The organism is Streptomyces sp. NPDC025651 (assembly GCF_055558735.1).
This window is the reverse complement of record NZ_JBVHLZ010000011.1, coordinates 277,951-389,297: the sequence shown is the minus strand read 5'-3', so window position 1 is coordinate 389,297 and position 111,347 is coordinate 277,951. Positions and strand designations below refer to the sequence as shown.

The following is a 111,347-nucleotide window of genomic DNA, read 5'->3' as shown; positions in this document are numbered from 1 at the left end:
CCCGCGGAGCGGGCCCCTTCGCGCTGCGCGCGAAGAAGCGGGCCGGGGCGCTGCGCGCCCCGGCCGCTCCCGCTCCGCGGGAGCGGAAGCGGTTCGCTTCGCTCACCGCTTAGGGGTGAACGCTGCGCGTTCACCCCTAACTGCAGTGCAAGCGCCTCGCGTTGCGAGGCGCGGTCGGCCTTCGGCCGACCGGTGGCTTCCGCTGCGCTCCAGCCACGGTGACGCTTCGCGTCACCAGGCGTGCCACGCTCCGCGTGGTACGCCCACGGGCCTTCGGCCCGAGCTGCTAGAGGGTGGTGTCCTCGGGTTGAGTCACCGCTAAGGCCCAGCGGATGTTCTGGGTTGAGGTGTCGATGCCTACCGTGAAGGAACCTTCAACGGTCCCTGGGGGGAGGGTTACTGACTCCGTGCTTGTTTCGCCGGCCGGGCAGTCCATTGTGAACTCGGCGACCTGGGCCTGCTGAGATTCCATCGTTGCCGCTATCCTGCCGCCTCCTTCGCAGGCCACCGTGAGCACGGTCGGCAGTCTCTTCCAGGCTCCTCCGGATGCGACTCCCCCGTCTCCGGCGCTCTCCGCCACCCACACCAGACCATCAGGTCCGGGGTGCGGAAGAAGCCCTCCAGTGGCCGCGGCGGGTGTGATCCCTGCCCCGAGGGTCCCAACTGCCGCCAGTACGGCCACTGTTAAAGCCTTTGTCGCTTTTCTCATGTTTCGTCCCTCTCGTTCACCTGTCATAACGGGAACAGTGTGGCGTGGGGAGGGTGTTCACGCCTGAGTGCAGCTACTCGGGTGCGGCTTGTGAGGTTTCTGGTCCGGAAGCTGAGGGCGCGTGAGGGTTCCTGGTGGGTCTACTGCGTTCCTCATCTGGGGGGTCCTTTTCGGCTGTGCCTCCAGGGCCTTGGAGGCCGCTTACTCTCGCCGAATGCAGGAAGGGGGGCGTTCGTGTCGGGCTTCAGTGCGGTGACCTCATCCAGTCTGATGCAGCATGTACTGTTGGCGAAAGAGCGGGATACCTGGAGGGGTGGTCGTATCACTTTCTTGGGAAATACATGGATGGGCCGTTGTGGGTGATGCGAGGGCGTGGCCCGTCTATCGGGGGCGGGATGTGGCGGAGGGGATCGCTGTGGCGGGGTGGGGGCAGGTTTCGTGGATGGCGCTCAGCTGGCCGGCGGTGCCCGAGCTCGGCCTTGGGCCTGAGCATGCTCGGACCGGAGTGCAGGCCTGTTTCGGGGTCGACGCCAACCGTGAACCGGCCTCTGGGCTGCACCGTGTACGTCCATGTCCGTCCTCACGCGGAAGAGCGGGCGCAGCACCTCGCCCGGCTGGTGGGATGCGAGGTCATCGGCCCTTCGGAGGAGGGGTGGCAGCACCGTCGTGTTTCATCTGATGGGGCTTTCTCTGTAAGAACGATCGCGGGAGACCGGCAGCGCTGTGATGATTCAGCTCCGAGAGCACCAGATCGACCAGAAGTCGGCTTTCCGTAATTGGGTGGGGTTTCCTGCGCGATCACCTGTGTCTGCGCGGGGTGCGCGGGGCACGATCGTGTCCGCGACCGGATCCGGCAAGACGATCACCGCCGCCGCATGCGCGCTGGAGTGCTTCCGGGACGGTCGGATCCTGGTCACCGTGCCGACCCTGGACCTGCTCGTGCAAACCGCCCAGGCGTGGCGGGCGGTGGGCCACACCGCGCCGATGGTCGCGGTGTGTTCGCTGGAGAACGATGCGGTGCTGGAGTCGTTGGGGGTTCGTACGACCACGAACCCGATCCAGCTCGCGGTGTGGGCGGGGTCGGGGCCGTTGGTCGTGTTCGCCACGTACGCCTCGCTCGTAGACCGCGAGGATCCGGAGGACCCGACGGGTCGTCGGAAGGTGCGCGGGCCGCTGGAGGCCGCTCTGGCGGGCGGGGAGCGGCTGTACGGGCAGCGCATGGACGGCTTCGACCTCGCGATCGTGGATGAGGCGCACGGCACCGCCGGTGACCTTGGGAGGCCGTGGGCGGCGATCCACGACAACCAGCGGATCCCCGCCGACTACAGGCTCTACCTCACCGCCACACCGCGGATCCTCGCCGCTCCCCGCCCGCGGAAGGACACGGAGGGCCAGGAGCCGGAGATCGCGACCATGGCCGACGACCCGGACGGCACCTACGGGGCATGGCTTCCCGGAGCCGAGCTCGGGCTTTCGGAGGCGATCGAGCGGGGCATCCTCGCCGGGTTCGAGATCGACGTCCTGGAGATCCGCGACCCCTCCCCCGCCCTCGGGGAGTCGGAAGAGGCGCAGCGCGGCCGGCGCCTGGCGCTGTTGCAGACCGCGCTCCTGGAGCACGCGGCGAAGTGGAACCTGCGCACCGTCATGACCTTCCACCAGAAGGTCGAGGAAGCCGCGGCGTTCGCGGCCAAGCTGCCGGAGACGGCCGCGGAACTGTACGTCAGCGACGCCTCCGACGACGACCTGGCGCAAGCGGACAAACTACCGAGGTCGTCGATCGACGCCCGGTTCTACGAGCTGGAGGCCGGCCGCCACGTCCCGCCCGACCGGGTGTGGTCCGCGTGGCTGTGCGGCGATCACCTCGTGGCCGAACGGCGCGAAGTCCTGCGGCAGTTCGCGAACGGTATCGACGCGAACAACCGGCGGGTGCACCGTGCCTTCCTCGCCTCCGTGCGGGTGCTCGGGGAGGGCGTGGACATCACCGGCGAGCGGGGCGTGGAGGCCGTCTGCTTCGCGGACACCCGCGGCTCACAGGTCGAGATCGTGCAGAACATCGGCCGCGCGCTCCGGCTCAGCAAAGACGGCTCCACCAAGGTCGCCCGGATCATCGTGCCCGTGTTCCTGGAGCCCGGCGAGGACCCGGCCGACATGGTCGCCGGTGCCAGCTTCCGCCCCCTTGTGGCCGTGCTCCAGGGCCTGCGCTCGCATGATGAGCACCTGGTCGAGCAGCTCGCCTCCCACGCCCTGTCCCGCAGCAAGCACGCCCGCACAGTCCACGTGAAGCGCGGCGAGGACGGCCGGATCATCGGGGCCGGCGGCGAAAGTGACGGCCAGGAACAGGAGGGCGCCGATGCCGCTGCCGGGTCAGCGCTGCTGCGCTTCTCCTCTCCCAGGGACGCGGCGACCATCGCGGCGTTCCTGCGCACCCGGGTATACCGGCCCGAATCACTCGTGTGGCTCGAGGGCTACCAAGCCCTGCTGCGCTGGCGGAAGGAGAACGAAATCACCGGCGTCCACGCCGTGCCCTACGACGTTGAGGTCGAGGTCGGTGTCACAAAGGACTTCCCCCTCGGGCGGTGGGTGCACCAGCAGCGCAAGGCGCTGCGGGCCGGTGAGCTGGAGGAGCGGCGCAAGGAGCTGCTCGACGTGCCGGAGGCCGGGATGGTGTGGGAGCCGGGTGAAGAAGCATGGGAGGCCAAGCTCGCCGCGTTCCGCTCCTACCACCGGGCCACCGGACACCTGGCACCACGTCAGGACGCGGTGTGGGGCGAGGGCGAGGCGATGGTGCCCGTGGGGCAGCACATGGCCAATCTCCGCAGGAAGGGCGGCCTCGGGAAGGACGCGGAGCGGGCGGCGGAGCGCGCGAAGCAGCTGGAGGGGATCGACCCGGACTGGAACTGTCCCTGGCCGCTGGACTGGCAGCGCCACTACCGGGTGCTCGCCGACCTGGTCGACGCCGACGGCAGCCTGCCCGAGATCCAGCCCGGCGTGCTGATGGACGGCGATGACATCGGGCGGTGGTTGGAGCGGCAGAAGCAGCCGGTCACATGGGCGCAGCTGTCGACCGAGCAGCAGGAGCGGCTGTCCAGGCTGGGTATCAAGCCCGCTGAGGCGCCATCTCGGGCTCCGAGAGCAACGCGTGCGATGAAGGGCCCGGGCAAGGCGCGGCAGGCGTTCCAGCGCGGCCTGGCGGCCCTCGCGCAGTGGGTGGAACGGGAAGGCCAGCGGCCTGTACCGCGCGGTCACAGTGAACAGATCACGCTCGAGGGCCAGGCAGAGCCCGTGGCGGTGAGGCTGGGCGTATGGGTCTCGAACACGAAATCGAGGTGGGGCAAGCTCGCCTCCGAGCAGCAGGCCGCCCTCGCCGCCCTGGGCGTGCCGTGGGCGAAGGCCGCACCGGTGCCGAGCCAACCCGACAACCCGGATGCGACGGTCGGCCTCCCCGTCCAGCCCGCGCTGTCGGACGCGCCGGCGCAGGAACACCACGACCGAGGCGACACCGCGGCGGAGGAAGAGCGCCGGACTCAGGCGGCGTGGGGCACCGAGCGGGTGGAGCGCATGAGCGAGCTGATGCGCAACCACACCAAGGCCGAACTGCTGCGCATGGCCTACGCGGGCGGCCTGGTGAACCACAACTCCCCCGAGAAGTGGCGCAAGGACGAGATCGCCTCCGCCGTCGTGGACATCGAACTCCGGGCCACCGCCCGGCACGCCGCAGACACCGCGCGGCCTGCTGCGGCGAAGCGCCTGCCGCAGCAGGCCCACCATGACGAGTGCGAGAAGACGCTGCACGAGGGCGCCACCTGCACCTGCGACCTCATCGAGCAGTACGGGCCGCCCTCCGAACGGGGCGTCTACTGAGACACCCCCTGCCTGCGCCCTCCCCACAGCACAGGGCGCCAGGCCCCTTCTTCAGGCCTGGGGCCTGTGCTGTCCGCGTGGAACGAACTCGGCTGTGCGGAGCAGGAGTTGACCTGGAAAGGAGGACCTCACCGCCACGACCGGCCCTGTGCACGGCTCGAACCCGGGCTGGCCGCTCTGTTCTCCCAGGTACGGAGTCACGGCGTGAACTATCCAAGAGTTGGGCTCCAGAACATCAAAGATCACTATCTGAAGCGTTAAAGGTTCCAGGCGGCAAGTACGTGCCTGCCTGCGGCTTCGGGCACCAATGGTTTCCTATCGGGGTCATCAGTTATCCAATGTGTTCCGATAGCCCGGTCTGAAGGGGAGGCGGCCAAGCGGCCGCACCGGAATTCGACACCCGCTTCGTACGACCGATCGGTGAACATGGACTCCGTGAACACCGAACTGACCGTGCTCAAGCGGGACATGGCCGTGAGCCAGGACGACACGATACGGATGCTGCTGGAGCAGTCCAAGCGCACCGGCCGTGCCGTCCTCATCCGGCGTGCCTTCGTCCAGGACGCCGATCCCGGCCTCCGCCTGGTCACGCGGCCCGGCCCGTTCTCCAAGATGCTGCGCAGTAACGAGCGGCTGGACCTCTTCCTCCTGATCCACTGCGTCACCGCGCGCGCCGACTGGAGCGTCACTCACCGGTCCGAGACCTGGGGCCGCGCCGCGGGGATCTCCTTTGCCACCAACGGCACCGCGAGCGCCGCGGTCTCCCGGCACCTGCACAAGCTCAAGGAACTGAAGCTGATCAGCACCGAGCCGCACGGCCGGATGACTAAGATCACCAAGTTGCTCGAGGACGGCTCCGGCGACCCGTACACGCTGCCGTCGGGCGACAAGGAGGGCTCTCGCAAGAGCACCTACTTCAAGGTGCCGTTCGCGTACTGGGAGCAGCACTACTACCGGAAGCTGTCGATGCCGGCGAAGACGATGCTGCTCATCCTCATGAGCCAGCGCAGGCCGTCCTTCGCCCTGCACAAGGCCAGGGAGTATGCGCTCTGGTACGGGGTCTCCCCGTCGACGGTCGGGCGTGGCATCGAGGAGCTGAAGAAGGAGCGCCTGCTGTACGAGTTCCTCTGCGAGCAGCAGTTGGACGGCTTCTCCGTCCTCGGGCAGAGCACGCAGGTCCGCTGGGCTCTCGCCGCGCCGTTCGACCTGAACGTCAACAAGACGGAGCGCGAGAAGGCAGAGGCTGCCTGGACTCCGGAGGGCATCGCCCGCACCGCGGTGCGGATCGGCGCCCGTATCCCCGCGCTCTCGGGGGCCGCGATTTCGCGATGAGCACCACCGGGGCACTACGGCCCCGGCCCCACGACTCCCGGCCCGGCACACATGGACCGGGCGCGGCGCAGGCCGCCGCCCCGAAACGGGCGACGGCCCCCTGTTCCAGCAGGGAGCCGCCCAGTGAACAAACCGGCAGTCACTCCCCAAGGAGGCACCACCAGCATGTCCAAGAAGCCTAAGGGCACCGACCGCCGGGCGTCGACCCGGCATCACCAGGGCAACGGCAAGCTGCGCCCCATCTGGTCCGGGATCCGGACCCGTCTGCGGCAGCTGCCGGACGGCGGCCGCCGCCGTCGCCTGCGCGCCCTCGCCCGTACGGCGGGCTACGGCATGGTCCGCGGCTCCGCCGGCGCCCTGGGCGCGAGCGGGACCGGATGGATCATCTGGTGGATCCAGCAGCGCTGACCCGGCGCCGTTGATCGCGAGTCCACCGACGTGGTGGCCCCGGTCCCCGTGACCGGGGCCACCCATTTCGATCATGGTGCCTCGAAGAACGGCAGTCCGACGGCGGCCAGTTTCGTCTGGAGATTGATGTCTCTCGTGGCCCCGTAGACCGCGGATCCTGGGTGCCGGGACTGCAGCAACAGCGTGGACGCCACGAAGCGGTCGTCCGGCACCTCCAGGCCGAGCCAGTTCGGCAGACTGTCGCCCTTGGGTTCGATGTGCTCGAAGACTGCGTGCACGTCGCCGGCCACCCGTAGGCCGCGCAGCACATTGCCGTTGGTCCGCAGCCCCTTCAGGCGGCGGTCCGCCTTCTTCGCGGCTTCCCGGAGGTCCGGGGTGCGGCTGGCGAGCTTCTTGTCGTCCAGCTCCCGCAGGACCACTGGGAACAGATGGACCATGTACCGATTGCCGAGCACGGACGTGTAGATCGCCACATCGGGGTCATCGAGCAGCATGTTCGTGTCGACCGTGACGCGCACCGGCCAGTCGTCGGAGGGCAGGAGCTCGCCCAGCTTCCGGAGCATGGCCACGGCCGCCTTGACCTTGTCGACGGCCTTGTCGATGGTGGCCGGCACGGTCTTGTCCCGGGGGCGCTCGAGCCAACGCTGCAGCAGGCCAAGGCTCCCGTCGAGGCGCTTGGTGACCTCCGGGGTCGGGTTCGGGAACAGCAACCGGAACAGCGGTTCCCAGTCTCGTACGCGCCCCAGCAGTTCCATCCTTCTCGCCTCGAGTTCAGGGTTGCTGGGCACCCAGCCCCACTTGGCGGCACCGAAGCGCACGATGCCGTCGGACCGACGGTTTGGATCAATGTTCCGGATCTGTGACTCCGCGAGGATCGCCAGGAAGTCCGCCTCGATCAGGTCCAGGTCCTTCGAGCTCTGCAAGGACGTCGCCGCGTTCACGAACGGCACGGGCGGTCTGATCGTGTGCGGCTTCAGGGCGAAGAAAAAGCAGAACGAGCTCCACGAGGTCGCGGAGAGGCTGACGCCCTTCGGCAAGGAACTGGTCGACGAGGCGAGCTACAAGAGCGTGATCGCGGAGTACGTACGCCCGCTGCTCAGGGTGAAGTTCTTCTGGTACGACCACCCGGAGGGCGATCCGGACGTGTCCGGGCACTACTTCGTGATCGAGGTACCGGCGCTGCCCGAGGCCGACCGGTGGGCAATGGTTACCCGGGGCATCACCGACAACGGCCAGTTCGTCAAGAACAGCTGGACGATCCCGATCCGCAACGGCGACACCACCGCCTTCCTCCCGCCGGATGAGGCGTACCGCCTCCTGAACGATGGCCTGCGCACGCGGCTCGGGCCCGCCGTCGCGCCCACGCCCGTCGCGGACCGGGTGAGAAGCCGGGAAGCCCTGCGTGCCGCCGTGGGCGTGGAGGAGACGCCGGTGCTCTTCTTCCAGACCGTCCCCGACCATCCACGCGGACTCGTCCCCAACATGTACGCCGACGGCGGCCTCCGAGACATCCTGGGCAACCAGGACACGCTCCGCGACGCCTATGCCTTCGACTGGGCTTCGGTGCACAACCGACCGGAACCGCACGAGGGCGGTCTCCTGCTGGCCGATGCTTCCCGCCGTGGGCTGCTGATCGAGTCGGACGGCGCGGTCACCGGGGCCGCGGCCGCGAACGCGGACATGCTGGGCTGGGCAATGGAGTCCTCATCCGTCATCGAACCCCGCAGGATCAGCGTGTTCGTACTGACCGAGATCACGCTGGAGTACTTCCGCCTGGTCGACCAGCACATCCTTCCCCTGATCGACAGCACGTGGACGCACCGCATCGTCGCCTCGGACTTCACTCGCCCACCGGCCCGAACGCTGGCTCCCGGCGACGACCCGTCTTTCCCCCTCCGGGGCGATCCGCAGCCCGCCACGAGCGGCAGCTGGAACCACAGCCGGCAGGCCCTGGGCGACCCGGAACGCGACGCATACGAGGCACTGAGCCGCATCTACCCGCTCTTCGGCCTCGATGTCGCCGGCAACCCCTTCGTCGATGCGGACCGTGTGGTCACGGCGAGGCTGCAGGCGTAGTAGCAGCCTCCAGCACCTGGTCCCCAATGCCTATCTTCCCTGGTGTCTCTCGTCCGGCGTCGACGAGGAAAGAGCGATCAATCGCGCGCCGCAGCGTCAGGGCGTCGACGAGGTAGCTTGCCCGAGGCCTGCAGCTCCGACGGAGCAGTGCGCCTCCAGCCGATCGAGTCGACCTCGCTGAGCCCGGGCGACAATCCTGTCGCTTCCACTCTCGCCAACGCTGAGGTGCCGGTTGGACATTCAGGATGCGGTCGACAACTACACACGTGCCATCGAGCACTGTGAGAACTTGATACTGGTCCACCGATCGGCGGGTAACGGTGGTGTCGGGCGCAGGCCGGTCCGGCCACGTTCCGTCACCGCTGTCAGCGAAGGGGTACGCGGTGTCGGCCTCGTCCTGTGCCCCGGTGGAACGGCTTGGCAGGGGCGTGAGATGGGGCGAGAGCCTTGGTCAGTCGTTGTTCGGCGATCCGGTCAGCCGCTGTGGCCGGCGGGATGCCCTGCGTCCTGGCGTACGCGAGGATTTCCAGGGTGGTGTCGTAGATGGCTGCCGCCTTGGCCTTGCACCGGTCGAAGTCGAAACCGTGCAGTTCGTCGGCGACTTGGATGACCCCGCCGGCATTGACGACGTAGTCAGGAACGTAGAGGATCCCTCGCGCAGCGAGGTCCTTTCCCGCTCCCGGGTACTCGAGCTGATTGTTGGCGGCACCGCAGACAGCCTTGGCAGTGATCGTAGGGACGGTGGCCACGTTGAGTGCGCCGCCCAGGGCGCACGGGGCGTAGATGTCGACAGGGCCGGCTTCGGCGCCCCGGATCAAGGCCTCGGTATCGGCCACGGCCGTCACTTTTCCGGGGTACTTGTCGGTGATCCTGCGCACGCGCTCCCTGCGTACGTCCGTGATGAGCACCTCAGCGCCGTCTTCGATGAGGTGCTCGGCCAGGCGGTGGCCGACCTTGCCCACGCCGGCGATGCCGACGGTGCGGCCGCGCAGGTTCGGTGTGCCCCATAGATGCTGGGCAGCGGCACGCATGCCCTGGAGTACACCGAAAGCGGTGAGCACGGAGGAGTCGCCGGCGCCGCCGCTCCGGGCGGAGCGCCCGGTCGTCCAGGGGCACGCCCGGGCGATCACGTCCATGTCCGCGACGTGCGTGCCGACGTCGGCGGCGGTGATGTAACGGCCCCCGAGCGAGGCGACGCACCGGCCGTAGGCGAGTAGGAGCTCCTCGCTCCTGAGCTTCTCGGGATCGCCCATGATGACGGCCTTGCCGCCGCCGAGGTCCAGTCCGGCCAGGGCGTTCTTGTACGACATCCCGCGGGCGAGGTCGAGCGCGTCGGTGACGGCCTGTTGCTCGGAGGCGTAGGGGTGGAAGCGCGTGCCGCCCAGGGCAGGGCCCAGAGCGGTGGAGTGGATGGCGATCACAGCTTTGAGGCCGCTGGCCCGGTCTTGGCAGAGCACGACCTGTTCATGGTCGGTCCGATCGGAGTGGAAGAGGGTGTGCAGTACGTCGGCAGCGGCGTCGGTTGCTTGGTGCACGGTGGGGCTCCCGGGGGTGCGAGGGTGTTCGCGGCAGGGCCCGTGAGGCGACGCGGCCGCGGGGGTGCGAGGTGTGGCCGTGCGGACCCTGCGGGGTACGGGGTGTCAGCGGTGTGCGGGTGCTGCGCCGGGAACGGCTGGCTCTTGCGCCGTGACGTGCAGCGGCTGCAGGAGTCGCACGATCTCCGCCTGCTCCGTTCGGTCGTAGCAGGCCAGACCGAACTGTGTTCGGGTCAGTTCGCGTACCGCCGTTTCGGCTCGGTGACGGCCGGAGGTGGTGATGACGGCGAGTGTGCTGCGCGCGTCCTGCGGGTTGAGGCCGCGGGTGAGCAGGCCTTGACCGGTGAGTCGGCCGACCGTATGGGTCACTGTGCTGGGGTGGACCATGAGGCGTTCGCCGATCCTGGCCATGGCCAGAGCGCCGCCGGGACTGAGCGAGAGCATGGCCAGCACTTGGAGTTGCGGGAAGTTGAGCTCGTGGGGGCGGATCACGGTGTCGGCGTGCTGCTGCAGGATTCGCGCCGAGCGCATGACGCAGAGAGACGCCGCCAGAGCGGGGTCGGCCCCCCAGCTCCAGCCATGCCCGGCAGGAAGGTCAATCGGATCGAATGGTGTACGCGGAGCATCCATCGAAGTCTCCTTTGGAAGCACGCCAGGCAGGGACCACAACCTCGCCCCGCAGCGAAGCAGGGAAGCAGGGAAAGGGTTCCGCGGGGAAAGGGTTCCGCGGGGGCCCCTATGACTTCGCTCAAGGGGCAACAGGGGTTGGCGGTTGGCAGAAGGCGCCGTCGCGGAGCATCGCGAGGAACACGTCGGCTCGTCGTCGTGCGAGGCGGAAGAGAGCCTGGGTGCGATGCTCGCCCTCCTTGATCTTCTTGTCGTCGTAGGTGTGGGAGGCAGGGTCGGGCAGGGCGGCGAATGCGGATGCGGGTGGACCTGGGTGAACAGGCCGCGGACCCGGTTGGAGAGCCCGTTCGCCTCGGCGACCAGGTCGTCGTCGAAGCCGACGAGCATCTCCAGCTCGGCGACGGTCTCGTCGTCCAGCTCGATGGAGCCCAGCGTGAGAGGCATCGATCGGGCCGCGTCGGCGATGACGAACGCGTCGCACACGTCGGTCTTGGCCTCGTCGGGACAGAGGCCGGCGACCGGCCGCATCGTGAGACCTGGCAGATAGGCCACTTCGCGGCCCATGGCGCGGGCGACGGCCGGCGGCAGGGCCCCGATCGAGGCCGGAGCTGGTCGACCATGACGAGCACGGTCTCGTGCTCGGCCTGCGGTTTCGCCAAGACTTCGCGGAGCCTGGGTTCGCTGTCGGGCAGCCTCCGGTCGAAGGCCTTCTCCCCGGCGGGGGTGACGGCGGTGGCCTGGTGTTCCCCCCTTGCCGACGTCCAGGCCGAGGAAGACGTCGATGCCGCTGATGTCGATCACGTCGTGCGTCCTTCGGTGCTGTTCACCCGGCCCGGCCGCGGCGCTGATCACCACACCCACAGGACGAAGAGCCTCCCGGCCTGCGAAGAAGCCGGTGGTCATGCCCCTGATCAGCAGTCCGTCAGCGCCTTCGGAGCTGGTGACACCACGCCCCGGGCCATCCACTCGACAAGAGGAGACAGCCATGCCAACTCCGAGGGCCGCAGGCCCCGTTGCAGGGCCACGAGAAAGGCGACAGGGGGCTACCGGTGCGAGACGAGGAAGCCGATCTCCTCGAAGTAGTCCAGGTAGCGGTCGATCAACGTCCCGTCGACGGGCGGGCATGCACCGCCAAACGTCGAGGCTGCGGCCTTGGAGGGGTTCTGTCCGAGCACAGGCGCGGTGTCACAGACGTCGCGTGGTGAGGCGACGTGCGCGAGCGGGCCTGCGGGTGAGGCGAGCAGCGGCAGGAAGGGGGTGAGTGAGAAGTCGCCAAACGTGGCGGCGTGCCGAGCGGTCTCCTGTAGCCACTCGGCGTACGGCAGTCGACGCACGCTGCGTCCGCGCGCCCGGAGCCGGTCGACGACCAGTTCGAAGTCTGTGGGTTGAGGGTTGGCGATGGGGTAGATGTGGCCACGCGGTGGCTCCTCGGTGAACAGCCGCAGGAGCGTGTCGGCAGCGTGGTCCACCGGGACGAGGTTCAGCGGGAGCGGCAGGTCCGGGGCGATTCCGGTGCCTTCGGCGGCCTTGATCAGGGCACAGACCAGCGCGTCGGTGGGCCAGGTGCCCCGGTCGGAGGCCCCGCTGATCTCGTGTGGGCGGTAGATGGACAGCGGCAGCCCTCGCCTCGCGGCCTCCAACAGGAGGCCCTCGGCCACCCACTTGCTCTGGGCGTAGCCGGTGCGAAGCCGTTCTGGATTCCGCAACTGCGCTGTCTCGGGAAGGTGGTTGTGGCTGATGAACCCGTCACCGGTGAGGGTGTCGATGGTGGAGAGGTAGTGGATCGGCTTGAGGTGGTGTGTCGTGGCCAGACGCAGCACGGTGCGGGTGCCCTCCACGTTGGTAGGACGCAGAGCGGCGTACGGGTAGGCGAAGTTGACCTGGGCGGCGCTGTGGATCACGGTGTCCACGGCGCGGGCCAGCGCGTCGAAGTCGCCTGGAGGCAGGCCGAATTCCGGAGATGCCAGGTCGCCGGGGACGGCGACGACACGCCGCCAGGCGTGGTCGGTGGCGGCCAGGCCGAACCGCTCCATGGCCGCGCGCAGACGTCTACGGGCGTGGGCTTCATCGACCGCCCGGACGAGGCAGTGCACGGCGTGGTCGGTCCGCCGCAGCAGGCGGTCCAGAAGGAAAGCTCCGAGGAACCCGGTGGCACCCGTCAGCAGTGTCGGTCCCCGCACCAAAGAGCTCCGGGAGGCCCCCCCAGTTCGAGCCGGTCCTGAAGAAGGTCCGTGTGGCCCGGCTGGGTTCGGGCAGGCCCCGGGCCCGTCCGGACCGGGGCCGGGCCAACAAGGCATACGCCTCCCGAAAGAACCGCGGCTCGCACGGTGGCCGTCCGCCGAGGATCGACAAGATCGACTATCACGAGCGGCACGCGGTCGAGTGCGGCATCAACCGACTCAAGCGCCACAGGGCTGTGGCCACGCACTACGACAAGTCCGCTGTCCGCTACGAAGCGATCGTGCTGATCGCAGTCGTCAACCAGTGGCTGTGACCGGCGCACGCCATGAAGGCTGAGCCCCTGGCCTGCGGTCAGGGCCTGCGTACCTCGTACTGGAAGCAGCCGTACTCCACCGCCCGTACGTGCACGACTGCGACTTCGGCATCGGCGAAGGCCGTGTGCAGGGCCCGGTCGACGGCAGCCTGCGCCTGATCGGGGTCGTCCGGCAACTGCACGAGTGTGCCACCCGTGATCTGGCCTTCGCTGCCGTATCGGCGAAAGACGCGCAGGGCCCCGGTCTCGGCGAACGGATAGCCGAAGGACGCACTCGGTCCCGCGCATGGGCCAGCGTGGATGAAAACCGGGCCGACCTCGTCATAGGCCCCCGGGTTGACGCCCGCCGCAGCCGCCCACCGACGCAGCGGAGCATAAGACACCAACGAGATCCGCTCACCGGCACGGCTCCGGCGCAGACAGCACCGCAAGGGTGCTCCGTCCATGTCGTACACGTAGGCACGGGGAATCACGCTGGCATCGTCGCGTTCTCGGAGCTCGTCGAGGACGTGGGGAGCAATGGCAGTCGGCTGGTAAGTCATGGTCGTCATGCACTCAGGCTGCTTGGCCGACATCGCCGATGCTGGCGGGAAACCGACTTCACATTCGGTCAGAGGTCCTTCCCTGCACTTCCGACACACGCCCTAGCTCGGCCACGACGGGTGCATTCGAGGCGCCATATGTCCGAGCCTGCCCACGCGCGGCTACCCGGTGCCACCGGCGCGCCGAAAGCACCGAGTCAGAACAGTTCGGCTTCGACCTGTAGAGAGTGCCGATGGCCCCATCCCTGATCTGCTCAGAGGATGGGGCCACCGGCATGTTCTACCTGGGGCGAAGGTCAGGTGCGGGAGCGGTCCCAGCCGGACCAACTGCCGGACGTGGAGCGCTCGTTGTACCAGCGGTTTCCGTCACCGCCGATACAGGTGATCGCGAAGTTCCAGCCGTTGGACCATTCCACGTCAATGGAGCGCTGGCCGGGCTTGTAGCAGTAGCCCCCCATGTTCTTCCACGACATGTTCCCCTTCCACTTGGTGTACGGCCGGTTGTCGGTGCCGATGACGAAGGCCTGCCACGTGCCGTTGGGCAGCTTGATCTTCACGTTCGACTTGCACAGGAATCGGCCGCCCCAGTTGGAGTAGGTGCACGTTCCGTTGCCACCGACCTCCACCAACTCATCGCCAGGAGCGTCGTCTTCAGCGACGGCACTGGTCTGGGTGCCTGCAACGGCGCCACCGGCGAGCAACAGAGTCCCGGCCATCAGGGCCGTGGCCTTCCGGATCTTCACGGGTGTTCCCCCCTCGTTGTTTGAGCTGTTCACCCTCAGCACAGGTAGCTACGGACGGAGCTGCGCGCAGTGCATCCCACGCTCGTATGACCTTCTGCTCCACCCAACGCGTCAGTGGGTAAATCACGGCGGTATCCGGTGGCGAATCATCCAACGAGCACGGGAGCGGTTGCGGGCCGCCTTGTCCGCGGCCTTCGACGGTCGCGGAGTGGGCTGTCCTGGGGCCGCGCCGTGAGCGCCGTGAGAGCCGTTGCTCCCACGTGTCAGGGGTTGTGTGAGCTGTCTAGGGCTGGAACCAGCGGGCCTTGTAGATACGTCCGTAGCCGCCCGTTGGGTAGGTCCCGCCGGGCAGGAGGAACTCGACCCGGTCGGTGAGCTGGTCCGAGCGGTTCGCGGCGGTCATGGCGATCCGGCCCGTCGTGGGGTTGGTGGTCAGCGACTTCACACCGACCTTGTGGGCCAGCCGCGCCGAGCCGGGGTACGTGTCCACCCAACGTTGCGCGGCCGGGGCGCGGTCCGGATCGTATTGGTGCACGCGCGAACCTGTCGCCACCCACAGCCTCTTGGTGCCGGGCACCGAGCTCAGCTCGTGGCCCGCGTGTTCGCCGGGCGGCAGCACGCTGCCGATGGCGTTGTTCTGGACCAGCTTCGGCCGGTCAGTCGTCCCTCCGATCCGGTACGCGGTGAGGTACTTCTCCCCCAGCGCCCACAGGAGTTGGCGTCGGGCGTCCCAGTGCACACCGTGGGCCTTGCGCAGGCGCGCGTAGTCGGTGGCCGCGCTGCCGTTCTGGCCCCGCCTGACGGGATACAGCGTGATCCCCTCGCGGCCCGCGGGGGAAGCCACGGCCACCATGCCTCGTGGGCCCTTCGGGATCAGCTCGATGCTGTGCGGGTTTTGCGCGTCGCCGACATTCGCCGCCCAGTACCGCCGCTTGGAGGGGAACTCGACGGCTGCAGCAAGCCCCCTGTTCCCTGTGGTCAGGACGAGTTTCTGGCCGCCGAACCGGCGCAGCTTGGCCTCGTTGGCTCCCCATCGCCTCGGCTGCCCGAGATTCCCGTACGCCCGTACATCCTGCGGGTTGAACGACCACCTGGGTTTGAGCGCCTTCAGCCCGCCGTTCGTCGTCAGGATCAACGGCGGTGTCCCGGCGGCTGCCGTGTCATCCTCGGCGCTCTGCCCGGCCACACCCGAACCGGCCGAGTTCGGTGCGCCCTTCACGCCTCTCGGCGACTCCTCGGCCTTCTCCGCCCCGGCCCCGCAGGCCGTGACCATCGTCATGACGGCTGCCAGGCTCGCACCGAGCACGCCGAGTCGTACGTGTCCCCCGTACAGAGGCATTTCTCTCCTCCATCGATTCCGTCCAGTGGCCGGAGGCGGTCGGTCGTTCTGCAAACCGCACGAGCCCTGCTACCGGCCCACACCCCGCATGCGGTCACCGGCGGTGACGGCATGCGGGGTGCTGATTGCCGACACTAGGGGCCCGGGCAGTACGCGGCGTCCACCGTTGGTTCCATCAACGATGAAACCCTCGTGGTAGGCGCGCGGTTGCTACAACTTTCGCGGTAGCCCCTCGCGCACAGCCCGGTCTTTCGCGAACGAGCCGTGAAAGTACGTGTAAGTGCGTGAAAGTGTCGGGCCGGACGGCACAAACGTTGTCCGCGTCGCCTGTGGCGGTCGTCGACGTTGCTCCGGCGCGTTCAGCGGCTCCTACGTGACAGTCACAGCCGCCGCTCCCCGCGTGGCCGCCGCCAGCTCGGCGCGCAAGGCGGCGAACCGGGGATCGCCGCGCAGGGCCGCCACGTCGGTCGTCGCCGCGCGCGGCAGCGGGACGCTCACCTCGTCCGTCACCCGGCCCGGTCCCGCGGCCATGACCAGGACGCGGGAGCCGAGCAGGACGGCCTCGTCGGCGGCGTGCGTGACGAACAGGACGGTCGCGCCCGTGACGGCCGCCAGCGTCCTGACCTCTTCCTGGAGTCGTTCGCGGGTCAGCGCGTCAAGGGCGGCGAACGGCTCGTCCATCAGCAGGATCTGCGGCTCGGCGGCCAGTGCCCGCGCGATGGCCACGCGCTGCTGCTGACCGCCCGACAGCTCCCAGGTGCGCCGCCCGGCCATCCCGGACAGGCCCACCAGGGTCAGCAACTCCTCCGTACGCGCGGCCCGTTCGGCCCGCGGGACGCCGTGCCGGGTCAGGGCGAACGTCACGTTGCCGCCCACCGTGCGCCAGGGGAACAGGCGCGGCTGCTGGAAGACGACGCCGACCTTCCTGCGTACCTCGACCGTCCCGGTGGCGGCTCTCTCGAAGCCCGCGACCAGGCGCAGCAGCGTCGTCTTGCCGCAGCCGGACGGACCGACGAGCACCACGAACTCGCCCGCGTCGACGGTCAGGGACACATCGGAGACCGCCGTCACGGGGGCCTTGGCCGTGCCGTAGCGGACACTGACGCCCGAGAGTTCGATGTCGGGCGCGTCGGGCTCTGCCCCTGGGATCTCATTCGGCGACACGGGACAGCTCCTTCACCGCGAGGGACTTCTCGAAGACGGAGCGGCCCGGCACCGCGTCGACGGCCTTCTGCCCCTTCAGAAAGCGGGCCGCGTCGTGCAGGTTCCCCGCGAGCGCCCCGGGTGCGCCAGGCTTGCCCAGGTAGTCGGCGCCCTGCTGCTCCTTCGCGGTGAGCAGCACGAGTTGGGACAGCTGCCGCTCGGCGGCGCGCGGGCTGAGGTTGAGCTCCGCGCCGATGGCGGCGGCCGCCTTGCCCGGGTCCTTCTTGGCGAGCTTCACGGCCTGGTCCTCCGCCTTGAGCCAGGCGTCCACGATCTTCGGGTGCTTGGCCGCGAAGTCGTCGGTGACGACGCCCAGATCGGCGGTCGGCTTGCCCTTCTCGGCGGTGTCGCGGCTGGTGGCGAGGACCTTGCCTTCCTTCTTGAGTTCGTCGAGCGCAGGTGTCCACACGTATGCGGCGTCGATGTCCCCTCGCTGCCAGGCGGCGAGCGCGTCCTGCGGCTGGAGGTCGACGAGCGTCACGTCGGAGGCCTTGAGGCCGGCCGATTCCAGTGCCGCGAGGAGGGAGTAGTGCGAGGTCGAGCCGAAGGGCGTGGCGATCTTCTTGCCCTTGAGGCCCTTGACGGACGTGATGCCCTTCTTCGCGACGAGGGCTTCGTTCTCGCCGATCACGTCGTGGATCCAGAGCACCTTGTACGGGATGTTCAGCGGGTCCGAGAGCCCTTTGGTGACCGGGCTCGACCCGGCGAGGCCGAGGTCCACCGCCCCGGCGATCACGGCGGTGTTGACGTCGCCGCCCGAGTCGAACTTCACCCACTTCACCTCGGCGTCCGGGAGCGCCTTCTCCAGGAGCTTCTGGTTCTTCACCACCAGGTCGGCGTTGGGTATCGCCTGGTAGGCGATGCGCACCTGGGTCTTGCCGCCGCCGGACGCGGCGTCGGCGCCGTCACCGCAGGCGGTGGCGGTCAGGGCGACGAAGGCGGTCGCGGAGGCGAGGAGCGTGGCGCGGCGGAGGGGCGATGCGGGCATGGAAGGTCCTTCACAATGGGAGAGTGGGTCAACGGGCCCATGCAGAGCGGAGAGTGGATCAACAGGCCTGTGCAGACCGAAGAGTGATGGTTCGTCAGGCGCGTCCGCGCCATGGCACCGCCACCCGTTCCACGCCCTTGAACAGCGCGTCGAGGATGATCCCGGAGAGGCCGATGGCGATGATCCCGGCGATGACGACGTCGGTCTGGTTGTAGCGCTGGGCGTCACGGATCATGCCGCCGATGCCGGGGACGCCGTTGACCGTCTCGGCGGCCACGACCGAGGTGTAGGCGATGCCGACCGCGATCCGCACCCCGGTGAGGATCTCCGGCAGCGCGGCCGGCAGCCGCACGGAGAGCAGCAGTGTCAGGGGGCCGGCGCCGAGCGCCCGCGCGGCCTCCACCAGATCGGTCGGTACGCCGCGTACCGCCGCGGCGGTGGCCGCCGCGATGGGCGGGAGCGCGGCGATGACGAGCAGCCAGATCTTCGGGGACTCGTCGATGCCGAACCAGATGACGAGAAGGGAGAGATACGCCAGTGGGGGCAGCGTGCGCAGGAAGGTGATCGCGGGTTCGAGGACCACGGCGAGCGGCTTCACCACGCCGATGAGGAGGCCCAGCGGGATGCCGGCGAGGGCCGCGTAGCCGGTGCCGATGCCGATCCGGCGCAGCGAGACGCCGAGGTGCTCGATCAGCAGGTGGTTGCTGATGCCTCGTACACCGTCGTGGACCGTCGACGCCTCCACGAAGGCGTGCCACACGTCCCCGGGTGACGGCACGAGGACGCGCGGCCAGAGGTCCGCGGTGACGACCAGCTGCCAGGCGGCGAGGAGCACGGCGAGGGCGAGCAGCCGCAGTGCCGTCCAGCGCAGGGCGGTGACTCCGGCCCAGGCGCGCCGCGTCGGCCGGGGTGCGGGCAGGGGCTTCGTGTCCGGCAGGGTGTTCTTGACGAGGGTCACGCCGCCGCCCCCGTGAGCGCGAGGAGCCGGGGCGCGACTTCTTCGCCGACCCGGTAGGCCTCTTCGAGGTGGGGATAGCCGGACAGGACGAACTCGTCGACGCCGAGCTGCCGGTACTCGAACAGCCGCTGGGCGACCTCTTCGTACGAGCCGACGAGTGCGGTGCCCGCGCCTTCGCGGACCAGGCCGATGCCCGCCCAGAGGTTGGGCGCGACCGTCAGGCGCTCGGCGGTGCCGCCGTGCAGGGCGGTCATCCGGGCCTGGCCCGTCGAGTCCATGCGGGCGAAGCGCTCCTGGGAGGCGCGGACGGCCTCCGGGTCGAGTCCGGCGAGGATGCGGTCGGCTTCCGCCCAGGCCTCGGCCGCGGTGCCGCGGGTGATGACGTGGAGGCGGAGCCCGAAGCGCGGGGTGCGTCCGAGGAGCGCGGCCTTGGCCCGCAGCCTCGCGATGCGTTCGGCGATCGCGACCGGGGGCTCGCCCCACAGCAGCTGCACTTCGGCGTGGCGCGCCGCGACCTCCTCGGCGGCGGGGGACGCTCCGCCGAAGTAGAGGGGGATGTGCGACCGCAGGGCGGGGTCGGTGAGGCGAGCGCCCTCGACCCGCACATGCCGGCCGTCGAGGTCGACCGGCTTCCCGTCGAGCAACTCCCGTACTACATAAATGAGTTCGCCGGTCCTGACGTACCGATCGTCCTTGGACAGCTGGTCGCCGTAGGCCCGCTGCTCCACCGGATCGCCGCCGGTGACGACGTTCAGCGCGATACGGTCGCCGAACAACCGGCGGAAGGTGTCGGCCTGTTGGGCGATCAGGGTGGGCTGGGAGAGCCCCGCCCGGAAGGCGACGAGGAAGCCGATCCGCTCGGTGACCGCGGCGACGGCCGGGGTCAGCACCCAAGGGTCGACACAGCCGAGACCCACCGGGGTGAGCAGCTTCGCGAAGCCCGACTGTTCGGCGGCGCGGGCGACTTGGGCGAGGTAGCCGAGGTCGGCGCCGCGCCGGGCCGCTCCGGCGGTGCGGCCCTGGACCGCGGTGACACCGCCGGGGTCGCGGCCGTCACCACCGGTCGGCAGGAACCAGTGCAGTACGGGGGCAGGGGAGGACATGCTGGGGCACCTCGGGTGAGAGAGCAGAGCGGACGCGGGCGTGCGGCCCCGCGTCAGGTGTGCCGCGAGGCCGGTGGCCCGGAGATCCGGGGAGAGAAAGAGACCCTGAGAAGGAAGCGTGCGAGGCTCGGTGGAGCGCTCAGCAACAAGTCGCGCGAGAAGGCGAGATGGCCCGACACAGCATCCCCGAAACACGCAGAAGGTCCACGTGGCGGCGGGATACGAGGGCGGGGTTCATGCGTGCATCCTGACCGGGCCCTCGCTCCACCGGCAAGCCGGGTCCGCGATGCGGACAGCATCCTCTCGGATCGCGGGACGCACAAGGCCGTGACCTCCGACGGGGAGGCCGGGGGCACGGTGGAGGGGCAGAGAGGTGGATCGGTGGAGAGGTAGATCCGTGGATCGGTGAATCGGTGGATCGGTGAAGCACATGCGAGGTCGAGCAGAACCGGCGGCCTCAGCCATGTCACTGCCGTGGGCCTCACTCAGCGCCCGCGTCCGCCCTTCCAGTTCGCCGATACGGTGGTGCCTGTCCTGCGACGCCTGCCGCAGCGCCTCCTGGTAGGTCGCCCACCAACGGGCCTGGCGGTCGTTCTCGGCGAGCCGGCCCTGCAGGAGCTGGACGGTGTGCTGGGGGAACGACTCGGTGTCATACATCAGGTCGAGGACGAACTCCCATGGCGAAATGTGTTGACCGTTCAGCAGCTGCCTTTCATCTCTGGCCGTGAGGTGTGTACGGCTGGACGATCCGGGTTGTGGGGGCTGGCGTACCGGCTCGGCGGTACTGCCGGGAGTGTGGTGATCCGCTGCCGGTAGCGAGGGAGGCGGAGGCTGTGTTCTGCTCAGGTCGGTGCAGGTCCCAGCGGTTCCGTCGGCGGTGTCGCCGGTCGATCCGGTCAAGGCTCTTGCTGAGCGAGGTGGCGTTGCAGATCGATGTGCCGGAACTGGTACACCGACCCGACCTGCCGAAGCACGCCGCGCTTGTGTGCGTCCTGAAGAAACTCCATCAGATCCCATGGGACTTTGCCGCGTGCCGCCAGATATGCCCTGGCCATCACGAAGTGCCCCCACGCTGTGTAGCTCAGCCCGAGCCAGAGCCAGCCCACAAGCGCGATCCCGTGCCCGATCCCGGTTCGGCCGAGGAACAACCGGACCCCGGGCGTGAGCTCGACTGCGAGCGCGGCCGCGAGCAGGACTGCGAGCACGGCCGCGAGCCCGAGCGCGAAGGTGCGGCGGTCTGAGGAAAGCAATGTGCCTGGCGCGGTGGTGGTGGCCAGATCGGGCCGCTCCTTCTTGAGCCCGAACACGAGCCCGGTCACGAGCGCGACCGTGAGCCCGACCGGGATCATGACCGCGGGCTCGAGCCCGTCCCCTCGCTCGAGCCTGCGCACGAGCACGCCCACGAGGCCGCCGAGCCCGACGGCGAACCCGGCCGCGAACCTGCGGGGAGACCAGCGCAGCCGTGTACTCGGGGCGCATCCTTGCCCAGCCAGTATCAGCCCGACCGCGAGCCCGAGCACGCCCATGAGCCCGCCCACGACCGTGAGCCCGCTTACCAGTACGGGCGCGAGACCGAGCGCGAGACCGACGCCGACGTTGTAGGTATACGTGGGAAGGACGCGGTGGAGTTCCCACCAGACCAGGTCAGGGCTGCCGTCGCGGTGGGTCTGGAGGAAACGCGCGAGGAAGACCAGAGTGCGATGGGTCTGTTCGGCCTTCCAACGGTGCGGCTGGGGGTGGTCGGGGGCGTAGGCAGCGGGGACGAAGGCGTCGAACAGGTGGGTGTCCATGGTGGTGCGGTCGGGGAAGGCCGAGGTGTCACACAGTTGGTCCGGATGCGGAGCCGCAGCGGATTCGGGGGCGGCCTGGGGACGAGGCGTGTAGATGCTGCGGGCCAGGAACAGCCCCAGTGGTGTGGTCAGCGCTTGGCCGACCGGGGTGTCAGTGCCCAGGCGGGCGATCACGGCATCCCAGCGGCGGGCGGCGGGGGCGTGCGGCCCGCCGGCGGCCCGGCGCAGGTAGGTGGCCGCGGCCTCGGGCACGAGGGGGAGGAGACGGATGGCGGCGGCGCCGTTGAGGCGCACCGTGGCGTCCGGCCGGGTGAGAGCCGCCCGGTAGGGGGCGATGCGGCTGGCCAGGACCACGGGCTGTTTGGCCGGCAGCGCGCGGTTGAGGGCGTCGAGCGCCTCCAGGTGCAAGGCGGGCGGTAGTTCGTCGAACCCGTCGAGCAGGAGCAGGATGCGGCCCGCGTCCAGGAGCGCGTGGGCCAGGTCGCCGGGACGGTTCGTGGTCGTGGTGGTGACCGGGGGCGGGGCCGGGGCGCGCAGGCCGGGGTGGCCGCGGCGCAGTTCGTCGGCCAGCCATGTCTTCAACGGCTGGCCGGGATTCCAGGAGGCCAGCGAGAACAGCACAGGCACCGGGTCACTGTCGGTACGGCGCTCGATCAGGTCCTGCAGGAGACGGATCAGCAGCACGCTCTTGCCCGCGCCGGGCTCACCCAGGATCACCAGGCGCCGGGTGGGCACGCGGTCGGTGAACACCTCCCCGATCTGGCCGTCCTGGCCGGCCAGTCCGACCGCGTCCTGTGGCCACCTGTCGGGATCGCCGGGCGGCCCGCCGGGCCAGGCGCGGGCCAAGTCCGTCAGCAGCGGCCAGGGCTCGGCCAGGTCGTCGTCCGCGGCCCGCCAGGCGACCGGCAGCGGATAGGGATCGTTGACCCGGCGGACCTTCGCCTCGTCCTCCCACTGGTTCCTGACCGCCACAGCCAGCTTCTTGGCGACCACATCCAGATCCACGGGGGGCACCGTGACCCGGAACGCCTCCCAGGCCAGGAAGCCCGGCGCCAGGCCCAGCAGCACCGTCACCGCGGTTTCGGCCACACTCAGATCGAAGGACCAGGCCACAGCCAAGGCCCCGGCCGCCCCCACCACGAACAACAGCGGATACACACCCGCACGCCCCGGCACTCGGCTGGACCCCCGACGTCTCATGACTCGTCATCCTGCCGTATCCGGTGGCCGCCAGGCGTGGGCTCAAGCATCGCGGGACGTTTCCCGGACGTGCCGTACAGCGACCACCACGTCGCAGTCCTCAAAGTGCCACGTGTCCTCACCCTCGGGCAGCCTCAACGAGCCTGTAAGGCGCACGGCTTCGCCCCGTCGGCCACGCTCCCGGCAGTGCCGCCGACTCGTTCCGCCAGCCCTCACACAGCAGATCGTCCGAGCGCACCCTGTGTTCGCTGGTGGTGATCGTGACCGTACGGCACGGTGCGCCGCCGGTCCCGATCACCACCGCACGCGGGCCCTGAGGAGAGCCGGTGGAGCCCGGTGGAGCCCTGTGGAGCCCTGTGGGGGGGCTCAGGAACCTAGGAGAACGTCTTCACGTTCCACTTCTGCTCCGCCGACAGACCCTGCGCCTTTGTCCACAGCGTCAGCCAGGTGCCCTTGGTGAAGGATCCGCCCTTGTTGGTGATGGCCTTGCCACCGCTGCGCGTCGTCAGGGTGTTGCCCGCGGCGTCGAACACCTGGGACGGGGCCGAGGAGTTGCAGGTCCACAGGGTCAGGACGGCCCCGTTGGCCCCGCTCGCGTCGCCCCTGGGGGTCAGGCACTTGCCGCTGTCCCGGTGCACGAGGCGTCCGTCGGAGCGGTGCGTCCAGCGCTGGAGGCTGGAGCCGTTGCAGTTCCATACGGTGACGGGGGTGCCGTTGTCCGTGCTGTTGCCCTGGGGCGTGGCGCAGACGGAGCCGGGGGTGTCCGTGTTGGCGAGCCACTTCCACTGGCCGTCGGCGCCGCCCGCGTGCGGGTTGATGCTGAAGACGACCCGGCGCATGCCGAGCGCCTCGTTCACGCCCCACAGGCGCCCGGACTGCGGTGCCCAGGACAGGTTCTGCGTCAGCCACGGGATCTGGGTGAGGACGTGCGGCGCCTTACCGGGCTCGGCGACGTGGAGGCAGGAGTAGTTCGCGGGCCAGCCCGACGGGCAGGTCCCGCTCATGTAGTAGCGGGAGCCGTCGGTGGCGACGCCCTGCATGCTCCACACGGGGGTGGTGTAGCCGTTGAGGGGCTTCACGGTCTCCGGGTACGCGCCGTCCTTGCCCAGCTGCGACAGCGACCAGCGGATGATGCGCGCGCCGCCCTGTGTGTAGTTCTCGCCGGTGACCAGCGCGTGCGTGTCCTTGCTGCGGTCGATGCTCGCCGTGCTCAGGCACAGCTTCCCGTTGGAGGGGCCGCAGGCGCGGGGGTTGGTGAAGTCGTACGTCTTGTAGCGGGCCACCATGGGCAGAGCCCAGTTGTGGTAGCGGGCGGAGGAGGCGCCGTCCTGGATTCCGGTGCGTGCGCTGTTGCTGTCCATCTTCCACAGGTGCCGCAGGTCGTAGACCTGGAGCTCGGCGCCGTTGGCCACCAGGAGCTTGTCGCCGTACCAGGCGATGCCATCGGTGTGGTTCGTGTACTTCGGTACCTTGAAGCCGTCCTTGGTGGGCTCCACCAGGGCCACGTGCCCGTAGCGCACCTGGGCACCGGTGGACTGGACGATGGATACGCGCGCGTACTCCTCGTTCGGGCCGTTCTCGTCGTACTTCCCGAAGTACCAGGAGGCGGCGTAGAGGTGGCGGCCCTGGTAGGTGCCCGCGGCGGTGGCGTCATGCGACCCGGCGAAGCCCTGCGGCATCCAACCGCCCTGCTTGTCGCTGTAGTCGTTTCGGTCGTCGTCCTCGTCCCAGCAGAACCCGTCGTACTTCAGGGCACCGTTGAGCCCCGTGTTGTGGCACAGGGAGGGACGGCCGGTGCGGGCCCCGAGGACGTCGGTGACGGCGGCCTTCTTGACCTTGCCCGTCTCTTCGAGCCCGGCGATCTCGTCGGTGAACAACTGGTCGCGGGTGAGTTCGAAGCCCCCCACGGACATGGGGGCGAGAGTCGCGGGCGCGGCCGCCGCGGGGGCGGCCTGGGAGAGGGACAACAGGGAGCCGAGCACCGTGGCCGCGGCCGACAGACAGACGAGTCCGCGGGTTCGAGATATACGGGAACGATTGCGTCTATGCGTGAACCTCATCCCCGAAAGCATACGAAGCGCTCGACTCACGGCCCCCACGGCCCACTTCCACTCCGGCTCCTGGCCAGTCCCCACCACCAGAACCGGCTTCCTTTCCGCTGTCCTGATGTCGTCGAGCTCGTATGGAACGCCTTTGCTCAGCGGGGTCTCTCACTACCTGTACGGCTGTACCCCTGTGAGAGGAGTTGTTCTGCATGATGCGTCGCTTTCGTGTCCTGCTGCTGACCGTCCTGGCGATGGTCGTGGGCACGGTGATGTCGTCCGCTCCGGCCTTCGCCGTCATCGGCGGGTCGAAGAGCACCTACGGCCCGTGGGCGGTACGCATGCTCGTTGACGGCAAACCAGCGTGTACCGGGACAGCGGTCGCCCGCCAGTGGATCCTCACTGCCTCCCACTGCTTCTACGAGCAGGCTCGGCCGGTCGCCGACCGGCGGATCTCCTTCCGGGTGGGCAATCTCGACATGCGCAGGGGCACCACGGTCCGCCCCATCCCCCGCAAGCGCGTGGGCAGCGCGCACGCCGACATGATGCTCGTCAAGGTCCCGCCGATGAATGTCCGCACGGCGCGCCTGGCCACGGTCGGCGTCCACCGCGGCCAGGCCGTGCGGCAGTACGGGTGGGGCGCCACCTGCACCACGGACGAGAGCGCCTGCCAGTCCCCCGTCCTCAAGCAGTCGGACCTCAAGGTCGTACGGCCCAACGACCCCCTGTGCGCGGGACACACCGCGCCGGGCGGCCCCGACTTCTGCATGAAGAAGGTGTCCGGGATTCCCGCCGGGGGCGACTCCGGAGGCCCGGTGATGACCGTCGGCCCACGCGGCACCGAAACCCTCATCGGCGTCTTCAACGGCTCCGACCGGGAGAAGAGCGCCGAGGCCGGGGAGGTCTTTCAGCAACTCTCCTGGATCCGCTCAGTCATCCGGCGATAACGCCGGCACAGCACGCGGCGCCGACGCGGCACCGGCGCCGCGTCGTCGAGGACGACGGCAAAGAACTCGGTGGGCTCAAGGAGAGCGACGACGACCTCGAAGCAAGCGGGGTCCGTGAGGAACTCAGGGACGGGCCGATCGAACAGAGTGGAGCGGGACGAGAGCGAGGTGACGGCGGGCCGCGACGGGCAGGTAACGGCGGTGGAAGCGGCCGCCGCCGTTCGTCACCCACACCGTTCCGGACCAGGGGCGCCGATCTCCGGGAGCGAAGGAGGATGGTGGCCACGGCGCGGCCGGACCGATGCGCGGCGAACGGGCCTTGCCGTCCTCGGAGTTGTCAGGGTGAGCACGCCTGCTGAAGCCCGCGCCCGGGACATGGGTCGAACCCGGCGCGGAGCAGGGCGAGTTGAGCGCCGGAAGGCACGCGCGTGCGGACTTCGGTTCACCCTGTCGGCGCGGCTGGGTGCGGCGGAAATTTGACCGCTCCGGGACCATCACCACTCATACTTGACGATGTACCGTCACACATGAGCGGTGGTGGCACGGAGCGGAATGGAGCGGCCCATGCCCGGCCTCCTGCACCGAGTTGACGTCCCGACGGCGCACGCCGCCCTACGGGACCACGGGCGTGTGCGGCGGCCCGACTCGCCCGCGGCGGACCGGGGTGGCGTCGCGCGCCGGTGCGCGGCACGGCCCCCTCGCCGCCATCGCAGCACCTCGGCCCTGGCCCTGACCCTGGCCAACTCCCCTGCCCGGAGGCGGAGTCAGACCCCCAGCGGGCCCCCCGCACTTCATCCCGCACTTCATGCTGCCGCCAGGCCTCCCTCAGCCGGTGCGGTACCTCCCCAGCCCGCAGGGAGACGCGACCGCCCGCCGACCGGGGCCTGCCGCACCACACCCCCCACTCTCGGCTCCGGACGGAGCCGAGCCCTCGCACACCCGAGAGGACAACGATGCTGCACTTCAGACAGCTGACCATAGCCATCACGGCCGCAGCGGCCGCCCTGACCACGGCACCGGCGGCGAACGCCGCGTCCGCCCCCGACACCGCCCCGCGCACGGCCGCCGTGGTGACACTTCGCTACGACGACAGTCAGGCCAGGGGCTGGGAGACGGCGATCGCGGCCGGAGTCGCCTCCTGGAACACCAACGTCGACAACGTCAAACTGGCCAAAGCCCAGCCAGGCACCCGCGCCGAGATCCAGATCGTGGCCACCAGCGGCTGGCCACAGGCCACCGTCGGCCCCGTCCGGCCGGGCGGCCGCGCCCGCGTCGAACTCGGCAGCCAAGCAGTGGCCCAGGGGTACGACAAGACCCGCATCGCCGCCCATGAGATCGGCCACAACCTGGGCCTGCCCGACACCAAACCCGGCCCCTGCTCCCAGCTGATGTCCGGCTCCACCGCCGGCACCAGCTGCAGGAACGCCGTGCCCGACGCCGCCGAACAGGCCCGCGTCGAGGCCTTCTACGGCAGAGGCGCCGCCGCGCACACTCCCGCCGACGGCCGCATGGTCGTAGACGCACCCTAGCCACCCCCACACGCCCTGGCGCACCGGTGCCCGGCCGTGGCCCCCCACGGCCGGGCACCCCAAAGCCCAGGAAACCCAAAGCCCAGGAACCCCGAACGCCGGACAGCTCCAGAGCCGGGCAGCAACAACCGGCTTCCACCATCGGTGAGTTCGCCCGGCAACAGTCGGTTCGACCGGATGGCGCGCCGACTGCCGGTTCCCGGCCCGCGCCGGGGCCGCCGACCAAGGCCGGCGCCTATGCACTTCGGCCCGCGCCCTCACCGCCGTGACCGGCACACGTCCCAGCAGCTGCCTGCCTGGCCGAGCCGCGACCCCCGCGCCACCCTCTCGGGCCACCGCGGACTCACCAGGTGACGTCGCCGTCCACCGCCCTCAACTACGCCTCCCGGGTGGGCAGCACCGAGATCTGAGACAGATTGACATGACGCGGCCGCCCGACAGCGAAAGCGATCAGCTCGGCGACATCGGTCCCCGACGGGATGCCCTCGATGGAACCCACCGCCTCCTGAACAGCAGCGCTGATGGCCGGGTCGCCGATGTGGTCACGCAACTCGGTGTCGATGGTGCCGGGTTCGATGTTCGTCACGCGGACGTCGGCGGGGCTGAGCCGGGCCCGCAGGTTGCGGGAGAGGTGGCTGAAGGCCGCCTTGGAGGCGGCGTAGCCCGCGAAACCGGGCAGGACCGACTGGGCAGCCGCGGAGGAGATGTTGACCAGGTCCGCGTGGCCCCGCTCCGCCGCTGCCGCCAGCAGGTCCGGGACGAACGTCTCCACGACGGCGAACGCGCCGGTGACGTTCACGTCGATCATCCGCTGCCAGTTGGTGCCCGCGGACCCGTCCAGGAGGTCGGGCAGGGCGAGTCCGGCATTGTTCACCACAAGATCGACCCGCCCGAACCGAGCACGGACCCCCGCAGCCGCCGCAGCGAGCGAGGCGGGGTCACTCACATCAGCCGGCACAGCCGAGGCCGTGCCGCCGGCCGCCTCGATCCGGGCCACGTGCTCCTCCAGGCGATCGGTTCGCCGGGCCAGCAGGGCGACGCGCGCACCTTGCGCGGCCAGTTCGCGAGCGGTGGCCTCGCCGATGCCGCTGGAGGCTCCGGTCACGACGGCCACCCGGCCCGTGAGAGGGCGGGCGAGGGAGGCGGTCTGCTCGGTGGTGATGGTCATGGTGGTCTCCCGGAAGTGCGTGTGCGGACCGCGTTCGCTGCGAGGTCCTTCGGTGTCGTGCGCATGAGGCCCGCGTTGCGGTGCGGGTCCCCGCACTCTCCTGCGGGCCCCGCGGTGCCTTGCGGAACCGACTCTGCGGGATGTCCACGCGCCCACCCAGGGCTCGGCTCGACCCTGGGTCTGGCAGAACCACCCTGTGACGGACACTTGATCCATGGACTTTCGCACCGAGCTCACCGCGTTCCTCCGCTCCCGCCGCGCCCGGCTGCGGCCGGAGGACCTCGACGTACGCGCCTTCGGCGGCCGCCGACGCGTGCCCGGCCTGCGCCGGGAGGAGCTCGCGGACCTCGCGGGAGTGAGCGTCGACTACTACGTACGACTCGAACAGGGCCGCACCCACAACGTCTCCGACAACGTCCTGGACGCCGTCGCCAGAGCCCTGCGCCTGGACGCAGCCGAACGCGCGCACCTGGGCCACCTCACCCGCGCCCTGCGCCACCCGGCCTCGACACCTCCCGTCCCGCAGTCGGTCAGAACCGGCGTGCAGGTCCTGCTCACGGCCCTCGGCGAGGTACCCGCGTATGTCCTGGGACGCCGGCTGGACATCCTCGCCTCCAATCGGCAGGCCCGCGCCCTGTTCACCGACTTCGAGGCCCTGCCGCCCGGGCAGCGCAACGCGGCCTGGCTGCACTTCCTCGACCCGGCCGTACGCGGCCTCTACCCGGACCGGGAGGCGTGGGAGCTGACCGCGCGCGGCACCGTCGCCGCCCTGCGCATGGACCTGGGCCGGCACTCCTGCGACGACCGGCTGTGCGACCTCCTCGGCGAACTGTCCGTGCGCAGCGAGGACTTCCGCACCCTGTGGGCCGAGCACCACGTGGGCGAGCAGGCGTACGGCGTCGAGCGGCTGCGCCATCCCGTGGCCGGTGAGCTGATCCTGCGCCGCGAGACGCTGCGCCTGCCCGACGAGGGCGACCAGTGCCTGGTCACGTACGCGGCCGAACAGGACTCACCGTCCCACGCGGCCCTCGCCGCGCTCACGGCCCCTCAGCGCTGCGGCGCGGGGAACGCCACGGGGCTGCGCAGGCCGGAGCGGCCGACCGCGCGTACGCCGAAGAAGACGTTGTCCTTGGACAGGTCGACGGTGTGACGGGTGGCGTCGCCGACGTCGATCACATGGGTCCAGTCGGTGTCGGTCGTCTCGCGCCACACGACTTCGTACCCGGCGAGATCGGCCTCGGTACCGCGCTCCCACACCAGTTCGGTCTCGTTGGTCAGCGCGGCGGTGAGGATCTTCGCGCCGCGCGGGGTGCCGGGGGCCTGGGCGAGGCTCCACAGGGCGGCGGCGTTGACGCGGGCGACGCGCGCGACGAACGGGAAGTCGCAGAACTCCGGCAGGTCCCCGTACTGCTTGCCGTCCACCACACGGACGTCCTGGTGCTGGTGGGCGAAGTCCTCGGCGGGCTCGGTGAACCGCGCGGCGGGATAGGCACGTTCGAGGAAGGGGATGTGGTCGCCGCCGCGCAGGTAGCGGTCGCGGCGGTACACGACGCGCACCCGCATCCCGGTCGCGTCGTTCACGGCCACGTCCTTCACGAAGCGGGCGAGCTGGCGTGACGGCGAGTCGTTCTCGCCGCCCACCGAGCGTCTGACGGCGGCCTCCTCCGGCGTTTCGGAGGAGGGGACGCCTTCCGCGAAGAGGCGGATCGTGCGCGGGTCGCGGGTGCCGTCGTCGGCGGTGGAGCTGCCGACGATGTCGTTGGTGAACATCCCCTGGACGTCGGCCTTGCGCTGCTTGAACCGCTCCGCCATGTGCGCCGCGCCGAACAGCCCCTGTTCCTCGCCCGCGACGGCCGCGAACACGAGCGTCGCGCCGAGGCGCCGGGTCGCCATGACGCGCGCGAGTTCCAGGACGAGCGCGACCCCGGAGGCGTCGTCGTCGGCTCCGGGCGCGTCGCTCGTGAAGTCCATGACGTCACTGGCGCGCGAGTCGTAGTGCCCGGAGACGACGTACAGGCGGTCGGGGGACGCCGAACCTCGCAGTGTCGCCACGACGTTGGTGATCCGCGTCGGAGTGGGGATGCGCGGGCCCGGCTCCTGGACGTACGACTGGAGCTCGACGCTCATCCGCCCGCCCGAGGGCCGTGCGTGGCGCCGCAGCTCGGCGAGGATCCAGTCACGGGCGGCGCCGATGCCGCGTACGGGGTCGTCCTGCGAGGACAGCGTGTGCCGGGTCCCGAACCCGGCGAGGCGCCGCACCGTCGCCTCGATGCGCCGGTGGTCGATCTCCCGCAGGATCGCGCGCAGTTCGCGCGGCGGTTCCTGGGAGGTGGGACCCGCGCCGTCACGCGCGGCGGCCGGGCCCGCCTGCAGCCCGACGGCTCCTGCCGTGGTGGCGGCGGCTGCTGCGGTCAGGACGGTACGCCGGGAAGTGCCCGTCTGCTGCGACATGCGACCCATGGTCATGGACACCACAATGTGCCGCAAGGGTGAGGCAGCGGCAGATCAGGCGGACCGGAGCCGGGCGTGCCGAGCAGCCCCGGCCCGCTTGGGCCGTTGATGCCGGGAACGCGCGACTCAGGAGACGGACGGTTTCCCCTCCCCCTTGACCTCCCCCGCGAAGACGATGATCTGGTCGATGAGGCTGCGCCGCAGGTGGACGACGTCCGTTCCCGTCAGACGGGGGCCTCCGTCGGGCGTGGTGAAGACCCACTGATACCGGGCCCACTCGTCCGGCATGTCCACCGCGGAGCAGCGCACCATCGTGCCGGTCCCCGCCGGGTGGCGCCGGATGTCCAGCACGAATCGCTCGACCGCCTCGATCCCCTCACTGCGGCCCAGCGGCCCCCAAAGGACCACGTCCGAGGTCAGGGCCTGGGAGAGCAGCACCGTCACGTAGCTGTCGTCCGAGGCGTTGAACGCGGAGATGAACGTGTCGATCGCGGACTGCGCGGTCTCTTCCTGCATGCACCAGTCATATCAGTCTCTGCGCGGAACGCGCTCATGCCACCGACTGCCCGCCCCTTGGGCGAACCATCCGGTTTCGTCAAGGGCGGTGCCCGCTGTCCGGGGCGGTTCACCCGCCCCGGACGCCCCTCCGCTAGGGAAGGCTGTGCACCTTCGGGCCGACGGCGTTCGACCACGCACTGCCCGCCGTCGCGTCCCAGTTCGTCGACCACGTCATGGCGCCGCGCAGCGCCGGATAGGTCTTGGACGGCTTGAACGAGCCGCAGCCGGTGCCGCGGGTCAGGCAGTCCAGGGCGTTGTTCACCACCGAGGGGGCCACGTACCCGCTGCCCGCCGCTCGCGTGGAGGCCGGGACGCCGATCCCGACCTGTGACGGGTCGAGGCCGCCCTCCAGCTGGATGCAGGCCAGCGCGGTCAGGAAGTCGACGCCGCCCTGGCTGTAGACCTTGCCGTCGCAGCCCAGCATCGAACCGCTGTTGTAGTACTGCATGTTGACGACGGTGAGGATGTCCTTCACGTTCAGCGCGGTCTGGAAGTACGCGCCGGACGTGGACTGCATGTCGATGGTCTGCGGCGCCATCGTGAGCACCATCTTCGGGCCGGCTTTCGCCGACAGCTGGCGCAGCGCCTTGGTCATGTAGGTGGGGTTGAGGCCGTTCTCCAGGTCGATGTCGACGCCGTTGAACCCGTACTCCTGCATCAGCGCGTAGGCGCTGTTGGCGAACGCCGTCGCGGAGGCGTCGCTGTTGACGGAGATGGTGCCCTTCTCGCCGCCGACCGAGAGGATCACGGACTTGCCCGCGGCCTTCTTCGCGGCGATGTCGGCCTTGAAGTCGGCGGTCGATGCGTAGCCGACGGCCGGGTCGAGGTTGAAGGTGATCTGCCCCGGCGTGCTGGTGGCGTCGGCGAAGGAGACGGCGATGATGTCGTACTGCGAGGACACGTCCCGCAGCTTCTGCACCGTGGCGCCGTTGTTGAAGTTCTGCCAGTAGCCGGTCAGCGCGTGCCTGGGCACCGTCCCGTCTCCCCCGCCATCGCCCTTGGCGGTCCGTGCGGACACCGCCGTCGACTTCGCGGACTCGCCCGCCGCGTTCGAGGCGCTCACCTGGAAGCTGTACGTGGTGTCCGGCGTGAGGCCGGTGACGGTCGTGGAAGCGCCGCTCACCGAGGCGACCTTCGTGCCGTCGCGGTAGACGGTGTAGCCGGTGGCCGTGGACACCGGCGTCCAGGACAGGTCCACCGACGTGGACGTCGCGGTGCCCGCGGCGAGGCCGGTCGGCACGGCCGGTATCTCCACCGGGTCGGTGCCGCCGCCCCCGTCGGGTCCGAAGACGCTCACGTCGTCCACGTAGTACGCGCTCTGCCCGTACCAGCCGTGTGTGTACACGGTGACCGAGGTGGTGTTCGCGCCGGTGGTGAAGCTGGTGGAGAGCTGTTGCCAGGACGTGTTGCCCGGCGTCCACGTCGACACGTCGGTGGTGCCGGTGCCGCGGGCGCCGAGGTAGGCGTAGCTGCCCTGCACCCAACTGCTCAGCTTGTACGTCGCGTTGGGCTTCACCTTGACGATCTGGGAACACTCGGCGGTGTCCTGGCCCGACGGACTGGCCTTGAGCGCCTTCGCGCCGCCGTGCACGGGCGACGTGACGGCCACGCCGCTGTTCGCGCTGCAGGTCCAGTTGCTCAGGTCCGCCTCGAACCCGGCGTTCTTGGCGACGTTGACGTCCGCCGCCGCGGCACTGGCCGCCGTGGCCTCCGCAGCGGCGGCGGAGGCCGGCTGCGCGGGCGCGGCGAGCGCTGTGACGGCGAGCGCGGCGGCCGCCCCGACGGCGATCGCCGCGCCGATTCTCCGGCGGACACCGGGTCTGCCCTGACGTACACGGTCCATGGAGTGCCTCCAGGAAGGGGTGAAGGACGCAAGAGACGGGAGTGCGTGACGGCTGCCGCCGCTACTGTGCGTAAAGCTGGTCCAGACCAATCGAGTTGTCAAGGTCTGCGGAGGGTCGGAACTGCAGCACCGCACCACACCGCATCAGGCGGCAGGCGGGATGCCCGGATCCAGCCACCGGTGAGAGGACCAACTGCCCCGCCGCGAAGCGTTTTCCACCCTCACTGCAGGCACCGGCGAAACGACCGCAAGAGGTCGTCCGAGTGTTGACGACCCAGTGGTTACAGCGGTCAGTCGATGCCTTCGATGATGCGGAAGTCGCGCTCGACGCCGTCGGGGCGGCTGGACCAGCCCTTGCCCCGCCGCCGCTTCCACGACGAGAAAGGTGGCCAGCGCGGGAAGTCAGGCCGGCACCGCCCGGCGTCCCAGGGAGTACACCCCGGGGCGGCCGATCGAGCTCTGCCCCAGCTACTCGGAGTCGAATTCCTGCTCGAAATCCAGCGTCCACGTCTGCTGGAACTCGGGCTTGGGCTCACTCAGCACGATCTGCGCGCCACGGTGCCCCGCTTGAAGGGCCAGGCCCTTGTCCGAAAGGATCTTGACGCCGCCGATGACCCTCTCGAACGTGAACTTCGCCCACTGGTCACGCGGAACGGCGTTGACGTAGAGCTTGTCCTCGTGGATGAGTCCTTGACGCCATCTCCCGCGCGCTACGCCTCGATCCCGTCGAACGCACCCATCTGTTCCAGCTCGCCAAGCCCGCCGCAGGCAGGCCCCGCCACACGGCGACACGTCCGCAGCCGGTCCGCCCGGGGCTGCGCGACCTGCTCCGGATCCTCGAGCACACCCCCGCCCTTGTGTTGGGGCGGCGACTGGACGTACTCGCGTCCAACCGGATGGCACGTGCGCTGCTCACCGACTTCGACGCGCTGCCGCACCGCGAGCGGAACCTGGTGCGGTTCATGTTCCGCGACGAGAGCGCCCGCTCGCTGTATACCCACTGGGACACCCACGCCCAGGACATTGTCGCCTCGCTCCGGCGCGACGCCGGACGCCATCCCCACGATCCGCTCCTTGCCGAACTCGTCGGCGAACTCTCGATCACGGATGAGGACTTCCGCCGCTGGTGGGCCGACCAGAACGTGTACCGGCACACCCATGGCAGCAAACACTTCCACCACCCGATCGTCGGCCCGCTCACCCTCAACTACGAGTCCCTCACCCTGCCCGCCGACCCGGACCAGCGGCTGAGTGTCTACACCGCCGCAGCAGGCTCCAGCTCCGAAGAGGCGCTTCGGCTACTGGCCTCGTGGATACGGCAGCCCGAGAGCTCACACGGGCAGCACGCAGATCAGTAGACGCCCGCCGGTCCGCGAGGAGCAGTCGGCCAGAGTGGCTGCGTCCCATGAGCCGGGATGGGCGTTATGGAACACCGGCAGACCTTGCGCCCCACCGCCGGTGTCCCGAAATCCTCGTCGAGGGGGAAGAACCGGAATGGAGACCAATGCGACCTGCCTCTTCGTGCCGCGCAGCAACTCTCGACACGTAGTCAGAGGTTAGAACTCAAGCTGAATGTCCGGCACGACCTCGCTACGCCGACGGATCCGTGGATGAGCAGGCGGGCTCGATCCATGCCGAGCAGGCTGGACCGGCGGAACGCGCCACTCTCGCGCGCATGCGGCACCAAGATCCGAGAACACTGACGCAGCCGACCCGGGCGCCGGGCCCGAGCCGGTCCCCCTCAACGGCTGAGGCCACTGCCAGGCCTCTGCCAGGGCGCTGCGGCCAGAGTGCGACGGGATACAGTGCGCGAGACGGCAGCCCGGTCAGGGAGGGGAAGCGTGACCGACACCAGCGACACCCGGCCCACCGAGGGGGAGGCGCAAGCGCCGCGGCAGAGCCGACTGCACCGCCTGATGCGCTACGTCCCCATGATCGCCCCCGTCCTGCTGTGGACGGTGCCCTGCTGGGTGCTCCTGCACAGCGGCCAGCACTGGCCGCTGCCCGTCACGCTGGTCGGCACCGCCCTGTTCGCCCTCGGCCTCGTCGGGATGCCGCTCGCCATGGTGCGCGGCCACGGCCGACGCCAGCAGGACCGGGCGGCGATCATCGGTGACACCCTTCTGGGCGCCAGCTGGGTCCTGTTCACCTGGTCCGTGCTGATCGGGGTCCTCTTGCGGGCCGCCCTGACCGTGACCGGTGTCGGCCAGAGCCAGGACCGGGCCCGAATCGAGGCGTGGGCGGTCCTCGGCGTCACCGCCGCGCTGCTCGCCTGGGGGTACGCCGAAGCTCGCCGCGTGCCACGCGTACGCCGCCTCGATGTACCACTCCAGCGGCTGGGTGCCGGGCTGGACGGTACCCGCGTCGTCCTCATCACCGACACCCACTACGGCCCGCTCGATCGCGCGCGCTGGTCGGCGCGGGTGTGCGAGACGGTGAACGCCCTGGAAGCCGACCTGGTCTGTCACACCGGCGACATCGCGGACGGCACGGCCCGACGCCGCCGTGCGCAGGCCCTTCCGCTCGGTACCGTGCAAGCGACTCGGGCCCGCGTCTACGTCACCGGCAACCACGAGTACTACAGCGAGGCCCAGGGCTGGGTGGACCTGATGGACGAGCTGGGCTGGGAGCCGCTGCGCAACCGCCATCTGCTGCTCGAACGCGGAGGCGACACCCTCGTGGTCGCCGGCGTGGACGACGTCACCGCCGAGTCCTCCGGCCTCGCGGGTCACGGCGCCCATCTCGCCGGAGCCTTGCACGGCGCGGACCCCGACCTGCCCGTCCTGCTCCTGGCGCATCAGCCCAAGTTCGTCGAGCGGGCGGCGGCCGACGGCGTCGACCTCCAGCTCTCCGGCCACACCCACGGCGGCCAGATCTGGCCCTTCCACCACCTGGTCGGCATCGACCAGCCGGCCCTCGCCGGGTTCAGCCACCACGGCGCCCGCACCCTCCTCTACACAAGCCGCGGTACCGGCTTCTGGGGCCCGCCGTTCCGTGTCTTCGCCCCCAGCGAGATCACCCTGCTCGTGCTCCGCTCTCCGCAGGTGCCCACCTCGCCGTAGTACCGGGCGGGCCACCTCATCCGCTGAGAGTTGTCCACGAGCTGATCGGCGGGCGCCCGCGGCTTCCTCCCCTCTACGAGCAATAGATGAGCATCGAGGAAAGCCTGTCGTTGTTGTACGCCTTGGGTGTCCCGAAAGCGTAGTCACCCTTCAGACCCCAGTTTCGTGGCGGGGCGTAGTCCAGGTCAGAAGGGTGGAGCTCGCCACTGGGGTCGTCCCAGAACGACACCTGGCACTGCGAGTTGTTCAACCAGGACGAAACTTGGTTGTCGGCCGGTTCCCCGTTCAGAAAGTGCTTGTTCGGGAGTCTCACTATCTTTGAGTTACCGCCCGCCGCAGGAGGGGTCACGATCAACTTCGAGCCGCTTCCCCCACCGTCCTGGTAGAGGCAGAGCGACCATCCCGGACAGCCGTCGTACGGAGGGTTCGCCGCGGAGGCCGGTACTGCCGAGAAGAGGAGCGCCGCTCCGGCGACCGCACTTGCGACAGCAGTCGTCGTCGGCTTGAGCGATTTCAGGATCATGGGTTTCTGCTCTCCGGGTTGCGCATACATGTCGGTGGCATGTAGCCGGTGGTCGGTAGTACATACGTGTGTCTCGGTGTTACATACGTGCGTCAGGGGGAGCCTTCCCCGGATCCGTCCCGGACGGCGGGACGGTCTACAACCCCAGGTCAAGTGCCAGGCACGCGTGGTACTTCCACGACCCTTCGGGGTGGTACGAGCCGTCGTCCCCGCCGCCCCGACCGACCTTCACCTCTTCAGTCATGTCGCTGAAGCGAACACGTTCGGGCAGGGAGCCGAAGCGCGCGTGCCGCGCCACCGCGGCAGTGTCGTCGGCGAGTTCCTTGTTCATGACCCAGCTCCACTTCGCTCGTCGTTCGTGGGCGGTTCCCTCGTCGCCCCTCGGGAAACACCAGGGGCGACGATCGTCAGCATGCAGCCTTCATTCGTCACCCGTCAAGCAGGTGACGTTTTTGTACGTGTAGTGCTTACGTGTAGTACTCATGTGTAGCGCTGCAGTCAGCGGTCAATGGTCAACGGTCAACGCATGGCATCGACTTCGAGGATCGCGTCGACGAAGGCCCCGGGTTGCTCCTGGGGGAGGTTGTGTCCGGCGCCGGGGACGACGTGATGCGCCCAGGGTCCCGAGAAGTGCGCGGCGTACCCGCTTCCGTCGGTCGGCGGGATCACGCCGTCGCCCTGCCCGTCCAGGGTGACCGCGGGGACAGTGATCTTCGGCAGGTCCAGCAGCCTCCGCTCCAGCCCGGCATATCGGCCGTCGCCGGGAGCCTCGGCCAAGCGGTGCCGATAGCTGTGGATCACCACGTCGACGTAGTCGGGGTTGGCCCACGACTGCGCCGCTTCCGCGAACTCGGCCTCGGTGAAGCGCCATTCGGGCGAGTTGCGGCGCCAGACGACACGCGCCAGGTCCTCCCGGTCGCGCTCAAGGCCCTTTCGGCCGCGCTCGGTGAGGAAGTAGAAGAAGTACCAGAAGCCCTCCTCCCTCGCGGCGGGCAACGGCTCCCGGGCGGCGGCGATGTTCTGGATGAGGTAGCCGTTCACGGAGACGAGGCCGGCGCAGCGTTCGGGCCACAGCGCCGCGGCGACACAACCGGCCCGCCCGCCCCAGTCGTATCCGGCGAACAGGGCCCTGGGAACACGCAGGGCGTCCATGAGCGCCGCCAGGTCCGCGCCGATTGCCGCCTGTTGGCCGGACCGGAAGGTGTCCTCGCGCAGGAAGCGGGTCGGCCCGTGGCCGCGCAGGTAGGGGATGTAGCAGCGGTAGCCGCGCCGTGCGAGCGCGGGCGCCACTCGGGCGTAGGAGCCGACGGGGCTGAAGGGCCATCCGTGCAGGAGGATCACCGGCTTGCCATGGGCCGGGCCGACGTCGTGATAGGCGATCTCCAGTACATCGGTGCGGGTCCGGCGGACCGGCCCCAGGTCGTACGCGCCCTGCCCGGGCGGCGAGTTGACCGCTGCCGCGCCGGTGACCGCCGACGCCTGGTCGGCGCCGTCAGGACCGGCCGCTCCTGCCGCCGTCATGGCCTGGACCGCTGTGCGCCTGCCGATCATTCCGCCTCCTCGCGTTCGCCCTCAGGGGCGCGACACTGGTGCGCACGCACCGATCATCACCCCTCTGACCGGTTACGAGAATCCGGCGCCGGGTACTCCATGTCAAGCAGTCGATGCCGCTGGACCGCATCGGCCGGTCACATGTGCGTGACCGGTTCCGCACTCCCCCACACACCGTGGAACATGCAAGGATCCTCCACCGGTCTCGTCACACCTGCGAAAGGGCGACTACATGTTCATCCACAGGGCGAAGCTCCGTTGTGCCGCCGCTGCCGGCGTCGTGGCCGTGGTGGTGACCGGCCTCGGTACCGGGGTGGCGAACGCCGCCGACTGGCCACCGTTGCGGGAGGGCGCGTACCTCTACTCGGGCGTCCACGGTGCGGGGACGGTGTCGGACGTCGACCTCGACGACGTCGGCACGTGCCATGCCCTGACGGTGCCGTCCCGCTCCGTCCAGGTCGTCTCCGGCTCCGCGTCCGTAGAGCTGTATCCCACGGGCGGCTGCGCCGGCACGTCCTCTTGGGTCACCGGGTCCCTCGCGCAGTCCGACCTTCCCTGGGCAGCGGTGAGTTACCGCGTGGTCCCGGCGTAGCGACGCCTCGGGTGACGAGGCGGCCTCAGTCGTATGGCTGAGGCCTTGAGGCCCCAAGTCGTCATGCCGGGCAGGGAGCGCCCGGCGGCGTCCGCACGCGGCACCGTCATGTGACTGATGTCCGCGGGGCCGCCGTGGGCGAAAGTATGTGCCGCCGGTCCGGATCTCGCGGCCGGTCACCGCACACGTATGACGGAGGGTTCCAGATGATCAACAGGCGTGTCTTCAGCAAGGCCGTGGGGCTGGGCGCCGGCGCAGCGGCCGTCTCGCTGTCCGGCCCGTACCCCCAGGCGTCCGCCGCGGCCGCCTCGTCCCGTCCGGGCGGTGCCCCCGCCCCCGCCGTGCCCGCCATCGCTCCCGGCACCCACACCGAGTTCCCCGAGCTGAAGCACGTCAAGGCGGGGCTCCTCAACGTCAGTTACGCCGAGATCGGACCCGCCCACGGTCCCGTCGTCCTGTGCCTGCACGGCTGGCCCTACGACATCCACAGCTATGTCGACGTCGCACCGCTCCTCGCCGGCCTCGGCTACCGCGTCATCGTTCCCCACCTGCGCGGACACGGCGGCACCCGTTTCCTGTCCAGTCGCACGCCGCGCAGTGCCGAGCAGTCCGCCGTCGCCCTCGACGTCATCGCCCTGATGGACGCGTTGAAGATCCACAAGGCGGTTCTCGCCGGCTTCGACTGGGGCTCGCGCACCGCCGGCATCATCGCCGCCCTGTGGCCCGAACGCGTCAAAGCCCTCGTCTCCACCGGGGGTTACCTCATCACCGACGTCAGGGCGCAACGGGAGCCCGCCGCCGCGGCCGTGGAGCACAACTGGTGGTACCAGTGGTACTTCGCCACCGAGCGCGGCAAGAAGGCCATGGAGAACCCGGACGACCGCATCGCCCTGTGCCGCTACGTGTGGACCCTCGTCTCGCCCAACTGGAACTTCGACGACGCCACGTTCGAACGCACCGCCCAGGCCTTCCGCAATCGGGACTACGCCTCCATCGTCCTGTTCAACTACCGCTGGCGCATCGGTCTCGTCGAGGGTGAACCCCGCTACGACCGCTACGAGAAGCAGCTCGCCGCGAGGCCCTCCATCGGCGTCCCCACGGTCACCCTCGACCCGGCCCTCGACCCCTTCACGCCGCCCGGCGACGGTTCGACCTACCGCGATCACTTCACCGGGCCCTACGAGCACCGCACCATCGCGAACGTCGGACACAACCTGCCGCAGGAAGCACCGACGGTCTTCGCCCAGGCGGTGGTCGACGCCGACCACCTCTGATCCCCACCCACGGGTCCCATCAACGCGCTTGCGCGGCAACGGGTTTGGACTTGCTGGTCCATTTTCGGCGGCCCAGGTTGCTGCCATTCCCGACGGCGCGTCCGCTCACGCGGAGAGGTGGCACCCATGCATGCGATACGTATCGAGGAACACGGCGGTCCCGAGGCCATGCGGCGGACCGGGCTGCCGGATCCGACACCCGGCCCCGGTGAGGCGCTGGTACGGCTGGGCGCCGCCGGGGTCGACTACATGGACATCGGCGCCCGCGAGCAGGGCGGCCCGGGCTGGGCGGCCCCCTTGATCCTCGGCGCCGAGGGGATGGGCCAGTGCCCGACGGGGTCGGTGACGAAACGGCCGCCGCCGTGAGGACGCAGGGCCTGACCGCCAGCCATCTGAGCACCGAGACCTATCCGATCGGCCCGGGCGACACCGCCGTGGTCCACGCGGCGCCCGGCGGAGTGGGCCAGTTGCTCACGCAGATGGTCAGGGCACACGGCGGCCGTGTGATCGGCCTGGCTTCGAGGGGCGGATCAGGGAGCTGACCGGGGGACGGGGAGCCGACGTCGTGTACGACGGGCGCCGAGACGTTCCGCTCCTCCCAGCTGGCCCTGCGCCCGCACGGGGTGGACGCCTATTACGGCCCCTTCATGGGCGTACCGACCCTGCGGCCCACCGATCTGCCCAACAGCATCCTGCTGACCTACCCCGTGGTGCACCACCACGTCGCCACCCGCGAGAGCCTGCTGCACCGCACCGGCGAGGTGTTCGACCTGGTTCTGAACGGCCGGCTCACGCCGCGCGTCGGCGGCCGCTGCGCCCTCTCGGACGCGGCCCGGGCCCATGCGGACATCGAGTCGCGCCGCACCACCGGCAAGCCGCTCACCACCTGGGCGGCCTGGTACCAGTGGCGCGACAAGGTCGTCGCCCGCTACCGCGAACAGGGCACCGATTGCCCTCTGCACACGGCCCTGTCCCAGCTGGGCACGGCCACCGGCGCCGCGCGGACCGTGGCCGACGAACTGCTCCGGCCAGTGGCAGCAGCAGCTCGTCGCGGGGCTGCGTCACCTGCGGGACGGCGGCGAGATCGCCCCCGAACTGGATGCCACCCGTGAGGCCGCCGCCCTCTCGGCCGGCATCCAAGGCGGCGTACTGATCCTCCTGACCACAGGCCACATCGCCCACCTGGAGGCCGCCCTCGACCTGGGCATCGCTCGTCTGCGCGGCGGCCCTGGCGCCCGGGACAGCTGAGAGCGGACCAATCCGGCACGAGCATTTTTGGCCATACCAGGTGCCGAAAAACCTGGGGATATCTGGTCATCTACCGCTAAACACAGCTCGGCATATGCGTGCCTCGGGCGACGACCGCATAGCCTCTCGCCAGTGCGCCCGGCGCATGCCGTTCGAGCGGCCACCACAGCGTTCGAGCAGGACTGATCCAGCGGAGGCGCGGCTGATCCGCCGGAGGCGGGGCTGATTTGGCGGAGGAGGAAGTGGGGGACGATGGAGTCGATCGACGGGACGATGGTCGGCCGCGAGCACGAGCTGGAGGTTCTGTCCGACTTCGTGACGGCCGCCGGGGGCCGGTCTCTCGTTCTGCTGGGCGACGCGGGTGTGGGCAAGAGCGCCCTTCTGGACCATGTCGCCGACCTCGCCTCGGCCGAGCGGCACAGGGTGATCAGGGCAGTCGGTGTCGAGGTCGAGTCGGGGCTGCCGTTCGCCGGCCTTCACCAGTTCCTCTATCCGCTGCTCCCCTACATCGACCGGCTGGACGACGGCCACCGCGAGGTCTTCGACGTCGTCTTCGGCAGGAGCGAGGGCCCTCCTCCCTCCGTCATGGCACTCGGCATCGCCGTCCTCGACCTGCTCTCCCTCGTGGCATCGCAGCAGCCCCTCCTCCTGGTGCTCGACGACGGCCAGTGGTTCGACGCCTCCAGCACCGAGGTGTGCGGGTTCGTGGGGCGACGGCTCACCGGCAGCTCGGTCAGGCTCGTCGTCGGCCTGCGCTCCGACGTGCCCTCCGGCTTCGACACGGCCGCGCTGGCCCAACTGCCCGTGTCCACACTGTCGGAGAAGGCTTCCGAACAGCTCCTGGACAGGCGACACCCTGGCCTGGATCCCCAGGTCCGTCGGCTGATCCTGGACGAGGCCCGGGGGAACCCGCTGGCTCTCCTGGAGCTGCCGCCCCACGTGCTGCGCCATGGCCAGGCTGCGGGCGACCGGCGGGACTGGCCCGGATACCCGGGATTCCCCCTGCCCCTGCGCCTTCAACACGTGTACGGCGCCCGGGTCAAGGCACTCGACGGCGCCGTGCGAGCGGAACTGCTGCGCGGTGCCCTGGACGGTGCCGGAGCGGGCGTGACGACAGGACCCACCCGCGGCACGCGCTACCGGATGAGGGACGCCGACGCGGCGGCGGCCTGCGGTCTGCTGGACATGGATCCGCTCAGTGGCGACTTCGTCTTCCGGCACCCTCTGGTGCGCTCGACGGTCGTTCAGATGGCGACCCCCAACGAACGGCGCGCGGCCCACGCGGTCCTCGCTGACGTGCACGGCGCCGACGTGGAACGACGCGCCGTCCACCTGGCGGCTTCGACGGTCGACCCCGACGAACAGGTCGCGGCCGCGCTGGAGGCGGCCGCCGACTCCGCAACGCTGCGGGGCGGCTCGTTGGCCGCGGTGTCCTGGCTGACCCGAGCGGCAGAGCTGAGCGAAAGCCGTGAGGCACGCTCCCGCAGGCTGGGCAGCGCGTCGTTCATCGCCGGTCAGGCGGGCCTGCTGGACCGGGCGCAGCAGCTGGGCCGCGCCGACACCGCATCAGCAGGGAGTCAGTCCCCCGCCTCGGTGCTCGCGTCGGCCTACGCCGCCCTGTACGAGGACGGGGACGTACGGTTCACGCAACGCCACGTCCTGGCGGCCATCGAGAACATCCGCGACGGCGGTCCACGGGAACCCGACGAGGTACTCACGCGGTTGGTCAACCTGCTCCTGGCCATCAACCAGTACGCCGGCGACGCGGCCGCGTGGGAACGCACGCACGAGGTGCTCGGCTCCCTGGGGGACCTGGTGCCCCCCAACTCCCGTATCTACGAGGACGCCTGGGGCGACGTGGTGCGTCGCGGCGCAGGTGTGTACGAACGGGTGGAGCGCGCCCTGGCCGACCTCCGCGTCAGCGAACCGTGGGAGGTCACCCGCCTGTGCGTCGCCGCGTACCACGTGGATGCCCTCGGCCCGCACCGGTCACGACTGCAACGCACCGTCGACCGCGAGGTGGAGACCGGGGCTGTGGCGTCGGCCATGACCAATCTGCACCTGATCATGCTCGACCAGATGGCGGCCGGTGAGTGGGACGAGGCGGAACGGACCGGACGGCGCAGCCTGGAGCTGACGACGTCGCACCGCAACGCACTGTTCGCCCACCACACACGTGCCTATCTCGGTCTGCTCGCCGCGCTGCGCGGCCGGACCGCACACGCACGAGAACTCCAAGCCTGCGTCGACGCCTGGGCCCGCCCCCGCGGCGTCGGCTTCCTCACGCAGATCGCCGACGCCATCGGCACCACCGCGGCCCTCACCGAAGGCGACGACTACGAAGCCGCGTACCTCCACGCCATCGGCATCACTCCCCCCGGCACCTTCACCCCCTATGCCCACCAGGCACCGCGCGGCCTCCTCGACCTCGTCGAAGCGGCCCTGCACACCGGTCGCACCGAGCAGGCTCGCCGCCACGCCCTCGCCGCACTCCACGCCGGCCTCCCCGCCATCTCCCCTCGCCTCGCCCTCATCACCCATGGCGCCCTCGCGATGACCGCCACCGATCCCGCCGAGGCCGACGACATGTACCGCCGCGCCGAAGCCAGCCCTGCCGCCGCCTCCTTCCCCTTCGAGATGGCCCGCATCCGCCTCGCCCACGGCTATCACCTGCGCCGCACCCAGCGGCCCAAGGCCGCGCGCATCGCCCTCACCCGCTCCGTCGAAGGCTTCGAACGGCTCGGCACATCCGCCTGGGTCGAGCGGGCCCGAGGCGAACTGCGTGCGGCGGGCATGTCCCCGCGCACCGCCCCGGCACACCTCGCGACGCTGACGTGGCAGGAGCGCCGGATCGCGGATCTCGCCGCCGGCGGCCTGACCAACAAGGAGATCGGCGCACGCATGCACCTGTCACCGCGCACCGTCAGCTCCCACCTCTACCGCGTCTTTCCCAAGCTCGGCATCACCTCCCGGGCCGCGCTGCGTGACGCCCTGGGCAAGATGTCCGACGGCACGGACATGTGAGCTGCGGCGGGGGTTTCAGCGCTCTGCGGGGTGGGCTCGGATACCCCGTTCGGTCAGCCAGCCGAGCACGTAGTCGGCGACGAGGCGCCACCCGTGGTCGATGACGAGCGAGTGGCCCCGGTCGGCGAACTGTTTCAGGTCGGTCACCGCCGTGGAATCGCCGTACTGCTTGTACACCGCGCGGGTGGCCGAGTCCGGTACGAGCCGGTCCTCCTGTCCCGAGATCAGCAGGAGCGGGCCGCGTCCCGCGTTTCCCACGTCCGCCGTGGCGCACGGGCCGCGGCCCGCACTCCCCCGTCGCAGGTCGGCGAGCAGGCGCGAGGGCGCCGGTACCGCGTAGCGCTCGTAGAGGCGTCGGGACTCCTGCACCGCGAGCGTGTTCCCGATGGTCTGGTGGAACTGCGACGGCGACAGGGACACCAGGTGCCGGCCGGGGCCGTGCCGGGTGAGCGACGGCAACCGGGAAGGGGGTGCGGGCAGGGGGACGTCGTTGACGGGGGCGGGGGCGATGGCCACCGCGGCGCGGCCGACATCGGCGGTGATGAGGTGCTGGGCGATGAGCCCACCCACCGAGTGGCCGACGATCACCGGTGCGCTGTCGAAGGACCGCACGATGCCCGCGTAGTGCTCGGTGAGCATGTCCAAGCCGAGGCCGGTGAGCGCGTCCGCCGACTCGCGCATGTCGCAGGCGGCAGCCGCCTCCCCGGGCCATCCGGGCGCGAAGGCGAGGAAACCCCGGCTCGCGAAGCGCTCCGCCCAGGCCTCCCAGGACAGCGCGTGCAGCCATGCGCCGTGGATGAACACGACGGGAGTACGTTCCACCGCTGACCCCTTCGAGCTGACGACCCTGCGGCGTCGGCACAGCGGCGCCTGCCTCAGGATCGATCAGGTCCGGGCCGGGGGCGACAGTCGAATGACTTAATGTCGCCGACCGAAACCGGCGGCCGACCGCCTGACGGACACCGTGACGGCATGGGGATTCGACCGTCAACTTACCTACGTACGACACCCCTCAGGCGACGAAAGTGGTGCGGGCCCGCTTCCGTCACTGCGAAGGGTCCACGCGTCATGAGCGGCTTCCCACCCGATCTACCGGCCGGCCGGACGGCACGGCACGGTCGTTCTCGGCTGACCCTGGACATCGAGCGCGTCCTCGGCGTCGACGCCCGTCAGGCGATCAGGGCCGAGTTCAGGTTCGATCCGAGATCACCTCTGGTCGTGTGCGCCGAGTTCGCCGTCGAAGGCGGTCCACGTGTTCTGTGGCGTATCGGGCGAGACCTGATCCGGCAGGGACTGCGCTCGAGGAGCGGCCTCAGCGACATCCAGGTCTGGCCGTCGGACCGGCGGGACCGGACGACGGCGTGGCTTCAGCTCGCCTCCGGTGACATGGCGGCGCTGTTCGAAGTGCCGACACCCGAGCTGGCGCAGTGGCTCGAGCACACCTACGAGCTCGTCCCCGCAGGTCATGAACTCTCCCCGAGCGACTGGGACGTTGCCACCGCTGAGCTTCTCGACGGCCCGGCAGCGCTGTCCGACTGATCTCGACAACGCTGCCGGGCGGGCGGGGCTCCGGTGGGGCGAGCGGGCTCTAGTACGTGGTCACGAGGGGCTTCGTCTCATCGACGACGTACGTGGACAGCATCATCGTCGTCACCTTGCCGACGTTGCGGGCGTTGTGGATGGCACCGTGAGGGATGAAGAACGGGTCTCCCGTGCGCAGGCGCAGGGGTGGTCTGTCGTCGAACTCCATCAGGACGTCGCCGCGGACGATGTAGCCGACTTCGATGCCCGGGTGGCTGTGCCGGCCGGATTCCTTGTGCCGTGGGATCTCCACCAGCGTCTGCACGGCTTCCCATCCCTCGGCGGGCGAGGGGTGCTCCTGGAGAAGGGTGCGTGTGACTCCCCCGGTCGGGTCGCCGTTCCCGGTGGGAGGGGCGGAGGGGGCGACCCGCGCGGGCTCCGCGGCGGTGGCGGTGGCCGACAGGGCTTCCGCGCCGAGCGCGCCGACTGCCGCGGCGCCACTGGTGCGCAGTACGGAACGTCGATTGATCATCATGTCTCTTCACTCGTCGAAGGGAGAGGGACGGTCGGAGCCGCACAGATGGACGCGGCGGCCGTTCTGCCCCCAGGCAAACATGTCCACGAAACACACACCAGCAACAAGTCGGCCAATACATACGTGTTCACACGTATCACGAAGGGGAACTCAGCCATGCACCGCGATCAGCCGCCCCTGAGGGCGCGTTCCGAGTCCGAGGAAGGGTCCTCGCTGCTGGTCGGACTCGACCTGATGCTCGACGAGTTCACCCGGCAGCCCATGCGGGCGGAGTTCCGCTTCGACCCGGCCACGCCCGCGGTGATCACCGTCGATTTCCTGGCGGAGGGAGCACCGGCTCTCTCGTGGGCCATCGGCCGCGAACTCCTGCACCGCGGCCTGACATCGATGAGCGGCCTCGGTGAGGTGCGCATGTGGCCCACGCTGCCCGGCGGACGGCCCGCGTCCTGGCTGCTGATCGAATCGCCGCGGCTGGAGGCCCTGTTCGAGCTGCCCACGGCGCGACTCGCGCCATGGTTGGAGGCCACCTACCGGGTCGCCCCCGCCGAGGCGGAGACGGAAGGCCTCAACTGGGACCGCTTTCTCCGGGAGTTGCTGGAGGGCCCGGGGGCACCGCCCGCGTGAGCGCGCGCACCGATGCGCGGGGACGTCCGTGCCCGGCGAACCGTGGTTCACCGGGCACGGACGCGGTTGGCCGGGGCCGTGCCTCAGGAACGGTAGTCGCGCAGGAACAGCGAACTGCCGGCGTCGGTCCTTGAGGCGTTGACGCCGTCGCCCTTGGTGTAGTCGTTGCGTTCGTTGTCCGCCCAGTCCTGGATCGGGCCTGCCCCGGTCCTCAGGTGCTGGAAGGCTTGCGCGTCCGCGGCGGCCGCGCCGAACTGGAAGACACGAGAGGTGTCGGCATAGGGCCGGTAGGGCTCGAAAGGACCTCCTGACGTCGTCTGTTTCGTCAAAGTGTTGTGGAAGAAGACGTTCTGCGGTCCGGTCGAACCGGACCAGCCGATGCCCTTGCTTCCCGCGGCCCAGTAGATGGGCCACCAGGTGCCCTTGTCGCCCGCCCCGCCTTCACCGCCGCAGTTGGAGTCGCACTCTCCGGACGAGTGGTTGTAGGGCACGCGCACGGTGTTGTTCTCGAAGAGGTTGCGGCGCTCCCAGCCGCCGTGCAGGTTCAGGTCGGAGTCGAAGTCGTTGCCGATGGCGACATTGCCGGAGGCCGACCACTGGAAGGTGAAGTGCCGGAGGTTCCGGCTGGTGTTGAAGGCGTACAGGGAGTCCCAGACGCGGGATCCGCGCAGGTATCCGTTGCCGCCCTTGCCCTTGTTCCAGGAGCCGTCGAAGACGTTGTGCTCGATCTGGATGTTCCTGGCCACCTCGGTGACGACCGGATGCGAGCCGGCCATGTCGGCGCGGACGCCGCGCACCCAGGAGTCGGTGGCCCACTTGAAGACGATGCCGTGCATGGCGTACTCGGGCGCCATGTTGCCGTAGTTGTGGACCGCTTGGGCCGGGCTGAGCCTGTACGTGCCTCCCTGGAGCTTGGGCAGGCCGTTGAGGTCCTGGGTGAACGAGAAGTCCTCGAAGCCCACGTCGGTGATCGTCTTCAGTGGGGTGACCTTGCTGGCGTACGGCTTGCCGCCCACTCCCAGCGGCGGGGAGCCGTCCGACGTGGAGTCGACCGGCACGTCGAACTCCAGCGGCTTGTCGATCGTGACGGTGTGGTCGGCGGCGTCCACGGAGGCAATGGTGAACACCTGCTGGCGCATGTGCAGGTTCTCCAGCCTGCCGTCGTCCGCCGCGGCCCCCGCGACCTCCTGGGACTGGTAGAACTTCAAGCTGTTCGCCGCGCCCACCCACAGGTCGCCGCCCGGCTTGAAGGCGTCCATCTTGGCCTCGGCGTTCAGCTGGATGACCCGGTCGCCCTGGCGTGCGGCGTACTGGGCGTCGGCCTTGGACCCGGCCACGGCGACACCCGACTCCCAGTGCTGGTTCACGGAGCCCTCGAAGAGGTCACGCCGGTTCTCCGGGATCTTGGACGGATAGCCGCAGATCCTGAGGTACTTCTCGGCGACCTCCCGGGTCTGGACCCGGAACAGTCCGCGCCCCGGCCAGATCCAGCCGCCCGAACCGACGTTGTTGCCCGTCGTGAACTCACACTTGTGGGTCATCGCCCCCTGGTTCCAGCGTTCGCCCTTCTCGGTCAAGGTGTCGTAGCGGGTGTTCTCGTCGGGACGGAAGACGATCCGCGAGCCGTTCGCCGGATCCGCGCCCTGGCCCCGGACGACCAGGTAGGAGGCGTCCACGGAGATCTGCTTGCTGACGTCGAGCACCCCCTTGGGCAGTTCGATCACCGACAGTCTGTTGGGCGCGGCGCCGGGTGTGCAGGAGTCACGTATCCGGTCGATGGCGCTCTGCAGCCCCGCCGTGTCGTCCTGCCCGTCGTCGGGCTTCACCTTGAACTTCTGCTCGAGCGCGGACGGGGTGATGTGACAGGCGGGGTCGGCGGTGCGGGCGGCGGCACCGGGCAGCACCTCACCGGCGCGGTATCCGGCCCGGCTCCAGTCCGGCAGTCCGGCCACGGGCGCGCGGCGGTTGCTCCTGCTCAGGACCGTGCCGTTGTCGATGCCTCCGTCGACTGCATCGGGCGGCACGGACGCCTTGCCCGTGCAGGACGAGCTCACCGGATGCTCGCCGAGCTGCTCCACGATCTTCGTCAGGCAGGCGGACAGGGCCAGTTGACCGTAGTGGTTCGGGTGCACGGCCTCCTGCTGGTTCCCCTGGGCCTGCCACGGAAGGTCCTTCAGGCCCTCGACGAGGTACGGCACCCATCGCACCCACTCCGCCCGCTCCGCCGGAAGCGGGGAGGACAGCGTGTGGCCCGAGTCGGCCTGCCGCGTCGTCCTGCTGCACAGTTCGTGTCCTGCGAACGCGTTCTGCAGGTCCAGGAAGGACACCCCGGCCTCGTTCGCGGCGCCGCGCAGCACGGCGCTGATCCGGGGCACCACCGAGGTGTGCGCCCAGTCGCTGTCCGCGTCCAGGAACGGGCAACCGCCGCTCAGATACCGGCTGTAGTTGGCGGGCGGGACGGGCGCGTTCTCCGGGTCGCGGTAGTCACGGCCGAGCGGCAGCGGGTTGGGGTAGGACTGCAGCACGATCTGGTACGAGCCGTCGTCCTGGCCCGCCTCGCGCAGCACCGTGCGGATCGCCTCGATGGACTTCACGACCTTGTCCCGTGCCGGGCCGAGGCCGTCGGTGAACTCCTTCTCCTTGGCACCGCGGCAGCCCTTGTTGAACAGGGACGGGTAGAAGTACGCCTTGACGCAGTCCTGGAGGATGTCCGTGAACTTCAGGTCGTTGCCGCCGACCGACAGCACCACCAGGCGTACGTCGTTGTTCCGCGCGATGTCGCGCAGGTCGTCGACCTGCGGCCGCTGCCCCTTGAAACCGGTCGTGGTGACGTTCTCCGTGGTCGCGCCGGAGCAGGCGATGTTGAACCGGCGCTCCAGGGGTGCGCCGTCGACCTCCACGCCCCTGATCTCGGCGGAGTCGGAGCGGTCGCACGCGCTGCCGCCCTTGGCGTACGACGTGTCGCCGTAGACCTTGGCCGGGTCGTGGTCGCAGACGCTCTCCTCGCCGTTGCAGTTCACCGCGGCGCGGTCGGTGCCCCACGCGGAGCCGACCGCGGAGGCGGCGGCGTTGCCGGCCCAGCGTCCGCCCTCACCGGAGATGTAGCTGTCCCCCATGGAGACGACGGCGGTCGGCGGGCCGCACGCGTCGTCGGCCGCACGCGCGGCCCGCCGGGTGTCGTCGGCGTTGTAGTTCGTCTTGTCGAGCCAGTTGTCGCCGCACTCGGGGCCGTTCCGCTTCGCGAACCGCACGGGCCAGTGGTCGGAGTTGCCGTTCCGTTTGGTCCAGGACACGACCAGGTTCCTGAGCTGGTCGCTTGCGATCATGTAGTCCAGCGCGTAGCCCTTGGCCTGCGTCTTGACGGGTGTGCCGCCCGGGGTGCCGTCCGCCGTCGCGTAGAACGTGTTGGGGAGTCGGGCGCGTGTGGGGGCCGCGGCGCTGTTGAAGTCGCCGAGGGCCCGCCAGCGCTTGCCGGCCATCGTCCGGGAGATCGTGTCGATCAGGGCGACGGTGTGGGGGTTGGGCCTGTCCTCGGAGCGGATCGACGCGGAGTGGATGTCGAAGTACCAGGTGCCGTCGACCTCCACACCGAACGCGGGGCGGGTCCTGATCCACTTGTTGTTGGGATCCTGGGCGGAGAAGACCTTCACCCTGTCCGCGAGGTCGGCGATGTTCGCGGGGGCTTCACGCAACCAGATCGCCATGGACTTCTGGGTGTTGGTCTCCTTCGGCTTCGGCTGCTGCGGATCGCCGGGGTCGGCCGGATCCGGCTGGTCGGGGTCGGCTTCCTCCGGGTCGTCGGGGGCGGTGCTGTCGTCGGGGCCCCAGGCGGTCCTGTCCAGGATCTTCAGATAGAGCAGCACCCCGTCCTGGCTGCCGCGCCCGGGTCTTCCCCATCGCTTCGCGGAGAGCCGGTACTTCAGGCTGGGGCGTCCTGTCGGGGTCGTCGCCGTGTCGTCGACGTTGGTGCTGAGCTCTTGTGCCCCCTCGAAGCCCCCGGGTGGGGTCGTGACCTCCTGCAGGGCCACGACGTCGGCGTCCTTGATGAGGTTCCTGACGTTCTGCCAGCGTTCGACGCCGCCGCCCTGCATGTTGTACGTGATGGCCCGCTCGTCGAGATCCTCGAGCGCCTGCGCCGACGTGGGCGCCAGCAGCGTGACGAGTGAGGCGAGCAGGGCCACACATAAGGCCTGCGCCACCACGCCCGTCGGCCAGGGGCCCGGTCTGTGCCGGGATCTGCTTCCCGGTGTACGTATGGACAACTGTCCGTCCCTCTTTCCTCTTTGGCCGGGTTTCCTCTGGGGTCGGGATTTCTCCGGGGTCGGGCGAGTGAGCTCGAGTGAGCGATCCGGACCAGCGCGGCGACCGTGACGCCGTAACCCGTTCAACTGGTGACGATGCTGGCATGGCCCAGGGGGGCCGTCAACGGACGACAGGTGTGACCGTGGTGGATCCGGACACCGTTCGAAACATGTCGACACACACATGGCGACGAAATCGCGACACCTACCTGCTCCGCACTGCCCGGACTGGGCTGTCACGGCGACACCTGTTACGCTGCGGGCGACCTTGAACCGTTTGACCGAGGAGTCGCAGTCGTGGCGGGTGAAGACGACATCTCCGGGTGAGATCCGGATGTGTTCGGCCATCGGACGGCGCCGCAACAGCGCTGCCGCCGTGGCCCCTTCGTCGTACCCCTTTTCCCCGCACCGCCCAGGGCAGAAGTCTGTCTGCCCTCGACGTCTCCCGAGGTCACCACCATGTCCGACGCCGCCATCGTCTGCTCGAACCTCTCCTTCGCCTGGCCCGACGACACCCCGGTCTTCGACGGCCTGTCCTTCACCGTGGCTGCCGGCCGCACCGGACTGGTCGCTCCCAACGGCTCCGGCAAGAGCACCCTGCTCAAGCTCATCGCGGGTGAACTTGCCCCCGCCACCGGCTCGTTGACGGTCAGCGGGACACTGGGCCACCTGCCGCAGAGCCTCCCCCTGGCCGGCGATCTCACGGTCGCCGAGGTGCTCGGCGTCGACGCGGTGATCCGCGCGCTCGACGCCGTCGAGTCCGGCGACGTGAGCGAGGAGCACTTCACCACCATCGGCGACGACTGGGACATCGAGGAGCGCACCCGCGCCCAGCTCGCCGGCCTCGGTCTGGCCCATCTCGCCCTGGACCGCACCCTCAACACGCTCAGCGGCGGTCAGGCCGTCTCCCTGGGCCTCGCCGCCCAGTTGCTCAGGCGCCCCGACGTGCTCCTGCTCGACGAACCGACCAACAACCTCGACCTGGCGGCCCGGCACAAGCTCTACGACGTGCTGTCCGAGTTCACCGGATGTCTGCTGCTGGTCAGCCACGACCGCGCGCTGCTCGACCGCATGGAGCGCGTCGCCGAACTCGGCGGCGACGAACTGCGCCTCTACGGCGGCAACTTCACCGAGTACGAGGAGGCCGTTCGCGCCGAGCGGGAAGTCGCCGAGAAGAACATCCGCAACGCCGAGCAGGAACTCAGGCGCGAGAAGCGCGAGATGCAGCAGGCCCGCGAACGCGCCGAGCGCCGGCAGAGCAACGCCGCCCGCAACCTCAAGAACGCCGGCCTGCCCCGCATTTTCGCGGGCAACATGAAGCGCGGCGCACAGGAGTCCGCAGGCCGGGCCGGCCAGATGCACGCGGCCCGCGTCAGCGAGGCCAAGGCCCGGCTCGACGAGGCCGGACGCGCCCTGCGCGAGGAACAGCGCATCACCCTTGAGCTGCCCGACACACAGGTGCCCGCCGGGCGCAACCTCTTCCTCGGCACGGGGATGCAGGTCCACCACGCCGGCCAGGCCGTGTTCACCGAGGGCGGCATCGACCTGACCGTCCGCGGCCCCGAACGCATCGCGCTGACCGGGCCCAACGGCGCGGGCAAGACCACCCTGATGCGTCTGATCACCGGCGAACTCCCCACGGACGGCGGGGAGATCAAGCGCAACGACGGCCGGATCGCCTATCTCTCGCAGCGCCTCGACCTGCTCGACCCGGACCGCACGGTGGCCCAGAACTTCGCCGCGTTCGCCCCCGAGCGGCCCGAGGCGGAACGGATGAACCTGCTCGCCCGCTTCCTCTTCCGCGGCCCGCGGGCGCATCTGCCGGTCAAGGTGCTCTCCGGCGGCGAACGGCTGCGCGCCACCCTGGCCTGCGTGCTGTGTGCCGAGCCGGCCCCCCACCTGCTCCTGCTCGACGAACCGACCAACAACCTCGACCTGGTCAGCGCGGGCCAGTTGGAGAGCGCGCTCAACTCCTACCGGGGCGCCTTCGTGGTGATCAGCCATGACGAGCGGTTCCTCGCCGAGGTCGGCGTGAACCGCTGGCTGCGGTTGGCCGAGGGAGAACTCAGCGAGACCGGCGCCCCGGCCGTGTAGCTACCGACGCGTGCGGTGCCCCGCCGAGGCCTGCGCCCGGCGGGGCACCGCGCCACCCGTGCGACGCCGCGCTGCCCGTATCGGTGACCCTTCTTGCGTTGCACAACAGTCACCCGTCAGGGTGGTGACATGAACCTCGATCATGTCTTCGTCTGCGGACACCCGGCTCTCGACTTCGCGGCCACGCTCCGTGCCCGGCGCTCGACCCGGTTCGAGATGTTCGTGACGCCGGAGCGGCTGAATTCCTGGTACGTCGAGTCCGGTCTCGTGGACACGATCACGCCCGGCGACGAGGAGGACGTCCGGCGGGCGACGACCGTACGTGAGGCCCTCTACCGGCTCATCACCAACCGCCGCCTCGGCCAGGACCTCGACCGCGAGGCGCTCGCCGTACTCAACAGCGCCGCGCGCGAGACTCCGGTGACGCCACAGCTCTCCCTGACCGGGCGCCACTACGAGGCGACGCCTGAGCAGGCCCTGGCGACCGTCGCCCGCCAGGCCGTCGAGTTGCTCAGCGGCCCGGACGTCCCGCTGCTCAAGGAGTGCGGCAACCCCGAGTGCACCCGGGTCTACATCGACCGCTCCCGCGGCATGCGGCGCCAGTGGTGCGGCATGGAGTCCTGCGGCAACAAGATCAAGGCCGCCGCCTACCGGGCACGGCAGAAGACGGCGCCCGCAGCGACCGCGTAGTCCGCCGGATCCGGGACGACCCGCACGCTCAAGCCCATGGAGCACATGTCACGACCGTGCGCATGTTCGCTTCCATGCGGCGGCGCATGGGGTGCGCACGGTGGAGTGTGAGCATGTTCGACGAACCGTCCGACGTCGACACCCACCCGCAGAGGACCGTGACGTAGGTACCATGCGCAGCATCATCCAATCAGGGGAGTGAACGGTTGTGAGCAGCCAATCAGCCGCCGAGCTCCGGTCGCGGTACATGGACCAGGTCGCGTCGGATCTCGAAGACAACCGCAGGCGTCAAGAGGAGTTGACGAAGAGGATCGACCTGCTGAAGCAGGAGGAAACCCTTCTGACGAACATCCTCAACCTCGCCGAGCAGTACGAGGGTTTCACGGACACCTCGCGCCTGCCGGTCCAGGCACAGTCCGAACCCGCGGTGGAGAAGACGAAGCGCCGAAGTCAAACCGGAGCGACCGCGCGGCGCACGACGTCGAACAGGCCAGGCCCTGCGGGAACCACGGTCAGGACCGGCGCCAAGAGCAAGCCGCAGCAGCCTCTGCTCGGGGACCTGCTGACGGAGCTGCTCGCCGGTCATGACCAGCCCCGTCCGGCACGGGAACTGCGGGACGAACTCCTGGAGCGGCACCCGCGCCGCAATCCGACGCCGCAGGTGGTTCGGAACACCCTTGAGTCATTGGTCGCCAAGGGAAGAATCCAGCGTCACAAGCAGCAGCGGTCGGTCATGTACACCCTCGTGAAAACCACCGCTGCCGACTGACGTCCGGCCCGACGCCGGGATGGGTCAGTCGGCCTCAGGGTCGCGCTGCCCGAACCCCCACAGGACCTCCACCGTCCGGGCGACGAACGCCACGGCTGCCGCCGCTCCCGCCGCGGTGACGAGTCCGTTCTTCGCCGCGCCGGACACCAGGCCGTACAGCACCGGCAACATGAGGAGGAGGAACGCGGCGCCGGCATACAGCGCTGAGGAGAACAGCGCGAAGACCATCTCGGTGGTCATCGCGTCTCGTTCGGCCTGAGTCCGACGTGTGCGTCTCGTGGTCATCGCTTTCACTCCCGCCCCTGTGTGTGTCTGTCCGAGGATATTGCAACGCGGACCCTGTGGGTGTGTGCGCGTCGCCCACGGGGCCAGCCCCGGGAAAAGGGCTCTCTCCTCACCTCCACCGACACCCGACGCGGCTCTACCAGGACGTATCGGGACGGTGGATCACCCGTGCCTCCACGGCATCGAGCAGGTCCTCGGCCGTCAGCCCGGAGGGTGCCTTCAGGGCCGTCAAGCTCCCGGCCAGGCGTGCTGTCATGCCGTACAGCATGTGGACTCCGGCCACGCCGTGTTCCCGCTCCACGGTCTCGTACGCCTGCTGTGTGACGGTGATGGCCTGCGGTAGGGGGCAGTGCCCGGCGGGCGTCGTCGTAGCGGCGGGCGCCGCGGTGCCGGTCGAGGTGGCCGGTGAGCCGGTCCTGGATTTCCTTCATGTCGCCCGTCAGCCAGTCAGCCCGTCATGACGGCACGTTGCTCGTCGTCGGGAGCGAACGCGGCGTACGGCGCAGGCAGTTCGTCGTCACTCATCTGCTTCGCCGAGGGCGTTCGACGCCGCGTACAGGGTGCGGCCGCTTGGCTGGTGGTCGCCGACTTGCAGGTGGCGGCCGTGCCCGGACTTCGCGGGCCCTGCGTGCTGCGGGTCGCGGTCTCGACTCCCGGGCCGATCGACACACACCGTCCCTTTCCTCAGGGGATGGTGCCGACCTGCGGCACCGCACGACAGGACCAGCGTGGCAACCGGCGAAGAAATCCGACCATTACACAGAAGCAGTAACCACGACTTCTGTGTGCGAAGCCCTTGAGCGGCCATGCGGGGCTCATCGAAACGTGGCGGCCTCATGGTTCACCTATGGGGCTTCACCTTCGCAACCGATGATTGCGGCACGACCGTCCGGGAAGTGAACGGCATCTCAAAGGCGAGGCAGTCGGCTCGACGCCGTGACGCCGTAAGGGTGGCCGCCAAGTTGCCGCGTCGCGTTGATCGGTCTGCAAGCCTTGATCGCCTTCGAACCTGCTGATTGGCTGATCGGCATGAGTGACACGAGTGGCCTCGGACCCGTTGCCTGGCCGCCTGCCCCCATCAAGACCGACAGGCTCGTGCTGCGAGAACCCGAGGGACGGGACCGTGCGGCGATCATCGAGCTGCTGGCCTCGCCAGAGGTGGGCACCTACCTCGGCGGCCCCAGGCCGCGTGACGAGCTCGAGCGCGAGGTGCCCGAGGCCCCCAAGGGGCGCCCCGGCCGCTTCGTGGTCGACCTCGACGGAGCGATGATCGGCCAGATCACGCTCACCAAGGACACAGGGCACCTTCGTCAGGCTGCCGGGAGGGCCGAGCTCGGCTACCTCTTCCTGCCAGAGGCATGGGGACGCGGTTACGCCGCCGAGGCCTGCACCGCCGTACTCGACTGGTTCGCCGGTGCGCTTCCCGGCGAACCGGTCGTGCTCGCCACCCAGACCGCCAACGCCCGCTCGATGCGCCTCGCGGCGAAGCTCGGGTTCATCGAGGTAGAGCGGTACGAGGCCTACGGCGCCGAGCAGTGGTTCGGCATATGGTCCCCGGTCACACCGCCGCATTGAGCGCGCGCCCGACTGCGCGGCCACCATCTTCGCTCGCGGTGACCCGGTGCGGAGTTCGTGGCGGCGAGTTCGTGGTCGGCCGCCAGATACCGCGCGCGGAGACGGGTGAAGGCGGTGGGCGTCGGCCGGCGCAGGATGAAGTCCTTGATCAGCGCGGCGTATTCGCACGGTCCTGCTGTCCGAGACATCGCCCGTGCCCTGAACCGTGTACTGAGGAGGCACCCTCGTGACGGTCGTTCCGAAACGGCGAGCAGTCCTCCTTGGGGGCGGCTTCTCCACCGACGCCGACGGTCTGCTCGACGACTGGCTGCTCGATCAGGTGCGTGCACCCCGGCCCAAGGTGTGCTTCGTGCCGACAGCCAGTGGCGACGCCCCTGCCTACGTCGAGCAATTCCTCGCGGCGTTCCGACCACGTACCTGCGAACCCGATGTCCTGCAGCTGTTCCGGCGGGAGCTCGATGACGACGGCCTGCGAGCGTTCCTGCTCTCTCAGGACGTCATCTACGTGGGTGGAGGCAACACCGCGAATCTGCTGGCGGTCTGGCGCGCGCACGGCGTGGACCGGCTCCTGCGCGAGGCCTACGACCGCGGGACCCTGCTGTGCGGGATCAGCGCCGGCGCCAACTGCTGGGCCGAGAGCTCGTACACCGACTCCTTCGGGCCGCTGACGCACCTCTCCGACGGGCTGGGCCTGCTGCCCGGTTCGGTCTGTCCCCACTACGACAGTGAGCCGGAACGCCGACCGTCCTACCAAGCCGCCGTGGCAAGTCGCGCGCTTCCGGCCGGTTGGGCACTGGAAGACGGCGTCGGCGCCCTGTTCACCGACGGACGGTTGACGGGCTCGGTGACGCGCACGGCTCGGGCCCGGCTCTATCGGGTGGCACCGGACGGGGGCGGCGGAGTCAGGGAGCAGGCCCTGCCGTGTCGTCTGCTCGACCCGGCACATCGGCTCACTCCACCCGTGTGAACCTGTGAACCGGGGATGTGGCTGCAAGAGAGTCGGACTCCACGCCGCCTCCGTGCCGTGAGCGACCGTGGCCGGTCAGGTTTCGGAGAAGCAGAGCCGGACGAGGAACGCGGCGACCTCGGCCCGGTCCAGCTGGACGAGAGAGCGGCGCGTGGAGCCACCGTCCAGGGCGAACAGCAGCGCGAAGTCCAAGGGCTGGAGAGTGACGCTTTTACTGGTGACGGGATTGACCAGGCCGTCGAGCAGTGCGCTGCGCGAGAAGCTCCACATGGCGATCTCACAGGCCTGCTCATCGACGCAGCACAGACGTATGAGCCACGGCTCCTCGGGGGTGCAGGCAGCGGTCACCAGGACTTCGACGGGGTGCTCCCCTGCAACCGTGCGATGGCCGGTGAAGATGGCGTGAGCGGGCGCCCTGGACATGGTGGCTCTCCTGCGTGACGGGGTGAGGGGGCGGAGTTCGGGCGGTGGTTGGTCCGCATGACGTTCAGTGCGTCGCCCACGCCTCGGCGGGGAGGAACCGCGCCGGGGCGTCCATGGCCTCGCCGGGAAGCAGCACCGGCCGCGTGAGGAGACGGTCACCCGCACGCTGCACACAGCTCACTACGCCCAGACTCCGTGATCCGGGTTCGCCGAGGTTCACGTAGAGGAGCTCGGTGAAGGGCTCGCAGCTTTCGGAGCGTTCGACCATCCACTGCTCGATGCGCGAGGGAACCTGGCCGACCAGGGGCATGCCGTCGGCGAAGACCTGGGGGCCTCGCAGGGCGTCGACCGATATCCCCCGCAGTCTTTCGTTGCGACCGTAGTAAAAGGTCAGGCCCAGCTTCCAGCACTCCCCCTTGACCGTGCCGTACCGGTTCGGCGCGACAGCTGCTCGCATGTAGTGCTGGGGGTTCGCCGTGATGCCGCCGAGCGACGCGGTCACATCGCCGGGCCGCATCCCGAAGTACAGGGGACCCACGCTCTCGAACGGTTCCAGCGACCAGCGCTGCCGCTCGCTGTCCGGCAGCACATCCCACACGTCCCTCTGATCGAACATTCACGTAACCCTTCATCGACGAACCCGGCAGCCGGACCTCAACGGCCCGGCTGCCGACAGCAGTTGCCCGGTCGACGGCCCGCCCCGGCCGTCGTTGTCGCTCGCCCCTCAGGAGGTGGGGCGACGGCGCCTGCGGGCGGCGGTGGCCAGAGCCGTGCCCACGGCGATCGACGCGCCGCCGACGCCGAGCATCCAGCCGGACGCGGCGTCGCTGCCGGTCTCGGCCAGAGAAGCGCCCGTATGGGGCCCACCGGTGTCGTCACCGGCTGCGCCGGGTCGCTCGGGGGCCGGCCCGGGCCCGGCGGCACTGCTCCCCGTGGAGGCACTGCTCCCCGTCGAGGCGCTGCTCCCGCCCTTGGCCGAGCCGGGCGCGGCGGAGCCGTTGGCAGCGCCTCCACCGCCACTCATGCCGCCCTTGTCCGCGTGATCGGCACCGGTCCCGTTGCCCTCGTCGGGCTTTTCGCCGCCTCCGGGCTTCTCACCGCCTCCGGGCTGCTGGCCGCCTCCAGGCTTCTCCTTGTCCCCAGGCCTCTCTTCGCCCCCAGGCTTTTCGCCATCTCCCGGCTTCTCCTCTTCGCCAGGCTTTTCGCCGTCCCCGGGCTTCTCCTCTTCGCCAGGCTTTTCGCCGCCCCCGGGCTTCTCCTCTTCGCCAGGCTTTTCGCCGCCCCCGGGCTTCTCCTCTTCGCCAGGCTTTTCGCCGTCCCCGGGCTTCTCTTCTTCGCCAGGCTTTTCGCCGTCCCCGGGCTTCTCCCCGCTCCCTGCGGGAGCGATGATCTTCGACAGCACCCAGTAGCCCTCGCCCGAATCAACGCCGTCGCCGCAAACTCGTGGCTCTATGAAGAAGTCGACGAGCGAGGCATCCGCAGCAGCTCGGATCCGGAGAGCGATCGTGGTTCGGCCCGGCGGGGTCGAGAACCCCTCCAGCAAGGTGAAGTCATAGTCGCCCAGGTTGGGATCGCTCCAGGCCTGTACGTCGCGCCACACGCCGTCGACGTGGATCTGGACACGGAGATCATCTCCGTACAGCTTGTCATCATCGATGGTGTTGATGGTCATGTCCAGATCCCAAGGCCCGGACTCACCATGGACGTTGTCGATGACGGCAGCGAACTCCACCCAGTCGCCGCCCGCCTCGATGGCTTCCGGGACACCCTCCAACTTGGCCTCGGGTACCTCATGCGCACGAGCCCCCTCGCTCTGCGGGGCAGAGGAGGCAGTGGGAGTCGCTGTTGCCGGGGCGGGAGTCTCGGCCTCGCGCAAGGGCGTGGGCAAGTGCTCGGACTCGGACTCGGACTCGGACTCGGCAGAAGGCTTGTCCACTTCCGGGACACCGGCTTCCGCCACAGGCTCATCAGCCGGAACCTCCCAGCCACCTGCCTCGTCCTCACTCGCGCTCGTTCCGCCCTCCCCCCTCGCCTCTTCCTCAGCGCTCCGGTCGGGCACCGTCACCGCCGTGTCGAGGGCTTCACCCGCCACCGCGGGCGCGGCCCCGAGAATCGTCGGGGCCATCGCGGCGGCAGTGGCGATCGCGGCCATGTACTTCAGTCTCACTACGTCGTCCCTTGTGCGGTGCGGTGATGATGGCTCCAGCTTCAGGGCAGGCGGCACGCCGAGGTAGAGATGTCCGACTAATGCCTCCATAAGCCACATCTATGACTCTGGAGGTCGAGCAGTCGGCCCACCCATGGCGCAGCGCTCCGCTCAAGGGGGCGGTTGTCCGATCACCGGTCGGAACTCCGCGGTCGGCGCCGCCATCAGCCAACGGCCGCTCGCCACGGCGAACTTGATCCGGGCTGACCCGGCCGTCGGCCAACTCCCGGATCCAGCGCCTGGAAAAACTGGTACCTGGAGAAGACTGGTCATGCGACCCAGGCCCGTACCCCTCCTCCAGCTTTCCTCGACCACAGCGCTCAAGAGCGCGACCCTGAACGGTGGGGCCGGCGGTACTAGGCTCTCTGGCCGTCAGGGGGGAACCGGCCTCGGGAACGCTGCGGGCGGTGACGGTGACCGGGTGCGAGGCGAGGCGCACAGGCCCCTCATAGAACGGGCTTATGGGGTCATCGAAGAGCCGCGGCTACCGGCGCGCGACAGCGTGAGCGAGGTTCAAGGCGTAAACCGACGACGTGGTCGGTCCACGCCTGACGCCACGAGAACAGGAACCCGCAGGTGACGACGCGACCCCCGACGCGCACCGCCGCACACGAGCCCTGGGGCCGGGCCCGGCGGCCACGGCCGGGCATCGCCACGGCCGTGCGGGGCGCCCATGCGCTCGTCTGGCGCTGGGCCGGGTGGGCGAAGATCCAGGACCCGGCGGCATCCGCCCAGGCGGTACGCGCCTACCGGGCCCTGCCCGAAGTCCTGGCCGCTCCGGTCGGCCACGGCGTCCCCGCCCTGGAACTCGCCCTCGCAGGACTGCTGTTGGCAGGGTTGTGGACCCGGCTCGCCGCGGTGCTCTCCGCGCTGCTCCTCACCGGGTTCCTGACAGGGGTCGTCCAGGCGTGGGCCCGTGGCCTGAGCATCGACTGCGGCTGCTTCGGCGGCGGCGGTGCAGTCGACTCCGCGGACACTCACTACCTCCAAGAGGTACTCAGGGACGGCGGGCTGCTCGTCCTGAACGCCTGGCTGATCCGCTGGCCCGCGAGCCGCTTCTCACTCGACGCCGCACTCCGCTGACCGACACCGCGCGCACCTGCCCCTCCCCGTCCTCGCGCCTGACTCCCGTGACGTTTCCTCCGCATCGCGACAGATCTTTCACCAACCCCACCTCCCGAACAGGCCTCGCATGAGCAAGTCCGCCCGTACACAGTCCCGTCAGGCACGAGAGCGCCTGCGGACTGACCATGAACGAGCCGCCCGGCGTTCGCGCCGCGTGTGGCAAGCCACCCTGAGTGCCGGGGCCTTGGCGGCCGTAGTCACCGTCGTGGCGGTTGCCGTCGTGGTCCAGTCCGGCCGGGCCGAGGACGGCCGTCCCGTCGTTCCGCCCGCGGGGGCCACGGGCAACGAGGAGCTGATCATCCCCAGCGGCCGGGCTGCTGGCACTCGGGAAGAAGGTCGACGGGATGAACACGGCGAAGTTCACCTCCGTCGTCAGGACGGGGACCCACGGCACGTGGGTGGACAAGGTGCAGGAGACCTTCGACCGGCAGAGCGCGATCCAGGCCACGCCGGCGGTGTTCTTCAAACACGCCGGCGGTGTTCTTCAAAGGTGAGGACCTTGTCGACGCCACAGAACACCCGCTGACCCCCGAGCGGTTGACTCAACTGGTGGAAGCGGAAACAACACGCTGAGCACCCCAGATCACACCAAATCGCCCCAGATCCCAGGACAGGCGTCAGCTTGCTCGCGGCAGGCGGAACTCCAGCGGGCTCGCCCCTGCTCTCGTACGACCACCCCATCCCCGACCTCACGGAAATGTGAAGCCTCTTCATGGAGAAACTTCTCGGTCTCGCCCGCTACACCGTGCTCGTCGCGTGCGCGGCAAGTGCCGCATGCGTCACGGCGTTGGCTTGTGTCCAGTCCTCCTGGTGGTGGCTGGCGACCGTGCCGACGCTCGGGCTCACCGCGCTCGGAGTGTGTGACGTTCTGCAGCGTCGGCACGCGATCCTGCGCAACTACCCGCTGCTCGGGCACGCCCGTTTCATGCTGGAGAGCGTCAGACCGGAGCTCCAGCAGTACTTCGTCGAGCGCAACTTCGACGGCCGTCCCTACGACCGCGACGTACGGGACGTGGTCTACCAGCGCGCCAAGGGGATCGAGGCGAAGACGGCGTTCGGAACCGAGCGGGACGTCTACGCCGAAGGGCACGAGTTCCTGGCTCCGTCCATGGCTCCCGGCACGGTCCGCGAAGAGCCGCCCACCGTGCTCGTCGGCGGGCCGGCCTGCACACAGCCGTACGCCATGTCGCTGCTGAACATCTCCGCGATGAGCTTCGGGGCCCTGTCGGCCAATGCCGTTCTCGCACTCAACAAGGGCGCCCAGGGCACGTTTGCCCATGACACCGGGGAAGGCGGGATCTCCGAGTACCACTTGCGCCACGGAGGCGACCTGATCTGGCAGATCGGGACCGGATACTTCGGCTGCCGCACACCGGACGGGGACTTCGACGCCGATGCCTTCGCGGTCAAAGCCCGCCACCGGAACGTCAAGTGCGTGCTCCTGAAGCTCTCTCAAGGAGCCAAGCCCGGCCTGGGCGGGCTGTTGCCGGGGGCCAAAGTCGACGCCGAGATCGCCGGAATCCGCGGTGTCCAGCCGGGCCGCACGGTCGCTTCCCCGCCCCGTCACCGCACCTTCTCGACCCCGCGCGAGCTGACCCGGTTCATCGCCCGCATGAGAGCGCTGGCGGAGGGAAAGCCCATCGGCATCAAGCTGTGCGTGGGCGACCGTGTCCAGGTGCTGGCCCTGTGCAAGGCCATGCTCGCCGAGGGCGTGAGCCCTGACTTCATCGTCGTGGACGGATCCGAGGGCGGCACAGGAGCCGCGCCACTGGAGTTCGCCGACGAGATGGGGATGCCACCGAGGGTCTGATGACGGTGCACAACGCGCTCGTCGGCACCGGACTGCGCGATCAGATACGCATCGGCGCCAGCGGAAAGATCGCCACCGGCGGAGACATCGTCAAACGCCTCGCCCAGGGAGCCGACTTCACCAACGCGGCCCGCGCCATGATGTTCGCCCTCGGCTGCATACAGGCCCGGGCCTGCCACACCAACGCCTGTCCTGTCGGCGTCGCCACACAGGACGCACGCCGCGCCCGAGCACTGGACGTCGCCGAGAAGGCCGACCGCGTACGCCGCTACCAGGCAGCCACTGTCCGCAGCGCCCAGCACATCATCGCCGCCATGGGCCTCGACACCCCTGACCAACTGCACCCCCGGATGCTGCGACGCCGGCTCAGCCCCAGCGGGGGAATCCGCTCCTACGCCGATCTGTACGAGTGGCTGGGCGAGGGACAGCTGCTGAACGACCCTCCGGCGTCGTGGCGAGCGGACTGGCACGCCGCCGATCCCGACCGGTTCGGGCCGTGATGCGGAGGGTCCTGGGCCTCGTATCGCCAGGTCGGGCCCTGGTCCTTTGCTCCGCGTCGACTGCCCCCTCCCGTATGAGGAGTTCGATGGTCCTGATCATCTGGACCCGACGTGAATGTTATGGGTACATGACAGGTAGGCGTGAGGCGTACGGGGCAATACGTTGCTTGGCGAGCGACGGGCGGTGCAGCGCTCGTCGCTCGCCGTGGCCCCACACGATCGCTTCGAGAAGAGGTCCTCGTGAACCGTGGACGTTCCTCCCGTCTGGTGACCGCATGTCTCGTCCTGGCCCTGGGTTCGGGCACCGCGGCCGCCGGTCCCGCGTCGGCCAGCCCCGCCGGGGTCACCGGACAGAGCCGTGTCCCCGATCCCTACTGCTACGACGAACCGTCGCGGCCGAACGCCGATCTGAGCGACCTCAAGGCCGCCTTCAACTCCTCGAACTGGATGCGGACCCTCCAGGCCATGTACAAGCGGCGCTGGCCCAGCGGGGAGGCGCTGGCGATCGCCCAGGCCAACGACAAGTACTGGGACCAGTTCGTGGACAAGCGGAGCTTCGACGGGTTCGCCGAGTCGATGATGGTGGCGATCCACGAGGAGACCCACATGTGGGACCTCGACTCGTCCCGGACGGAGTGGGACGTCCACACGGCGTCGTGGATCAATGCCGGTCAGCAGGCGCTGAAGGTCCCCTTGCACGGCGGCTTCCCCCGCAAGGAGATCCTGCCGCTGATCAAGGACAACCTCAGCTCCTCCATGGACGACATCTATCTGCGGGACAGAACCCAGGGGTCGTACCGTCTCCAGGGAGTCCTGGCGGAGCTGAACGCCGGGCTGACCGGGCTGCCGGCGGTCACGGTGCTCCAGGAGTACATCAAGGGGGTGGGCGCCAGTAACGCCCGTGACATCGCCGCCACCAACCTGCGGTACCTGCTGCTCTACCTGCGCGTCGCCAAGGACAAGCACCCGGCCTACTGGGCCAAGATCAAGGCCGAGCCCAAGCTCCGCGACCTGGTGCTGACCCAGTTCCTGCGTACGGCCTACTGGTTGGAGAAGTCCGCGCCCTACACCGGCAGGCTGGGCAGCAAGGACGCCGACAAGATCACCGCGACCAACTACGCCCCGGAGAACATCGCCGTCCTGGAGGAATTCACCGGCCGCAAGGTGCGCCTGGACGCACAGAAGCACTGCACCGCCTGAGAGGGACGGCTTCCTCGAGGGTCGGCCGAAAAACAGTGGATCAGCACTCCCCTGCGCCGCTACCGTGCTCCCGACCACTGCCACCTGTCGAGGACGAGCCGTTGTACGCCAAGTGAGACTCCCCGAGCGCTGATCCGTCGCGCGTCGCGCATCCGCGACGCGCTCCTTTCCGCTGCGGTCTTCTCACTGGAACCGGTGCATCTCTGTGTCCACGAACTCTGTGTCCAACCCTGTGTCCACGAACTCTGTGTCCACGAACCGGGTGGTTGCTCCCGCCTTTCTGTCCACCCTTCTCCGCCGCTGCCACGGGTGCGCCTCCGGGCACTTCCCGACGAACGGCGCATTCCGTGTGTCGCTCAAGGCTCCGGTCGTACGGCGCCACCGCCTGAGCGGATCGGATGTTCCCGATCGGCCCGCCTGGCAGTCGCCGTACGGTCCGCCGCCGCGCCGCACGCGCCGCGGTCGGTGGGCGGCGCCTGTACCGGTGCTGACCCGGTCTCACTCGACTCCGCGGTACGGATACCTGTGCAGTCGGTGCGACTGATCACCGACGTTTCGGCCCGGGGCCTGTCCGGCGGCATCCGACCTGCCGGACAGGGCCCGGGACCTGTCACGAAAGTGGCCGTGGCGGCTCCTGTGAGTGTCGATGCGGTCGGCTGCTACCTTCCGTAGCCATGAACGACGGCGTGTACGTGGGCAATGCGGGCAAGGACGCGGCGCTGGACCGCGGGTGGCTGCTGGGGCATTTCAAGGACGCCTCCGATCCTCGGCACAGCGAGGACGTGGAGATCAAGTGGGGCGTCCACCCGCAGGGCGATGAGCGGGCCCAGTGGGTGACCGGCGAGGAGCGCACCGCCCTGCTGGTCCTCATCGAAGGGCGTTTCCGGGTGGAACTCCCTGGACGCAGCGTCCTTCTGGCACGGCAGGGGGACTACGTCGTGTGGGGCCGAGGCGTCGACCACTCCTGGTTCGCCGAGGAGGAGTCCGTGGTCCTGACGGTCCGCTGGCCCTCCGTGCCCGGCTACAAGGTCAGCGAAGAGGACGATTCCGCCGACCGTTCGCGTCTACCCGGCGCCGTGGCCGGGGCCGCCCCCGTCCGGGCCCGCGGTGTCCTGTCCCAGGCCCCGGCGGATCGCGATCTCCACGGGTGAGTACGCTCCGTCCGCCCGCTCCAGTTCGTACGGCACGGCCGGCATCAGCGGCGGCTGGGCCATGAAGCGCGGGCGCGCCCCATGGTGTGGCTGCGCCGCGTGCACCAGGAACGGGTGGCACAGGAAGACGTCGCCCGGAGACCCGGTGGCGAGGGCGAGTGGCCGGTGGTCGGACGCCGCCACCAGGTCGGGCGCGAGGGCGAGGCCGCTCGCCCCGTCCTCCCCGTACTTCTCCAGCACCTTCGGTACGTCGAGGTGTGAGCCGACCCGGATCCGGGTCGGGGCGTCCTCCGCGCCGACCTCGCTGAACAGGAACAGCATCAACAGCGCCCGGCCCCGGGAGCGCAGATTGGTGAAGTACCAGCTCTCGCCCTCCGGCAGATAGCTGCCTTCGATGTGCCAGCCCGCGTCGTCGGGCTCCTCCTCGTGCGGGAAGCGCAGCGGGAACGTGCCGAGCGAGTAGCGCGGCTCCCAGCGTCCCGCCCCGACGAGCAGGTCGTACGCGTGATGCAGGGCCGGCGAGTTGGGTGCGGCGGCGAACGGCCCCTGCGCCATGCCCGCGACCCAGTGCACAGGCTGCGTCCATGTCGCCGGATCATCCGGGTCGCAGCCCGTCTCTCGCCACAGCAGCCGCGCGCAGTCCGCGGCCACACGCGGCGCGACGGCGCCCTCCAGCTTCACGAAACCGTCGCGCAGGAAACGGGATACCAAGGTCGTGTCATCCATGCCCCCATCGTGCGGCGGCGCTAGGCCCGCGCACCCGACATTCTCCGCACCGACTTCGTCGGGTGCTCAGCGCCCGTCGTCACGCTCGAAAAAGCCCCTGTAACCCAGCGCACCGAAGCACCCTGGAAGCCCTCACATGAGGATCTCCGGGATTTTCCCGTAAGCCAAGCAGGGGGGATCGACCGCCTGGGCGTTCGGCGACGAGAGGGGCACATAGAGGTCTTCTTGCCCTAGGTTCGCGTGGGACTTTCGGTATCTTCGAGAACGTCACGTCGCCTTCCCGGCGTCGCGACCCGCGGGCCCCGAGGGTCTTCTTCGGGCTGCCCGCGACACGTCTCCCGTCCAGCGATCCGACCGCTCTCGCGCCGTGGTGCGCGACAGCGCGGTTCGCCGTGCCCGAAAAGAGAGCATTGTGACTACTTCCGGCACTCACGCCGCCTCCGAGAGTTCCGGCGCCGAGCAGAACGGCCACGCGCGGAACGGCCATGTGCAAAACGGCCACACGCGCAACGGCCATGCCGGGTCTGCCGCGTACGACGCCACCGCGATCACCGTCCTGGACGGGCTGGACGCGGTGCGCAAGCGGCCCGGGATGTACATCGGCTCCACCGGTGAGCGGGGTCTGCACCATCTGGTGCAGGAGATCGTGGACAACTCGGTCGACGAGGCGCTCGCCGGGGTGGCCGACCGGATCGATGTGACGATCCTGACCGACGGCGGCGTGCGGGTGATCGACAACGGGCGCGGCATCCCGGTCGGCACGCATCCGGTGGAGCAGAGGCCGGCCGTCGAGGTGGTGCTGACGGTGCTGCACGCGGGCGGCAAGTTCGGGGGCGGCGGGTACGCCGTCTCCGGCGGCCTGCACGGCGTGGGCCTGTCGGTGGTCAACGCGCTCTCGACCAGACTCTCGGCGGAGATCTGGACCGACGGCCACCGGTGGACCCAGGAGTACGAGGACGGGGCGCCGGTCGCGCCGCTGGCCCGCCACGAGGCCACCTCGAAGACGGGCACGTCGTTGACGTTCTGGGCGGACGGCGGCATTTTCGAGACCACCGAGTACTCCTTCGAGACGCTGGCCAGGCGGTTTCAGGAGATGGCCTTCCTCAACCGGGGGCTGACCCTGACGCTCACCGACGAGCGCGAGTCGGCCCGCGCGACGGCCACGGCCGACGAAGCGGGCCCGGGCGCCGCCGGGGAGCACGCGCCGAAGACCGTCTCCTACCGCTACGACGGCGGCATCACCGACTTCGTGGGCTACCTCAACACCCGCAAAGGGGAGCCGGTCCACCCCTCCGTCGTCACCATCGCCGCCGAGGACACCGAGCGCCTGCTGTCGGTGGAGGTCGCGCTGCAGTGGAACAGCCAGTTCGCCGACAGCGTCTACTCGTACGCCAACACCATCCACACCCATGAGGGCGGCACGCACGAGGAGGGCTTCCGCACGGCGCTGACCACGGTCGTCAACCGGTACGCGCGCGAGAAGCGGCTGCTGCGCGAGAAGGACGGCAACCTCACGGGTGAGGACATCCGCGAGGGCCTGACCGCGATCATCTCGGTGAAGCTGGGCGAGCCCCAGTTCGAGGGCCAGACCAAGACCAAGCTGGGCAACAGCGAGGCCAGGACGTTCGTGCAGAAGGTCGTGCACGAGCACCTGACGGACTGGTTCGACAGCAATCCCGGCGAGGCGACGGACATCGTCCGCAAGGCGACCCAGGCGGCCACCGCCCGGCTTGCGGCCCGCAAGGCGCGGGACCTGACCCGCCGCAAGGGCCTGCTGGAATCAGCGGCCCTGCCGGGCAAGCTGTCCGACTGCCAGTCCAAGGACCCGGAGAAGAGCGAGATCTTCATCGTCGAGGGCGACTCCGCCGGCGGCTCGGCCAAGTCCGGCCGCAATCCGCAGTACCAGGCGATCCTGCCCATCCGCGGCAAGATCCTCAACGTCGAGAAGGCCCGTATCGACAAGATCCTGCACAACCAGGAGGTCCAGTCGATGATCTCCGCGTTCGGCACGGGCGTGCACGAGGACTTCGACATCGAGAAGCTCCGCTACCACAAGATCATCTTGATGGCGGACGCCGACGTCGACGGCCAGCACATCAACACCCTGCTGCTGACCTTCCTGTTCCGCTTCATGCGGCCGCTGATCGAGCACGGACACGTCTACCTGTCGCGTCCGCCGCTCTACAAGATCAAGTGGGGCCGGGACCACGTGGAGTACGCCTACTCCGACCGCGAACGCGACGTCCTGCTGGAGCGAGGCCGGCAGGACGGCCGCCGGGTCAAGGACGACTCCATCCAGCGGTTCAAGGGGCTGGGCGAGATGAACGCCGAGGAACTGCGCGTCACGACCATGGACCAGGAGCACCGTGTCCTCGGCCGGGTCACCCTCGACGACGCGGCCGTCGCCGACGCCCTCTTCTCCGTCCTGATGGGCGAGGACGTCGAGGCGCGCCGCTCCTTCATCCAGCGCAACGCCAAAGACGTGCGCTTCCTCGACATCTGAGCCGCCGTCGTCCGGCCGCCCCTGCGCCCGGGCCCGTCCGCGGCCCGGGCGACCCGCCCCTGCCCGTCCGCAGCCGAAGAGAGCACCGCGTGAGCCCGCACCCCCTCCCCTCCCCCGGCAGCCGCGTCCAGGACGGCTCCGACTACACGGCGCGGCACCTGATGGTCCTCGAAGGACTTGAGGCCGTTCGCAAACGCCCCGGCATGTACATCGGCTCCAGCGACAGCCGCGGCCTGCTGCACTGCCTGTGGGAGATCGTCGACAACGCCGTCGACGAGGCTCTGGCCGGCGTCTGCGACCGCATCGAGGTCGTCCTCCACGAGGACGGATCGGTGCAGGTGAGCGACAACGGCCGGGGCATCCCCGTGGACACCGAACCCCGCACCGGCCTGTCCGGCGTCGAGATCGCCTACACCAAACTCCACGCCGGCGGAAAGTTCGGCGGCGGCTCCTACGCCGCCTCCGGCGGTCTGCACGGCGTCGGCGCCTCGGTGGTCAACGCCCTCTCCGCCCGGCTCGACATCGAGGTCGACCGCCACGGACACACCCACGCCATCAGCTTCCGCCACGGCGTCCCCGGCATCTGCGCCGGCCCCGGACCCGACGCCCCCTTCACGCCCGCTCAGGGCCTGCGCCGCACCGCGAAGATCCCGACGTCGCGTACCGGCACGCGCGTGCGCTACTGGGCCGACCGCCGGATCTTCCTCAAGGAAGCCAGGCTCTCTTTGGACACGCTGCACCAGCGCGCTCGCCAGACCGCGTTCCTGGTGCCCGGGCTGACCATCGTCGTCCGCGACGAGTACGGTCTCGGCGCAGGCGGCAGCAGGAGCGAAGAGGTCTTCCGCTTCGACGGCGGCCTCAGTGAGTTCTGCGCGTACCTGGCCGACGGCACAGGCATCTGCGACGTCCTGCGCTTCAGCGGGCAGGGCAGCTTCAAGGAAACCGTCCCGGTCCTCGACGAGCACGGGCGCATGACGCCCACCGAGGTCACCCGGGAACTCGGCGTCGACGTCGCGATGCGCTGGGGCACCGGCTACGACACCACCGTCACGTCGTTCGTCAACATCATCGCCACGCCCAAGGGCGGCACCCACGTCACCGGCTTCGAGCAGGCAGTGGCCAAGACGGTGAACGAGGTGCTGCGGGCCAAGAAACTGCTGCGTACCGCCGAGGACGACATCTCCAAGGACGACGCTCTGGAAGGTCTCACCGCCGTCGTGACGGTGCGCCTCGCCGAGCCGCAGTTCGAGGGCCAGACCAAGGAGATCCTCGGCACCTCGGCGGCCCGCCGTATCGTGCACACCGTCGTGGCCGAGGAGCTCAAGGCGTTCTTGACCTCCGGCAAGCGTGACGCCGCCCAGCAGGCCCGCGCCGTCATGAACAAGGCCGTCGCCGCGGCCCGTACGCGTGTCGCCGCCCGTCAGCGCAGGGACGCCCAGCGCCGCAAGACAGCTCTGGAGTCCTCGTCGCTGCCGGCCAAGCTGGCCGACTGCCGCAGCGACGACGTGGAGCGCGGCGAGCTGTTCATCGTCGAGGGAGACTCCGCGCTCGGTACCGCCAAGCTGGCCCGGAACTCCGAGTTCCAGGCGCTCCTGCCGATCCGCGGCAAGATCCTCAACGTTCAGAAGGCGTCCGTGTCGGACATGCTGAAGAACGCCGAGTGCGGCGCGATCATCCAGGTCATGGGCGCCGGGTCCGGCCCTGCCTTCGATCTCGGCCGGGCCCGCTACGGCAAGATCATCATGATGACCGACGCCGACGTGGACGGCTCCCACATCCGCACCCTGCTGCTCACCCTGTTCCACCGTTACATGCGGCCCGTGGTCGAGGCCGGCCGGGTCTTCACCGCGGTGCCACCGCTCCACCGCATCGAGCTCGTCCAGCCGAGGAAAGGTCAGGACAGGTACGTCTACACCTACTCCGACCGTCAACTGCGCGACACGCTCGGGGAGTTCCAGAGCACGGGCGTCCGGTACAAGGAGTCCGTCCAGCGCTACAAGGGCCTCGGCGAGATGGACGCCGACCAGCTGGCCGAGACGACGATGGACCCGCGCCGCCGAACGCTGCGCCGCATCAACCTCACCGACCTGGAAGCCGCCGAGCGGGTCTTCGACCTTCTGATGGGCAACGACGTCGCGCCCCGCAAGGAGTTCATCGCACGCTCCGCCGCGGGACTCGACCGGTCCCGGCTCGACCTCTGAGCTCGACTTTCGACCTCTGACTGCGTGTGGAGAGTTGCTGCGCGGCTCGGCGGGGGTTCCTGTGCCGGGCCGGGCCGGCTGGGCCCGAAAGGCGTGGCCCACGACCTCTCGGGCAGCCGAGCATCGGGGGCGCTCGCCAACTGTCCCTGGCAGGACGCCATTTGCTGGGCAGGGATGGGTTCTCAGCCCTTCGGCCTGTTACCGGGACACCGGATTCTTCGTGACATAGGCGGCCAGGGCGCCAAGGGACAGACAGATCGGGGAGTAGAGGGCCAGGTCGAGCCGCGTATAGGACGTGGCTTCGGACGAGCCCGAGGAGACGAAGCCCCACCCGGCGCGACTCAGCAGCACGCCCGCAACGATGCCGGTACCCAGACGGCCGATCCTGGCGGGCAGCATGCGTGGCGCGAGCCCTGACTCAGCGGCGACAAGATAGGCGGCTCCCGCAAGCGCCATGGCCACCGGGGCCGTTGCTGCGGCCGCGACGGCGGCACTGGGCACCTCGGCCTCGGACAGGCCGCCGATTCTGGCAGCGGCCTCGACACGGTCGGCGAACGGCCACGGAGAGACGATCCACACGACATGCATGGCCGCAGCGGCGCCGAGGCCGATCACGCCGGTCGCTCCGACAAGTTTGGTCAGGTCATGGCCCATGAGGCAAACCTAGGGCCAGGACCTGGGGCAGCACGAGGGCCTCGGGCGACACGTGGCGCCCGTACGCCCTCCACAACGCACGTCTCCGGCCTCGTCCGCCTCGGACAGGGAGTCTGCATTGCCCGGCCGCGCACCCCTCGCCGCGCAGGGCGAGGACCGCGAAATTCAGCCGTCACGCGCGGAACTCTGTCGTCCAGCCACAGCCCGGTGAAATCTGTGGGCGCACGGTCCGCAGGGGACAGTGCGTGAAGAAGGGGGGAACGATGCTCAAGAAGCTGCTGACATCCGCGGCCGCCCTGACCATGGCGGCGAGCGGAGTCACCGTCGCGGTCGCCGCTCCCGCGAGCGCCGCCGCGTGTCCGAGCACCAAGCTCTGCGCCTACCTGAACAAGAACTACGTGGGCGACCCCGGCGAAGTGGCGGGCGACAACAGCAACTTGCTGCAGTACAACAAGTTCAACAACGCCCTGTCCGTGTCCAACAGCGGCACCCAGTGCACCGTACGCATCTACAGCAGAACCGGCTACGCGGGCAGTCATGTCGACATCCGTCGCGGCTACGGCATCGGTGACCTGACCGGAACGGCGTACTACAAGAACGTGGCGTCCAACCGCTGGTGTCCGTGACGCACATGCGCATCAGAACAGCAGTGGCGGCCGTGGCGCTGCTGACGGTGGTCGGGTGCTCCGAGGCACCCGGCCATCGGGCGTCCCTGCCCTTGCCGGTGCCATTGCAGGGCGCGGCCCAGCTCGCCCCCGACGAGGAACAAGCACTTCACGAGGCGGAGGAGCGCGCCGTCGCGTCGTGCATGCGGGACAAGGGATACGACTACCGCAGAGTGCCGCCTGTTCCGGCCCCGGCCGCCAACCCGTACGGCTTGGTCACGCGTGAAGCCGCGCAGGACGACGGCTACGGCATGACCCGCGCAGCTCTGGCGGCGCCGGGCCCCGACCCCAACGTTCGCCTCACCGCGCGCTGGTCGCCCGAGCGGCGCAAGGGCTGGGAACGGGCCTTGATCGGGACCGCCCGCCACCAACGCACCATCACGGCCCGCCACGCGCCCTCGCTACGGGTCAACACGGACGGCTGCGTCTACCAGAGCCAGATCGAACTGTACGGGCGGGGCTGGGAGAAGAGCCGGCTGGCCCTCGAAGGCGTGAACGCGAAGCTCCTCCATGAGGTGACGAGTTCCAAGGCGTTCATCAAGGGACAGCACGCCTGGGCCCGTTGCATGCGGTCCAAGAAGGAGCCGTACGCGACGCTCGACGATGCACGCGGTGCGATACAGCAGCAGTTGGCCAAGGCAGGCACCTCCCCCGAGGCCCTGCGCCGCGTGGGACGCAGGGAGCTCGACCTCGCCACCAGCGACGCCGCATGCCAGGACGAGAGCAAGCTCGCCGACATCGCCCGTACGGGGCAGCGTCGCGCGGAGAAGGAACTGCCCGACAGTGCGCACCGCCTCGCCGAACGGGTCTCCGCCGCACGCCAGCGAGTCGTGGCAGGCGCGCCCGACGTCACGTCAGCACCTCGGCCCTGAATCCCTCTGGGCCGCGGACACCGGGTCCCCGACGCATGCGGGCGGCTCGGCCCCCAGACCCGCGACGTTGCGGATTCTGCGGCCAAGTCCCTGTCCCCCATGGTCAGAAGCTGCGCAGAACCGCCAACTTGTCATGCTCCGCAACGAAATCCTCACGTGCTGGACGGCCGACTCGGAGAGTCCGAGCCAAACCCCTTGCCCAATGGTCAAGAATCGTTGACCATTGCTCGCATGCCTACCGACGACCGTCCCGAGACGTTCCACGTCACCACCGATGAGCAGCTACGCGCCGTCTCCAACCTCACCCGCCACCGGATCATGGCCGTGCTCCGCTTCGAACCGGCGACGATCACGCAGATCGCCGAGCGGGTGGGCCTCGCGAAGGGGAGCTCCAGCTATCACGTACGCCTGCTCGAACGGGCCGGCCTGGTGAAGGTGGTGCGGACGCGGAAGGTGCGAGGGGTCACCGAGCGGTACTACGCCATGGCCGCCCGGTCGATCGAGCTGCCCGATCCGGGCGAGGGCGGGCCGGATCTGCTGATGCGGCATGCGGTGGCGGACCTGGAGGCGGCGCCGGCGGAGGGCGAGCGGCACGTGCGGATGGCGCATCTGCGGCTCACCGACGAGCAGTTCGCCGAACTGGGGGCGCGGCTGCAGGCACTGGCGGACGAGTACCGGGAGCTGTCCGACCCGTCGCTGCCGGACACGTCGCTCGTCTTCGCCCTGTTCCACCCGGCGACAGGCCGTCAGGCAGAGGAGGGCACCAAGTGACCTCATCGACAAGGACGTTGCCGACCGGCTTCGGACGGCTGTGGACCGCGCAGACGGTGTCCTCGCTCGGTGACGGCGTGACGCATGCCGCGCTGCCGCTGCTCGCGCTGACGTTGACCCGCGATCCGATGGCGCTCGCCGTCGTCACGGCCGCCGGGACGCTGCCGTGGCTGCTCTTCGGGGTGGTCGGCGGTGCGCTGGTGGACCGCTGGGACCGCCGACGCACCATGTGGGTCGCGGACGCGGGACGTGCGGCGCTGCTCGCGATACCGGCGGCAGCCGCCGCGCTCGACGTGCTGAGCATCCCTCTGCTCTCGGCCGTCGCCTTCCTGCTCGGCCTCGGCGGACTCTTCTTCGACACCGCCGCCACGGCCTATCTGCCGGACCTGCTCGGCCGCGACCCCGCACTCCTGGAACGCGCCAACTCCCGCCTGCGCGGCGCCCAGACCGCCATGTCCGGCTTCGCGGGGCCGCCCGCGGGCAGCGCACTGCTCGCGCTCGGACGGGCGGTTCCGCTGCTCGCCGACGCGGTGTCGTTCGCGCTCTCCGCCGTGCTCGTACGGTCGCTGCCCGCCGCGCCCCGGCCCCTGCCGCAGGCCCGCGAGTCGCTGCTGCGCCAGGCGCGGGCCGGCGCCTCGTACGTGTTCCGGGACAAGTTGCTGCTCGGGCTCGCGCTCCGCCCGGCGGTCGGCAACATCGCCTTCCTCGCCGTGGAAACCGTCCTCGCCCTCTTCGCGCACGACCGTCTCGGCATCGACACCTTCGGCTTCGGCCTGCTCCTCACCGCGGAGGCCACCGGCGGCCTGTTCGGTGCGGCCATCGCCTCCTTCCTCGGCCGACGGCTCGGCACCGGCGCCGCACTGACCTGCACGGCCACGGTCGAGGGGCTTGCGATCCTGGGGCTTGCCGCCGCCCCGAACCCGTACGTCGCCGGCCTCGCGCTCGCCGCCTGCGGGGCGGGCATGGGCGCCACCATGGTGCTCGCCCCCTCCCTGCGGCAGGCGATCGTCCCCGCCCATCTGATCGGCCGGGTCACCTCCACCTCCCGCATGCTCGCCATGTGCGCCGCACCGTTCGGCGCCTTCCTCGGCGGCTGGCTGGCCACCGCCTTCGACGTCCGCGCCCCGCTCTACACCGCCGCCGGTCTCCTCCTCACCATGACCGCCGTCACGGCGACCATGACCAGCAACCGCCGGGTCGAGGCGGCACTGCGTGACGCCGCCCCGGCCGACGCTCCGGATGATCCGCAGTCCCCGGATCCCGTCCGGCAGGAGGCACCTGAAGTGGCGTGAGGCCTTCGCGGTAGGGGGCACGCATGTTTCGGGCGGTGTGTCGGCAGCCCCCTTGTTTCGGGCGCGGTGCCGACAGCACCCTGCCCCTGGCCGGGGGCCGTCCGCGCCGCCCATCGCTCGACGACCGCCCCTCAGCCAGGTGCGTCCATGGCCACAGGTCCTCCTGATCGACCGCCGGGGCGCTTGCCGGTGATTAATCGTGTGACGTCCCTTTCGCCCCCGCGTACCCTTGCGTGTGCGGGGGCGGCTCCGCGGTGTGCTTCCTTCTTCTCCTTCTCTGTAAAAGATCCGTAGCGCACCCACTTCCCGCCCCCGCGTTTGTGTACTTACGGGGGTGTGACCTGATGACGAAGACGACGACGGCCGACGATCTCGCGGGGCTGCTGCTGCGCCGCAGGCAGAGCGTGTACGTTCGCGAAGGTGCCGGACGGTCCGCCGTGACCGACGCCGCCGTGGTCGTCCTCGAAGCCGAACTCGCCGACCGCGGACACCTGTTGACGGCCCCGCTGCGCCGCGCGCTCACCGCGCTGTCCGCCGAGGAGCTCGCGGGGACCGGGCGGAAGCTGCTCGCCGACGTCGACGCCCTGATGGGCTCCGACCGCCATCACGCCCCGCTGTTCCGCCGGTTCCCCGAGGAGATCCCGTACCAGCTCGCGTACGACCGCTTCACCGCCGCCGTCGCCACGCACCTCGCCGCCCAGCCGCACCAGCCCTGCATGGACTGCGGGGGCACCAAGGCGCGGGTGCGCGCCATCGCGCCCTGCGCGCACCTGCTGTGCGACGACTGCCGCCCCAAGGTGAAGGACTGGGGTTGCTGCGACGACTGCTGCACCTGGTACGCCTGCCCCATCTGCGAGAACCGCTACGAGACGGACGGCCCCACCGATCCCTGGCTCGACACCGGGGCGGGCCTCGGCGGTGACGGCGGCCAGGTCCTGCGCGCCCTGCGCCTCGGCAGGCCCGGTGACACCGCCGTCGAACTCGCCGCGCTGCTCGGCCGCCGGACACCGCTGAACCCGCAGGACCACGACGACCTCGTGCTACTGCTCGGGCACATGGACCCGGCCGACGCCGCCGACTGGCTCCCGGCCGTCATTCCGCTGCGCGAGAGCAAGGCGCTCGCGCTCGCGCCGCTGCTCGACCTCCCCGAGGCCCGGCCGCTGGTCGGGCGGTACGCCGACACCGCCACCGACGTGCTGCGGATGCTCGTCGTGCGTTCCGGGGGCGATCCCGATCTGCTCGAACTGCCGCGCCTGCGCGGGCTTTCGCGGCCCGCCCGCCGTGAACTCCTCGCGCTGCTCGACCGGTTCGACCTCCGGCGCCTCACCGAGGACATGGCCCGCAACCCGCGCGCCTGGAAGCGGGTCGGCGAGATCCTGCACCCCTTCGAGCAGGCCCACCGGCACGCGCGCGTGGCGCTCGCCTTCGCGGTCCTGCGTCAGACGCGCGTCGACGACGGCGCGCTGGGCGAGGTGCTGCTCACCGAGGCCGCCCGGCACGAGGACGTCCGCCTCGCGGGCGACCGGCTGCGCGTCGTCACCTGGCAGGCGCGCGTGGAGGAGGCGCTCGGCCGCTGGGACACCCCGGCCGCCGCCCGGCTCCTGCGTGAGCGCCCCGGGGAACTCCTGCGCCGCCTCGACCTGTTGCTGGCCCGTTCCAGCTCGGCGACCCTGCCGGAGCCGGTGGGCGAGGCGCTCGCGCACGCCCTTCCCCGCACCGCTCCCGGACCGCTGCTCGGCGCGTACGGCCGCATGAAGGTCCGTTCGACACCGGGTCACCGCCGCGTCTTCTTCCCGCGCGGGCGGGTCACCAAGGCGTACGCGGTCGAGGACCACCGGCCGCCGCTGGCATCGCGGGTCGCCGGGCGCGCCGGCGAGCTGATCGAGGCGGAGGCCGTGCGGCGCCTCGCCGAACGGGACGGCGAGCGGTACGACGTGGCCGTCCTGGACGCCTCGCTCGCCGATCTGCCGGTGCCCTTCGCCGAGCGCGCCTCGGCGGCCTCCCTGGTCGCGGTGCCGCGCGGCAGCTCGCTGCCCATGCCCGCGGACAGCGAGAGCGTGCGGCTCTTCCTGCACTGGATGCAGTCCAAGGGCACGCGCGTGGACCTCGACCTGTCCGTCGCCCTCTATGACGACCTGTGGCGCTTCATCGGCCTGTGCGACTACACACAGCTGAAGTACGCGGGCGGCGCGGCCCGGCATTCCGGTGACCTCACCTCCGCGCCCGCCCCGCACGGCGCGACCGAGTACCTGGACCTCGACCTGCCCCGGCTCGCGAGCACGGGCGTGCGGTTCGCGGTGCCCGTGGTCCTCTCGTACAACGACGTGCCCTTCGACGAACTCCCGGACGCCTTCGCGGGGTTCATGGCGGTGGAGCGCACGGGGCGGGCGACGTACGACCCGCGCGCCGTGCGGCAGCGCTTCGACCTCGCGGGCGACGCGACGCTGCGGGTGCCGATGATCGTCGACCTGCGGTCGCGGCATGCCTGGTGGGCGGATGTCACCTTGGCCACGGGCGGCGGCAACCACTCCGTGTGGCGGTACAGGCGCCGGCTCGGACGGATCGGGAACGACCTGCTCGACACGTTCCAGCCGCGCGGCCGGGCCACACTGTGGGACCTCGCCTGCTGGACGGCGGCGGCCCGCACCGACGGCGACGTGTACGTGCGCGGGCGCGGCCACGTCCTGTGGGGCTACCGCCGTGCCGAGGACGAACCTCGCGCCGACTTCGCGCTGCGCATACGGGACGGCTGGGAACCGGACGCGCTGCGCGCCGAGGCGGAGTTGGCGGACCGTCGTGCGCTTCTGGCGCTGCTGCACGGCGAGTTGGCGGGCGCGGAGAGCGCCGCGGGCGGGACGGCGTACCGGCTCTACCCGGGGCCTGTCGACGCCGCGCCGCTGGAGCGGATCACGGCGGGGGACCTGGCGGCGTGGCTGGAGCCTGTCGGCTGACCGCGGTCAACTCTCCCCGCACAGGTGGGATGGTGCCAGCGACCGACTGTTCCGGACATCCAACTGCCCCACCGGGGAGGGATCGCCATGGCGACTCGGCGTCTGTACGTGGCCCGGGCCGTGCGCTCGGCCCGGCTCATCGGTGGACGCCTGCGGGTGTTCCCGTACGGGAGGCGGCCGAGTTGGTCGACCGCGTCCCCCACGTACCGAGGGAGTCCCCGGCGGCGTGGGCGGGCATCTTCGACGAGTACGACCCCGCCGAAGCGGCCGAAGAGGAGCGCCTCGCGGACGTGCTGGCCCAGCGCCTCGCACGCCCCGCGGAGACCGGTGCGACGACGCCGCGCCCGCGCTGGTGCGGTGCAACGACATGAGCCACCTGCCGACGGATCTTCGCTGGACGGGGTTCGGGCCCGGCATACGACCTTGTGTACGTCCTTGAGTACTTCCTTGAACACTCTCATTTCAGATGGGCACATCATCTGGATGGTTGCTGTATCTTGACGCCGCAGGCTTCACGCAGGCAGAAGACAGAAGGGGGCGGGGATGGTCCGGCTGACCCGGGCCCAGCAGCAGGTGCGCACACGCGCGGCCGTGCTGACTGCGGCGAAGGCGGAGTTCAGCGAGCGCGGATACGCGGCGGCGAAGGTCGACAGGATCGCCGAGCGGGCCGAACTCACGCGTGGCGCGGTGTACTCGAACTTCCCGGGCAAGCGCGCCCTGTATCTGGCGGTGCTGCTCGACCTGGTCGAGCACGGCGGGACCGAACCCGCACTCCCGCCCGCTCCCCCGTCCCCCGCCGAAGCGCTCGGCGCGTTCGCCCGCGCCCGGCTGGAGCAGCTCCCCCTGGCCGGTGACACGGCCGCCCTGGGCCAGGCGCGGCTGCGCTCCTTGGCCGGGGTGCTGGACGACGAGCCGATCCGCGTCGCGTTCGGCCAGGTGACCCGGCTGGAGTCGCTGCTCCTCGCTCTCGCGCTGGAGTCGCGTGCGCCGCAGAGCACGCCGCCCGTGCGGCAGGTGCGGCGGGCCGAACTGGTGCTGAGGATGCTGGACGGGCCCGGCGCCTCGGTCGATCCGGCGCTCGTGTTCGGCGACCCCTTCGACGTGGCACAGGCCTGCGCGCACCTGGGCACCCTCGACCTCGCCGACACCTGGGACCCGCCGCACCTGCCCTACGTCCCTCCGGCGCAGGTCTGCCACGAGCCGTGGAACCCGCCGGAGAAGCTGCCGGACCTGATCACCGGTCGCCCCGTCGGCTTCGACGAGGACGGCGTGATCGTGGTCCTCGGCAGCCACCGCCTGGAGGCCGCCGAGGAGGTCGTCCGCGCCGCGGGGGACGGCGACCAGGTCACCGCGGCCGTGGCGACGGCCGACCCCGCCGAGACCGGACGCCTCGTACAGCTCCGGATCGGCGACTTCGCCCGGTGCCTGCGTCGCGTGTTCGGCCCCAAGGCCGGGCCGCGCCTGCGCATCGTCCTCGACGAGCACGAACGGCTGTCCTCGGCCCTCGGCGTGGCCGAAGCCGACGACACCGTCGAACACGCGGTGCGCGTCCGGCAGGGGGCGCTCGTCGCCCGGGCCCGCGGGCGAGGTGCCGGGCACGCCGCGGCGACCGTCGAGCGCACGGCCTCGGGCATCTCCCCCACCTCACCTGATGGGGCCGCACGATGACCCGGCCCGTCTCGCCCCACCCGACCAGTACCGACCTCCTGGTCCTCCACACCCTTCGCTGCGCCGGCTTCTCGGGACGCGCCGCGCTGGCCGCGGTGACCGGGCTCGCCGAGTCCGACGTCGAGTCGGAGCTGATCGACCTCGCCGTGGCGGGGCTCGTCACCCACACCGCGGGCGACTTCGGCGGATGGGGCCTCACGGAGGCCGGCCGGGCCGCGGACGCGGAGCGGATCTCCGCCGAGCTGGCGGCGGCCGGTGCCCGAGCCGACGTGACCGCGGCCTTCAAGCGGTTCCTGGTCCTCAACCCCGAGCTGCTCGACCTGTGCACGGCATGGCAGATGCGCCCTGCCGACGGTGCCATGTCGATGAACGATCACACCGACGCCGGCTACGACGCCCGGGTCCTGAACCGGTTCACGGAGTTCCACCAGCGCGCCGAGCCCGTCTGCGCGCAGCTGTCGTCGGCGCTGCTCCGCTTCCAGCGCTATCCCGTCCGGCTCGCCGACGCCCTCGCGCGCGCGAAGGCCGGTGAACCGGAGTACGTGGCGGACAGCACCGCCTCGTATCACACGGTGTGGTTCCAGCTCCACGAGGATCTGCTGGCCACCCTCGGCATCCCGCGGCACTGAACCCGCCCGCCGCACCCGCCCGTTCCACCGGCCCGGCACCAGCGACACGAGGACGACGATGCGATGACCTGGATCCACCCGCTCTCGGCCGACGTCGACGAGCCGGTCGAAGTCCTCGGGGGCAAGGCGCACGGTCTTGTCGTGCTCCGGCGTCTGGGACTGCCCGTGCCCCCGGGGTTCGTCATCAGCACGGAGGTGTGCCGCGCCTTCTTCCGGGACGGGCGGCTCCCGAGCGGCCTCGGCTCCGAGCTGGCGGCTGCCCTCGCGGACCTCGAGGCCGCCACGCACCGCAGGCTCGGCGGACCCGAGCGGCCGCTGACGGTGTCCGTGCGCTCCGGCGCAAGCGTGTCGATGCCGGGCATGATGAGCACCGTCCTCAACCTCGGACTGACCGCCGGGGCCACCACGGCACTGGCCGACGAGACGGGCGACCTGCGCTTCGCGCTCGGCTCACGGCTGCGGTTCCTGGCCGGCTTCGCCTCGCAGGTGCTCGGTGTCGGCCAAGAGAGCCTGGCCGCCGTCGACCGCGCGCTCGCCCGACAGGATGCCGACGTGAGCCGTCTCGCCGAGGCGGTCCGCGAGGTGGAGCGGCTCGTCCGGGAACGGGGCGGCGAGCCCGAACCCGAGGACGCGAGGCGGCAGTTGGAGCTTGCGGTCGCCGCCGTGTTCTCGTCGTGGAACACGCCACGGGCGCGGACCTACCGCGCACTGCACGACATTCCGGACGGCCTCGGCACCGCCGTGACCGTACAGGCGATGGTGTACGGAAACCGCGATCGGCACAGCGGGACGGGGGTGGCGTTCAGCCGCGACCCCAACACCGGTGAGCACGTCCCGTTCGGCGAGGTCCTCTTCGGCCGCCAGGGCGAGGAGGTCGTCTCGGGTCGGGCCCTGAGCAGGCCCCTGCGCGAACTGGCCGACCGGGAGCCCGCCGTCTGGTCCCGGCTGCTGGCTGCCCTGGCCCTCCTGGAGGAGCACTACCGCGACGCGTGTTATGTGGAGTTCACCTTCGAGGCGGGCGAGTTGTGGGTCCTGCAGGTGCGCCCGGGGCGGTTCGTCGGGCGCGCCGCGGTCCGGGTCGCGGTCGACCTGGCCGACGCGGGCACGATCGAGCGCGCGGAGGCGGTCCGCCGGGTTCCGCCACAGCATCTCCGGCACGTGCGTACGCCGCGGATCGCGGTGGGTGACGCGGAGGACGTCCTCACGCGCGGGACGGGAGCCTCTCCCGGTGTCGCGGTCGGCAGGGTGGCGACCACGGCCGACGGCGCGGCGCGGCTGGCGGCACAGGGGCCGGTCGTCCTGGTGCGCCCGGAGACCTCACCGCTCGACATGCACGGACTGGCCGCCGCCGCGGGGGTCGTCACCGCTCGCGGCGGGCCGACGAGCCACGCGGCCGTCGTGGCACGGGCGATGGGGAAGCCTGCCGTGGTGGGGGCCGCGGATCTCACCGTCGACGACGTCGGCGCGTGCGTCCGCGTGGGGGCCCGAACCGTGCCCGAAGGCACTCTCGTCGCCATCGACGGGACAGGCGGAGAGGTCGTCGTCGGTGACCCGCCCGTCGTCGCGGCCGCGAGCGACCCGCAGCTGCGGCAGTTGCTCGAGTGGGCCGACGAGATCGCGGGCGATGCCGCGGGCCGCGACGACGGACAACGCCTCGCCGCGGCACGGGCCGTTCTTCTCCGGGGACGGGGTTCGTCGGGGGGCTGACGAACACCCGGTGCCTCGTCCGCCGCCCCCGTGTGGTGGCGGGGTGCGCGAGGCCTCGCGCGAGACAGTTCGGCGGGCCCCGCGGTGCGCTCTTATCGGGATACGCGATCCGCCTTGGTCGTCACCTGGTTGGTGCCGACCAGCGCGCCCGCGCCGTCGTACGTCTGCGCCGCGCCCGTGCCGGAGAAACTGTTGCCGGACAGGGTGACGTCCTGGTCGATCTCGATGCGGGTGACGAGGTTGCCGCCCTGGTGGATGGACTCGGTCAGATGGAACGAGAAGGTGGTGGCGCCGGTCGACTGCCACGTGCCTGTGGCGCCCGCGTCGTTGGTGGCCCTGCCGTCCGGTGTCAGCTGCATGACGGTCTTGATCACGTTGCCGTCGTCACCGCGCCGGTCACGTCGGTGACGTCCTCGCGGTTGTGCGTGCGGTACGGGCCCGAGGAGCCGAACGCGTCGATGACGGGCCGCGCTTCGGCAGCCGTGGGCGCGGGTTCCGGGGCCATCAGTAGACCCCCTCGATGACGGCCTGGTCCTCGAAGCGCTCCACCGGGGCGATGCCGGCGGCCGAGTCCCCGATGCGGCCTTCGGGCGCGGGGAGGCGGATCGCGGTGTCGCGCTCCAGGTTGTTGGGCAGCAGCAGCGCCTTGCTGACGTGGTGCATGACGACCTGGCCACGGGTGCCGTACGCCACCGGCCTGCCGGGGTCGTGGGGGTCGACGACCTGGAAGGTTATCCAGGGCGAGAAGGTGTCGAAGACGCACGCCTCGCCGAGCGGGGTGCCGTGCCGCTGGCCCGCGATGCCGAGGATCATCGTGCTGCCGTAGTGCCCGTACAGCGTGGTGCCGGGGAAGATGTCGCTGCTGTAGAGCGCCGCGGTGTCGGCGTCCATCTGGGTGCCGCCCCGGCGGATCGCCTTCACCTTGTCGTTGATGACCTCCACCAACTCCTCGCGCTGCGCGATGCGTTCGAGCAGCGGCGGCGTGACCGTGAGGACACCGACGGGCTGCGTGCGCAGGATGTGCGCGGCCTGGGTCGATGACGTGCTCCGCGTAGGCGTCGGCCTGCGCGCCCTTGCCGTCGGCGATCAGGCGCTTGACCCAGCGCGGGTACGGGTCGACCTGGAAGCCGTGGCGGCCATGGGTGAGTGCGGAGCGGCGGAAGATCTCGCCCACGATATGCGGACCCGAGGGGGTGAGGCCGAGCCAGTCCGCGCCGCGCGGGAAGCCGTGCGCGTCCAGGTTGGCGTTGGACCAGCCGACCAGCTCCTCCATCCAGTCACGCGGGCACACCACGCGCTTGGGGGCGCCGGTCGTGCCGCCGCTCTCGAAGACGCCGACGAGGTCGGGGCGCTCGCCGTAGCCGCGCGGCACGAGGTCGGCGGCGGGCACGTCCCGCAACTCCGCCGCCATGTTGGGGAACAGCCGCAGGTCGTCGTGGCTCTTGACGTCCGTCAGGGGATCGAAGTCCAGATCAGCCGCCCGCCTCAGCCAGAACGGGGAGCCGGTCTCGGGGCCGAAGTGCCACCGCATAGCGGCCCGGACCAGGTCGTCGGGGTCCGGGCGCACGTCGTGGGGCAGGTCCAGGATCGACAGCTCAGCGCGCGCCACGCGTCCTCCTTCTCATACGTCCGTGCCCGTACGCCCGGGCGGCCGTACGTCGTCGTGCATCGGACGGCATCCGAGCATCGGGCATGGCGCGCCACAGGAGTTGCCGGTACTCGACTGCCGCCCAGGCGCTACCCGCCTGCGGGCATGAGTACCGGTGACCGGCCATGGCGAGGGTTCCTAACAGTGGCGTACATGAGAGCGATGATCGCCTGGTGGAATCTGACCGGGTCCGCGCACGACGCCGCGTCACCGCGCGGCTTCCTGCGCGAGGAGGCCGAGCGGAACTGGTCGAAGGTGCCGGGGCTGCTCCTGAAGTTCTGGATCCCCGCCCCGGAGAGCAACCGCTGGGGCGCGGTCTTCCTGTGGGAGTCCGAGGAGGCGGCCCTGGCGGCGCGGCCCCACCTGGGGCTCACTCTGCGGGCCGACGGGGGTGGGGCGAGCGGGGCAGGGACGGCCACACCGTGAGGGTCCACGCCTGAGGGAACAGCCGTCCGCATCACGACAACTCCCGCCGGTGTCCACGCCGAAGAGGCGGCGCCGAGCCCCTGCTACCGTACGCCGATGTCATCGATCAAGAAGTTCCAGGTCACCTTCGACTGCGCGGAACCAGAGCGCCTCGCCCGCTTCTGGTGCGAGGTACTGGGGTACGTCATACCGCCGCCGCCAAAGGGCTTCGCCACGTGGGACGAGTTCAAGCGTTCGCAGCCGCCCGAGCAGCGGGACTCGTCGTTCGCCTGCGTCGATCCCTCGGGCGTGGGCCCGCGGTTGTACTTCCAGCGCGTCCCCGAGGGAAAGGCCGCCAAGAACCGGCTGCATCTCGATGTGCGGGTCGGCACCGGACTCGTGGGGGAAGAGCGCCTCGCCGCGCTGGAGGCCGAGTGCGCGCGGCTGGTCCCGCTCGGCGCGGTACACGTGCGGACGCTGTATGACGGCACCGATTCATGCATCCCGATGCAGGACATCGAGGGCAACGAGTTCTGTATCGACTGAGCATGAGCAGGCGGCCCGAGGGCCGCGAGGTGCTCGCCGCGGCCGGCTTCGTGGCGGCCTCGGGCCGCGGCAGTGCGTCACGGGTTCGACCGCCGATGGGCCCGCAGGGCCAGGGACTGCCAGGTGGCGAACACCGCGACCGGTGCGATCTGCAGCCACGTCCACACGACACCCGCCGTGGTCAGTTCCAGCCATCCGAAGGCCAGCGTGGCGAGGCTCAGGAGGATCCAGAAGGCGCCGCCGCCGATGACACCGCGGACGGCTCCGGCCGTGAGCCGCCGGCGCCGGGCCACGGCTCCGATGCCGACTCCGGCGGCGAGCATGGCGCCGCCGACCGCCGCGACGAGCGCCGTGCCGGGGCCGAACAGATCGCTCAGCGGCGCGGCCGCGGCCAGGTAGCCGACGCCGACGACGGCCATGCCTGCCGCGTCCAGGGTCAGCACGCGGCGCAGTGTGCGCACGGTGGCGCCGGCCTGCTCCGCGCCGAGGGTCGCGGGCGCGCCGAGACCGGGGAGGGAAGAGGAGGCGGAAGGGTTGTTCATCGGTGACTCCAACAGTGGTGGCCGGCTGAACAGCCGGATGGGACCTGGCGGTTGAGGCAGGGGCCGCGGCCCCTCCCGGCGGTCGGGGGATGTGCCGCCGGGAGGGGAGCTGGGGCGACGACGCTCAGTTGCCCGCGGCGGGCGGGATGTTGTAGTTCAGGTGGAAGCGGTTCTCCGGGTCGTGCTTGGCCTTCAGTCCGGCGAGCCGCTTCAGATCGGCACAGGCGTAGGCGGCGCGCAGCTGCTTGTCGCCCGCGTTCTCGCCGTGCCCCATGAAGTTCAGGCTGGTCCCGCTACTCCGGGGCTCCAGCGCGTCGAAGAGCCGCGTCAGGAGCGGGCGCGTGTCGTGCTCGGTGACCCCGAACAGCAGGGTGACCACGGACAGCAGATAGCGCGCGTCCCGGTGCCCGACCGCGTTGGCGTGCTCGGGCTCGCGGGCGAACGCGCCGCCCAGGTGGCGCAGTTCGAACACGAGCGGCAGCGGTGCCTGCGGACCCGCGTGTTCCAGGACGGTCCTGGCCGCGTCGTCGTCGAAGTCGCGGAAGAGGGCGACCTCGCGCAGGAACGGCGCCGCGACCGGCGGGTCGTCGTGGATCGAGGCACTCTCCGTGTACGGCATCTCCGCAGCACCTCCATGAGGACCGGACCCGCCGCCTCGCGCAGCGGCGCCACCAGGCGCTCGCCGTCCTCGGGGGTGCCGGTGTAGGCGATGCGTACGTGGTAGATGTGCCGTCCGCGCATCGGCTCGGGCACGTCCGGGTCCTGGGGAAGGGGATGAGCGCCACCGAGGAGTTCATCTCGTCGGGAAGGTCCTCGGTCCAGCGCACATAGGCCTGGAGCACGTCGGGGGCCGCCTCGGCGTCGAAGAAGAGGCCGCCGCCGAACAGGGTCGTCACGGGGACGAGGCCCATCTCGAGCCGGGTCACGATGCCGAAGTTGTCCCGGCCGCCGACGAGCGCCCAGTACAGGTCGGGCTCGGTGTCGGGGGTGACGTGGAGCAGGTTGCCGTCGGCGGTGACCACGTCCATGGAGCGCACTCGGTCGCTGGCGTAGCCGTAGGTGCGTACCAGGAGGCCGATGCCGCCTCCCAGGACGTACGAGACCACGCCGACGTGCGGCGCGGAGCCGTTGAGCGGGGCCAGGCCGTGCGGCGCCGTCTCCGGGATCACCTGCTCGAAGCGGACGCCCGCGTCGACGGTGACGGTCTGCCGCTCCGGGCCGACCTGTACGCCGGCCATGCGCCCGGTGGTGATGAGCAGACCGCCCTCGGCGGGAAGGGAGTATCCGTGTCCGGTCGCCTGTACCGCGACCGGCAGGCCCCGCTCGGCAGCGAAGCGCACGGCCGCCTGCACGTCCTCGGCGCGGGCGGCGCCGACGATCACGTCGGGCCGGTGCCGCAGGGCGAGGTTGAAACCGGTGCGCTCCTCGTCGTACCCCTCGTCATCGGGGAGCAGTACCGGGCCCTCCACCTGGGAGACAAGCTGTCGAATGTCTGCGTGCTTCACTGTCTTCTCCGTTCTGCTTCGTCCAGCGCCCATGAGCATGAGGCTCAAACCTGACACCGGCCGACAGGTATGGGAGAGACTCCACGGGCGAAGTTCGACCGACTGCTCTCCGTCCTGTTGTTGCTGCAGCAGCGCGACCTGGTTCCGGCCACTGAGCTGGCCGAACGGCTCGAAGTCTCGGTGCGCACCGTCTACCGGGACGTCGAGGCGCTGTCCGCGGCCGGCATCCCGGTCTGTGCCGAACGCGGCAAGTACGGCGGCATCCGGTTGCTGCCGGGATTCCGCACCGACATGACGGGTCTGACCGCCGACGAGGTGCGGGCGCTGTTCGTCCTGGTGAGCCAGCGGGCCCATTCCGACCTGGGTCTCGACCGGGCGCTCGCCTCGGCGCTGCGCAAGATGAGATGAGTGCGCTGCCCGCCCTCCTTGAAGACGTACACGATCGATCCGTACGGCGAGGTCTCCAAGGCGGGCGACTGGTATCTGGTCGCCGACCACGAGGCCGTGCCCCGGCTGTTCCGCGCCGACCGGATCAAGGAAGCCACCGTCACCGGGGAGGCGGTGCGGCGCCGGGACGGCGCGGAGTTGGCGGGGGTGTGGGAGGACCTGCGCCAGGGGGTGGAGAAGCGCCCTGCGGGGATCCGGGTCGTGGTGCGGGTGCGCCGCGTGCGCATCGACATGCTGGAACGGATCACGACCTCGCACTTCGTCGGCCGCGTCGAGGACTCCAGGCGGTTGGCAAAGAGCGAGGTGGACGCGGGCGGCAAGAAGGACGAGTGGGTGACGGCCGAGCTGCGCTATCCCGTACCGGCCGCCGTGTGCCAGTTGCTCCAGTTCGGCACGGACGTGGAGGTGCTCGAGCCTCCGGAGGCGGTGGGCGAAGTGGCGTGGGCCGTCGCGGAACTGGGGCAAATGTACGGGGACGGTCGTCCCTGAAGGTGGCCGCATAGCTCCGACGGCCCCGTATTACTGGCACCGCGGGACGGTCCGCCCCACTTTTGGGTCATGAGCACTTCACCGTACGCACGCGAAGACCGCACCGACGGCGGGACCCCGCCGGGCGACGATCTGCCCGAAGGCCCGCTGCGCCGCCTCTCGCACGCCGCCTGGCAAGTGATCCTGCTGGCCGGGATCGCGTCCCTGGCCCTGGGCGTCATGGTGCTGGTCTGGCCCGGCGCGTCCCTGCTCGCAGCGGCCGTCCTCTTCGGCGTCTACCTCCTGGTCAGCGGCATCGCCCAACTGGCGTCCGCGTTCGGCACACACGTGTCGACGGGGCTGCGCGTCCTGGCGTTCATCAGTGGCGCCCTGTCGATCCTGCTGGGCCTGCTGTGCTTCCGCGGTGCGCTGCAGTCGATCCTGCTGCTCGCGCTGTGGATCGGCATCGGCTGGCTGTTCCGGGGCATCGCCCAGACGATCGCCGCCGCCTCCGACCCGGACATGCCCGCCCGCGGCTGGCAGGTCTTCACGGGCGTGATCAGCTTCTTCGCGGGCATCGTCCTCATCACCTCTCCCTTCGACTCCGTGGCGGTCCTGACGCTGCTGGCGGGCTGCTGGCTGGTCGCCATCGGCGTCACCGAGATCATCACCGCCTTCCAGATCCGCCGTAGGGCCAAGCACCTGCCGCCGGGGGCCTAGCCCGTGGCGGAGCCCGGGCTCCCCTCGGCCGGAGAGGTTTCCGGGGCAGCGGCTTCGGCACACCCGCGGCACCAGCCCGCGGACCTTCTCGATCACTCCCCGGCGACGCTGTGAGCCCCTCTCACCGACTTCGATCCAGGGGGCACATGTGACTTCGACGTCGCTCGACGTTCCGGACCGGCAGCACACCGCCGCCATCGAGCCGAGACTGCTGCGCAGCGTCTGCGGGCTCTTCGTGACCGGTGTGACCGTCATCACCAGCGGGTGGGCAGAGCACGCGGCCGGGACCACCGTGAACTCCTTCGCCTCGGTCTCACTCGACCCGCCCCCGGTGCTCTTCTGCCTGCACCGCGCGTCCCGCCTGCACGCGGTGGTCGAGGAGTCCCGCGCGTACACGGTGAACTTCCTCGCCGCCCAACAGGCGCCGCTGGCAAGGCCGTTCGCCGGAGAGGAGACCGCCCGGGTCGCGGACATGCCGTACGGCGTCTCGGCGACGGGGGTTCCCTTCCTCCTCGGCGCGCTCGCCCACGCGGCCTGCCGTCTCGTCAACGCCGTCGACGGCGGCGACCACACCATCTTCGTCGGCGAGATGGTGGAAGTGGGCCTGCCGGAACGGAACGTGGGTCCGCTGGTCTTCTTCCGCGGCGAGCTCGGTCCTCTGCGGGGCGGGAGCGAGGCGCCCGCGCTCGGCACCTTTCCCGTTGTCCACTCCGAAGGGCGTATGCACCCATGCACACCACACCTGAAGCACACGACAAGGACACCGGCACCGAAGGCACCGGCAGCGACCGCCACGACGTGGCCATCCTCGGCGCGGGCATGGCCGGCGGGGCCCTCGCGGCCGTGCTCGCCCGCCACGGCGTGAAGGTCCTCCTCATCGACGCGGGCACCCACCCCCGCTTCGCCGTCGGCGAGTCGACCATCCCGTACACCTCGACCATGACGAAGGTCATCGCCGAGCGCTACGACGTGCCCGAACTGCTGCCGCTCGCCACCTTCCGCGGCATCCAGGACAAGATCTCCCCGATGAGCGGCCGGAAGCAGAACTTCGGCTTCGTCTACCACCGGGAGGGCAAGCCGCAGGACCCGCAGGAGATCAACCAGTTGGTGATCCCCGCCTGGCAGCGCACCGAGAGCCACTTGTTCCGCCAGGACGTCGACGCCTACCTGTTCAACCTCGCGGTCGCCTACGGCGCCGAGCCGCGGCTCGCCACCCGCGTCGAGGACATCGAGACCGGCCCCGACGGGGTCGTGCTCCGCTCCGACAACGGCGAGACGTTCCACGCCGAGTACCTGGTGGACGGCAGTGGCTTCCGCTCGCCGGTCGCCGACAAGTTCAGCCTGCGCGACCGGCCGACACGGGCCCGCCACCACTCCCGAACCCTGTTCACGCACATGGTCGGTGTGACGCCCTTCGACGACACCGAGGCCGCGGCCGCCCACGACAACCCCAGCCCCTGGCACAACGGCAACCCGGCCGCCTGGCTCGCGGGGCACGGCTGGCGCATGACCGACCGGCCGGACTTCGCCGAGCTCGCCGCCCGGTACGGCCGCGCGGCGGAGCCGGGGGTCCCGACCGGCACCAGCGGCCTGGTCGGCGCGGTGCGTCAAGGCTGACTGGCCGCTGCGTCCTGTGGCGTGTCTGGGACGGGTCAGCCGCGCTGGCAGTCGGTGGGCTCGACGCTCTGCACCGCGTCCAGCTTCTTCCGCCACTCCCAGTCGGGGCTCCGGTCGCCGGTCCAGATCGTCCGGTAGAGGCACTCGCCGGGCCTGACCCAGTCGATGGCGTACACCGTGACGTCGGCGTTGGACTCGAAGGAGGCGGCGTTGTCGTGCACCGGAGCCGGTACGTCGGCATAGCCGGGCGGGCGGTAGCACCAGCTCGCCCCGGCGTATCCGGGTTCGGTGTAGAAGCAGACGTCTCCCGGTGACGCCCCGCGGTCCGGGGCGGGCGCGGCGGACGCCGGGCCGGCCGACAGGAGAACTGCGGCGATCGCGACGGTGAGAGCGGCGATTCGGCGAGGCATGTCGATGGATCTCCCAGAAGTGGTGGTCGGCACGGTGCACGCCACCCATCCCCATACGTCATCGCCACTAAGCACCTCGCCACCCGATGCGGTGAGTAGTCATATCGCAGCAGTCACCGGTGTCCGTCCCCGCAACCGCGATGTCGTCTCGCCCGTACACGCAACGCGAGAAGGCCCTCTCCCGCTCGGGAGGGGGGTTTTCTCACCGAGGTCCTGCAAGCGCCGCGGCTGCCCGGTGGCCGTCTGCTGAGTGTGGCGCTCACCGGTCACCGTGTGGGCGTCGCCGCGTCCCAGGTCAGGGTGAGTCCCGCGTACAGATGCCGCGTGGCCTCAACAGCCAGGAGCAGCACGGTGTCCCCGGGCGTGACGCGGCCCCGGCGCCATCCGTCGTCGAGGGCGAGCGGCACCGCGGCCGACCCGGTGGCCCCGACGTCGGCCAGGTTCTCCACCGCCTTCGGCTGCAGGGCCGCGTGGTCCGCGGCGGTCATGCCCGCGGCCTCCAGCTCCCGCCCGAAGTACTCGGCGTTGCCCTCCGGCAGCACACACGCGTCCGGGTCGGCCAGGGCGAGGCAGGACCGGGCCAGCATGTCCTGGAGCCCGGCGACGAAGACCTCCGGGCCGTGCCGGGTGGTGCCGGGGACGTCCACCTCGATCCGCGGTGGCCGCCCGGCCTCGGCCCCGCCCGGCGCGGGTGCGGTGCCGCCGGGCACCACGCGGATGCCCGGCTTGCGCCCGGCCCCCAGGCACTGCGTGCCGAAGACGCCGGCCGGGCCGGTGGCGGGGCGGTCCTCGGCGTGCAGCACCACGGCTCCTGCTCCGTCGCCGAAGGTGTGGACGGTGCGCCGCTTCGACCGGGGCGGCGCAGGCCTCCCGCCGGCTGCGCGCACCGGGTGACGTGGTGTCAGAGCCCCGCCGGCACGGTTGGCTGACTCTCCAGGCTCAGCGCGAACCGCCGGTACGGTTCGAGGAGCCGGTACCGCTGCCGTCCGTCACGGCCACCCGCCGCCCCTGTGCCCTGGAGCAGATGCAGGTCGGCGAGCTGCTCCAGGGTGTCCTCCACCTCGGCCCGCGCCAGGCCGGGCAGGGCGCCCGCCGTCACCGCCCGCCGCCCGGCCCAGATGCCGGATGAGCCTGGACGCCACGCCGGGGAGACGGCCGCAGGAGCGTGCCACCGAGTCGATGAACTCCCGTGCCCCGGCTGCCAGTTCCTGCAGCTGACAGCCTTCGTCGGAGAGGCGGGTCACGAGGGAACTCCAGGGACCAGTGCGGGTGGCTCACCAAGCGGTCGGCGATGGCCCGCAGCACCAGCGGCAGGCCACCGCTGAGGCGCACGAGCCGGGCGGCCGCCAGGGGCTCGGCGAGCACCCGCTCCCGGCCCACCATCTGAGCCAGCACGTCGAGGCCCTGCCGCTCCGAGAGTTCCCGCAGCAGCAGGCGGCGCGCTCCCCAACGCCCGCCGAGGGGTGCCCGGCTCGTGACGATCACCGCGCAGCCGTGGCCGCCGGGGGGGCAGGGGACCGACCTGTTCGTCGTGCGCGGCGTCGTCCAGGACGACGAGGGCACGGCGTCCCGCGAGAAGGCCGCGGAAGAGCTGGGCACGCTCCTCCGTGTCGTACGGCAGGGTCGCCTGGGGAGCCAGTGCCGGCAGCAGCCTTCCGAGCGCGGCGTGTGCGGTGACCGGCCGTTCTCCGCTGCCGCCCAGGTCGGCATAGAGCCGCCCGTCCGGGTAGCCGTCGCGTACGCCGTGCGCCGCGTCGAGCGCCAGGGCGGTCTTGCCGACGCCGGGGCCACCGGTGATCGCCACGATCGACGGCCCCCGCTCTCCCCTTCCGGCCAGCGCCGCGCGCAGCCACTGCCCGTCCCGGTCCCGCCCGCTGAAGTCGGCGACCCCCATCGGCAGCAGATCGACGCCCGGCGTGTCGGCGTCGGCTCGCGTCACCGGTTGCCTTTCTGGACGCCGCGGAGCCTTCGCCTCCGGAGGCCGCGGCGCGGAGGTGGCGAGCGGTTCGCCCCGCAGGATCGTACGGTGCAGCTCCCGCAGTCCGGCACCGGGGTCGGTGCCCAGTTCGTCGGCCATGTGGCGCCGTGCGCGCTCGTACTGGGCCAGCGCCTTGGCCCGCTGCCCGGAGAGGTAGAGGGCCCTGACGAGCCGTTCGTGCAGGGGCTCCGCCAGCGGGGCGTCGAGCAGGGATCGCCGCAGAGCGGGGATGACGTCGACGAACCGTCCGGCGTGCAGGTGGGCGTCGGACCGTTCCGCGAGCGCCTCGCGCCGCAGTTCCTCCAGGATGTCGCGGAGGTGACCGGTCCAGGCGCTGTTCAGCCCGGCGAGTGCCTCGCCCCGCCGGAGCCCGAGCGCCTGGTCGAGCAGGGCGCACCGGCGCGGGTCGTCGCACGGCAGGCTGCGCGAGGCGGCGATCAGCCCGCGGAAGGCGCCCAGGTCGACTTGTCCCGGAGCGACGTTCACCTGGTAGCCGGCGGCGGTCCGCCGCACTTCGATCGGGGTGCCGGTCCCTGCCGTCGCCGTGTCGAAGGTGCGCCGCAGGCGGGAGACGTACGTGTAGATGACGTTCCGCACGCCGTGGGGAGGTTCGTCGTCCCAGACCCGTTCGATCAGCGTCTGCAGCGAGGTGGGATGGCCCGGTTCGACCAGCAGCGCCGCCAGGACGCTCCGCTGTCGGCCCGGTCCCGGATCGACCTGCGCCCCTCGTACGAGAAGTTCCACCGGACCCAGCGGCCGGAACTCAATCATGCGTCCCCCAAGTCGAGCGAGTGAACCGTGCCGCACAGCCTGCTCGCACGCCGGGAAGTCGCGTGTCCACCTCCTACTGGAACCGGCGCGGCATGGGGCGCGGTACTCACATGGCCCATGCAACGATCCGGAAGGTTCGCCACCGCCGACGGTCGACGTGGCGCCGCCGGCTCGGCTGTCCGAGCCGCCGAAACCCCAACCACCAAGAACCGCTGGTCACTTGAGGATCAGCCGAGGCGGGGCACACCCCATGCCGCCCCTCGAGCGGGGCCCAACCACACCCACCTCCCCCGAGCGCGGCCACCGCGGCACGCCCAGCCGCTCGGTTCGGCGCGGAGATAACTCGCGGACATGACCCGCCGCGACGAGGAGGCATCCTGGTCCGTACCGCCGCGCCCGACTCATGGCACAGCGCTCGTGTACGTCACGGGCGCAGGAGCACTGGTGTACGTCACCGGCGCAGGAGCACTGGTGTACGTCACGTCCGCAGGACCATCTGAGCGCGTCACAGACGCAGGACCACCTGAGTGCGTCATGGACGCAGCACCACTTTGCCGACCGTGCGCCGGGCCAGCAGGTCCTCGTGGGCGCGCCGGGCTTCGGCCAGCGGGTAGCTCCTGTCGGCCACCGGCTTGAACCTGCCGCGCCGCACCAGGTCGAGGAGTTCCGCGAGCGGGCCGCTCACCGCGCCGGGCGCGGCCAGCGTGGGCCTGAGCCAGAAGCCGACGACGGAGGCGTTGAGGCGGCTGAGCCGGGCCGGGTCGACGGCGGTGAAGCCGGTGCGCGATGCGTTGCCGTAGCTGACGACGCGTCCGAAGGAGGCCAGGGAGTCCACGGCCCGATCGAACAGGTCACCGCCGGCCGCGTCGAGGATCACATCCGCCTTGTCCGCCAGGGGGTACTCGGCGATGCCGTCCGCCCCCAGCCCCAGGGCCACCTTCTCCTTGGCCTCGCCGGAGACGTGGGCCAGGACGCGCCCCGCCCCGAACCCCTTGGCCAACTGCACGGCGAGACTGCCCACACCGCCCGCCGCCGCGTGGACGACCACGCTCTCCCCCTGCCGCAGCCGGGCGCCGACCGCAGCAGGTGCCAGGCGGTCAGGCCCTGCATCAGCAGAGCGAGCGCACAGCCGGCGTCGAGATCCTCCGGAATCTCGACCAGGCCGGACTCCTTGGCCACGACCTGCTCCGCGTAGCCGCGCGAGACCCGGGTCAGAACGCGCCGTCCGTCACCGGTGCGCCCGACGACCTCGCTTCCGGGAACGTACGGCAACATGTCCGCGCTCAGACAGGAGCCGTCGGTCTGATGGGTGTCCGCGAAGTTGACCCCGGCGGCCTCGACGTCGATCAGCACCTCGCCCGGTCCCGGCTGTGGGGTGGGCAGTTCCACCAAGGACAGGACTTCGGGCCCACCGAAGCGGTCAAACTGAACAGCAAGCATGGATCATGCCAGTGCGTGGGTGTACGAACCTTCGGGGAATGTCCAACAGTCCGACGGAGAGGACGGGTTGGGGTCGCGGCGGCGCGGCGGCACGGAAGAAGGGCGTCCACCTCCGGACCCACGTGCTCGCCGACTCCGCCATCGGCCCACCGCCGAGAGGACCGTCAGACAGGCGGGCGTCGCGCGCCTCCGCCGCTTCCGTTCAGCGGGATCAGGGTGTCCAGGTGGGCCCCCTTGACCCAGGATCCCAGGAGGTCGCGGTGGAGGGCCACGACGTCCTGGCGCAGCGCCAGACCCAGCGCGGCCCGCGTGAACGTACGACAGGTGGTGACGAACAGGGCGACGTCCGCGCCGTGTTCAGGGCGGGCGGTGCCGACGAACTTCTGCATGTCCTGCGAGGACACGCTCCGGTGCGGCGCGTACTTCTTGCACTGGACGACGAGTTTGCGGCCGTCGGCGAGATAGCCGATGACGTCGGCGCCCAGGTCGCCGCTCCTGCCGCTGACGACGACCTTCGTACAGCCGTCCCGTCGGCACAGATCGGCGACGTAGCGCTCGAAGTCCTGCCAGGAGAGCGCGTCGACCTCCGACATCGACAACTCCCGCGCCCTGGCCTCCTCTTGGGCCCGCCACTGCCGGTCCTGGCCCACCGCGAGGCGGTGCGCGCGCCACAGTGCCCAGCCGGCTCCTCCGACCAGGGCCGTGGCGAGCACGACCGCCAGGACGGGCCACACCGCCGCCCAGTTCCCGGCCGCCCACACCGCGACGACCACCGCGGCTACCGCACCCCAGCTTCGCACCTGCCTGCGCGTCCGCTTCCGTAAGCGCCGACGCCGTCGTCGCGCTGCCATCGCTCCCCCACTCCCCCTGTCTCCCCGCCCCCGTGCTCCGCAGTGTGAAAGCCCCTTCCGGCCGCGGCAAGAGGGCCCCGCACGGCACGTACCGACCGAGACCATCGCCTGCTGCGGACGCGAAGCCGGCCCTGCCGCCCCACCGTCCTGCTTCCACGCCAAGTCGCTCACCAGGGACGCCGCTTCGTCCGGAAGCCTCCGCTCCTCGGAGCTCAAGTGGGGGTCGGCCGCCCTCCTCACCCGGGCCCGCGCGAGATGACCGGCCCGGACATCACCCAGGTCCCGGACGGCGCCCGGACTCCCTATGAGGACCGCCGGCATCGCACCGGCTCCTGTGGCGGCATCGGCGGACGGGGCGACCGCGACCTGCGCGAGGATCAGGGCCGACATCGCCCAGTCCAGCCCCGGCGGACCCTCGGCCGCAGTGCTCCAGTCGACATGTGTGACGGACGGACGACCGGCACCGGGAAGCCGGTTGCCGCGAAATGCGACATCAAGGAGTCGGTCGGACGGGACCCGGGGCCGAGTCCGGCTCGGCGGCTCCGTCTCCCCGCGCGGCGATCAGCGGCCCCAGCAGCCGTGTGCCCGGTCCCACCCGCCCTCCGGGGCCCGGCAGTTGCGTCGTGTCGTCCACGGTCAGCGGCTCGCGGCAGGCGTCGCAGTCCACGACCGGCGTGGCCAGGTGGCCGCAGGTGTCGTGGCGTATCCGGGCGGGTGGCCCCTCGGGACCCGCGTACCACTTGTCGCCCCAGGCCATCAGCGCCAGCAGGACGGGGTAGAGCTCCCGGCCCTTCTCCGTGGCGACGTACTCCTCGCGCGGCGGGCTGACCTGGTAGCGCTCGCGCGTCAGTACGCCCTCGTCGACCAGCCGGGCCAGTCGCGCGGCCAGGGTCTTGCGGGACAGGCCGAGGTCCTCCGCCAGTTCGTCGAAGCGGCGGATGCCGACGAGGACGTCACGCATGATCAGGGCCGTCCAGGCGTCGCCGAACAGGTCGGTCGCGCGGGCGATCGAGCACGCGACGTCGGAGAGCGGGGTGCGGGTCACGCCCCCACCGTAACGCCGACGGGTTCCCTCGGGGAACTCGCGAAGGTAGGGTTTACTCAGGGAACCCACCCCGACATGTCGAGGGAGCCTGCCATGGCCACCGCCCCGCACATCGCACTCGACACAGCCGGGCCCTCGGCCGTCGACGGCCGCCACATCCGAGCCCTGACCTTTCAGTCCGTACGCCTTGAGTACGTGCGTCGCGTGCTCTCGGAAACGGGCCCGGCGGCGGCCGGCGGCCGGGCGCTCGTCGTGGGCAGCGGGCGCGGCCTCCTGGCCCGCGGCCTCGCCCGGCTCGGCTTCGAGGTCGTCGCCGCCGACCCGTCCCCCGCCGCGACGGCCCTGGCCCTCGATGCCGACGACGGTTCCGGCGTCACGTATCTGACGACTCCCGCCGAACAACCCGACCTGCCCGACAGCTCCTTCGACCTCGTGTACTGCGCCGACACCCTTGAGATCACCGAACGGCCGGACGCGGTCCTCGCCCAGGCGGCGCGGGTGCTGCGCCCCGGCGGAGCCTTCGTCTACGACACGGTCAACCGCACCCCGGTGTCCCGCCTCGTCTACCTCGGCGCCTTCCAGACCTTCCCCGGCACACGGATCATGCCCCGCGGCCGCTACGCCGCGCACCGGCTGCGCCGCCCGGCACAACTCGCCGAGGCCCTCGCGAGGGCAAACCTGTCCGCGCAGGACGTGTCCGCCTTCAAGCCGCGTGACGTACGCGGCCTGGTGCGCGCCACACGGGGGCGCAGGCGTGGCACGCTGACCGACGAGCAACTGCCCGAGCTGGTCGGCATGACGCTTGAGCCGGAAGGCAACCCGGTGGTGACGTATCTGGGGTACGCGGTACGCCGGGCATGACGAGGCGGCGTCACCCCGAACCCCAGGGCCTAACGGATCCTGAGCCCCCAGGGCCTTACGGATCCCGAGCCCTCAGGGCCTTACGGATCCTGCGACCTGTCCGGCCTCTGATACTGCGCCTCGACGTGACACGCGCTGGTCAGGTCGCTCTTCGACGATCTCAGGACCAGGTCGAGCAGCATCTGGATGTCCGGATCCTCGACCTCGATCTCGGAGTTCTTGACGGCCCGCTTCAAGTCCTTGGCCTTCTTGCGGAACTTCGAACCGGGACGCGCGAGGTCCTTGAGGGCGAGTTCCATGTCAGGTGTGACCTTCTGCCCCTTCTCCCAGAGCATCCACAGCGCCAGGAAGCGCGCGCAGAGAAAGGCCATGTAGTCGGGCGGTGTCGGCAGGGCGGAGAGGCTCGCCGTCACGGTAGGAGCGGCCGGAGGCGTCGGCGGCGGGGATTGACCCGTGTTCGGGGCACACGCGGTCGCGGCAACGGCGGCGAGAGCGATCGTGACTGGCAGGGGCCTCCTGGAGGTCGTCACCGTCCGACTCCGATCCGCTCGAAGAAGGCGTCGAGGCCTTCGAACTTCATCGCCTGGGTCTCATCGGCGAGTTCGTACATCGAGGTCCCGCCGGTGTCGAGCTCCCGGGTGCAGTGGCTGCTGATGCGGCGAGCGGCGGTGTAGACGGCTTTCCACTGCGCCTGCGCCGTGCGATCGGGTATGGGGATGAAGCGTTCGGCACGCTCGGCGACGCGGCCCATCCGGCGGCAGGCCGCCGTGGCGTCCTTTCTGATCCGGGCGTAGGCGCGGTAGATCGCCACCGTTTGCCCGGCGGTGGTGTCGTCTGTCAGGCGAGGCAACTTCGCGGTGTAGTCGGCGAGGAGGACGAGGTAGGCGGAGTCCCAGCCCAGTTGGAGCTTCATCTCCTGGCCTCCCGCGTAGAACCACCCGATGGCACGGGATGGAGAGTCGCGATGCAGGGAAAGGCTGCCGCTCGCGTCGTCGGAGGAGGCGCGAGCGGCGGGCCCGGGGACGGTGAACGCGATCAACGTGGTGGCCAGGGCGGCCAGCGCGAGAGGGGCGGCCCGGGCGGGGGTGGCCTGGGCAGGTGTGGCAGCGCCCTCTGGGGTGGCAGCGCCTTCCGGGCCGTCCTTCGGCCGCCCGCCCCGGAGTTGCTCGTCCGTGTCCGCGACGCCGGGACCGCGGACGGTGCCCCCGCTGCCGGCACCGCGAACCGTGGGCTCGAGCTCGCGTCCGCGCCGTTCCACGAAGCGACTTGCGACGTCCCGTACGGCCGCAGCCCCCACAGCGGCGGTGAGCGCGCTCAGCACCCCGAGCACGAGGGGCGGGTCCGCCAGGCGCAGGAAATCCATGATGTCCGCGACCGAGCGGCTCACTTCGTCGCCGGAACAGGCCGAGAGGTAGGCGTTGGCCGGGCCCACACAGCCGTCGAGGATCCACAGGGCGCCGTGGCCGGTGAGTCCGAGGAGCAGGGCCAGGCCGCCGGACAGGACCGCGTACGGGACGGCCGGGCGAGGCAGGATCGCGGCGGCCAGGGCGGCGGCGAAGGCCGCCGCGGCGATCAGCGCGCCCATCCGCCACGCCTGGTAGGTCCACGGGACCGCCGCTCCGGCGTCGGGCCGCACCAACTCCTCGTGCCAGGAGCCGTTGATCACTGTCGCCCCGACCAGCGCGACGGCGGCGCCCGCGACGCCGGGCAGGACGATCCGTGACAGGCCCGGCCGGGATCGCCCCTGGCGCCGCAGCAGTACGTAGGCGAGCAGAGCGGTCGGTGCCAGCCACACCAGGGTGGCACCGACGATGGGGGCCGGATCCACCGTCAGAAGCACGGCGCCTTGGTGCAGGAGGGCGGCGAGGCGCGGAAGCGGCAGCCAGGCGCCGTCCGCGATCACCCCGCTGGCTCCGATCCCCGCGGCAGCCGACTGCGGCTCCAGCAGAAGCAGCGGGGCGAAGGAGTAGAAGACCATCAGCGGTGCGCCGATGGCCGCGACGGTGGTCAAGTGGCCGCCCCAGAAAGCGGGGATGCGCACGCGTGCGGGCAGGTGGTGGACCACCAGGTCGGCCATCTGCGCGATCCACACGCCTGCCACCACGGCGCCGGCGAACAGGACGCCCAGGAACCAGGAGTTGTCCGGCAGCCAGATGCCGTAGTCGGCGGGGAAGGAGATCGCGGTGCCACAGGCCAGCCCGACGCCCAGGGCTGCCCCCTCCCGCCAGCCGCGGGGAGAGGTGATGCCGTGGTCGGCCGCGTACATGGCGGCACGCCAGATCGGCGCGGCGACCACGGACAGGGCCAGGGCGACGGTCAGCCACAGCAGCAGGGCGTCCAGCCCGAACTCCTGGAGGCCCGACTGCCGACTGGCGACCAGGCCGGCCACCGTTCCCGCCAGGCCGGTGGGCACCAGGTTCGGGCGGTAGAGCTGCCCGGGGTCGTTCAGCGCCCGCAGGCGGGCCGTTTCGCTGGGGTGCCACAACCGGCGTGACGCGTCGCGCAGACGCAGGAGCCACGAGCGGGACGCCCCCTGCTCCTGGGCGGCGGCCAGCAAGGACCGCACATCGCCGTGCCACGCGGGCGGCAGCACGTCGGCGTGGTACTCGCGGACGCGCAGGACGTCGGCGCGTGCCAGATACACGGCTGCCGCCAGACCCCCCGCACGGACCAAGTCCTGCAGCGGATTCATGAATTCACGCGATACCCCGCTGAACGCCGGGGCCAGGGACCACAGGAGCGCCGGGCCGAGGACCACGAGCAGGAAGGCGCGCCAGAGAGCGATGGTGGCGTAGGTCAGTCCCACGTCGTGGTTGGCGACGTGGTTGAGCTCGTGCAGCACCACGCCCCGGCACGCCTCGATCTCCGCGCTCCGCCGCCCGGCGGGAACACCGAGGTCCCGCTGTTCCAGCGCGGCGGCGTAGCGGCACAGCAACCCGGCGTTCAGGGCGACGGTGTTGCGGCCGAAGCGCCCGAACGCCACTGCCGCGCAGCTCGGGTCATACGGATTGATCATGAACCGCACACGGCGGGCGGGCACACCCGTGCACGCGCACAGTTCGGCGAGTTCGGCCCGCAGCGCATCGGTGTCGCCGTCACGGTCGTGGTGCTGTCGCACGTCGAGGTCGACCAGGCGTGCCCGGTAGCACTTCCACGTCGGCAGCGACACGTAAATGATCAGCGCGACGGCCGCGACACCGGCGAGCGAGACCAGTGCCTGCTCCCTGACCAGACCGAGGACGGGGTCCTGGCCCTCCATGCACCGGTCGAATCCACCGATGCCGCGCGTGGCCCTGCGGCACTGGTCCTCCTTGCCGACTGCGGCGACGCGGTTCTGGCGTGCGATGTCGAGCAGCGAACCGAGGCTGGTGACGGTGATGAGCGCCAGCAGCAGGAAGAAGCGGAAGGTGGTTCCGATGTCCAGGTGGCGGCGCACCGCTACCGCCCGCCGCCCTGCTCGTCCCGGCCCTCGCCCTCGCCATCGCGGCCCGTGGCGTCATCGTCCGTGGCGTCTTCGTCCGCGGCGCCTTCGTCTTCACCGCCCTGCGCGCCGTCGTCGCCGAGGGCCAGGGCCGCGGTGACCCGATCGGCCACCGCACGGGCGGTGTCATCGGGGATCTGCGCTTCCACCAGCTTGTGGACCATCAGGTCGTGCATGGCGCGCAGCTGCTCACGCGGGAGTTCGTGCAGGGTGACGGCGACCGGCCGACGGCGGAACAGCCGTTGCAGCCAGACTCCGAACAGCGAGCCGGTGAGCCCCGCGGCCACCGTACGGAAGCTTTCCTCGACCGCGATCATCAGCACCGGGCCGAGGACGGCAGCGACCTCCCCGATCCCGAATCCGAGCGGATCGCCGTTCCTGCGCCGCCGCCTCAGCCGCCGGACGATCCGCGCATCGTCCGCCGTGACCAGCAGGGCGTCGAGCACCCGCCGCTCCTCGGCGGACGCGTGACCACGGTCCACCGCGAACCGCACGCCGTCGTCGACCACGTCCCGTAACGCGACCTGGTGCCGCATCGACCCGCCCCCGTTCCCCCGCTTCTCCTACTCCCCGTACGCCTGCCACTTCCCCGAGCTTCCCCGTGTCGTCGTGCCGCCGACGGGTGGGAACCCTCTGGCGCATTGTCCGCCAAGGCCGTCCCCCGCGGTTCAGAACGGCTGATTCCTCTATACCCCGCCGGGTACCCGAGCACCCTCAGGAGACGCCTTGAGCGGGTGCTCCCCCACCCGTGAAATACCCCCAGGGGTATCACTGTTAGAGTGAACATCAGATACCCCCCGGGGTACACCGATCGAGAGGAGTCGTCAGTCGTGTTCTTCGTCGACACCCTGGAGTTCGCGGGCCTGGGCAACCGCAGCTACCTGGCGGGCGGGCCGCGTGCCGCGGTGGTCATCGACCCGCCGCGCGACATCGACCAGGTCATCGCGGCGGCAGCCCGCCGCGGCGTACGCATCGCTTTCGTGGCCGAGACCCATGTCCACAACGACTACGTCACCGGCGGCCCGGAGCTGGCCCGCGTCACCGGCGCCACCTACCTGGTGCCGGCCGGGGCGCACGTGTCCTTCGCCCGCACCCCCATAGCCGACGGCGACACGGTGACGGTGGACGAGGACCTGGTGCTGCGCGCGATCGCCACCCCCGGACACACCCCGCACCACACCTCCTACGCCCTTGCCGAGGGCGGACGCGGCGTGGCGGCGTTCACCGGCGGCTCGCTCCTGATCGGCACCGTGGGCCGCCCCGACCTCGTCGAGCCGCGGCTGACCGAGCAGTTGGCCCGCGCCCAGCACGCCTCCGCCCACCGCCTCGCCGACGAGCTGGACGACGAGGTGCCGGTGCTGCCCACGCACGGCTTCGGCAGCTTCTGCTCCTCCTCGCAGTCCGAGGGCGACCGGACCACGATCGGCAAGGAACGCGCGACCAACGACGCGCTGACCCTGGACGTGGACACCTTCGTCGCCCGGACGCTCGCGGGTCTGGACGACGTACCCGCCTACTACGCGCACATGGGCCCGGCCAACGCCGCGGGCCCCGCACCGGTCGACCTCACCCCGCCCGAGCGCGCGGACGCCGAGGAGATCGCCTCCCGCCTTGCCGCGGGCGAGTGGGTCGTGGACCTGCGCAGCCGCGTCGCCTTCGCCGAGGGGCACGTGGCCGGGTCGTTCAACTTCGAGGGCGAGGGCAAGCTCGCCACCTACCTGGCCTGGCTGATCCCGTGGGGCAAGCCCGTCACCCTGCTCGCCGAGACGCCCGGGCAGATCGCCGAGGCGCAGCGGGAACTCACACGCGTGGGCATCGACCGCCCGGCCGCCGCAGCCACCGGAGGACCGGCCGACTGGGTCCGCGAGGGCGAGCGGCCCGCCTCCTTCCCGCGCGCCCGCTTCGCCGACCTCGCCGACGTCCGCGAGCGCGGGGAGCCGGTGGTGGTGCTGGACGTGCGGCGCGACTCCGAGCGCGCGGGCGGCTTCGTCGACGGCTCGGTCCACATCCCGATCCACGAGCTGCACGGCCGCGTCGGCGAGGTGCCGGACGGGGTGGTGTGGGTGCACTGCGCCGGCGGGATGCGCGCGGCGATCGCCGCCTCCCTGCTCGATGCCGTCGGCCGCGACGTGGTCGCCGTCGACGACGGCTTCGACGCCGCCACCGCGGCGGGCCTGACCCTCACCCGCCCTCAAGGCACGGACTGACCCGCCCCTGGGCACGGACTGACCCGCCTCCCCCGGGGCAGGGACTGACGCGCCCCTCGGGGCACGGGCTGACGCGCCGTCCTCCACGCCACTCGTACGAAAGTGATCTCGCGATGTTCTCGTTCCTTCGCCGCGGCTCCGGCCGCCTCACCCCCGAGCAGGCCCATCAGCGCACCGACGACGGCAAGGCCGTTCTGCTGGACGTCCGTGAAACAGCGGAGTGGGATGCCGGGCACGCACCCGGCGCGCTGCACCTGCCGCTGTCGCGTCTGACGGCCGGAGCGCCGCTCCCGGCCGCCGCGCAGGGCAGGCCGGTGATCACCGTCTGTCGCTCCGGTCACCGCTCCCAGCGGGCCGCGAAGCTGCTGGCCGCCCAGGGCGTCGAGGCCACCGACGTCACCGGTGGCATGACCGCCTGGGCGGATGCGGGCCTGCCGGTCACCGGCCGGGACGGCAGCAGCGGTGTCATAGCGTGAGTGCGCTGATCCTGGCCCTGACCGCCGGGGCCGTGGTCGGGCTCGCGCTCGGCGCGCTCGGCGGGGGCGGCAGCGTCCTGGCGGTGCCCGCGCTGATCTACCTGCTCGGCTTCACCCCGGCCGCGGCCACCACCGCGGGCCTGATCATCGTCACCGCCACCTCGCTGACCGGGCTCTTCGCCCACGCCCGCACCGGCAACGTCCGCTGGAAGGCCGGTGCCCTGTTCGCCGCGGCGGGGCTCCTGCCCGCCGCCGCGGCCGGGGCCGCCGCGTCCCGTCTGCCCCAGCCGGTGCTGACCGCCGCGTTCGCAGCCGTCGCCGCGCTCGCCGCCGTCAAGATGCTGCGCCCCGGCCACGCCGCCACCGGTCCGGAGGGCGGCAGGACACGACCTGCCAAGGCCGCCGGTACCGGTGCGGGGCTCGGCGCGCTGACCGGTCTGCTCGGGGTCGGCGGAGGCTTCCTCGCCGTCCCGGCGCTGGTCACCGTCCTCGCGTTCGAGATGCAGGCCGCCGTCGGCACCAGCCTGCTGGTCATCTCGGCGAACTCGCTGGCCTCCCTGGCCACCCGCGGTGCCACCACCGCCGGTATCGACTGGGCGGTCGTCGGCCCCTTCACCGGCGCAGCGATCCTCGGCGCCTGGGACGGCAAACGCCTGGGCTCCAAGGCCACCGGCACCCGGCTGCAGCGCACCTTCGCCGTCGTGCTGCTGGCCGTGGCGGCCTTCATGCTCGTCGACGCCGTCGTCTGACGCGCCGGACGGGCGATCGGGCACGACGGCTCCGTGGCGCTGCGGGCCCGTGACACAACGGCCCCGTGGCACAACGGCACAGCGATACCCGCGACACCGCGGTGCCGCGGCCTCAGGCCAAAGAAAGGAACAGCTTCTCCAGACGGGCACGCATCTGCTCCCGATCTCCGGAGGCGGCCATGTCCGCATCGGTCAGGCAGTGCTGCAGACCGGTCGCGATGATCGCGAAGCCGGCCTTGTCCAGGGCCCGGGAGGCCGCCGCGAGCTGGGTGACCACGTCCTCGCAGTCCCGTCCCTCCTCGATCATCTTGATCACGCCGGCGATCTGTCCCTGCGCCCTGCGCAGCCGGTTGACCACCGTCTTCAGTTCCTCAGCCGCCATCGCCAGCTCCACAACCCACACTCCTTCGTGATACCCCGGCGGGTATCGTACCGAAGGGGTAACCCCACCCCTGCAAAGGAAAATCCCGTGGCTCTCACCGTCGACCAGGCCTACGCCCGCCTGCACGAGCTGACCGTCATCGACGTGCGCACACCCGGCGAGTTCGCCTCCGGCCACCTGCCCGGCGCGCTCAACATCCCCCTCGACCACCTCGATGCCGCCCTGCCCGCCCTCAAGACCGCCGCGGCTCGCGGCGGCCTGCTCATCGTGTGCGCCTCAGGCACGCGCTCCGCGACCGCCTGCCGGCACCTGGCCGACCAGGGCATCACCGCCACCACCCTCACCGGCGGCACCACCGCCTGGACGAGGCACGGCCACGACACCCACCGTCCCGTCGGCACACGCGCCCCCTGGGCCATGGAGCGCCAGGTCCGCCTCGCCGCCGGATCCCTCGTCCTGACCGGCCTCGTCGCCGGACAGCGCTGGAGCGCGCTGCGCCTGCTGTCCGCGGGCGTCGCCGGCGGCCTGGTCCTCTCCGCCCTGACCGACACCTGCGGCTTGGCCAGGATCCTGGCCAAGCTCCCCCACAACCGGCCCGGAGCCGCCGACCTGGACGCCACGCTCGCCGCCCTGACCGGCTGAGGCCGCGGGACCCACGGGGCGCGGGAAGGCGGCATGGACGGGCCCGCCTCGCTGTGCTGAGCTGCACGGAGCCCTGGAACACCCGCCCTGTGCCTTCGGAGAGTGACCTTGCGCAGCTTGACCTTCGTCATCGGTACGGGCCGCAGCGGCTCCACCGCGCTGTCCCGCATCCTCAACGCCCACCCCGACGTCCTCAGCCTCAACGAGTACATGGCCTCGGTCGGCGAAGCGGCCTTCCCTCAAGGCCAGTTGTCGGGCGCGGAGTTCTGGGAGGCCCTGTTCAGGCCCACCCCGTACTTCGCGAGCATGCTCCGCAGTGGGCTGCCGATGCCGGAGTTCCTCTACACCAAGCGCCCCGGGCGCTACTCCGCGGAGACCACCGGCATCCCCGCGCTCTCCCTGATGGTGCTGCCGCACCTCACCGACGACCCCGACGGCCTGCTCGACGAGATCCACGCGGCGGTCGTCCAGTGGCCCGGCCGTCCCGCCGCCGAACATCACGCGGCGCTCTTCGCGTTGCTCGGCGCGCGGTTCGGCCGCACCGCCGTCGTGGAGCGCTCCGGGTACTCGACGGGCTGGGCGCCGGGCCTTCGGGAGACCTTCCCGCACGCGAAGTTCGTGCACCTCTTCCGGGACGGCCCCGACTGCGCCCTGTCCATGAGCCGCCACGTCGGATACCGCGTCATCACCTTGCTGCGCGAGATCAAGGAGCGGACGGGTGCCGAGAGCTTCGGCGACCTCACACAGGAGCAGGTGCGCTCGCTCCCGCCCGACCTGGCGCCCCTGCTCACCGACCGTTTCGACCCCGCGCTCGTACGCGACCGGGACCTCCCCCCGCGGCGATTCGGCGAACTGTGGTCCGAACTCGTCGTCCAGGGCACCGAGTTCCTCGACGGCCTGCCTGCCGGTCAGCGCATGACGCTCTCGTACGAGGCTCTCCTCGACGCCCCTCGCGAGGAACTCACCCGCTTCGCCGCGTTCGTCGGGGTCGAGCCCTCCCCGCGGTGGCTGGACGGCGCGTGCGCCCAGCTCGACGGCGGCCGCCGGGGCTCGGCGACGCGGCAGCTGACGGCCACCGACCTGGAGGACCTGAGGCAGAGCTGCGCTCCGGGCACGCATGCGGTCAACTCTGCGCAATGATCTGGCCAATGCCATAATCACCTGGCCCCCTCCCGCCTCACCCCGTAACGCGCGAAGCGGTCCCGGTGAAGCGGTCGGCGATCTCGCACACGCTGGAGTCACGCATGTCGTCACAGTCCTTCGGAAGCCGCATCGACACGAGCAAGGCCCATCCGGCGCGTGTCTACGACTGGCTCCTCGGCGGCAAGGACAACTATCCGGTCGACCAGGAGGTGGCGGAGAAGCTGCCGCCGGAGGCGCGGCTCAACGCCATGCGCAACCGGGCGTTCATGCACCGTGCGGCGGCCTGGCTGGCGGGCCGGGGCGTGGACCAGTTCCTCGACATCGGCACGGGCATCCCGACCGAGCCGAACCTGCACCAGATCGTGCAGGGCGTCGTGCCGTCGGCGCGGATCGCGTACGCCGACAACGACCCCATCGTGCTGCGGCACGCCGAGGCGCTGCTCGTCAGCAGCGCCGAGGGAGCCACCGACTACATCGAGGCCGACGTACGGCAGCCCGAGGCGATCCTCGAACACGCCCGTACGTTCCTGGACTTCACCCGGCCCGTCGCGCTGTCGATGATCGCGCTGATGCACTTCATCACCGACGAGGAGGATCCCTACGGCCTGACGCGGACGCTGGTCGACGCGCTGCCCTCGGGCAGTTGGTTCGTGTTCTCCCACGGCACCACCGATGAGCACCCGCACCTCGTGAAGTCGGTGACGACCACGTACCGCAAGGGCGAGATTCCGCTGCGCATGCGGACACGCGCCGAGGTCGAGCCGTTCTTCGACGGCCTGGAACTGCTGGCTCCGGGGCTGGTCACGGCGACCAAGTGGTACAAGGACTCGCCTGCGCCGGACGAGGAGCTGAGCGGCTTCTACGTCGGCGTCGCCCGCGTGCCGTAACCCGACGACGTTGACCGAAGGCTCGTCGATGGGCAGATCGTGGTGTTCATGCAGGTCACGGCCCCGGATGCCGTCCCGGGACGCTCGTTGAAGGCGGTCTCGACGCACTGATGGACGGTGGCACGGTGTTGTCGGCGCGTATGCGGTTTCTGATACGCGGACGATATGTGTCCGCTCGTACCATCGAGAGCATGCGTGTGTTGATCGTCGAGGACGAACCCTATATGGCGGAAGCCATCCGCGATGGCCTGCGCCTGGAAGCGATCGCGGCCGACCTCGCGGGCGACGGCGACATCGCCCTGGAAATGCTGAGCGTCAACAGCTACGACATCGCCGTCCTCGACCGCGACATCCCCGGCCCTTCCGGTGACGAGATCGCCAAACGCATCGTCGCCTCGGGCAGCGGCATGCCGATCCTCATGCTGACCGCGGCCGACCGCCTCGACGACAAGGCGTCCGGCTTCGAGCTCGGCGCCGACGACTACCTCACGAAACCGTTCGACCTGCGGGAACTCGTCCTCAGACTCCGGGCGCTCGACCGCAGGCGTGGCCACAGCCGGCCTCCGGTCCGCGAGATCGCAGGGCTGCGGCTGGATCCGTTCCGACGCGAGGTCTACCGGGACGGCCGCTACGTCGCGCTGACGCGCAAGCAGTTCGCCGTACTCGAGGTCCTCATCGCCGCCGAGGGCGGCGTCGTCAGCGCCGAGGAGCTTCTGGAGCGCGCGTGGGACGAGAACGCCGATCCGTTCACCAATGCTGTGCGCATCACCGTCTCGGCACTGCGCAAGCGTCTCGGTGAGCCGTGGATCATCGCCACGGTCCCCGGCGTCGGCTATCGCATCGACGCACAGCCGCAGGCCGGAGACCGGGGAGAGAGCCGTGGATAGAGCGCCTGGGCTGAGTGTCCGCCTCAAGCTCACCCTCAGCTACGCCGGTTTTCTCGTGCTCGCCGGTTCCCTGCTGCTCGCCGCCGTAGGAGTGTTCCTCCTGCGACAGGGGTGGTTGCAAACCAACGAAGAGGGGTCATGGAGAAGAACTCCGGGCGTCGACTTCGTGCGTGGTTTCGCGCCGTTGGCAGCCGCGGTGATGGTGTTCCTCCTCGTGTTCGGCCTCCTGGGAGGATGGCTCCTCGCCGGTCGTATGCTCGCCCCTCTGGCTCGCATCACCAACGCCACCCGCACGGCCGCCACAGGATCGCTCTCGCACCGTATCCAGATGCCGGGCCGCCAGGACGAGTTCCGTGAACTTGCCGACGCCTTCGACGCGATGCTCGCACGGCTTGAAGCACACGTCGCCGAGCAGCAGAGATTCGCGGCAAACGCCTCGCACGAACTCCGCACCCCGCTGGCCATCTCGAAGTCGCTTCTCGACGTGGCCCGCACCGATCCATCGCGCGACACCGGCGAAGTCCTCGACCGCCTCCAAGCTGTCAACACCCGAGCGATCGACCTCACTGAGGCGCTGCTCTTGCTCAGCCGAGCCGACCAGCGATCCTTCGCCCGAGAGCAGGTCGACCTGTCCCTCATGGCGGAAGAAGCCACCGAAACGCTGCTCCCCCTCGCGGAAAAGAACGGCGTCACCATCGAGACCCGCGGCGACATCACCCCCGCGAGCGGATCGCCGGCGCTCCTGCTGCAACTGACCATGAACCTCGTGCACAACGCGATCGTCCACAATCTGCCCGAACAGGGCAGGGTGTGGGTCACTACCGGCGTCGACTCCGGCACCGCGATGCTCACGGTCGAAAACACCGGCGAGAAACTGCCCCTACACCTGGTCTCGACGCTCACCGAACCATTCCAGAGGGGCACCGAGCGCATCCACGCCAACCAGACGGGCGTCGGCCTCGGCTTGGCCATCGTCGCAACCATCACTCGCGCACACGACGGCACCCTCACCCTCACCCCGCGCGACACCGGCGGCCTGCACATCACGGTGGAACTGCCCGCGCGCACGTCCCCGCGGTCGTGATACGTGTGACGGGGTCACGAGACCGACGTCAGCGGGGATGAAGCCGCAGCGCGCACCAGCCGAAGTACAGGATGCTCTCGGCCCGATCGCACCAGCGCCGTCATCTGCCTAGCCCCGCTCGGCGAACGCCGCGCGGGCCAACAAAGCGGGCCGACAAAGCGGGCCGACAAAGCGGGCCGACAACTTATCGACAGCGTATCGAAAACTGCATACGCGTCGGCAACACCCCGCCTCCTTGAATGGAGGCATGACCTACAGCGAACCAGTGGGAATCACCGCTTTCGGATGCGGGCGGGACGAAGCCGCACGGTTCCGGGATCTGGCCGCCCGATTCGGAGTCACGCCGACAATCACGGAATCCGCGGTGTCGGAGGACAACGTCCACCTGGCATCCGGAAACCGGTGCATCAGCGTCGGACACAAGACCCGGATCACCCCGGCGACCATTCGTGCGCTGAGCCGAGTCGGCGTCTCCTACATCTCCACGAGAAGCATCGGGTACGACCACATCGACGTGGATTATGCGAGCCGCTTCGGTATTTCCGTCGGGAACGTCAGCTATTCCCCCGACAGTGTCGCCGACTACACGGTGATGATGCTGCTGATGGCGGTTCGCCATGCCAAGTCCACTGTCCGCCGTGCGGATGTGCACGACTACCGGCTGCACGACGTACGGGGGAAGGACCTGCGCGACCTGACCGTCGGCGTGGTCGGAACGGGGCGCATCGGCACGGCCGTCATGGAAAGGCTCCGCGCCTTCGGATGCCGGATTTTGGCGTACGGAAATCGTGCCGGTGAATCCGGTGATTCCGGCGAATCAAGCGACCCTGGCGTCCCCGGCGAGGAGGTCGCGCTCGATGAATTGCTGAGGTCGAGCGACGTCGTCACGCTCCATGCGCCGCTCAACGCCGAGACGCACCACCTCCTCGACCGTGAACGCATCCAGCGGATGAAACGCGGCTCGTTCGTGGTCAACACCGGGCGCGGCGCCCTCATCGACACCGCCGCGCTGGTCGCGGC

Annotated in this window: 97 protein-coding genes and 7 pseudogenes (1 of these 104 running past the window's edge); 55 read left to right on the top strand and 49 right to left on the bottom strand. The window is 70.4% G+C overall.

Features of this window, described 5'->3' with window-relative positions; genetic code table 11:
- Nucleotides 1–1,435: 1,435 nt before the first annotated feature.
- The 3 genes and pseudogenes from ACZ4D5_RS34245 to ACZ4D5_RS34235 form a co-directional block, all read left to right on the top strand.
- Nucleotides 1,436–4,096 (top strand): annotated as a pseudogene (locus ACZ4D5_RS34245) (helicase associated domain-containing protein); the annotation flags it as partial.
- A gap of 909 nt (nt 4,097–5,005) precedes the next feature.
- Nucleotides 5,006–5,902 (top strand): hypothetical protein, encoded by an 897-nt coding sequence (locus ACZ4D5_RS34240; RefSeq protein WP_467776371.1) that lies wholly within the window; start codon nt 5,006–5,008, stop codon nt 5,900–5,902.
- Between the two features lie 165 nt (nt 5,903–6,067).
- The gene (locus tag ACZ4D5_RS34235) at nt 6,068–6,310 is read left to right on the top strand and encodes a hypothetical protein (RefSeq protein ID WP_467776370.1); all 243 of its coding nucleotides are present in this window, start codon (nt 6,068–6,070) and stop codon (nt 6,308–6,310) included.
- A 71-nt stretch (nt 6,311–6,381) separates the two neighbouring features.
- On the opposite strand, the gene ACZ4D5_RS34230 is transcribed toward ACZ4D5_RS34235, so the two are convergent.
- Nucleotides 6,382–7,065 (bottom strand): PIN domain-containing protein, encoded by a 684-nt coding sequence (locus ACZ4D5_RS34230; protein ID WP_467776369.1) that lies wholly within the window; start codon nt 7,063–7,065, stop codon nt 6,382–6,384.
- A 91-nt stretch (nt 7,066–7,156) separates the two neighbouring features.
- Between ACZ4D5_RS34230 and ACZ4D5_RS34225 the strand changes: the two genes are divergently transcribed.
- Complete coding sequence (locus tag ACZ4D5_RS34225; RefSeq protein WP_467776368.1) at nt 7,157–8,386, top strand: AlbA family DNA-binding domain-containing protein; 1,230 nt, start codon at nt 7,157–7,159, stop codon at nt 8,384–8,386.
- Between the two features lie 365 nt (nt 8,387–8,751).
- Here the strand turns inward: ACZ4D5_RS34225 and ACZ4D5_RS34220 are convergent, their stop codons facing one another.
- From ACZ4D5_RS34220 to ACZ4D5_RS34205, 4 genes and pseudogenes are all read right to left on the bottom strand, one after another.
- Nucleotides 8,752–9,921, bottom strand: coding sequence for a Leu/Phe/Val dehydrogenase (locus tag ACZ4D5_RS34220; protein ID WP_467776367.1), 1,170 nt, complete (start codon nt 9,919–9,921; stop codon nt 8,752–8,754).
- Nucleotides 9,922–10,026: 105 nt separating this feature from the next.
- A complete protein-coding gene (locus tag ACZ4D5_RS34215) occupies nt 10,027–10,551 on the bottom strand; it encodes a MarR family winged helix-turn-helix transcriptional regulator (protein WP_467776386.1) in 525 nt (174 codons plus the stop codon).
- Between the two features lie 357 nt (nt 10,552–10,908).
- Nucleotides 10,909–11,451 (bottom strand): annotated as a pseudogene (locus ACZ4D5_RS34210) (IS110 family transposase); the annotation flags it as partial.
- 140 nt (nt 11,452–11,591) lie between these two features.
- A complete protein-coding gene (locus ACZ4D5_RS34205) occupies nt 11,592–12,728 on the bottom strand; it encodes a thioester reductase domain-containing protein (protein WP_467776366.1) in 1,137 nt (378 codons plus the stop codon).
- A gap of 53 nt (nt 12,729–12,781) precedes the next feature.
- Here ACZ4D5_RS34205 and ACZ4D5_RS34200 point away from each other — a divergent pair, with 53 nt between their 5' ends.
- Nucleotides 12,782–13,042, top strand: a complete 261-nt coding sequence (locus tag ACZ4D5_RS34200) for a hypothetical protein (protein WP_467776365.1) — start codon at nt 12,782–12,784, stop codon at nt 13,040–13,042.
- Between the two features lie 38 nt (nt 13,043–13,080).
- On the opposite strand, the gene ACZ4D5_RS34195 is transcribed toward ACZ4D5_RS34200, so the two are convergent.
- The 10 genes from ACZ4D5_RS34195 to ACZ4D5_RS34150 all read right to left on the bottom strand — a co-directional run bounded on the left by ACZ4D5_RS34195 (nt 13,081) and on the right by ACZ4D5_RS34150 (nt 24,968).
- Nucleotides 13,081–13,593 carry a DUF1203 domain-containing protein gene (locus ACZ4D5_RS34195; RefSeq protein ID WP_467776364.1) on the bottom strand — a complete coding sequence of 171 codons (513 nt, stop codon included), beginning with the start codon at nt 13,591–13,593 and terminating at the stop codon, nt 13,081–13,083.
- Between the two features lie 287 nt (nt 13,594–13,880).
- Entirely contained in the window at nt 13,881–14,327 is a 447-nt protein-coding gene (locus tag ACZ4D5_RS34190) for a hypothetical protein (protein ID WP_467776363.1), read from the bottom strand.
- Between the two features lie 283 nt (nt 14,328–14,610).
- Nucleotides 14,611–15,666 (bottom strand): DUF6528 family protein, encoded by a 1,056-nt coding sequence (locus ACZ4D5_RS34185; RefSeq protein ID WP_467776362.1) that lies wholly within the window; start codon nt 15,664–15,666, stop codon nt 14,611–14,613.
- A gap of 369 nt (nt 15,667–16,035) precedes the next feature.
- Nucleotides 16,036–16,830 (bottom strand): ABC transporter ATP-binding protein, encoded by a 795-nt coding sequence (locus tag ACZ4D5_RS34180; RefSeq protein WP_467776361.1) that lies wholly within the window; start codon nt 16,828–16,830, stop codon nt 16,036–16,038.
- Entirely contained in the window at nt 16,817–17,857 is a 1,041-nt protein-coding gene (locus ACZ4D5_RS34175; RefSeq protein WP_467776360.1) for a taurine ABC transporter substrate-binding protein, read from the bottom strand. Before ACZ4D5_RS34175 ends, ACZ4D5_RS34180 begins: the two co-directional genes overlap by 14 nt.
- 94 nt (nt 17,858–17,951) lie before the next feature.
- The gene (locus tag ACZ4D5_RS34170; RefSeq protein WP_467776359.1) at nt 17,952–18,815 is read right to left on the bottom strand and encodes an ABC transporter permease; all 864 of its coding nucleotides are present in this window, start codon (nt 18,813–18,815) and stop codon (nt 17,952–17,954) included.
- Nucleotides 18,812–19,918 (bottom strand): LLM class flavin-dependent oxidoreductase, encoded by a 1,107-nt coding sequence (locus tag ACZ4D5_RS34165; RefSeq protein WP_467776358.1) that lies wholly within the window; start codon nt 19,916–19,918, stop codon nt 18,812–18,814. Before ACZ4D5_RS34165 ends, ACZ4D5_RS34170 begins: the two co-directional genes overlap by 4 nt.
- Before the next feature lie 139 nt (nt 19,919–20,057).
- Nucleotides 20,058–20,156, bottom strand: coding sequence for a putative leader peptide (locus ACZ4D5_RS34160; RefSeq protein ID WP_467776357.1), 99 nt, complete (start codon nt 20,154–20,156; stop codon nt 20,058–20,060).
- Between the two features lie 658 nt (nt 20,157–20,814).
- Nucleotides 20,815–22,866: an NACHT domain-containing protein gene (locus ACZ4D5_RS34155; RefSeq protein ID WP_467776356.1), complete on the bottom strand. Its 2,052-nt coding sequence runs from the start codon at nt 22,864–22,866 to the stop codon at nt 20,815–20,817.
- Nucleotides 22,867–23,282: 416 nt separating this feature from the next.
- The gene (locus tag ACZ4D5_RS34150) at nt 23,283–24,968 is read right to left on the bottom strand and encodes an RICIN domain-containing protein (protein ID WP_467776355.1); all 1,686 of its coding nucleotides are present in this window, start codon (nt 24,966–24,968) and stop codon (nt 23,283–23,285) included.
- A gap of 194 nt (nt 24,969–25,162) precedes the next feature.
- Between ACZ4D5_RS34150 and ACZ4D5_RS34145 the strand changes: the two genes are divergently transcribed.
- Together ACZ4D5_RS34145 and ACZ4D5_RS34140 are read left to right on the top strand one after the other, a co-directional pair.
- Complete coding sequence (locus ACZ4D5_RS34145) at nt 25,163–25,897, top strand: S1 family peptidase (protein ID WP_467776354.1); 735 nt, start codon at nt 25,163–25,165, stop codon at nt 25,895–25,897.
- A gap of 953 nt (nt 25,898–26,850) precedes the next feature.
- A complete protein-coding gene (locus ACZ4D5_RS34140) occupies nt 26,851–27,426 on the top strand; it encodes a snapalysin family zinc-dependent metalloprotease (RefSeq protein ID WP_467776353.1) in 576 nt (191 codons plus the stop codon).
- 376 nt (nt 27,427–27,802) lie between these two features.
- Here the strand turns inward: ACZ4D5_RS34140 and ACZ4D5_RS34135 are convergent, their stop codons facing one another.
- On the bottom strand, nt 27,803–28,594 hold the full coding sequence (locus ACZ4D5_RS34135; protein WP_467776352.1) for an SDR family oxidoreductase: 792 nt from the start codon (nt 28,592–28,594) through the stop codon (nt 27,803–27,805).
- Nucleotides 28,595–28,808: 214 nt separating this feature from the next.
- Here ACZ4D5_RS34135 and ACZ4D5_RS34130 point away from each other — a divergent pair, with 214 nt between their 5' ends.
- Nucleotides 28,809–29,744, top strand: coding sequence for a helix-turn-helix domain-containing protein (locus tag ACZ4D5_RS34130; protein ID WP_467776351.1), 936 nt, complete (start codon nt 28,809–28,811; stop codon nt 29,742–29,744).
- Here ACZ4D5_RS34130 and ACZ4D5_RS34125 read toward each other — a convergent pair.
- The 3 genes from ACZ4D5_RS34125 to ACZ4D5_RS34115 all read right to left on the bottom strand — a co-directional run bounded on the left by ACZ4D5_RS34125 (nt 29,642) and on the right by ACZ4D5_RS34115 (nt 33,446).
- Entirely contained in the window at nt 29,642–31,045 is a 1,404-nt protein-coding gene (locus ACZ4D5_RS34125; protein WP_467776350.1) for a M20/M25/M40 family metallo-hydrolase, read from the bottom strand. The genes ACZ4D5_RS34130 and ACZ4D5_RS34125 overlap by 103 nt on opposite strands.
- A gap of 126 nt (nt 31,046–31,171) precedes the next feature.
- The gene (locus ACZ4D5_RS34120; protein WP_467776349.1) at nt 31,172–31,561 is read right to left on the bottom strand and encodes a nuclear transport factor 2 family protein; all 390 of its coding nucleotides are present in this window, start codon (nt 31,559–31,561) and stop codon (nt 31,172–31,174) included.
- A gap of 133 nt (nt 31,562–31,694) precedes the next feature.
- The gene (locus ACZ4D5_RS34115) at nt 31,695–33,446 is read right to left on the bottom strand and encodes a chitinase (RefSeq protein WP_467776348.1); all 1,752 of its coding nucleotides are present in this window, start codon (nt 33,444–33,446) and stop codon (nt 31,695–31,697) included.
- Nucleotides 33,447–34,144: 698 nt separating this feature from the next.
- Between ACZ4D5_RS34115 and ACZ4D5_RS34110 the strand changes: the two genes are divergently transcribed.
- Complete coding sequence (locus ACZ4D5_RS34110) at nt 34,145–34,804, top strand: MmyB family transcriptional regulator (protein ID WP_467776385.1); 660 nt, start codon at nt 34,145–34,147, stop codon at nt 34,802–34,804.
- A gap of 483 nt (nt 34,805–35,287) precedes the next feature.
- On the top strand, nt 35,288–36,508 hold the full coding sequence (locus ACZ4D5_RS34105; RefSeq protein ID WP_467776347.1) for a metallophosphoesterase: 1,221 nt from the start codon (nt 35,288–35,290) through the stop codon (nt 36,506–36,508).
- A 73-nt stretch (nt 36,509–36,581) separates the two neighbouring features.
- On the opposite strand, the gene ACZ4D5_RS34100 is transcribed toward ACZ4D5_RS34105, so the two are convergent.
- From ACZ4D5_RS34100 to ACZ4D5_RS34090, 3 genes are all read right to left on the bottom strand, one after another.
- On the bottom strand, nt 36,582–37,031 hold the full coding sequence (locus tag ACZ4D5_RS34100; protein ID WP_467776346.1) for a peptidase inhibitor family I36 protein: 450 nt from the start codon (nt 37,029–37,031) through the stop codon (nt 36,582–36,584).
- 136 nt (nt 37,032–37,167) lie between these two features.
- Nucleotides 37,168–37,362: a hypothetical protein gene (locus ACZ4D5_RS34095; RefSeq protein ID WP_467776345.1), complete on the bottom strand. Its 195-nt coding sequence runs from the start codon at nt 37,360–37,362 to the stop codon at nt 37,168–37,170.
- 188 nt (nt 37,363–37,550) lie between these two features.
- On the bottom strand, nt 37,551–38,582 hold the full coding sequence (locus ACZ4D5_RS34090; protein WP_467776344.1) for an alpha/beta fold hydrolase: 1,032 nt from the start codon (nt 38,580–38,582) through the stop codon (nt 37,551–37,553).
- A 232-nt stretch (nt 38,583–38,814) separates the two neighbouring features.
- On the opposite strand from ACZ4D5_RS34090, the gene ACZ4D5_RS34085 reads away from it, so the two are divergent.
- The 6 genes from ACZ4D5_RS34085 (at nt 38,815) to ACZ4D5_RS34060 (ending at nt 44,720) form a co-directional block, all read left to right on the top strand.
- Nucleotides 38,815–39,174, top strand: coding sequence for a hypothetical protein (locus tag ACZ4D5_RS34085; protein ID WP_467776343.1), 360 nt, complete (start codon nt 38,815–38,817; stop codon nt 39,172–39,174).
- A 206-nt stretch (nt 39,175–39,380) separates the two neighbouring features.
- A complete protein-coding gene (locus tag ACZ4D5_RS34080; protein ID WP_467776342.1) occupies nt 39,381–40,448 on the top strand; it encodes an alpha/beta fold hydrolase in 1,068 nt (355 codons plus the stop codon).
- Nucleotides 40,449–40,574: 126 nt separating this feature from the next.
- The gene (locus ACZ4D5_RS34075; protein ID WP_467776341.1) at nt 40,575–40,814 is read left to right on the top strand and encodes a hypothetical protein; all 240 of its coding nucleotides are present in this window, start codon (nt 40,575–40,577) and stop codon (nt 40,812–40,814) included.
- Complete coding sequence (locus ACZ4D5_RS34070; RefSeq protein ID WP_467776340.1) at nt 40,811–40,990, top strand: hypothetical protein; 180 nt, start codon at nt 40,811–40,813, stop codon at nt 40,988–40,990. The genes ACZ4D5_RS34075 and ACZ4D5_RS34070 overlap by 4 nt, the downstream gene beginning before the upstream one ends.
- A 105-nt stretch (nt 40,991–41,095) precedes the next feature.
- Entirely contained in the window at nt 41,096–41,560 is a 465-nt protein-coding gene (locus tag ACZ4D5_RS34065; protein WP_467776339.1) for a zinc-binding dehydrogenase, read from the top strand.
- Nucleotides 41,561–41,948: 388 nt separating this feature from the next.
- On the top strand, nt 41,949–44,720 hold the full coding sequence (locus tag ACZ4D5_RS34060; protein WP_467776338.1) for a helix-turn-helix transcriptional regulator: 2,772 nt from the start codon (nt 41,949–41,951) through the stop codon (nt 44,718–44,720).
- A gap of 15 nt (nt 44,721–44,735) precedes the next feature.
- On the opposite strand, the gene ACZ4D5_RS34055 is transcribed toward ACZ4D5_RS34060, so the two are convergent.
- Nucleotides 44,736–45,542 carry an alpha/beta hydrolase gene (locus ACZ4D5_RS34055; RefSeq protein ID WP_467776337.1) on the bottom strand — a complete coding sequence of 269 codons (807 nt, stop codon included), beginning with the start codon at nt 45,540–45,542 and terminating at the stop codon, nt 44,736–44,738.
- A 246-nt stretch (nt 45,543–45,788) separates the two neighbouring features.
- On the opposite strand from ACZ4D5_RS34055, the gene ACZ4D5_RS34050 reads away from it, so the two are divergent.
- The gene (locus ACZ4D5_RS34050) at nt 45,789–46,259 is read left to right on the top strand and encodes an SsgA family sporulation/cell division regulator (RefSeq protein WP_467776336.1); all 471 of its coding nucleotides are present in this window, start codon (nt 45,789–45,791) and stop codon (nt 46,257–46,259) included.
- A 49-nt stretch (nt 46,260–46,308) separates the two neighbouring features.
- Here the strand turns inward: ACZ4D5_RS34050 and ACZ4D5_RS34045 are convergent, their stop codons facing one another.
- On the bottom strand, nt 46,309–46,773 hold the full coding sequence (locus tag ACZ4D5_RS34045) for a cupin domain-containing protein (protein WP_467776335.1): 465 nt from the start codon (nt 46,771–46,773) through the stop codon (nt 46,309–46,311).
- 159 nt (nt 46,774–46,932) lie between these two features.
- On the opposite strand from ACZ4D5_RS34045, the gene ACZ4D5_RS34040 reads away from it, so the two are divergent.
- Entirely contained in the window at nt 46,933–47,400 is a 468-nt protein-coding gene (locus ACZ4D5_RS34040) for an SsgA family sporulation/cell division regulator (RefSeq protein WP_467776334.1), read from the top strand.
- Between the two features lie 83 nt (nt 47,401–47,483).
- Here ACZ4D5_RS34040 and ACZ4D5_RS34035 read toward each other — a convergent pair whose 3' ends face one another.
- The gene (locus tag ACZ4D5_RS34035; protein WP_467776333.1) at nt 47,484–51,662 is read right to left on the bottom strand and encodes a GDSL-type esterase/lipase family protein; all 4,179 of its coding nucleotides are present in this window, start codon (nt 51,660–51,662) and stop codon (nt 47,484–47,486) included.
- Between the two features lie 498 nt (nt 51,663–52,160).
- Here ACZ4D5_RS34035 and ACZ4D5_RS34030 point away from each other — a divergent pair, with 498 nt between their 5' ends.
- The 3 genes from ACZ4D5_RS34030 to ACZ4D5_RS34020 all read left to right on the top strand — a co-directional run bounded on the left by ACZ4D5_RS34030 (nt 52,161) and on the right by ACZ4D5_RS34020 (nt 55,254).
- Nucleotides 52,161–53,795, top strand: a complete 1,635-nt coding sequence (locus ACZ4D5_RS34030; protein WP_467776332.1) for an ABC-F family ATP-binding cassette domain-containing protein — start codon at nt 52,161–52,163, stop codon at nt 53,793–53,795.
- 129 nt (nt 53,796–53,924) lie between these two features.
- Nucleotides 53,925–54,485, top strand: coding sequence for a CGNR zinc finger domain-containing protein (locus ACZ4D5_RS34025; RefSeq protein WP_467776331.1), 561 nt, complete (start codon nt 53,925–53,927; stop codon nt 54,483–54,485).
- A 208-nt stretch (nt 54,486–54,693) separates the two neighbouring features.
- Nucleotides 54,694–55,254 (top strand): hypothetical protein, encoded by a 561-nt coding sequence (locus ACZ4D5_RS34020; protein ID WP_467776330.1) that lies wholly within the window; start codon nt 54,694–54,696, stop codon nt 55,252–55,254.
- A 24-nt stretch (nt 55,255–55,278) separates the two neighbouring features.
- Here the strand turns inward: ACZ4D5_RS34020 and ACZ4D5_RS34015 are convergent, their stop codons facing one another.
- Complete coding sequence (locus ACZ4D5_RS34015; protein ID WP_467776329.1) at nt 55,279–55,539, bottom strand: DUF6332 family protein; 261 nt, start codon at nt 55,537–55,539, stop codon at nt 55,279–55,281.
- A 1,029-nt stretch (nt 55,540–56,568) separates the two neighbouring features.
- Between ACZ4D5_RS34015 and ACZ4D5_RS34010 the strand changes: the two genes are divergently transcribed.
- Together ACZ4D5_RS34010 and ACZ4D5_RS34005 are read left to right on the top strand one after the other, a co-directional pair.
- Nucleotides 56,569–57,114 (top strand): GNAT family N-acetyltransferase, encoded by a 546-nt coding sequence (locus ACZ4D5_RS34010; RefSeq protein ID WP_467776328.1) that lies wholly within the window; start codon nt 56,569–56,571, stop codon nt 57,112–57,114.
- Nucleotides 57,115–57,340: 226 nt separating this feature from the next.
- A complete protein-coding gene (locus ACZ4D5_RS34005; RefSeq protein ID WP_467776327.1) occupies nt 57,341–58,081 on the top strand; it encodes a Type 1 glutamine amidotransferase-like domain-containing protein in 741 nt (246 codons plus the stop codon).
- A 75-nt stretch (nt 58,082–58,156) separates the two neighbouring features.
- Here ACZ4D5_RS34005 and ACZ4D5_RS34000 read toward each other — a convergent pair whose 3' ends face one another.
- The 3 genes from ACZ4D5_RS34000 to ACZ4D5_RS33990 all read right to left on the bottom strand — a co-directional run bounded on the left by ACZ4D5_RS34000 (nt 58,157) and on the right by ACZ4D5_RS33990 (nt 60,656).
- Nucleotides 58,157–58,504, bottom strand: coding sequence for an SsgA family sporulation/cell division regulator (locus tag ACZ4D5_RS34000; protein WP_467776326.1), 348 nt, complete (start codon nt 58,502–58,504; stop codon nt 58,157–58,159).
- 64 nt (nt 58,505–58,568) lie between these two features.
- Entirely contained in the window at nt 58,569–59,120 is a 552-nt protein-coding gene (locus ACZ4D5_RS33995; RefSeq protein ID WP_467776325.1) for a hypothetical protein, read from the bottom strand.
- Between the two features lie 108 nt (nt 59,121–59,228).
- Nucleotides 59,229–60,656: a hypothetical protein gene (locus tag ACZ4D5_RS33990; protein WP_467776324.1), complete on the bottom strand. Its 1,428-nt coding sequence runs from the start codon at nt 60,654–60,656 to the stop codon at nt 59,229–59,231.
- Nucleotides 60,657–61,286: 630 nt separating this feature from the next.
- Between ACZ4D5_RS33990 and ACZ4D5_RS33985 the strand changes: the two genes are divergently transcribed.
- The 5 genes and pseudogenes from ACZ4D5_RS33985 to ACZ4D5_RS33965 form a co-directional block, all read left to right on the top strand.
- Entirely contained in the window at nt 61,287–61,793 is a 507-nt protein-coding gene (locus ACZ4D5_RS33985; RefSeq protein ID WP_467776323.1) for a MauE/DoxX family redox-associated membrane protein, read from the top strand.
- Between the two features lie 386 nt (nt 61,794–62,179).
- The gene (locus ACZ4D5_RS33980; protein WP_467776322.1) at nt 62,180–62,329 is read left to right on the top strand and encodes a hypothetical protein; all 150 of its coding nucleotides are present in this window, start codon (nt 62,180–62,182) and stop codon (nt 62,327–62,329) included.
- A gap of 218 nt (nt 62,330–62,547) precedes the next feature.
- Nucleotides 62,548–64,145, top strand: a pseudogene (locus ACZ4D5_RS33975) (FMN-binding glutamate synthase family protein).
- 240 nt (nt 64,146–64,385) lie between these two features.
- On the top strand, nt 64,386–65,345 hold the full coding sequence (locus tag ACZ4D5_RS33970; RefSeq protein ID WP_467776321.1) for a hypothetical protein: 960 nt from the start codon (nt 64,386–64,388) through the stop codon (nt 65,343–65,345).
- 674 nt (nt 65,346–66,019) lie between these two features.
- Nucleotides 66,020–66,400: pseudogene (locus ACZ4D5_RS33965) on the top strand (cupin domain-containing protein); the annotation flags it as partial.
- A gap of 9 nt (nt 66,401–66,409) precedes the next feature.
- On the opposite strand, the gene ACZ4D5_RS33960 reads toward ACZ4D5_RS33965, so the two are convergent.
- A complete protein-coding gene (locus ACZ4D5_RS33960; protein WP_467776320.1) occupies nt 66,410–67,222 on the bottom strand; it encodes a phytanoyl-CoA dioxygenase family protein in 813 nt (270 codons plus the stop codon).
- A 487-nt stretch (nt 67,223–67,709) separates the two neighbouring features.
- Between ACZ4D5_RS33960 and gyrB the strand changes: the two genes are divergently transcribed.
- Nucleotides 67,710–69,725: a DNA topoisomerase (ATP-hydrolyzing) subunit B gene (gyrB, locus tag ACZ4D5_RS33955; RefSeq protein WP_467776384.1), complete on the top strand. Its 2,016-nt coding sequence runs from the start codon at nt 67,710–67,712 to the stop codon at nt 69,723–69,725.
- Nucleotides 69,726–69,814: 89 nt separating this feature from the next.
- Nucleotides 69,815–71,926 (top strand): DNA gyrase/topoisomerase IV subunit B, encoded by a 2,112-nt coding sequence (locus ACZ4D5_RS33950; RefSeq protein WP_467776319.1) that lies wholly within the window; start codon nt 69,815–69,817, stop codon nt 71,924–71,926.
- Between the two features lie 198 nt (nt 71,927–72,124).
- Here the strand turns inward: ACZ4D5_RS33950 and ACZ4D5_RS33945 are convergent, their stop codons facing one another.
- Nucleotides 72,125–72,580 carry a DUF3995 domain-containing protein gene (locus tag ACZ4D5_RS33945; RefSeq protein WP_467776318.1) on the bottom strand — a complete coding sequence of 152 codons (456 nt, stop codon included), beginning with the start codon at nt 72,578–72,580 and terminating at the stop codon, nt 72,125–72,127.
- Nucleotides 72,581–72,843: 263 nt separating this feature from the next.
- On the opposite strand from ACZ4D5_RS33945, the gene ACZ4D5_RS33940 reads away from it, so the two are divergent.
- The 9 genes from ACZ4D5_RS33940 (at nt 72,844) to ACZ4D5_RS33900 (ending at nt 83,135) form a co-directional block, all read left to right on the top strand.
- Entirely contained in the window at nt 72,844–73,206 is a 363-nt protein-coding gene (locus tag ACZ4D5_RS33940; protein ID WP_467776317.1) for a peptidase inhibitor family I36 protein, read from the top strand.
- Nucleotides 73,203–74,117 carry a hypothetical protein gene (locus ACZ4D5_RS33935; protein WP_467776316.1) on the top strand — a complete coding sequence of 305 codons (915 nt, stop codon included), beginning with the start codon at nt 73,203–73,205 and terminating at the stop codon, nt 74,115–74,117. The genes ACZ4D5_RS33940 and ACZ4D5_RS33935 overlap by 4 nt, the downstream gene beginning before the upstream one ends.
- A gap of 231 nt (nt 74,118–74,348) precedes the next feature.
- Nucleotides 74,349–74,888 carry an ArsR/SmtB family transcription factor gene (locus tag ACZ4D5_RS33930; RefSeq protein ID WP_467776315.1) on the top strand — a complete coding sequence of 180 codons (540 nt, stop codon included), beginning with the start codon at nt 74,349–74,351 and terminating at the stop codon, nt 74,886–74,888.
- A gap of 17 nt (nt 74,889–74,905) precedes the next feature.
- Nucleotides 74,906–76,180 carry an MFS transporter gene (locus ACZ4D5_RS33925; protein ID WP_467776383.1) on the top strand — a complete coding sequence of 425 codons (1,275 nt, stop codon included), beginning with the start codon at nt 74,906–74,908 and terminating at the stop codon, nt 76,178–76,180.
- Nucleotides 76,181–76,524: 344 nt separating this feature from the next.
- Nucleotides 76,525–79,131: an MXAN_6230/SCO0854 family RING domain-containing protein gene (locus tag ACZ4D5_RS33920; protein ID WP_467776314.1), complete on the top strand. Its 2,607-nt coding sequence runs from the start codon at nt 76,525–76,527 to the stop codon at nt 79,129–79,131.
- A 182-nt stretch (nt 79,132–79,313) separates the two neighbouring features.
- Nucleotides 79,314–79,502, top strand: a complete 189-nt coding sequence (locus ACZ4D5_RS33915; protein ID WP_467776313.1) for a hypothetical protein — start codon at nt 79,314–79,316, stop codon at nt 79,500–79,502.
- Nucleotides 79,503–79,674: 172 nt separating this feature from the next.
- On the top strand, nt 79,675–80,799 hold the full coding sequence (locus ACZ4D5_RS33910; RefSeq protein WP_467776312.1) for a TetR family transcriptional regulator: 1,125 nt from the start codon (nt 79,675–79,677) through the stop codon (nt 80,797–80,799).
- On the top strand, nt 80,796–81,428 hold the full coding sequence (locus tag ACZ4D5_RS33905) for a transcriptional regulator (protein ID WP_467776311.1): 633 nt from the start codon (nt 80,796–80,798) through the stop codon (nt 81,426–81,428). The genes ACZ4D5_RS33910 and ACZ4D5_RS33905 overlap by 4 nt, the downstream gene beginning before the upstream one ends.
- Before the next feature lie 63 nt (nt 81,429–81,491).
- Nucleotides 81,492–83,135, top strand: a complete 1,644-nt coding sequence (locus tag ACZ4D5_RS33900; RefSeq protein WP_467776310.1) for a pyruvate, phosphate dikinase — start codon at nt 81,492–81,494, stop codon at nt 83,133–83,135.
- A 92-nt stretch (nt 83,136–83,227) separates the two neighbouring features.
- Here ACZ4D5_RS33900 and ACZ4D5_RS33895 read toward each other — a convergent pair whose 3' ends face one another.
- Genes ACZ4D5_RS33895 through ACZ4D5_RS33885 form a run of 3 tightly spaced genes read right to left on the bottom strand, consistent with a single transcriptional unit; the run spans nt 83,228 to nt 84,077 of the window.
- Nucleotides 83,228–83,509: a hypothetical protein gene (locus ACZ4D5_RS33895; protein ID WP_467776309.1), complete on the bottom strand. Its 282-nt coding sequence runs from the start codon at nt 83,507–83,509 to the stop codon at nt 83,228–83,230.
- Nucleotides 83,506–83,640 carry a hypothetical protein gene (locus tag ACZ4D5_RS33890; RefSeq protein WP_467776308.1) on the bottom strand — a complete coding sequence of 45 codons (135 nt, stop codon included), beginning with the start codon at nt 83,638–83,640 and terminating at the stop codon, nt 83,506–83,508. The genes ACZ4D5_RS33895 and ACZ4D5_RS33890 overlap by 4 nt, the downstream gene beginning before the upstream one ends.
- Nucleotides 83,640–84,077, bottom strand: a complete 438-nt coding sequence (locus ACZ4D5_RS33885; RefSeq protein ID WP_467776307.1) for a hypothetical protein — start codon at nt 84,075–84,077, stop codon at nt 83,640–83,642. The genes ACZ4D5_RS33890 and ACZ4D5_RS33885 overlap by 1 nt, the downstream gene beginning before the upstream one ends.
- Before the next feature lie 859 nt (nt 84,078–84,936).
- Here ACZ4D5_RS33885 and ACZ4D5_RS33880 point away from each other — a divergent pair.
- Complete coding sequence (locus ACZ4D5_RS33880; protein ID WP_467776306.1) at nt 84,937–85,209, top strand: hypothetical protein; 273 nt, start codon at nt 84,937–84,939, stop codon at nt 85,207–85,209.
- A gap of 96 nt (nt 85,210–85,305) precedes the next feature.
- Entirely contained in the window at nt 85,306–85,734 is a 429-nt protein-coding gene (locus tag ACZ4D5_RS33875) for a VOC family protein (RefSeq protein WP_467776305.1), read from the top strand.
- Nucleotides 85,735–85,811: 77 nt separating this feature from the next.
- Here the strand turns inward: ACZ4D5_RS33875 and ACZ4D5_RS33870 are convergent, their stop codons facing one another.
- The 3 genes and pseudogenes from ACZ4D5_RS33870 to ACZ4D5_RS33860 form a co-directional block, all read right to left on the bottom strand.
- Nucleotides 85,812–86,276, bottom strand: a complete 465-nt coding sequence (locus ACZ4D5_RS33870) for a hypothetical protein (protein WP_467776304.1) — start codon at nt 86,274–86,276, stop codon at nt 85,812–85,814.
- A 124-nt stretch (nt 86,277–86,400) separates the two neighbouring features.
- Entirely contained in the window at nt 86,401–86,895 is a 495-nt protein-coding gene (locus ACZ4D5_RS33865) for a BBE domain-containing protein (RefSeq protein WP_467776303.1), read from the bottom strand.
- Between the two features lie 430 nt (nt 86,896–87,325).
- Nucleotides 87,326–87,814, bottom strand: a pseudogene (locus tag ACZ4D5_RS33860) (FAD-binding oxidoreductase); the annotation flags it as partial.
- 36 nt (nt 87,815–87,850) lie between these two features.
- Here ACZ4D5_RS33860 and ACZ4D5_RS33855 point away from each other — a divergent pair.
- From ACZ4D5_RS33855 to ACZ4D5_RS33840, 4 genes and pseudogenes are all read left to right on the top strand, one after another.
- Nucleotides 87,851–88,717 (top strand): annotated as a pseudogene (locus tag ACZ4D5_RS33855) (helix-turn-helix transcriptional regulator).
- Between the two features lie 69 nt (nt 88,718–88,786).
- Nucleotides 88,787–89,416 carry an HdeD family acid-resistance protein gene (locus ACZ4D5_RS33850; RefSeq protein WP_467776302.1) on the top strand — a complete coding sequence of 210 codons (630 nt, stop codon included), beginning with the start codon at nt 88,787–88,789 and terminating at the stop codon, nt 89,414–89,416.
- Nucleotides 89,417–89,564: 148 nt separating this feature from the next.
- A complete protein-coding gene (locus ACZ4D5_RS33845; RefSeq protein ID WP_467776301.1) occupies nt 89,565–90,281 on the top strand; it encodes a flavin reductase family protein in 717 nt (238 codons plus the stop codon).
- Nucleotides 90,236–91,033: an NAD(P)/FAD-dependent oxidoreductase gene (locus ACZ4D5_RS33840; protein WP_467776382.1), complete on the top strand. Its 798-nt coding sequence runs from the start codon at nt 90,236–90,238 to the stop codon at nt 91,031–91,033. The genes ACZ4D5_RS33845 and ACZ4D5_RS33840 overlap by 46 nt, the downstream gene beginning before the upstream one ends.
- A gap of 35 nt (nt 91,034–91,068) precedes the next feature.
- Here ACZ4D5_RS33840 and ACZ4D5_RS33835 read toward each other — a convergent pair whose 3' ends face one another.
- From ACZ4D5_RS33835 to ACZ4D5_RS33800, 8 genes and pseudogenes are all read right to left on the bottom strand, one after another.
- Nucleotides 91,069–91,443 (bottom strand): hypothetical protein, encoded by a 375-nt coding sequence (locus ACZ4D5_RS33835; RefSeq protein WP_467776300.1) that lies wholly within the window; start codon nt 91,441–91,443, stop codon nt 91,069–91,071.
- A gap of 266 nt (nt 91,444–91,709) precedes the next feature.
- Nucleotides 91,710–92,249, bottom strand: a complete 540-nt coding sequence (locus ACZ4D5_RS33830; protein ID WP_467776299.1) for a 3-oxoacyl-[acyl-carrier-protein] synthase III C-terminal domain-containing protein — start codon at nt 92,247–92,249, stop codon at nt 91,710–91,712.
- Nucleotides 92,250–92,344: 95 nt separating this feature from the next.
- Nucleotides 92,345–92,542, bottom strand: coding sequence for a hypothetical protein (locus ACZ4D5_RS33825; RefSeq protein WP_467776298.1), 198 nt, complete (start codon nt 92,540–92,542; stop codon nt 92,345–92,347).
- A gap of 141 nt (nt 92,543–92,683) precedes the next feature.
- Entirely contained in the window at nt 92,684–94,192 is a 1,509-nt protein-coding gene (locus tag ACZ4D5_RS33820; protein WP_467776297.1) for an AfsR/SARP family transcriptional regulator, read from the bottom strand.
- Nucleotides 94,193–94,724: 532 nt separating this feature from the next.
- On the bottom strand, nt 94,725–95,240 hold the full coding sequence (locus ACZ4D5_RS33815) for a quinone oxidoreductase family protein (protein ID WP_467776296.1): 516 nt from the start codon (nt 95,238–95,240) through the stop codon (nt 94,725–94,727).
- A gap of 248 nt (nt 95,241–95,488) precedes the next feature.
- Nucleotides 95,489–95,632 (bottom strand): annotated as a pseudogene (locus tag ACZ4D5_RS33810) (NADPH:quinone oxidoreductase family protein); the annotation flags it as partial.
- A 164-nt stretch (nt 95,633–95,796) separates the two neighbouring features.
- Nucleotides 95,797–96,432, bottom strand: a complete 636-nt coding sequence (locus ACZ4D5_RS33805; RefSeq protein WP_467776295.1) for a restriction endonuclease — start codon at nt 96,430–96,432, stop codon at nt 95,797–95,799.
- A gap of 544 nt (nt 96,433–96,976) precedes the next feature.
- Nucleotides 96,977–97,528 (bottom strand): winged helix-turn-helix transcriptional regulator, encoded by a 552-nt coding sequence (locus ACZ4D5_RS33800; protein WP_467776294.1) that lies wholly within the window; start codon nt 97,526–97,528, stop codon nt 96,977–96,979.
- 93 nt (nt 97,529–97,621) lie between these two features.
- Here ACZ4D5_RS33800 and ACZ4D5_RS33795 point away from each other — a divergent pair, with 93 nt between their 5' ends.
- The gene (locus tag ACZ4D5_RS33795) at nt 97,622–98,389 is read left to right on the top strand and encodes a class I SAM-dependent methyltransferase (RefSeq protein ID WP_467776293.1); all 768 of its coding nucleotides are present in this window, start codon (nt 97,622–97,624) and stop codon (nt 98,387–98,389) included.
- Between the two features lie 80 nt (nt 98,390–98,469).
- Here ACZ4D5_RS33795 and ACZ4D5_RS33790 read toward each other — a convergent pair whose 3' ends face one another.
- From ACZ4D5_RS33790 to ACZ4D5_RS33780, 3 genes are all read right to left on the bottom strand, one after another.
- Nucleotides 98,470–98,802: a hypothetical protein gene (locus tag ACZ4D5_RS33790; RefSeq protein ID WP_467776292.1), complete on the bottom strand. Its 333-nt coding sequence runs from the start codon at nt 98,800–98,802 to the stop codon at nt 98,470–98,472.
- Nucleotides 98,803–98,915: 113 nt separating this feature from the next.
- Nucleotides 98,916–101,825 carry a M48 family metalloprotease gene (locus ACZ4D5_RS33785; protein WP_467776291.1) on the bottom strand — a complete coding sequence of 970 codons (2,910 nt, stop codon included), beginning with the start codon at nt 101,823–101,825 and terminating at the stop codon, nt 98,916–98,918.
- A gap of 2 nt (nt 101,826–101,827) precedes the next feature.
- On the bottom strand, nt 101,828–102,406 hold the full coding sequence (locus ACZ4D5_RS33780) for a hypothetical protein (protein ID WP_467776290.1): 579 nt from the start codon (nt 102,404–102,406) through the stop codon (nt 101,828–101,830).
- Nucleotides 102,407–102,700: 294 nt separating this feature from the next.
- On the opposite strand from ACZ4D5_RS33780, the gene ACZ4D5_RS33775 reads away from it, so the two are divergent.
- The 3 genes from ACZ4D5_RS33775 to ACZ4D5_RS33765 all read left to right on the top strand — a co-directional run bounded on the left by ACZ4D5_RS33775 (nt 102,701) and on the right by ACZ4D5_RS33765 (nt 105,302).
- Complete coding sequence (locus tag ACZ4D5_RS33775) at nt 102,701–104,077, top strand: MBL fold metallo-hydrolase (RefSeq protein WP_467776289.1); 1,377 nt, start codon at nt 102,701–102,703, stop codon at nt 104,075–104,077.
- A gap of 113 nt (nt 104,078–104,190) precedes the next feature.
- Nucleotides 104,191–104,553 carry a rhodanese-like domain-containing protein gene (locus ACZ4D5_RS33770; protein WP_467776288.1) on the top strand — a complete coding sequence of 121 codons (363 nt, stop codon included), beginning with the start codon at nt 104,191–104,193 and terminating at the stop codon, nt 104,551–104,553.
- Nucleotides 104,550–105,302: a sulfite exporter TauE/SafE family protein gene (locus ACZ4D5_RS33765; RefSeq protein ID WP_467776287.1), complete on the top strand. Its 753-nt coding sequence runs from the start codon at nt 104,550–104,552 to the stop codon at nt 105,300–105,302. The genes ACZ4D5_RS33770 and ACZ4D5_RS33765 overlap by 4 nt, the downstream gene beginning before the upstream one ends.
- A gap of 112 nt (nt 105,303–105,414) precedes the next feature.
- Here ACZ4D5_RS33765 and ACZ4D5_RS33760 read toward each other — a convergent pair whose 3' ends face one another.
- A complete protein-coding gene (locus ACZ4D5_RS33760; protein WP_018845516.1) occupies nt 105,415–105,696 on the bottom strand; it encodes a metal-sensitive transcriptional regulator in 282 nt (93 codons plus the stop codon).
- 75 nt (nt 105,697–105,771) lie between these two features.
- Here ACZ4D5_RS33760 and ACZ4D5_RS33755 point away from each other — a divergent pair, with 75 nt between their 5' ends.
- The 6 genes from ACZ4D5_RS33755 to ACZ4D5_RS33730 form a co-directional block, all read left to right on the top strand.
- The gene (locus ACZ4D5_RS33755; RefSeq protein WP_467776286.1) at nt 105,772–106,326 is read left to right on the top strand and encodes a rhodanese-like domain-containing protein; all 555 of its coding nucleotides are present in this window, start codon (nt 105,772–105,774) and stop codon (nt 106,324–106,326) included.
- A gap of 102 nt (nt 106,327–106,428) precedes the next feature.
- Nucleotides 106,429–107,466 carry a sulfotransferase gene (locus ACZ4D5_RS33750; protein WP_467776285.1) on the top strand — a complete coding sequence of 346 codons (1,038 nt, stop codon included), beginning with the start codon at nt 106,429–106,431 and terminating at the stop codon, nt 107,464–107,466.
- A 104-nt stretch (nt 107,467–107,570) separates the two neighbouring features.
- The gene (locus ACZ4D5_RS33745) at nt 107,571–108,356 is read left to right on the top strand and encodes an SAM-dependent methyltransferase (protein ID WP_467776284.1); all 786 of its coding nucleotides are present in this window, start codon (nt 107,571–107,573) and stop codon (nt 108,354–108,356) included.
- Between the two features lie 191 nt (nt 108,357–108,547).
- On the top strand, nt 108,548–109,243 hold the full coding sequence (locus ACZ4D5_RS33740; RefSeq protein WP_467776381.1) for a response regulator transcription factor: 696 nt from the start codon (nt 108,548–108,550) through the stop codon (nt 109,241–109,243).
- A complete protein-coding gene (locus ACZ4D5_RS33735; RefSeq protein ID WP_467776283.1) occupies nt 109,236–110,327 on the top strand; it encodes a sensor histidine kinase in 1,092 nt (363 codons plus the stop codon). The genes ACZ4D5_RS33740 and ACZ4D5_RS33735 overlap by 8 nt, the downstream gene beginning before the upstream one ends.
- Nucleotides 110,328–110,574: 247 nt before the next feature.
- Nucleotides 110,575–111,347, top strand: partial view of a D-isomer specific 2-hydroxyacid dehydrogenase family protein gene (locus ACZ4D5_RS33730; RefSeq protein ID WP_467776282.1) — the 5' portion only. 241 nt of this gene lie beyond the right edge of the window; 773 of the gene's 1,014 nt are visible here — the first part of the coding sequence; it begins with the start codon at nt 110,575–110,577; the stop codon falls past the right edge of the window.

What these genes read in the sequence shown, in the direction of transcription:
- ACZ4D5_RS33835 (WP_467776300.1), bottom strand. Translation starts at nt 91,443, where the DNA reads ATGCCTCGCCGAATCGCCGCTCTCACCGTCGCGATCGCCGCAGTTCTC.
- ACZ4D5_RS33795 (WP_467776293.1), top strand. Translation starts at nt 97,622, where the DNA reads ATGGCCACCGCCCCGCACATCGCACTCGACACAGCCGGGCCCTCGGCC.
- ACZ4D5_RS33745 (WP_467776284.1), top strand. Translation starts at nt 107,571, where the DNA reads ATGTCGTCACAGTCCTTCGGAAGCCGCATCGACACGAGCAAGGCCCAT.
- ACZ4D5_RS33740 (WP_467776381.1), top strand. Translation starts at nt 108,548, where the DNA reads ATGCGTGTGTTGATCGTCGAGGACGAACCCTATATGGCGGAAGCCATC.
- ACZ4D5_RS33940 (WP_467776317.1), top strand. Translation starts at nt 72,844, where the DNA reads ATGCTCAAGAAGCTGCTGACATCCGCGGCCGCCCTGACCATGGCGGCG.
- ACZ4D5_RS34080 (WP_467776342.1), top strand. Translation starts at nt 39,381, where the DNA reads ATGATCAACAGGCGTGTCTTCAGCAAGGCCGTGGGGCTGGGCGCCGGC.
- ACZ4D5_RS33960 (WP_467776320.1), bottom strand. Translation starts at nt 67,222, where the DNA reads ATGGATGACACGACCTTGGTATCCCGTTTCCTGCGCGACGGTTTCGTG.
- ACZ4D5_RS34195 (WP_467776364.1), bottom strand. Translation starts at nt 13,593, where the DNA reads ATGACGACCATGACTTACCAGCCGACTGCCATTGCTCCCCACGTCCTC.
- ACZ4D5_RS34030 (WP_467776332.1), top strand. Translation starts at nt 52,161, where the DNA reads ATGTCCGACGCCGCCATCGTCTGCTCGAACCTCTCCTTCGCCTGGCCC.
- ACZ4D5_RS34215 (WP_467776386.1), bottom strand. Translation starts at nt 10,551, where the DNA reads ATGGATGCTCCGCGTACACCATTCGATCCGATTGACCTTCCTGCCGGG.
- ACZ4D5_RS34230 (WP_467776369.1), bottom strand. Translation starts at nt 7,065, where the DNA reads ATGGAACTGCTGGGGCGCGTACGAGACTGGGAACCGCTGTTCCGGTTG.
- ACZ4D5_RS33990 (WP_467776324.1), bottom strand. Translation starts at nt 60,656, where the DNA reads ATGGCCGCGATCGCCACTGCCGCCGCGATGGCCCCGACGATTCTCGGG.
- ACZ4D5_RS34050 (WP_467776336.1), top strand. Translation starts at nt 45,789, where the DNA reads ATGAGCGGCTTCCCACCCGATCTACCGGCCGGCCGGACGGCACGGCAC.
- ACZ4D5_RS33870 (WP_467776304.1), bottom strand. Translation starts at nt 86,276, where the DNA reads ATGAACAACCCTTCCGCCTCCTCTTCCCTCCCCGGTCTCGGCGCGCCC.
- ACZ4D5_RS33875 (WP_467776305.1), top strand. Translation starts at nt 85,306, where the DNA reads ATGTCATCGATCAAGAAGTTCCAGGTCACCTTCGACTGCGCGGAACCA.
- ACZ4D5_RS34225 (WP_467776368.1), top strand. Translation starts at nt 7,157, where the DNA reads ATGTTCCGGATCTGTGACTCCGCGAGGATCGCCAGGAAGTCCGCCTCG.
- ACZ4D5_RS33920 (WP_467776314.1), top strand. Translation starts at nt 76,525, where the DNA reads ATGACGAAGACGACGACGGCCGACGATCTCGCGGGGCTGCTGCTGCGC.
- ACZ4D5_RS34040 (WP_467776334.1), top strand. Translation starts at nt 46,933, where the DNA reads ATGCACCGCGATCAGCCGCCCCTGAGGGCGCGTTCCGAGTCCGAGGAA.
- ACZ4D5_RS33910 (WP_467776312.1), top strand. Translation starts at nt 79,675, where the DNA reads ATGGTCCGGCTGACCCGGGCCCAGCAGCAGGTGCGCACACGCGCGGCC.
- ACZ4D5_RS33840 (WP_467776382.1), top strand. Translation starts at nt 90,236, where the DNA reads ATGGCCGGCGGGGCCCTCGCGGCCGTGCTCGCCCGCCACGGCGTGAAG.
- ACZ4D5_RS33980 (WP_467776322.1), top strand. Translation starts at nt 62,180, where the DNA reads ATGAACACGGCGAAGTTCACCTCCGTCGTCAGGACGGGGACCCACGGC.
- ACZ4D5_RS33780 (WP_467776290.1), bottom strand. Translation starts at nt 102,406, where the DNA reads ATGCGGCACCAGGTCGCGTTACGGGACGTGGTCGACGACGGCGTGCGG.
- ACZ4D5_RS33865 (WP_467776303.1), bottom strand. Translation starts at nt 86,895, where the DNA reads ATGCCGTACACGGAGAGTGCCTCGATCCACGACGACCCGCCGGTCGCG.
- ACZ4D5_RS34025 (WP_467776331.1), top strand. Translation starts at nt 53,925, where the DNA reads ATGAACCTCGATCATGTCTTCGTCTGCGGACACCCGGCTCTCGACTTC.
- ACZ4D5_RS33905 (WP_467776311.1), top strand. Translation starts at nt 80,796, where the DNA reads ATGACCCGGCCCGTCTCGCCCCACCCGACCAGTACCGACCTCCTGGTC.
- ACZ4D5_RS34125 (WP_467776350.1), bottom strand. Translation starts at nt 31,045, where the DNA reads ATGTCGCAGCAGACGGGCACTTCCCGGCGTACCGTCCTGACCGCAGCA.
- ACZ4D5_RS34045 (WP_467776335.1), bottom strand. Translation starts at nt 46,773, where the DNA reads ATGATCAATCGACGTTCCGTACTGCGCACCAGTGGCGCCGCGGCAGTC.
- ACZ4D5_RS34065 (WP_467776339.1), top strand. Translation starts at nt 41,096, where the DNA reads ATGGGCGTACCGACCCTGCGGCCCACCGATCTGCCCAACAGCATCCTG.
- ACZ4D5_RS33930 (WP_467776315.1), top strand. Translation starts at nt 74,349, where the DNA reads ATGCCTACCGACGACCGTCCCGAGACGTTCCACGTCACCACCGATGAG.
- ACZ4D5_RS34165 (WP_467776358.1), bottom strand. Translation starts at nt 19,918, where the DNA reads ATGTCCTCCCCTGCCCCCGTACTGCACTGGTTCCTGCCGACCGGTGGT.
- ACZ4D5_RS34150 (WP_467776355.1), bottom strand. Translation starts at nt 24,968, where the DNA reads ATGAGGTTCACGCATAGACGCAATCGTTCCCGTATATCTCGAACCCGC.
- ACZ4D5_RS34015 (WP_467776329.1), bottom strand. Translation starts at nt 55,539, where the DNA reads ATGACCACGAGACGCACACGTCGGACTCAGGCCGAACGAGACGCGATG.
- ACZ4D5_RS33900 (WP_467776310.1), top strand. Translation starts at nt 81,492, where the DNA reads ATGACCTGGATCCACCCGCTCTCGGCCGACGTCGACGAGCCGGTCGAA.
- ACZ4D5_RS34145 (WP_467776354.1), top strand. Translation starts at nt 25,163, where the DNA reads ATGATGCGTCGCTTTCGTGTCCTGCTGCTGACCGTCCTGGCGATGGTC.
- ACZ4D5_RS34100 (WP_467776346.1), bottom strand. Translation starts at nt 37,031, where the DNA reads ATGATCCTGAAATCGCTCAAGCCGACGACGACTGCTGTCGCAAGTGCG.
- ACZ4D5_RS34095 (WP_467776345.1), bottom strand. Translation starts at nt 37,362, where the DNA reads ATGAACAAGGAACTCGCCGACGACACTGCCGCGGTGGCGCGGCACGCG.
- ACZ4D5_RS34160 (WP_467776357.1), bottom strand. Translation starts at nt 20,156, where the DNA reads ATGAACCCCGCCCTCGTATCCCGCCGCCACGTGGACCTTCTGCGTGTT.
- ACZ4D5_RS34140 (WP_467776353.1), top strand. Translation starts at nt 26,851, where the DNA reads ATGCTGCACTTCAGACAGCTGACCATAGCCATCACGGCCGCAGCGGCC.
- ACZ4D5_RS34000 (WP_467776326.1), bottom strand. Translation starts at nt 58,504, where the DNA reads ATGTCCAGGGCGCCCGCTCACGCCATCTTCACCGGCCATCGCACGGTT.
- ACZ4D5_RS34075 (WP_467776341.1), top strand. Translation starts at nt 40,575, where the DNA reads ATGCATGCGATACGTATCGAGGAACACGGCGGTCCCGAGGCCATGCGG.
- ACZ4D5_RS33820 (WP_467776297.1), bottom strand. Translation starts at nt 94,192, where the DNA reads ATGATTGAGTTCCGGCCGCTGGGTCCGGTGGAACTTCTCGTACGAGGG.
- ACZ4D5_RS34120 (WP_467776349.1), bottom strand. Translation starts at nt 31,561, where the DNA reads ATGCAGGAAGAGACCGCGCAGTCCGCGATCGACACGTTCATCTCCGCG.
- ACZ4D5_RS33770 (WP_467776288.1), top strand. Translation starts at nt 104,191, where the DNA reads ATGTTCTCGTTCCTTCGCCGCGGCTCCGGCCGCCTCACCCCCGAGCAG.
- ACZ4D5_RS33945 (WP_467776318.1), bottom strand. Translation starts at nt 72,580, where the DNA reads ATGGGCCATGACCTGACCAAACTTGTCGGAGCGACCGGCGTGATCGGC.
- ACZ4D5_RS34235 (WP_467776370.1), top strand. Translation starts at nt 6,068, where the DNA reads ATGTCCAAGAAGCCTAAGGGCACCGACCGCCGGGCGTCGACCCGGCAT.
- ACZ4D5_RS34090 (WP_467776344.1), bottom strand. Translation starts at nt 38,582, where the DNA reads ATGATCGGCAGGCGCACAGCGGTCCAGGCCATGACGGCGGCAGGAGCG.
- ACZ4D5_RS34130 (WP_467776351.1), top strand. Translation starts at nt 28,809, where the DNA reads ATGGACTTTCGCACCGAGCTCACCGCGTTCCTCCGCTCCCGCCGCGCC.
- ACZ4D5_RS34175 (WP_467776360.1), bottom strand. Translation starts at nt 17,857, where the DNA reads ATGCCCGCATCGCCCCTCCGCCGCGCCACGCTCCTCGCCTCCGCGACC.
- ACZ4D5_RS34185 (WP_467776362.1), bottom strand. Translation starts at nt 15,666, where the DNA reads ATGCCTCTGTACGGGGGACACGTACGACTCGGCGTGCTCGGTGCGAGC.
- ACZ4D5_RS33850 (WP_467776302.1), top strand. Translation starts at nt 88,787, where the DNA reads ATGAGCACTTCACCGTACGCACGCGAAGACCGCACCGACGGCGGGACC.
- ACZ4D5_RS34085 (WP_467776343.1), top strand. Translation starts at nt 38,815, where the DNA reads ATGTTCATCCACAGGGCGAAGCTCCGTTGTGCCGCCGCTGCCGGCGTC.
- ACZ4D5_RS33890 (WP_467776308.1), bottom strand. Translation starts at nt 83,640, where the DNA reads ATGGCCCCGGAACCCGCGCCCACGGCTGCCGAAGCGCGGCCCGTCATC.
- ACZ4D5_RS33995 (WP_467776325.1), bottom strand. Translation starts at nt 59,120, where the DNA reads ATGTTCGATCAGAGGGACGTGTGGGATGTGCTGCCGGACAGCGAGCGG.
- ACZ4D5_RS34135 (WP_467776352.1), bottom strand. Translation starts at nt 28,594, where the DNA reads ATGACCATCACCACCGAGCAGACCGCCTCCCTCGCCCGCCCTCTCACG.
- ACZ4D5_RS34010 (WP_467776328.1), top strand. Translation starts at nt 56,569, where the DNA reads ATGAGTGACACGAGTGGCCTCGGACCCGTTGCCTGGCCGCCTGCCCCC.
- ACZ4D5_RS34115 (WP_467776348.1), bottom strand. Translation starts at nt 33,446, where the DNA reads ATGGACCGTGTACGTCAGGGCAGACCCGGTGTCCGCCGGAGAATCGGC.
- ACZ4D5_RS33880 (WP_467776306.1), top strand. Translation starts at nt 84,937, where the DNA reads ATGAGAGCGATGATCGCCTGGTGGAATCTGACCGGGTCCGCGCACGAC.
- ACZ4D5_RS34060 (WP_467776338.1), top strand. Translation starts at nt 41,949, where the DNA reads ATGGAGTCGATCGACGGGACGATGGTCGGCCGCGAGCACGAGCTGGAG.